This window comes from Geodermatophilus sp. SYSU D00879, assembly GCF_054050375.1.
In genome coordinates this window covers 396,155-483,656 of record NZ_JBJGZF010000002.1, presented here as the reverse complement: position 1 = coordinate 483,656, position 87,502 = coordinate 396,155, and the positions used below count along the sequence as shown (strand labels likewise).

The 87,502-nt window shown below is 75.9% G+C and carries 68 protein-coding genes; 43 read left to right on the top strand and 25 right to left on the bottom strand.

The window, feature by feature from the left end; genetic code table 11:
- The first annotated feature begins 145 nt into the window (after nucleotides 1-145).
- From ACI79B_RS05650 to ACI79B_RS05605, 10 genes are all read left to right on the top strand, one after another.
- Nucleotides 146-1,210, top strand: a complete 1,065-nt coding sequence (locus ACI79B_RS05650) for a BMP family lipoprotein (RefSeq protein WP_456930024.1) — start codon at nucleotides 146-148, stop codon at nucleotides 1,208-1,210.
- Between the two features lie 234 nt (nucleotides 1,211-1,444).
- Nucleotides 1,445-3,013: an ABC transporter ATP-binding protein gene (locus tag ACI79B_RS05645; RefSeq protein WP_456930023.1), complete on the top strand. Its 1,569-nt coding sequence runs from the start codon at nucleotides 1,445-1,447 to the stop codon at nucleotides 3,011-3,013.
- Nucleotides 3,010-4,221, top strand: coding sequence for an ABC transporter permease (locus ACI79B_RS05640; RefSeq protein WP_456930022.1), 1,212 nt, complete (start codon nucleotides 3,010-3,012; stop codon nucleotides 4,219-4,221). Before ACI79B_RS05645 ends, ACI79B_RS05640 begins: the two co-directional genes overlap by 4 nt.
- Nucleotides 4,218-5,495 carry an ABC transporter permease gene (locus ACI79B_RS05635; protein WP_456930021.1) on the top strand — a complete coding sequence of 426 codons (1,278 nt, stop codon included), beginning with the start codon at nucleotides 4,218-4,220 and terminating at the stop codon, nucleotides 5,493-5,495. Before ACI79B_RS05640 ends, ACI79B_RS05635 begins: the two co-directional genes overlap by 4 nt.
- Nucleotides 5,496-5,912, top strand: a complete 417-nt coding sequence (locus tag ACI79B_RS05630; RefSeq protein WP_456930020.1) for a cytidine deaminase — start codon at nucleotides 5,496-5,498, stop codon at nucleotides 5,910-5,912.
- Nucleotides 5,912-7,192 carry a thymidine phosphorylase gene (locus ACI79B_RS05625; RefSeq protein ID WP_456930019.1) on the top strand — a complete coding sequence of 427 codons (1,281 nt, stop codon included), beginning with the start codon at nucleotides 5,912-5,914 and terminating at the stop codon, nucleotides 7,190-7,192. The genes ACI79B_RS05630 and ACI79B_RS05625 overlap by 1 nt, the downstream gene beginning before the upstream one ends.
- Before the next feature lie 106 nt (nucleotides 7,193-7,298).
- Complete coding sequence (locus ACI79B_RS05620) at nucleotides 7,299-8,207, top strand: ABC transporter ATP-binding protein (protein WP_456930018.1); 909 nt, start codon at nucleotides 7,299-7,301, stop codon at nucleotides 8,205-8,207.
- Complete coding sequence (locus ACI79B_RS05615; RefSeq protein WP_456930017.1) at nucleotides 8,204-9,031, top strand: ABC transporter permease; 828 nt, start codon at nucleotides 8,204-8,206, stop codon at nucleotides 9,029-9,031. The genes ACI79B_RS05620 and ACI79B_RS05615 overlap by 4 nt, the downstream gene beginning before the upstream one ends.
- 9 nt (nucleotides 9,032-9,040) lie before the next feature.
- A complete protein-coding gene (locus ACI79B_RS05610; RefSeq protein ID WP_456930016.1) occupies nucleotides 9,041-10,117 on the top strand; it encodes an adenosine deaminase in 1,077 nt (358 codons plus the stop codon).
- A 234-nt stretch (nucleotides 10,118-10,351) separates the two neighbouring features.
- On the top strand, nucleotides 10,352-11,797 hold the full coding sequence (locus tag ACI79B_RS05605) for a DEAD/DEAH box helicase (RefSeq protein ID WP_456930015.1): 1,446 nt from the start codon (nucleotides 10,352-10,354) through the stop codon (nucleotides 11,795-11,797).
- A 284-nt stretch (nucleotides 11,798-12,081) separates the two neighbouring features.
- On the opposite strand, the gene ACI79B_RS05600 is transcribed toward ACI79B_RS05605, so the two are convergent.
- The 4 genes from ACI79B_RS05600 to deoC form a co-directional block, all read right to left on the bottom strand.
- Nucleotides 12,082-13,602 carry a hypothetical protein gene (locus tag ACI79B_RS05600; RefSeq protein ID WP_456930014.1) on the bottom strand — a complete coding sequence of 507 codons (1,521 nt, stop codon included), beginning with the start codon at nucleotides 13,600-13,602 and terminating at the stop codon, nucleotides 12,082-12,084.
- 117 nt (nucleotides 13,603-13,719) lie between these two features.
- Nucleotides 13,720-14,592, bottom strand: coding sequence for an aldehyde dehydrogenase family protein (locus ACI79B_RS05595; RefSeq protein ID WP_456930013.1), 873 nt, complete (start codon nucleotides 14,590-14,592; stop codon nucleotides 13,720-13,722).
- The gene (locus ACI79B_RS05590; RefSeq protein WP_456930012.1) at nucleotides 14,589-16,040 is read right to left on the bottom strand and encodes an aldehyde dehydrogenase family protein; all 1,452 of its coding nucleotides are present in this window, start codon (nucleotides 16,038-16,040) and stop codon (nucleotides 14,589-14,591) included. The genes ACI79B_RS05595 and ACI79B_RS05590 overlap by 4 nt, the downstream gene beginning before the upstream one ends.
- Complete coding sequence (gene deoC / locus ACI79B_RS05585; RefSeq protein WP_456930011.1) at nucleotides 16,040-17,035, bottom strand: deoxyribose-phosphate aldolase; 996 nt, start codon at nucleotides 17,033-17,035, stop codon at nucleotides 16,040-16,042. Before deoC ends, ACI79B_RS05590 begins: the two co-directional genes overlap by 1 nt.
- A gap of 82 nt (nucleotides 17,036-17,117) precedes the next feature.
- Here deoC and ACI79B_RS05580 point away from each other — a divergent pair, with 82 nt between their 5' ends.
- The 6 genes from ACI79B_RS05580 to ACI79B_RS05555 all read left to right on the top strand — a co-directional run bounded on the left by ACI79B_RS05580 (nucleotide 17,118) and on the right by ACI79B_RS05555 (nucleotide 21,174).
- Nucleotides 17,118-18,218: a calcium:proton antiporter gene (locus ACI79B_RS05580; protein WP_456930010.1), complete on the top strand. Its 1,101-nt coding sequence runs from the start codon at nucleotides 17,118-17,120 to the stop codon at nucleotides 18,216-18,218.
- A gap of 17 nt (nucleotides 18,219-18,235) precedes the next feature.
- On the top strand, nucleotides 18,236-18,859 hold the full coding sequence (gene upp / locus ACI79B_RS05575; protein ID WP_456930009.1) for a uracil phosphoribosyltransferase: 624 nt from the start codon (nucleotides 18,236-18,238) through the stop codon (nucleotides 18,857-18,859).
- 2 nt (nucleotides 18,860-18,861) lie between these two features.
- Nucleotides 18,862-19,752, top strand: a complete 891-nt coding sequence (locus ACI79B_RS05570; protein WP_456930008.1) for a Gfo/Idh/MocA family protein — start codon at nucleotides 18,862-18,864, stop codon at nucleotides 19,750-19,752.
- Nucleotides 19,753-19,866: 114 nt separating this feature from the next.
- A complete protein-coding gene (locus tag ACI79B_RS05565) occupies nucleotides 19,867-20,346 on the top strand; it encodes a DUF805 domain-containing protein (RefSeq protein ID WP_456930007.1) in 480 nt (159 codons plus the stop codon).
- Nucleotides 20,347-20,384: 38 nt separating this feature from the next.
- Nucleotides 20,385-20,885, top strand: a complete 501-nt coding sequence (locus ACI79B_RS05560; protein WP_456930006.1) for a hypothetical protein — start codon at nucleotides 20,385-20,387, stop codon at nucleotides 20,883-20,885.
- Nucleotides 20,886-20,910: 25 nt separating this feature from the next.
- Nucleotides 20,911-21,174, top strand: a complete 264-nt coding sequence (locus ACI79B_RS05555; protein ID WP_456930005.1) for a hypothetical protein — start codon at nucleotides 20,911-20,913, stop codon at nucleotides 21,172-21,174.
- A gap of 6 nt (nucleotides 21,175-21,180) precedes the next feature.
- Here the strand turns inward: ACI79B_RS05555 and ACI79B_RS05550 are convergent, their stop codons facing one another.
- From ACI79B_RS05550 to ACI79B_RS05540, 3 genes are read right to left on the bottom strand one after another with little or no spacing between them, the layout of a single operon-like run.
- On the bottom strand, nucleotides 21,181-21,873 hold the full coding sequence (locus ACI79B_RS05550; RefSeq protein WP_456930004.1) for a haloacid dehalogenase type II: 693 nt from the start codon (nucleotides 21,871-21,873) through the stop codon (nucleotides 21,181-21,183).
- Between the two features lie 2 nt (nucleotides 21,874-21,875).
- Nucleotides 21,876-23,507 carry a phospho-sugar mutase gene (locus ACI79B_RS05545; RefSeq protein ID WP_456930003.1) on the bottom strand — a complete coding sequence of 544 codons (1,632 nt, stop codon included), beginning with the start codon at nucleotides 23,505-23,507 and terminating at the stop codon, nucleotides 21,876-21,878.
- Entirely contained in the window at nucleotides 23,504-24,304 is an 801-nt protein-coding gene (locus ACI79B_RS05540) for a purine-nucleoside phosphorylase (protein ID WP_456930002.1), read from the bottom strand. Before ACI79B_RS05540 ends, ACI79B_RS05545 begins: the two co-directional genes overlap by 4 nt.
- Nucleotides 24,305-24,426: 122 nt before the next feature.
- On the opposite strand from ACI79B_RS05540, the gene ACI79B_RS05535 reads away from it, so the two are divergent.
- The 3 genes from ACI79B_RS05535 to ACI79B_RS05525 all read left to right on the top strand — a co-directional run bounded on the left by ACI79B_RS05535 (nucleotide 24,427) and on the right by ACI79B_RS05525 (nucleotide 32,013).
- A complete protein-coding gene (locus tag ACI79B_RS05535) occupies nucleotides 24,427-25,920 on the top strand; it encodes a hypothetical protein (protein ID WP_456930001.1) in 1,494 nt (497 codons plus the stop codon).
- A gap of 101 nt (nucleotides 25,921-26,021) precedes the next feature.
- Entirely contained in the window at nucleotides 26,022-27,503 is a 1,482-nt protein-coding gene (locus tag ACI79B_RS05530) for a hypothetical protein (protein ID WP_456930000.1), read from the top strand.
- Nucleotides 27,504-27,615: 112 nt separating this feature from the next.
- Nucleotides 27,616-32,013: an nSTAND1 domain-containing NTPase gene (locus ACI79B_RS05525; protein WP_456929999.1), complete on the top strand. Its 4,398-nt coding sequence runs from the start codon at nucleotides 27,616-27,618 to the stop codon at nucleotides 32,011-32,013.
- A gap of 33 nt (nucleotides 32,014-32,046) precedes the next feature.
- Here ACI79B_RS05525 and ACI79B_RS05520 read toward each other — a convergent pair whose 3' ends face one another.
- Both ACI79B_RS05520 and ACI79B_RS05515 read right to left on the bottom strand, forming a co-directional pair.
- Nucleotides 32,047-32,289: a hypothetical protein gene (locus ACI79B_RS05520; RefSeq protein WP_456929998.1), complete on the bottom strand. Its 243-nt coding sequence runs from the start codon at nucleotides 32,287-32,289 to the stop codon at nucleotides 32,047-32,049.
- A 12-nt stretch (nucleotides 32,290-32,301) separates the two neighbouring features.
- Nucleotides 32,302-32,538 (bottom strand): hypothetical protein, encoded by a 237-nt coding sequence (locus tag ACI79B_RS05515; RefSeq protein WP_456929997.1) that lies wholly within the window; start codon nucleotides 32,536-32,538, stop codon nucleotides 32,302-32,304.
- 173 nt (nucleotides 32,539-32,711) lie between these two features.
- Between ACI79B_RS05515 and ACI79B_RS05510 the strand changes: the two genes are divergently transcribed.
- The 6 genes from ACI79B_RS05510 to ACI79B_RS05485 all read left to right on the top strand — a co-directional run bounded on the left by ACI79B_RS05510 (nucleotide 32,712) and on the right by ACI79B_RS05485 (nucleotide 42,319).
- The gene (locus ACI79B_RS05510) at nucleotides 32,712-33,917 is read left to right on the top strand and encodes a glutamate--cysteine ligase (RefSeq protein WP_456929996.1); all 1,206 of its coding nucleotides are present in this window, start codon (nucleotides 32,712-32,714) and stop codon (nucleotides 33,915-33,917) included.
- Complete coding sequence (locus ACI79B_RS05505) at nucleotides 33,914-35,173, top strand: amidohydrolase (protein ID WP_456929995.1); 1,260 nt, start codon at nucleotides 33,914-33,916, stop codon at nucleotides 35,171-35,173. The genes ACI79B_RS05510 and ACI79B_RS05505 overlap by 4 nt, the downstream gene beginning before the upstream one ends.
- A 40-nt stretch (nucleotides 35,174-35,213) precedes the next feature.
- Nucleotides 35,214-37,085: a methylmalonyl-CoA mutase subunit beta gene (locus ACI79B_RS05500; RefSeq protein WP_456929994.1), complete on the top strand. Its 1,872-nt coding sequence runs from the start codon at nucleotides 35,214-35,216 to the stop codon at nucleotides 37,083-37,085.
- Entirely contained in the window at nucleotides 37,082-39,289 is a 2,208-nt protein-coding gene (gene scpA / locus ACI79B_RS05495) for a methylmalonyl-CoA mutase (RefSeq protein ID WP_456929993.1), read from the top strand. Before ACI79B_RS05500 ends, scpA begins: the two co-directional genes overlap by 4 nt.
- Nucleotides 39,290-39,304: 15 nt before the next feature.
- The gene (gene meaB, locus ACI79B_RS05490; protein WP_456929992.1) at nucleotides 39,305-40,300 is read left to right on the top strand and encodes a methylmalonyl Co-A mutase-associated GTPase MeaB; all 996 of its coding nucleotides are present in this window, start codon (nucleotides 39,305-39,307) and stop codon (nucleotides 40,298-40,300) included.
- A gap of 126 nt (nucleotides 40,301-40,426) precedes the next feature.
- Entirely contained in the window at nucleotides 40,427-42,319 is a 1,893-nt protein-coding gene (locus ACI79B_RS05485; RefSeq protein WP_456929991.1) for a hypothetical protein, read from the top strand.
- Nucleotides 42,320-42,323: 4 nt separating this feature from the next.
- On the opposite strand, the gene ACI79B_RS05480 is transcribed toward ACI79B_RS05485, so the two are convergent.
- The gene (locus ACI79B_RS05480) at nucleotides 42,324-42,782 is read right to left on the bottom strand and encodes a gamma-glutamylcyclotransferase family protein (protein ID WP_456929990.1); all 459 of its coding nucleotides are present in this window, start codon (nucleotides 42,780-42,782) and stop codon (nucleotides 42,324-42,326) included.
- On the opposite strand from ACI79B_RS05480, the gene ACI79B_RS05475 reads away from it, so the two are divergent.
- The 3 genes from ACI79B_RS05475 (at nucleotide 42,708) to ACI79B_RS05465 (ending at nucleotide 48,700) form a co-directional block, all read left to right on the top strand.
- Entirely contained in the window at nucleotides 42,708-44,306 is a 1,599-nt protein-coding gene (locus ACI79B_RS05475) for an NAD(P)H-quinone dehydrogenase (protein WP_456929989.1), read from the top strand. The two genes, ACI79B_RS05480 and ACI79B_RS05475, sit on opposite strands and share 75 nt — an antisense overlap.
- 105 nt (nucleotides 44,307-44,411) lie before the next feature.
- A complete protein-coding gene (locus ACI79B_RS05470; protein WP_456929988.1) occupies nucleotides 44,412-46,103 on the top strand; it encodes a reprolysin-like metallopeptidase in 1,692 nt (563 codons plus the stop codon).
- A 41-nt stretch (nucleotides 46,104-46,144) separates the two neighbouring features.
- Nucleotides 46,145-48,700 (top strand): hypothetical protein, encoded by a 2,556-nt coding sequence (locus ACI79B_RS05465; protein ID WP_456929987.1) that lies wholly within the window; start codon nucleotides 46,145-46,147, stop codon nucleotides 48,698-48,700.
- 71 nt (nucleotides 48,701-48,771) lie between these two features.
- On the opposite strand, the gene ACI79B_RS05460 is transcribed toward ACI79B_RS05465, so the two are convergent.
- On the bottom strand, nucleotides 48,772-50,547 hold the full coding sequence (locus tag ACI79B_RS05460) for an acetyl/propionyl/methylcrotonyl-CoA carboxylase subunit alpha (protein ID WP_456929986.1): 1,776 nt from the start codon (nucleotides 50,545-50,547) through the stop codon (nucleotides 48,772-48,774).
- Nucleotides 50,548-50,741: 194 nt separating this feature from the next.
- Between ACI79B_RS05460 and ACI79B_RS05455 the strand changes: the two genes are divergently transcribed.
- Both ACI79B_RS05455 and ACI79B_RS05450 read left to right on the top strand, forming a co-directional pair.
- Nucleotides 50,742-52,262, top strand: a complete 1,521-nt coding sequence (locus tag ACI79B_RS05455; protein ID WP_457000065.1) for a hypothetical protein — start codon at nucleotides 50,742-50,744, stop codon at nucleotides 52,260-52,262.
- A gap of 273 nt (nucleotides 52,263-52,535) precedes the next feature.
- On the top strand, nucleotides 52,536-53,243 hold the full coding sequence (locus ACI79B_RS05450) for a class I SAM-dependent methyltransferase (RefSeq protein WP_456929450.1): 708 nt from the start codon (nucleotides 52,536-52,538) through the stop codon (nucleotides 53,241-53,243).
- A 2-nt stretch (nucleotides 53,244-53,245) separates the two neighbouring features.
- Here ACI79B_RS05450 and ACI79B_RS05445 read toward each other — a convergent pair whose 3' ends face one another.
- From ACI79B_RS05445 to ACI79B_RS05435, 3 genes are read right to left on the bottom strand one after another with little or no spacing between them, the layout of a single operon-like run.
- Complete coding sequence (locus tag ACI79B_RS05445; RefSeq protein WP_456929449.1) at nucleotides 53,246-53,854, bottom strand: Maf family protein; 609 nt, start codon at nucleotides 53,852-53,854, stop codon at nucleotides 53,246-53,248.
- Entirely contained in the window at nucleotides 53,851-54,069 is a 219-nt protein-coding gene (locus ACI79B_RS05440; RefSeq protein WP_456929448.1) for an acyl-CoA carboxylase subunit epsilon, read from the bottom strand. The genes ACI79B_RS05445 and ACI79B_RS05440 overlap by 4 nt, the downstream gene beginning before the upstream one ends.
- Nucleotides 54,066-55,691 (bottom strand): acyl-CoA carboxylase subunit beta, encoded by a 1,626-nt coding sequence (locus tag ACI79B_RS05435; protein WP_456929447.1) that lies wholly within the window; start codon nucleotides 55,689-55,691, stop codon nucleotides 54,066-54,068. The genes ACI79B_RS05440 and ACI79B_RS05435 overlap by 4 nt, the downstream gene beginning before the upstream one ends.
- An 18-nt stretch (nucleotides 55,692-55,709) precedes the next feature.
- Between ACI79B_RS05435 and ACI79B_RS05430 the strand changes: the two genes are divergently transcribed.
- From ACI79B_RS05430 to ACI79B_RS05410, 5 genes are all read left to right on the top strand, one after another.
- Nucleotides 55,710-56,552 (top strand): biotin--[acetyl-CoA-carboxylase] ligase, encoded by an 843-nt coding sequence (locus ACI79B_RS05430; RefSeq protein ID WP_456929446.1) that lies wholly within the window; start codon nucleotides 55,710-55,712, stop codon nucleotides 56,550-56,552.
- Between the two features lie 31 nt (nucleotides 56,553-56,583).
- Nucleotides 56,584-57,171, top strand: a complete 588-nt coding sequence (locus ACI79B_RS05425; RefSeq protein ID WP_456929445.1) for a PH domain-containing protein — start codon at nucleotides 56,584-56,586, stop codon at nucleotides 57,169-57,171.
- Between the two features lie 129 nt (nucleotides 57,172-57,300).
- A complete protein-coding gene (locus ACI79B_RS05420; RefSeq protein ID WP_456929444.1) occupies nucleotides 57,301-58,704 on the top strand; it encodes an acyltransferase family protein in 1,404 nt (467 codons plus the stop codon).
- 43 nt (nucleotides 58,705-58,747) lie between these two features.
- Nucleotides 58,748-59,899, top strand: coding sequence for an exonuclease SbcCD subunit D (locus ACI79B_RS05415; protein WP_456929443.1), 1,152 nt, complete (start codon nucleotides 58,748-58,750; stop codon nucleotides 59,897-59,899).
- On the top strand, nucleotides 59,896-62,856 hold the full coding sequence (locus tag ACI79B_RS05410; protein WP_456929442.1) for an AAA family ATPase: 2,961 nt from the start codon (nucleotides 59,896-59,898) through the stop codon (nucleotides 62,854-62,856). The genes ACI79B_RS05415 and ACI79B_RS05410 overlap by 4 nt, the downstream gene beginning before the upstream one ends.
- Before the next feature lie 103 nt (nucleotides 62,857-62,959).
- Here the strand turns inward: ACI79B_RS05410 and ACI79B_RS05405 are convergent, their stop codons facing one another.
- The 3 genes from ACI79B_RS05405 to ACI79B_RS05395 form a co-directional block, all read right to left on the bottom strand.
- A complete protein-coding gene (locus tag ACI79B_RS05405) occupies nucleotides 62,960-63,451 on the bottom strand; it encodes a GtrA family protein (protein ID WP_456929441.1) in 492 nt (163 codons plus the stop codon).
- 65 nt (nucleotides 63,452-63,516) lie between these two features.
- On the bottom strand, nucleotides 63,517-66,438 hold the full coding sequence (locus ACI79B_RS05400) for a hypothetical protein (protein ID WP_456929440.1): 2,922 nt from the start codon (nucleotides 66,436-66,438) through the stop codon (nucleotides 63,517-63,519).
- A complete protein-coding gene (locus ACI79B_RS05395) occupies nucleotides 66,435-66,965 on the bottom strand; it encodes a hypothetical protein (protein ID WP_456929439.1) in 531 nt (176 codons plus the stop codon). The genes ACI79B_RS05400 and ACI79B_RS05395 overlap by 4 nt, the downstream gene beginning before the upstream one ends.
- A 200-nt stretch (nucleotides 66,966-67,165) precedes the next feature.
- Between ACI79B_RS05395 and ACI79B_RS05390 the strand changes: the two genes are divergently transcribed.
- The 4 genes from ACI79B_RS05390 (at nucleotide 67,166) to ACI79B_RS05375 (ending at nucleotide 71,366) form a co-directional block, all read left to right on the top strand.
- Nucleotides 67,166-68,371, top strand: a complete 1,206-nt coding sequence (locus tag ACI79B_RS05390) for a 5-(carboxyamino)imidazole ribonucleotide synthase (protein WP_456929438.1) — start codon at nucleotides 67,166-67,168, stop codon at nucleotides 68,369-68,371.
- 1 nt (nucleotide 68,372) lies between these two features.
- The gene (gene purE / locus ACI79B_RS05385) at nucleotides 68,373-68,894 is read left to right on the top strand and encodes a 5-(carboxyamino)imidazole ribonucleotide mutase (protein WP_456929437.1); all 522 of its coding nucleotides are present in this window, start codon (nucleotides 68,373-68,375) and stop codon (nucleotides 68,892-68,894) included.
- 105 nt (nucleotides 68,895-68,999) lie between these two features.
- Nucleotides 69,000-70,187: a polysaccharide pyruvyl transferase family protein gene (locus ACI79B_RS05380; protein WP_456929436.1), complete on the top strand. Its 1,188-nt coding sequence runs from the start codon at nucleotides 69,000-69,002 to the stop codon at nucleotides 70,185-70,187.
- A 9-nt stretch (nucleotides 70,188-70,196) separates the two neighbouring features.
- Nucleotides 70,197-71,366, top strand: a complete 1,170-nt coding sequence (locus tag ACI79B_RS05375; protein WP_456929435.1) for an acyl-CoA dehydrogenase family protein — start codon at nucleotides 70,197-70,199, stop codon at nucleotides 71,364-71,366.
- Nucleotides 71,367-71,398: 32 nt separating this feature from the next.
- Here ACI79B_RS05375 and ACI79B_RS05370 read toward each other — a convergent pair whose 3' ends face one another.
- Nucleotides 71,399-72,040, bottom strand: a complete 642-nt coding sequence (locus tag ACI79B_RS05370; RefSeq protein ID WP_456929434.1) for a methyltransferase domain-containing protein — start codon at nucleotides 72,038-72,040, stop codon at nucleotides 71,399-71,401.
- A gap of 430 nt (nucleotides 72,041-72,470) precedes the next feature.
- Between ACI79B_RS05370 and ACI79B_RS05365 the strand changes: the two genes are divergently transcribed.
- Complete coding sequence (locus ACI79B_RS05365; protein ID WP_456929433.1) at nucleotides 72,471-73,280, top strand: alpha/beta fold hydrolase; 810 nt, start codon at nucleotides 72,471-72,473, stop codon at nucleotides 73,278-73,280.
- Here the strand turns inward: ACI79B_RS05365 and ACI79B_RS05360 are convergent.
- Together ACI79B_RS05360 and ACI79B_RS05355 are read right to left on the bottom strand one after the other, a co-directional pair.
- Nucleotides 73,231-74,385, bottom strand: a complete 1,155-nt coding sequence (locus tag ACI79B_RS05360) for a glycosyltransferase family 4 protein (protein ID WP_456929432.1) — start codon at nucleotides 74,383-74,385, stop codon at nucleotides 73,231-73,233. The two genes, ACI79B_RS05365 and ACI79B_RS05360, sit on opposite strands and share 50 nt — an antisense overlap.
- A complete protein-coding gene (locus tag ACI79B_RS05355; RefSeq protein WP_456929431.1) occupies nucleotides 74,382-75,626 on the bottom strand; it encodes a hypothetical protein in 1,245 nt (414 codons plus the stop codon). The genes ACI79B_RS05360 and ACI79B_RS05355 overlap by 4 nt, the downstream gene beginning before the upstream one ends.
- Before the next feature lie 190 nt (nucleotides 75,627-75,816).
- Between ACI79B_RS05355 and ACI79B_RS05350 the strand changes: the two genes are divergently transcribed.
- The 3 genes from ACI79B_RS05350 to ACI79B_RS05340 all read left to right on the top strand — a co-directional run bounded on the left by ACI79B_RS05350 (nucleotide 75,817) and on the right by ACI79B_RS05340 (nucleotide 80,821).
- Nucleotides 75,817-78,924 (top strand): arabinosyltransferase domain-containing protein, encoded by a 3,108-nt coding sequence (locus tag ACI79B_RS05350; protein WP_456929430.1) that lies wholly within the window; start codon nucleotides 75,817-75,819, stop codon nucleotides 78,922-78,924.
- Between the two features lie 141 nt (nucleotides 78,925-79,065).
- Nucleotides 79,066-80,046 carry a decaprenyl-phosphate phosphoribosyltransferase gene (locus tag ACI79B_RS05345; protein WP_456929429.1) on the top strand — a complete coding sequence of 327 codons (981 nt, stop codon included), beginning with the start codon at nucleotides 79,066-79,068 and terminating at the stop codon, nucleotides 80,044-80,046.
- Nucleotides 80,047-80,107: 61 nt separating this feature from the next.
- The gene (locus ACI79B_RS05340) at nucleotides 80,108-80,821 is read left to right on the top strand and encodes an SGNH/GDSL hydrolase family protein (RefSeq protein WP_456929428.1); all 714 of its coding nucleotides are present in this window, start codon (nucleotides 80,108-80,110) and stop codon (nucleotides 80,819-80,821) included.
- A gap of 7 nt (nucleotides 80,822-80,828) precedes the next feature.
- On the opposite strand, the gene ACI79B_RS05335 is transcribed toward ACI79B_RS05340, so the two are convergent.
- From ACI79B_RS05335 to ACI79B_RS05315, 5 genes are all read right to left on the bottom strand, one after another.
- A complete protein-coding gene (locus ACI79B_RS05335) occupies nucleotides 80,829-81,650 on the bottom strand; it encodes a DUF1028 domain-containing protein (RefSeq protein WP_456929427.1) in 822 nt (273 codons plus the stop codon).
- Nucleotides 81,651-81,669: 19 nt separating this feature from the next.
- Complete coding sequence (locus tag ACI79B_RS05330) at nucleotides 81,670-82,338, bottom strand: CoA transferase subunit B (RefSeq protein WP_456929426.1); 669 nt, start codon at nucleotides 82,336-82,338, stop codon at nucleotides 81,670-81,672.
- Complete coding sequence (locus ACI79B_RS05325) at nucleotides 82,335-83,138, bottom strand: CoA transferase subunit A (RefSeq protein WP_456929425.1); 804 nt, start codon at nucleotides 83,136-83,138, stop codon at nucleotides 82,335-82,337. Before ACI79B_RS05325 ends, ACI79B_RS05330 begins: the two co-directional genes overlap by 4 nt.
- A 122-nt stretch (nucleotides 83,139-83,260) precedes the next feature.
- Nucleotides 83,261-85,336, bottom strand: coding sequence for a DUF6541 family protein (locus ACI79B_RS05320; RefSeq protein WP_456929424.1), 2,076 nt, complete (start codon nucleotides 85,334-85,336; stop codon nucleotides 83,261-83,263).
- 51 nt (nucleotides 85,337-85,387) lie between these two features.
- Nucleotides 85,388-87,496 carry a DUF6541 family protein gene (locus ACI79B_RS05315; RefSeq protein ID WP_456929423.1) on the bottom strand — a complete coding sequence of 703 codons (2,109 nt, stop codon included), beginning with the start codon at nucleotides 87,494-87,496 and terminating at the stop codon, nucleotides 85,388-85,390.
- Nucleotides 87,497-87,502: the final 6 nt, after the last annotated feature.

Here is an 87,502-nt window from a genome sequence, read left to right as displayed (position 1 = left end):
GTGGCTGGGACACGGGCGGGGTGCGCGGGTTTCGGGGGCGGGGGGCGCCCACGGCGGGGCGGCCCCCCGCGGGCGCCCGCGACCAGGACCCACGGGAGCGCCCTCCGCGTCTTCGCGGGCGGCTCCCTCCAGAGAGGAGATCGTCTTGCGCCGAGCGCGGAAGATGAAGGCCGCAGCCCTGCTGCTGGCCGGCAGCATGGCCCTGGCGGCCTGTGCCAGCGACGAGCCCGCCGCCGGCGGCGGGGGCGGCGAGGGCGGCGGCAGCGCCGAGGAGTTGCGCGTGGGCCTCGCCTACGACACCGGCGGCCGCGGTGACCGGTCGTTCAACGACTCCGCCTACGCCGGTGCGTCGGCGGCCGTCGAGTCCCTCGGCGGCGAGCTGCAGGAGCTGAGCCCCAACGACGACGCCTCCAACCGCGCCGAGCTGCTCACCCAGCTGGCCGAGCAGGGCTTCAACCCGGTGATCGCCGTCGGTTTCAACTACGACGACGTCATCGCCGAGGTCGCGCCGCAGTTCCCCGACACCACGTTCGCCCAGGTCGACGGGTCCAACGAGGACGGCGCCAAGGGTGACAACGTCACCGGGCTGGTCTTCGCCGAGGAGCAGGGGTCGTTCCTGGCCGGCGTCGCCGCCGCGCTGAAGAGCGAGAGCGCCCACATCGGCTTCGTCGGCGGCGTGGAGAGCCCGCTGATCGAGAAGTTCGAGGCCGGTTACGTGGCCGGTGCCCAGGCGGTCAACCCGCAGATCGTCATCGACCGGCAGTACATCTCGCCGGCGGGTGACTTCAGCGGGTTCAACGACCCGGCCCGCGGCCAGATCGTCGCCCAGGGCATGTACGACGCCGGGGCCGACATCGTCTACCACGCGGCCGGTGGCTCGGGCGTCGGCGTCTTCCAGGCCGCCGCGGACGCCGGCAAGCGCGCCATCGGCGTCGACTCCGACCAGTACCAGACCGTCGACGACCCGGCGCTGCAGGCCGTGATCATGACCTCGATGCTCAAGCGGGTCGACAACGCGGTGGAGGCGTTCATCGGCGAGTTCTCCGAGGGCACCGCGGAGGGCGCTGCTGACGTCCGCTACGACCTGGAGGGCGAGGGCGTCGGCCTGTCCACGTCGGGCGGCTACATCGACGACATCCAGCAGGACATCGACGGATACGCGCAGCAGATCATCGACGGCTCCATCACGGTCCCGACGACGATCGAGTGACCCTCGTGCGGGTCTCCCCGCACGACTGATCCACCCTGCGACGCGGGCCCGGGCGGTGAACGCCCGGGCCCGCGGTGCGCCGGGGTCGCCCCGGGCTCGGACGGAGCCCGGTGAGTAGGGCACCATACGCACGGCCCCCGGGCCCTGAAGCCGGCGCAGCGGCTGATCCCGCGCGCCGGCGCCGTCCCCAGTGACCTCCCGCCCACCGGCGGGCCACAGCGAGGAGATGCCGGCATGGCACGAGCGGACTCGCCAGCAGACAGCCCGGCGGCGGGCGACGCCCCCCTCGCCGTCGAGCTGCGCGGGATCACCAAGCGCTTCCCCGGTGTGGTGGCGAACCGGGACATCGAACTGCGGGTCCGCCGCGGCGAGGTGCACGCCATCGTGGGCGAGAACGGCGCCGGCAAGTCGACGCTGATGAAGACCCTCTACGGCGAGCACCGCCCCGACGAGGGCCAGGTCCTCGTCGACGGCCGCGAGGTCGCCTTCCGCAGCCCGGCTGACGCCATCGCGGCGGGCATCGGCATGGTCCACCAGCACTTCATGCTGGCCGACAACTTCACCGTCCTGGAGAACGTCGTCCTCGGCAGCGAGCCCACCCGGCGCGGCCGGCTGGACCTCGCCGAGGCGCGCCGTCGGATCACCGACATCTCCGACCGCTACTCCCTCGGGCTGCGGCCCGACGCGCTGGTCGAGGACCTCGGCGTCGGCGACCGGCAGCGGGTCGAGATCGCCAAGGTCCTCTACCGCAACGCGCGGACCCTGATCCTCGACGAGCCGACCGCCGTGCTCGTGCCGCAGGAGGTCGACGAGCTGTTCGCCAACCTCGCCGAGCTCAAGCGCGAGGGCCTGACGGTCATCTTCATCTCGCACAAGCTCGACGAGGTGCGCCGCGTCGCCGACTCGATCACGGTCATCCGGCGCGGCACCACGGTCGGCACGGCCGACCCGAGGACGACGACGTCCAAGCAGCTGGCCGAGATGATGGTCGGCGCCGAGCTGCCCACCCCGGAGACCCGCGAGTCCACCGTCCGCGAGGCCCCCGTGCTGCGACTGGCCGGCGTCACGGTCACCGACGCGGGGCGGCGCCCCGTGGTGGACGACGTCACGCTCACCGTGCGGGAGGGCGAGGTCGTCGGCATCGCCGGCGTCGAGGGCAACGGCCAGGCCGAGCTCGTCGACGCGATCATGGGGCTGCGCCCGCTCGCCGCCGGGTCGGTCGTCCTCGGGACGGAGGACGTCACCGGCTGGAGCACCCGCGCCCGCCGGGAGGCCGGTGTCGGCTTCATCCCCGAGGACCGGCACCGCCAGGGCATGCTGCTGGACGCGCCGCTCTGGGAGAACCGCATCCTCGGCCACCAGACCCGTCCGCCGGCGGTGAAGGGCCCCTTCATCGACCGCCGCGGCGCCCGCGCCGACACCGCGCGGATCATGCGGGAGTACGACGTGCGCGCGCCCGGTCCGGACACGCTGGCCGTCGCCCTCTCCGGCGGCAACCAGCAGAAGCTGATCGTCGGGCGCGAGATGAGCGCCGCCCCGCGGCTGCTGATCGCCGCCCACCCGACCCGCGGCGTCGACGTCGGCGCCCAGTCGGTGATCTGGGAGCTGCTCAAGGACGCCCGCGCGGAGGGCCTGGGGATCGTGCTCATCTCCGCCGACCTCGACGAGCTCATCGGCCTCTCGGACACGCTGCACGTCATGCTCCGCGGGCGGCTGGTGGCCACCCTCGACCCGCGGCGGGTGACCCCCGAGGAGCTCGGCGGGCACATGACCGGCGCGCGGACGACGGCGGGTGCGGCGTGAGCGGCGTCCTCCGGCGGGTGGGGCTCTCCCTGCTCGGCCCGGTGCTCGCCGTCCTGGTCGCCCTGGTGATCTCCGCGGTGGTCATCGCCCTCATCGGGCAGGACCCGCTCGAGGCGTTCGGGGTGATGGTCGACCTCGGCACCACCCCGTCGCAGCAGGTCCAGTCGATCGTCGTGATCCTCAACCGGGCGGTGCCGCTGTTCCTCGCCGGGCTGGCCGTCGCGGTCGCCTTCCGGATGGGCCTGTTCAACATCGGCGTCGAGGGCCAGTACCGGCTGGCCACCATCCTGGCCGCCGCGGTCGGCGCGGCCGTCGTGCTGCCCGGCCCGCTGCACGTGCTGCTCGTCGTGGTCGTCGCGATGGTGGTCGGGGCGCTGTGGGCCGGCATCGTCGGCGTCCTCAAGGTGACCCGCGGCGTCAGCGAGGTCATCAGCTCGATCATGCTGAACTTCATCGCGCTGGGCCTGGCGTCGTTCCTGCTGACCGGCCCGCTGCGCGGCAGCCCGCCGGGCGCCTCGATCATCACGACCGCGGAGATCCCCGAGTCCGGCCGCTTCCCGAGCCTCAACGGGCTGCTCACCGGACTGGGCCTGGCCGCGCCGCGCAGCGGTCTCTACGGCTTCCTGCTGGTCGCGATCGTGGTCGGGGTCGTCGTCGCCGTGCTGATCAAGCGCACCCGCTTCGGGTTCGACCTGCGCGCCACCGGCCTGTCGCCCTCCGCGGCCACCGCCAGCGGTGTCGACGCCCGGCGCATGGTCGTGAAGACCATGCTCATCTCCGGCGCCATCGCCGGCCTGATCGGCATGCCCGACCTGCTCGGGTCGCAGTACGACTACGGCACCGAGTTCACCGCCGGCCTCGGCTTCCTCGGCATCGCCGTCGCCCTGCTGGGCCGCAGCACCCCGGTGGGCATCGCGCTGGCCGCGCTGCTGTTCGCCTTCCTCGACCGGGCGGCACTGCCCCTGCAGTTCGCCGACATCCCGTCCTCGGTCGTCACGATCATCCAGGGCACGATCGTGCTCGCCGTCGTGATCGCCAACGAGATCGCCCGGCGGCTGGCACTGCGCTCGGCCGAACGGGCCGGTGCGTCGGCCGGCCCGGGACCCGACGGCGGCGGGGACGGCGCGGCGCCACCACCTCCCGCCCCGGACGGCGGGCAGCAGGTCCGCGCCGGTGTGCCCGGGGACCAGCAGGGAGCACGAGCATGAGCACCACGGCGCCGACCCGTACCGGACAGCCCAGCCGCGGCCCGCTGACCGACCTGCTGACCGGCGGCGGCCGGGCGCGGCGGGTGCTGTGGGTGCTCGTCGGCCTGTGGCTGCTGTTCTCGCTGGTCCGCGTCATCTCGGGCGAGCAGGAGCTCACCTCGTCCTCGACGCTCCGGGCCGCGCTGCTGCTCGCCGTCCCCATCGGGCTGGCGGCCCTGGGCGGCCTGTGGTCCGAGCGCGCGGGCGTGGTGAACATCGGCCTCGAGGGGATGATGATCCTCGGGACCTGGGGCGCGGGCTGGGCCGGCTACCAGTGGGGCTGGGCCGGCGCGGTCATCGGTGGCGTGGTCTTCGGCGCAGCCGGCGGTCTGCTGCACGCGGTCGCCACGGTGACGTTCGGCGTCGACCACGTGGTCTCCGGCGTCGCGATCAACATCCTCGCCGAGGGCGTGGTCCGCTTCCTGTCCGAGTTGCTGTTCAACGAGAGCACCGGCGGTGGCCCGACGCAGTCGCCGTCGCTGAGCAGCGACCCGCCGTCCTTCTCGCTGCCGGTGCTGTCCTCGGGACCGGACCTGCTCGGCGACCTCGAACGGCAGCACTGGTTCCTGGTCAGCGACCTGGCCGGCCTGCTGCGCGGGGTGACCAGCGGCGTGGGACTGCTCACCCTGCTCGCCGTGCTGCTGGTCCCGGTGTCCTACCTGCTGCTGTGGCGGACGGCCTTCGGCCTGCGGCTGCGCTCGTGCGGCGAGAACCCGGCCGCCGCGGACTCCCTGGGCGTGCCGGTCTACCGGCTGAAGTACCTCGCCGTGATCGTCTCCGGCGCGCTGGCCGGCCTCGGTGGCGTCTTCCTGGTGTTCGTCGCGGGCATCTACCGCGAGGGTCAGACCGGTGGCCGTGGCTTCATCGGCCTGGCCGCTCTGATCTTCGGCAACTGGCGGCCCGGCGGGCTGGCGGCCGGAGCAGGCCTGTTCGGGTTCGCCGACGCCCTGCAGTTGCGCAGCCAGACCGCGGTGGTGGCCCTGCTGCTGCTCATCGCCGTCCTCCTCGTCGTCCTGGCGGTCGTGCAGGCGCGGCGCGGGAAGTGGCTGGTCGCCGGGATCGCCGGGGTCTTCGCCGCCGCCTCGCTGGTCGGGTTCCTGACCATCGACCGGCTGCCCGAGGGGATCGTCTTCTTCACCCCCCACCTGACCACGCTGCTGGTGCTGTCGCTGGCCTCCCAACGGCTGCGGATGCCCAAGGCCGACGGGCTGGTCTACCGAAGAGGAGAGAACTAGATGGGGGACGTCGACTGGGACGCCCTGCGCACGGCGGCCCGGGAGGCCATGACGCACGCCTACGCGCCGTACTCGCGGTTCCCCGTGGGCGTGGCCGGGCTGGTCGACGACGGCCGGGTGGTCACCGGCTGCAACGTCGAGAACGCCAGCTACGGCCTGAGCCTGTGCGCCGAGTGCGGGATGGTCAGCGACCTCGCCCGCACCGGCGGCGGCCGGCTGGTCGCGGTGGCCTGCGTCGGCGGGGACGGGCAGCCGCTCATGCCGTGCGGCCGGTGCCGGCAGCTGCTGTGGGAGCACGGCGGCGCCGACATGCTCATCGAGACGGTCTCGCTGGGCATCGTGCCGATGCGCGAGGTGCTGCCCGACGCCTTCGGCCCCGACGACCTGGTCGCCGCGGCGGAGCGGGGGCAGGGCTGATGGCCGCGTTCGACGCCATCGACGTGCTGCGCGCCAAGCGCGACGGCGACCGGCTCACCGACGAGCAGATCCGCTGGGTGATCGGCGCCTACACCGACGGCGCGATCCCCGACGAGCAGATGAGCGCGCTGCTCATGGCGGTGTTCTTCCAGGGCATGTCCGCCGACGAGCTGTCGGTGTGGACGCAGGCGATGATCGACTCCGGCGAGCGCAAGGACCTGTCCTCGCTGGGCCGGCCGACCGCCGACAAGCACTCCACCGGCGGCGTCGGCGACAAGACCACCCTGCCGCTCGCGCCGCTGGTCGCCGCCTGCGGCGTGGCCGTGCCGCAGCTGTCGGGCCGGGGCCTGGGCCACACCGGCGGCACGCTGGACAAGCTGGAGTCGATCCCCGGCTGGCGGGCCGACGTCCACGAGGACGCCTACCTCCGGCAGCTGGCCGAGGTCGGCGCGGTCGTCTGCGCCGCAGGGCACGACCTCGCGCCGGCGGACAAGAAGCTCTACGCGCTGCGCGACGTCACCGCGACCGTCGAGTCGATCCCGCTCATCGCCAGCTCGATCATGAGCAAGAAGATCGCCGAGGGCGCCGACGCGCTGGTGCTCGACGTCAAGACCGGCTCCGGGGCGTTCATGAAGGACCCGGAGTCCTCCCGCGAGCTGGCCCGCACGATGGTCGGCCTCGGCGAGGCGGCCGGGGTGAACACCGTGGCGCTGGTGACCGCCATGGACCGGCCGCTGGGCCGCGCCGCCGGCAACGCCGTCGAGGTCGCCGAGTCGGTGGAGGTCCTCGCCGGCGGGGGCCCGGCCGACGTCGTCGAGCTGACCCTGGCCCTGGCGCGGGAGATGCTCACCGGCGCCGGCCGGCCCGACGTCGACCCCGCCGTCGCGCTGCGCGACGGCCGGGCGATGGACGTGTGGCGGCGGATGATCGCCGCGCAGGGCGGCGACCCCGACGCGCCGCTGCCGCAGCCGGCGGAGAGGCACGTGGTGACCGCGCCGGCCACCGGCACGCTCACCCGCCTGGACGCCTACGCCCTCGGTGTCGCCGCCTGGCGGCTGGGCGCCGGCCGCGCCCGCAAGGAGGACCCGGTCTCGGCCGCCGCCGGCATCACCTGGACGGCGACGGTGGGGGAGCGGGTGACCGAGGGCCAGCCGCTGCTCGAGCTGCACACCGACGACGCCGCGCGCATCCCGCGGGCGCTGGAGGCGCTGGAGGGCGCGGTCGGCGTCGACACCGGCGACGAGCCGCTGCCCCTGCTGATCGACCGCATCTCGGCCTGACCCGTCCCGTGCACTTCCGCGGATCTGCTCGGGGCACATCCGCGGAAGTGCACGGACGCCGGGGCGGTCGGCGCGGGGCCGCGATCGGAGAGGACACTGGGTCCTCGTGACCAGCACGTCCGCGGTGCCGACCTCCACCGCCGCCCCGCGCGCCGGGGAGCCCCTCGACCCGGACGCGGCGATCTCCGTCCGCGGGCTGGTGAAGCGCTACGGCGCCGCCACCGCCGTCGACGGACTGGACCTCGACATCCGGCGCGGCGAGATCTTCGCCCTGCTCGGCCCCAACGGCGCCGGCAAGACGACGACGGTCGAGATCTGCGAGGGCTTCCGCGACCGCGACGGCGGCGAGGTGCGGGTGCTCGGCACCGACCCGGCCGCGGGCGGGCGCCGGTGGAAGGCGCAGCTGGGCATCGTGCTGCAGTCCGGCGCCGGGGACAGCCAGCTGACCTGCCGCGAGCTGCTGCGCGCGCAGGCGTCCTACTACCCCGACCCGCGGGACCCCGACGAGGTGCTCGAGCTGGTCGGGCTGACCGAGAAGGCCCGCGCCCGCGGCCGCTCGCTGTCGGGCGGGCAGCGCCGCCGGCTCGACGTCGCGCTCGGCATCGTCGGCCGCCCGTCGCTGCTGTTCCTCGACGAGCCGACCACCGGCTTCGACCCCGAGGCGCGGCGGCAGTTCTGGTCACTGATCCGCTCGCTGCGCGACCTCGGCACCACGATGCTGCTCACCACCCACTACCTGGACGAGGCCGAGGCGCTGGCCGACCGGGTCGGCGTCATCGCGCGCGGCCGGCTGGCCGAGGTCGCCGTCCCGTCGGAACTGGGCGGCCGCGGGCGGGCACCGGCGGTGGTCAGCTGGACCGAGGACGGCGTCCGGCGCAGCGCGGCCACCGCGACCCCGACGGCGTTCGTCCGCGAGCTGTCCGCCCGCTTCCCCGGCGAGGTGCCCGACCTGGCGGTGGCCCGCCCGACCCTCGAGGACGTGTACCTGCAGATGATCGGGGAGGCCCGCGCGTGAGCGCCGGAACTGTCACCCGGGAGCGCGCCGCGCTGCCGTCGCTGCCCGCCGTCTACCGCTCCCGCGCCGGGGTGGAGCTCAAGGAGTTCTTCCGGCAGCGCGAGTCGGTGGTGTTCACCCTCGTCTTCCCCGTGCTGCTGCTCGTGGTGTTCGGCGCGGTGCTCGACTACGACCTGGGCGACGGCGTCACCTTCGTCCAGTACTTCGTGCCGGGGGTGATCGCCGCGGGCATCCTCGGCGCCAGCCTGCAGAACATGGCGATCTCCATCGCCACCGAGCGCGCCGACGGCACGCTCAAGAGCCTGTACGGCACCCCGATGCCGCGCAGCGCCTACTTCGTCGGCAAGGTCGTGCAGGTCCTCGCCGTCACGGTGCTGATCATCGCGCTCCTGCTCGTGATCGGCGCCGTCTTCTACGACGTCGAGCTGCCCTCCGGCCGCGACTGGCTCACCTTCGCCTGGGTGACCGCGCTCGGCGCCGCGGCGTGCACGCTGCTCGGCATCGCCGTCTCCAGCCTGGCGCGCAACGGCCGGTCGGCGTCGGCCACGGTCACGCCGATCGCCCTGGTGCTGCAGTTCATCTCCGGCGTGTTCTTCCAGTTCAGCCAGGTGCCGGTCTGGATGCAGACGGTCGCGGCGCTGTTCCCGCTCAAGTGGATGGCGCAGGGCCTGCGCTCGGTGTTCCTCCCCGACGCGCTCGCCGCGCAGGAGCCGGCCGGGTCCTGGGAGCTCGGGCGGGTGGCGCTGGTGCTGGCCGTGTGGTGCGCCGCCGGTCTGGTGCTGTGCGTCCTGACCTTCCGCTGGCAGGAGCGCGGCACGAGATAGCGTCGGGTGGTGCCCGCACCACTCGACGCCGACTCGGTCCGCCGCGCGCCCAAGGTCCTCCTGCACGACCACCTCGACGGCGGGCTGCGTCCGCAGACGGTGCTCGAGCTGGCCGACGAGGCGGGCTACCGCGCCCTCCCCGCCTCTGACGCGGAGTCGCTGGGGACCTGGTTCCGCGAGGCGGCCGACTCCGGCTCGCTGGTGCGGTACCTGGAGACGTTCGCGCACACCGTCGGGGTGATGCAGCGGCCCGAGGCGGTGCGCCGGGTGGCCCGCGAGTGCGCTCTCGACCTCGCCGCCGACGGCGTCGTGTACGCCGAGGTCCGCATGGCGCCGGAGCTGGTGACCGCGGGCGGCACCCCGATCGAGGAGGCCGTGGAGGCGATCCTCGACGGCTTCGCCGCGGGCAGTGCCGAGGCGGCCGCGGCGGGGACGCCGATCACGGTGGGCGCGCTTCTGTGCGCGATGCGGCAGGAGGACCGCTGGGAGGAGGTCGCCGGCCTCGTCGTCCGGTACCGGGACGCCGGCGTCGTCGGCTTCGACCTGGCCGGTCCGGAGATCGGCTTCCCGCCGGACCGGATCCCGGGGGCGATCGCGCTGCTCGACCGCGCCGGGGCGCACCGCACCATCCACGCCGGGGAGGCGGCCGGCGTCGACAGCATCCGGGCGGCGCTCGACGGCGCCCGCGCCGAGCGGCTCGGCCACGGCGTGCGGATCGCCGACGAGGTGCCGATGGAGGGCCCGCTCGGCCCGCTGGCGCGGCGGGTGCTCGACGAGCAGGTGCCGCTGGAGGTCGCGCCGTCGTCGAACGTGCAAACCGGCGCCTACCCCTCGCTCGCGCGGCACCCGGTGGGCCGGCTGCACCGGCTGGGCTTCGCGGTCACGGTCAACACCGACAACCGGCTGATGAGCGGCGTCTCGGTGACCAGCGAGCTGACCGACGCCGCCGCCGCCCACGGCTGGGGCTGGGACGACCTCCAGACGGTCACCGAGCGGGCCCTGGCCGCGGCGTTCACCGACGACGCCGAGCGGGCCCGGCTGCTCGACGACGTCGTCCGCCCGGGGTACGCCGCCCTCCGCGGGTGATCACGGCCACCGCCCGCCGCGGAAGGGCGGACCGGGCGGCGCTGTTACCGTGGGTGTGCCGGCACTCGCCGGACATCCTCCCGGACGGTCCGTCCGGGCATGAGCGCATCCGTGCAGATCGCCGCGTCGTCGACGCCCGCGGTCGCCAGTGAGGACGCCCGGCCCCGTCGCAGGGGTGGCGCCCGCGCACCACCACGGGACGCGCCCGAGCTGTATCGGAGTCCCCACCCCCGCATGACCACGTCCGACACCGTCGACGTCCAGAGCACTCCCGACACCCCCGCCCCGGCGGGCCCCACGTTCGCCCAGCTGGGCCTGCCCCAGCAGCTGGTGACCGCCCTCGAGCGGCGCGACATCCGCGCTCCGTTCGCCATCCAGGCCTCCGTCCTGCCCGACGCCCTCGCCGGGCGCGACGTGCTGGGCAAGGCGGCCACCGGGTCCGGCAAGACCCTGGCCTTCGGCCTGCCGATGCTCTCCCGCATGGGCCTCACCGCCCGCCGCGGCCCGCGCGCCCCGCGCGCGCTGGTGCTCGTGCCCACGCGCGAGCTCGCCCAGCAGGTCTCCGACAACCTGGCCCCGCTCGGCCAGGCCATCGGCACCCAGTTCGCCACCGTCTACGGCGGCGCCTCGATGGGCCGCCAGATCTCGCAGCTGCGCCGCGGCGTCGACGTCGTCGTCGCCACCCCCGGCCGGCTGCAGGACCTGATCAGCCAGCGCGAGGTCACCCTCGCCGAGGTCGAGGTCAGCGTCGTCGACGAGGCCGACTTCATGTCCGACCTCGGCTTCCTGCCCGTCGTGCAGGAGCTGCTCGACCAGACCCGCCCCGACGCCCAGCGGCTGCTGTTCTCGGCCACGCTGGACGGCGAGGTGGACACGCTGGTCCGCCGCTACCTGACCGACCCCGCCCGGCACGAGGTCAAGCGCCCCGGCGACGACGCCCCGCCGGCCGAGCACCTGGCCTACAGCGTCGCCTTCCGCGACAAGGTGCCGGTGACCCAGGAGCTGGCCGCGCGGCCGGGCCGGACGATCGTGTTCGCCCGCACCCAGCTCGGCGTCGACCGGCTCACCGAGAACCTGCAGGCCGTCGGCATCAAGGCCGAGGCGATCCACGGCGGGCTGCCGCAGTCGGCCCGCCGCCGGGCGCTGGAGGCGTTCACCGACGCCCGCAGCCCCGTGCTGGTGGCCACCGACGTCGCCGCCCGCGGCATCCACGTCGACGACGTCTCGCTGGTCCTGCACTACGACCCGCCGGCCGACCACAAGACCTACCTGCACCGCTCGGGCCGCACCGCCCGCGCCGGCGCCGGCGGCGTCGTGGTCTCGCTGCTGCTGCCCGACCAGGTCGGCCAGGCCAAGCGGCGGTTCCGGCAGGCGAAGGTGGACCCGCAGGTCAGCCGCATCCGGCCGGGCGACGCCCCGATCGCCGAGCTCGTCGCCAGCGGCGTGCCGGTGGAGCCGATCGAGCGGCCGGCCCGCGAGTCGCGCCGTCCGCACGGCGGCCCCGGCGGCCGGCGTCCGCGCCGCGACGGCGACCGCCCGCGCCGCTCCTACGGCGACGGCGACCGCGGCCGTCGCGACGACCGTCCGCGCCGGCCCTCCGGGGACCGCGACCGGTACCGCGGCCCCGGCGAGGGCCACCGCGGCGGGCGGTCCGACCGCCCCGCGCCCGCGCGCGACTGACGGAGGACCCCGCGTCCCCCCACCGCCCACGGTGGGTCCCTGACGCGGGGCCTCTCCGGCACCTCACCACGGCCGGCCCCGGGACCCCGGGGCCGGCCGTGGTGCTCTCCGCGCTCGCTCGTGCTCTGCCTGCACCTGTGTGCAGAGCGCGAAGGGGAGAGCCGTGGTACTCCGCGGGACGCTCGTGCTCTGCCCACACCTGTGGGCAGAGCACGAGCTCGCGGTGGAGAGGACCCGGCCGCCGGGCCGTGCCCCGGATCCGGTCCCGGACCGGGGGACGACCGTCAGTGGCGGAAGACCAGCGCCCCGCCGACCTGGGCGACGACCTCGTCCCAGGCCTCCCGCACCGGGGCGGCGTCCTCGGCGCGCAGGGTGGCGCCGGGCTCCCGCTCGCCGCGCGCGACCGCGCGACCCAGCGGCGCGGTGGGGGCGAGCAGCTCGTCGACCCGCGTGAGACCCGCGTACTCGGCGACGTCGCGCACGCCCTCGACCGGCTGGGCGAACACCCGGTGGTCGGCCAGGCCCGCCGCGCCCCCGGCCACCTCGGCGAGCACCTCGGACAGCTCGGTGAGGTCGTAGCGGTCCTGCTCGGCCGGCAGCGGCATGACGTCGGTGTCGGCCACCTCCGGCCAGGACGCGATCTCGGTGAGGTCGTGCTGCTCGTCGCCGGCGCAGAACCGGGCCAGGTCGGCGGGGGTGTCGAACAGGTAGACCTCGCCGTCGCGGCCGAGGAACCGGGCGACGTCCTCCACGTAGCAGCGCAGCGTCACGCCGGCGCCCTCGGGGACGACGAGCTCCACCGGGAGGATGCCGACGGCCTCCCAGAACTCCGCCGCCGCGGCGACCGCGGCCGGGGTCGCGGTGATCCGGCTGCCGCCGCGGATGGTGCTCACCCCGGCGGTGGCCGCCTCCTCCGGCGCGGCGGCGGTCGAGCCCGCGGCCGGGCGGTCGCCCGAGGCGTCCGGGGCCCGGGCGACGGTGGCCTCCGCGCCGCGTCCGGCGCGGGCACCGGCGGGCGCCTCGTCGGTCAGGTCCTCGTCGGTCAGGTCCTCGTCGGACAGGTCCTCGTCGGACAGGTCGTCGTCGGTCTCGTCCTCGTCGGCGGCCGAGGGGTAGGCCGCGAGGGTGGTCGTGCCGGCACCGGTCCAGTCCAGGTGCGCCGACAGCTCCTCGAGGACGTCCTCCCACAGCTCGTCGAGCGCGCCGCCGACCCCGATCCAGGCGTCCTCGCCCGAGCGGCCGACGAACGCGTCGACCCCCAGGCCCAGGGACCCGATCTCCGGCCGGGCCACCAGCTCGGCGAGGGAGGGGAACTCGGTCTCCTCGTCGCCGTCGAGGTCCTCGTCGGCGTCCTCGTCGTCGGTGTCCGCGCCGGCCCGCGCGGCGGTCGCGCCCTCCTCGTCGTCGTCCCCGGCGGTGTCCAGGCACTCGGCCAGCCGGCTGACGATGTCGATGGTGGCCGCGAGCTCCTCGACCGCCCACCGGTCCGGGTTCTCGGCGGCGATGTCGTAGACGCCGTCGAGGTCGTAGCGGTGGTCGTCGTCGGGCGTCAGGTCCGCGGCGCCCAGCCCGACCACGACCGGCCAGACCGGGTGGTCGGCGAGGTCGTGGTCGGTGGCGGTGCGGCAGAACGCGGCGAGCGCGGCCGGGGTGGGGAAGAGGTGGACCGTGGCGGTCTCCCCCTCGGAGGTGCCGAGGAAGGCCTGCCACTCCTCGCCGTCCTCCTCCCACGGCGGCGCCCAGAGGGTGTAGCCCGTGCGGTCGTCGACGGTGAGGGCGATGGGGACGATGCTGGGCCTGGCCACGGAGCCCATCCTGCCCGGTGCGCCTGGGAGCGCACCCCCGGGTTCAGGCGTGCACCGGCTCGCCCCGGTCGACGTGGTGACCGGGCCGAGCCGGTGCACGCGGCGGGCTGAGGGCCGTCAGACCCCGATCGGGTGCCAGACCGTCTTGGTCTCCAGGAACCGCGTCATCCGGCCGGTGCCGGGGTCGGCGGTCCAGTCCGGCTCCTCCGCCGGCGGGCGCAGCACCCGCTTGATGCTGCCGGCCGCCAGCCGCTCGAGCTCCATGGCCCGGCCGGCGGGAGCGCCGGTCAGGTCGACGGCGTCGACGTCGTCGTGCTCGGCCAGCCAGGGGCCGATCTCGCCGGCGTCGCCGGTGAGCAGGTTGACCACGCCGCCGGGGACGTCGCTGGTGGCCAGCACCTCGCCGAGGGTGACCGCCGGCAGCGGCCGCTCGTGCGAGCTGACGACGACGGCGGTGTTGCCGCCCGCGAGCACCGGCGCCAGCACGCTGACCAGGCCGAGCAGCGACGAGCGCTGCGGGGCGAGGACCGCGACGACGCCGGTCGGCTCGGGCAGGGAGAAGTCGAAGAACGGCCCCGCGACCGGGTTGGCGCTGCCCAGGACGGCGGCCAGCTTGTCGGTCCACCCGGCGTACCAGACCCAGCGGTCGATGGCGGCGTCGACGACGGCGCGGGCGCGACCGGCCGACAGCCCCTCGCCGGCGGCGACCTCCTCGCAGAACTGCGCGTGCCGGCCCTCCATCACCTCCGCGACCCGGTAGAGGACCTGGCCGCGGTTGTAGGCGGTGGCGCGCGACCACTTCCCGAACGCGGCCCGCGCGGCGACCACGGCGTCGCGGGCGTCCTTGCGGGAGGCCAGCGCGGCGTTGGCGAGGAACGTCCCCTTGTGGTCGGTGACCTCGTAGGTGCGGCCGGACTCCGAGCGCGGGAAGGCCCCGTTCACGTACAGCTTGTAGGTCTTGCGGACGGCGAGCCGCTCGCTGCCGATCACCGGGAGCTCTCCTTCAGGTACGCGGCGAGCCCGTGCCGGCCGCCCTCGCGGCCGTAGCCGGACTGCTTGTAGCCGCCGAACGGCGACGTCGGGTCGAACTGGTTGAACGTGTTGGCCCACACCACGCCGGCGCGCAGCCGGTCGGCGATCGCGAGGATCCGCGAGCCCTTCTCGGTCCAGATGCCGGCCGACAGCCCGTAGGTGGTGTTGTTGGCCTTTGCCACCGCCTCGTCGGGCGTGCGGAAGGTCAGCACCGACAGCACCGGGCCGAACACCTCGTCGCGGGCGATCCGGTGGGCGGGGGAGACGTCGGTGAACACCGTCGGCGGGAACCAGAAGCCGCGGTCGGGCAGGTCGCAGGCCGGCTGCCAGCGCTGCGCGCCCTCGGCCTCCCCGATCTCCACCAGCTCCCGGATGCGCTCCAACTGCGGGTGAGAGTTGATCGCGCCGATGTCGGTGTTCTTGTCCAGCGGGTCGCCCACCCGCAGCGTGCCGATCCGCCGCTGCAGCGAGGCGATCACCTCGTCGTGGATCGACTCCTGGACCAGCAGCCGCGAGCCCGCGCAGCAGACGTGGCCCTGGTTGAAGAAGATGCCGCGCACGATGCCCTCGACGGCCTGGTCGATCGGGGCGTCGTCGAAGACGATGTTGGCGGCCTTGCCGCCGAGCTCCAGGGTCAGCGCCTTGCGGGTGCCGGCGACGGCGCGGGCGATCGAGCGGCCCACCTCGGTGGAGCCGGTGAACGCGACCTTGTCGACGTCCTCGTGCTCGACGACGGCCCGGCCGGTGTCGCCGGCGCCGGTGACGATGTTGACCACGCCCGGCGGCAGGTCGGCCTGCCGGCACACCTCGGCGAACAGCAGCGCGGTCAGCGGGGTGGTCTCGGCCGGCTTGAGGACGACGGTGTTGCCGGTGGCCAGCGCCGGGGCGACCTTCCACGCCAGCATGAGCAGCGGGAAGTTCCACGGGATGACCTGGCCGGCCACGCCGTGCGGCCGCGGGTCGGGCCCGAGGCCCGCGTAGGCGAGCTTGTCGGCCCAGCCCGCGTGGTAGAAGAAGTGCGCCGCGGCCAGGGGGACGTCGACGTCCCGGGACTCCCGGATCGGCTTGCCGTTGTCCAGGGACTCCAGGACGGCGAACTCGCGGGCCCGCTCCTGCAGGATCCGCGCGATCCGGAACAGGTACTTGCCGCGGTCCGCGGGGCGCATCGGGCCCCACACCCGGGTGTACGCGCGGCGGGCGGCCTTCACGGCGCGGTCGACGTCGGCCTCGGTGCCCACCGCGATCTCGCTGAGCACCTCCTCGGTGGCCGGGTTGACCGTCTTCATGGTCTCGCCGGAGCCGTCGACGAACTCGCCGTCGACGAACAGGCCGTAGGACGGCGCGACGTCGACGATCGAGCGGGACTCGGGGGCGGGGGCGTACTCGAACAGGGGGCTGGTGGTCATCAGTCGACGCTCACGTGGTCGGGGCCGGAGTAGTGGCCGGTGCGCAGCTTCTGCCGCTGCAGGAGCAGGTCGTTGAGGAGGCTGGAGGCGCCGAGGCGGAACCAGTCGGGGGACAGCCAGTCGGCGCCGACGGTCTCGTTGACGAGCACCAGGTGCTTGATCGCGTCCTTGGTGGTGCGGATGCCGCCGGCGGGCTTCACGCCGACCTGGGTGCCGGTGGCGGCGCGGAAGTCGCGGACCGCCTCGAGCATCACCAGGCACACCGGCAGCGTCGCGGCGGGGGAGATCTTGCCGGTGGAGGTCTTGATGAAGTCGGCGCCGGCGAGCATCGCCAGCCACGAGGCGCGGCGGGCGTTGTCGTAGGTGACCAGCTCGCCGGTCTCGAGGATGACCTTGAGGTGCGCGTCCCCGCAGGCCTCCTTCACGGCGACGATCTCCTCGAACACCTCGAGGTAGCGGCCGGCGAGGAACGCGCCGCGGTCGATGACCATGTCGATCTCGTCGGCGCCGTTGCCCACGGCGTCGCGGACGTCGGCGAGCTTGACCTCCCGGCTGGCGCGGCCGCTGGGGAACGCGGTGGCGACGGCGGCGACGTGGATGCCGGTGCCCTCCAGGGCCTCCCGCGCGACGCCCGCCAGGTCGCCGTAGACGCAGACGGCGGCGACCGCCGGGGCGGTCGGGTCCCCGGGGTCGGGCCGGCGGGCCTTGGCCGCCAGCGAGCGGACCCTGCCGGGGGTGTCGGCGCCCTCGAGGGTGGTCAGGTCGACCATCGAGATCGCGGTGTCGATCGCCCACGCCTTGGCCGTGGTCTTGATCGAGCGGGTGCCGAGGGTGGCGGCCCGCTGCTCGGCCCCCACCTGGTCGACACCGGGCAGGCCGTGCAGGAAGGCGCGGAGGGCGGCGTCCGAGCGGGTCACGTCGTCGAACGGCGCCGCGGGCCCCGGGCCGGGCCGGGTCCCGGCCGCCAGCGTCCCGGGGTCGAGCACGTGGGTCATGCGCCCATCCTCCCAGTGCGACCGGTCACTCCGGGACCGCGGTCACCCGGGGGGAGCCGGCCGGGCATGGCAGCGTGGGGACGTGGCGACGACGACGAGACCGGCCCTGCTGTCCTGGACCACCGTCGCGCCCGTGGCCGCGGTGGTCCTCCTGGCGCTCACCTGGGGGCGGGACCCCGGGGCGCTCGTGGTGGTGGTCGACGCGGTCGCCCTCGTCGGCGCGGTGCTGGCCGCGGTCCACCACGCCGAGGTGGTCGCCCACCGGGTGGGGGAGCCGTTCGGGTCGCTGGTGCTCGCCGTCGCGGTCACCGTCATCGAGGTCGGGCTCATCGTCACGCTGATGGCGTCCGGCGGCCCGGAGGCGGCGTCGCTGGCGCGGGACACCGTGTTCGCCGCGGTGATGATCACCTGCAACGGCATCCTCGGGCTGTCGGTGCTGCTGGGGGCGCTGCGGCACGACGTCGTCGTCTTCAACCGGGAGGGGGCCGGGGCGGCGCTGGCGACGGTCCTCACCCTCGCGGTGATGTGCCTGGTGCTGCCCACCTACACGACGACCGTCAGCGGGCCGGAGTTCTCGACGGCGCAGCTGACCTTCGCCGCGCTCGCCTCGCTCGTGCTCTACGGCGCGTTCGTGGTCACCCAGACCGTCCGGCACCGCGACTTCTTCCTCCCCGTCCCCGTCGGCGGCAGCCGCGACGACGAGGACGAGCACGCCGACCCGCCGTCGGGCCGCACCGCGCTGACCAGCCTCGGGCTGCTGCTGGTGGCGCTGGTCGCCGTCGTCGGGCTGGCGAAGGTGGAGTCCCCGGCGATCGAGGCCGGGGTGGCCGCGATCGGCTTCCCGCAGTCGTTCGTCGGCGTGGTGATCGCGCTGCTGGTGCTGGCCCCCGAGACCCTGGCGGCCGCCAACGCCGCCCGCCGCAACCGGCTGCAGACCAGCCTGAACCTGGCGTTCGGGTCGGCGATGGCGAGCATCGGGCTGACCATCCCGGCGATCGCGGTCGCCTCGATCTGGCTGGACGGGCCGCTGCTGCTCGGCCTCGGCGCCACGCAGATGGTGCTGCTCGCGGTGACCGTCGTCGTCGCGGTGCTCACCGTGGTGCCCGGCCGGGCGACCCGGCTGCAGGGCGTGGTGCACCTGGTCCTGCTCGCCGGCTTCCTGTTCCTGGCCGTCGCGCCCTGACCGATACGGTGGCGCCCGTGCAGCTGACCGTCGTCGACCACCCGCTCGCCCGTGCCCGTCTGTCGCGGATGCGCGACGAGCGGACCGACAACGCCGCGTTCCGGGCCGCGCTGCGGGAGCTGACCCAGATGCTGGTGTACGAGGCCACCCGCGACCTCGCCGTCGCCGAGGAGCCGATCACCACCCCGGTGACGACGACGACCGGCTACCGGCTGGCCGCGCCGCCGCTGATCGTGCCGGTGCTGCGGGCCGGGCTCGGCATGGCCGACACCGCGCACGGGATGCTGCCGGAGTCGCAGATGGGCTTCGTCGGCCTGGCGCGCAACGAGGTGACCTTCCAGCCCGAGGCGTACATGGCCTCGCTGCCGGAGAGCCTGGTCGGCCGGCACGTGTTCGTGCTGGACCCGATGCTGGCCACCGGCGGCTCGCTGGTGCACTGCTGCACGCTGCTCACCGAGCGCGGCGCCACCGAGATCACCGTGCTGTGCGCGCTGGCCGCGCCGGTCGGCCTCGAGCGGCTGGAGCAGAGCGGCCTGCCGCTGCGGGTGTTCACCGCCAGCGTCGACGAGGGCCTCAACGAGAAGGCGTACATCGTCCCGGGCCTCGGCGACGCCGGGGACCGCCAGTTCGGCGCGGTCTGACCGTGCGGTTCGCCGTCCTGGGCACCGGCCACTGGGCCCGCACCGTGCACGCGGCGGCGATCGCCGCGCACCCCACCGCGGAGCTCGCCGGGATCTGGGGGCGGGACGCGGCCAAGGCCGCCGACGTGGGCGCGGAGTTCGACGTCCCCGGCACCGACGACCTCGCGGCGCTGCTCGAGCAGGTCGACGCGGTGTCGGTCGCCGTCCCGCCGGACGTGCAGGTGCCCCTGGCCGAGCAGGCGGCCGCCGCCGGCCGGCACCTGCTGCTGGAGAAGCCGATCGGGCTGACCGTCGACGAGGCCGACCGGGTGGTGACGGCGGTGCGGTCCGCGGGGGTCGCCTCGGTCGTGTTCTTCACCTTCCGGTTCCAGGCGCAGACGACGTCGTGGCTGGCCCAGGCCGGCCGCACCCGGCTGGCCGGCGGCGCCGCCTCGTGGCTGTCGGCGCTGGCCGGGAGCCCCTTCGACTCGGCCTGGCGCCGCCGCTACGGGGCGCTGTGGGACATCGGCCCGCACGCGCTGTCGCTGCTGGTGCCGGCGCTGGGCCCGGTGGTGTCGGTGCAGGCGGGGGCGGGCGCCGGGGACACCGTGCACCTGGTGCTGCAGCACGCCACTCCCGGCGTGGCCTCGACCGTCACGCTGTCGCACACCGTGGCGCCGCTGGCCACCGGCATCGAGTTCTCCGTCCACGGCGACGCCGGGCGGCTGGTGCTCCTGCCCGACACCGAGAGCCCGATCGCGTCGCTGACGGCGGCGGTCGACGAGCTCACCGCCGCGGCGGTCACCGGTGGCGCGCACCCGTGCGACGTCGGCTTCGGCCGCGAGGTCGTCGTCGTGCTGGCCGCCGCCGAGCGGGCGCTGGCCTCGGGCTGCCGGGAGGACGTCCCCACCTGAGGCCGACTTGCGGCGCGGCCTCCAGTCGCGCGCAAGGGCCGGACAAGCACCGGCCGACACCGTCTCCCCCGACGACAGGGAGCCCCGGGACCCGGGGCCGGACAGGGAGACGACATGAGCGAGTACTCGTACCTCGGCCACGACCACGCGAACGCGCGGGCGGTCTCGGACAGCAGCTGGTACGTCCGCCGCGGCCGGATCGACCGGCGCACCTACTGGCTGCACTACGCGCTGCCGCTGTGGGCGGCGAGCGTCGCGGCGATCTGGGCCGACATCGCGTTCGGCACCGCCTGGTACACGGCGAGCTACGAGTCCTACGGCTACTACTCCTACAGCGCCGACGTCACCTTCTCGGGCGGGCCGATCACCCTGCTGGCCTCGCTGGCGCTGTTCGCGCCCTCGATCAGCGCGGCGGTGACCCGGCTGCACGACACCGGCCGCTCGGGCTGGTTCCTGCTGTGGGGCCTGGTCCCGATCGCCGGCCCGATCGTCCTGCTCGTGACGCTCGGCTTCTCGCCGAGCGAGCCCGGCCGCAACCAGTACGACGGCGCCCCGCACCCGGCCCGGCGGGAGCCGCGACTCGCGACCCGGTGAAACCGGTTGACCGGACCGGCCAGCCTGGAGGGGTGCGGATGACCTTCTCCCGGCTGGCCGACCGGCGTCCGGTGGAGACCCGCGTGGAGCGCGACGACGGCGTGGTGTTCGCCCTGCGCGGCGCCGGGGGCGGGGCCGACCTGCCGCACGACCTGGTGCACGCGCTGGTCGAGGCCGAGCTCGGGATGCGCGAGGGCATCTGGGGCTGCATCGCCGACGGCGTCGTCTGGACGACGATGCGCCACGTCTCCGGGCGGCAGCCCCCGCACGCGGCCGAGCGGTCGGCCCGGCTCAAGCGGGAGCGCGCGGCCGCCGTCACGCGGGCCGAGGGCGTGGCCGACCTCGTGTCCCGCTCCGCGCGCGGCGCGGCGGTGCTGCCGGGCGAGGCAGCCGCGCTGGACCTGCCGCCGCAGCGGCTGGCCGCCGCCGCGGCCGCCCTGGCCGACGCGGGGCGGCGCTGGCGGGCGCTGCCGGTGGGGGAGAGCTGGGCCCTCGAGTGGTCCCCTCCCCGGGTCCGCCCGGGGCGACGCCGCAGGTGAGGGACCCGTCCGGCACACTCCGGGCGTGATCATCGTGCTGGTCGGGGTGGTCGTCCTCGCACCCGTGGTCGTGATGGCCGACCTCCGCCGCTGGCGGCCGCTGCCGGTGCTGCTGTGGCTCCTCGGCACCGCCGCCGCCGTGCTGTGGGTGGAGACCCGCGACGCCGCCGGCACCCACGCCGGCGTGCTCACCGGGATCGGCTGGCTGGTGATCGCGCTGCTCGCCGCGGGCGGCTCCGTGGCCGCGGGCCGGCGCGGCACCGGCACCCGGCCCCGCCACGGCGGCTGACCGGCCTCAGCAGCCCAGGGCGGCGGCCAGCTCCTCGAGCGAGGACACCGACAGGTCGGCGTCGGGGTCGCTCGCCGGCGGCACCCGCGTCCCACCGAACTCGGCGGGCCGGTGCACGTACGCCGTCCGGAGCCCGCGGGCCCGCGCGGCGGCCAGGTCGTCGACGTGCGCGGCCACCATGAGCACCGCCGGCGGCGGCAGTGCCAGCAGCCGGGCCGCGGAGTCGTAGACCTCCGGGTCGGGCTTGTAGCGGCCGACGACCTCGGCGCCGAGCACGAGGTCCCACGGCAGCCCGGCCCGCCGCGCCAGGTCCACCTGCAGCCGCACCCCGCCGTTGGACAGCGGCGCCAGCACGAACCGCCGCCGCAGCCGGGTCAGGCCCGGCACGGCGTCCGGCCACGGGTCGAGCCGGTGCCAGGCCAGCACGAGCTCCGCGGCGACGTCGTCCGGGACGGGGCCCGCGCCCACCTCGGCCAGCGCCTCCGGCAGCGACTCGCGGTGCAGCACGTCCAGTGGGACGAACGGCCGCCCGCCGGAGCGCACCCGGTCCATCGACGGCCGGTACCGCGCCCGCCAGGCGTCGGCGAACGCGTGCGCGTCGACGCCCGGGCCGAGCAGCCGGGCCGCCTCCCGGGCCACGCCGGCGCGCCAGTCCACGACCGTGCCGAACACGTCGAGGACCAGCGCGCCGACGTCCACGGCTACAGCCCCAGCGCGTGCGCCATCTCGCCGCGCAGCTGGTCGAGCTCGTCCGCGCCGCGGCCCCGGGCGGCGATGATCCCGGCGTCGTCGTGCACCGGGACCACCGTCTCCAGGTACGCCTTGAGCTTGGGCTCGGTGCCGCTGGGCCGGACCACCACGCGGACGCCGTCGCCGAGCAGCCGGACGGCGTCGACGGGCGGGTCCTCGGCCAGCAGGTCGCTGGCCGTGACCGCCCGGCCGAGCAGCCGGGCCGGCGGGGCGGCGCGCAGCCGCTCCATGGCGCCGGAGATGAGCGAGAGGTCCTCCACCCGCACCGACAGCTGGCCGGTGGCGAACAGCCCGTGCTCGCGCGCCAGCTCGTCGAGCCGGTCGACCAGGGTGCGGCCGCTGCCCTTCAGCTCCGCGGCCAGCAGCGCGACGGCGAGGGCGGCGGAGATGCCGTCCTTGTCGCGGGCCACCCCCGGGGTGACCGCGTAGCCCAGCGCCTCCTCGTAGCCGAACACCAGCGGCTGGTCCTCGGTGCCGGCGCGGACGATCCACTTGAAGCCGGTCGGCGTCTCGGCGAACCGCACGCCGTGCGCCTCCGCGAGCGCGGACAGCAGCGAGCCGCTGACCAGCGAGGCCGCGTAGGTGCCGCGCACGCCGCGGCGCAGCAGCCAGTCGGCGAGCAGTGCGCCCACCTCGTCGCCGGTGAGCTGCCGGCCCTCGCACACCACCGAGCAGCGGTCGGCGTCGGGGTCCTCGGCGATGGCGACGTCGGCGCCGCAGCGGTCGGCCAGCGCGAGCAGCAGGTCGACCGCGCCGGGCTCCTCCGGGTTGGGGAAGGTGACCGTCGGGAACGCCGGGTCGGGGGCGTCCTGCTCGGGCACGCTGACCGGCGGGGCGAACCCGGCGGCGGCGAACACCGCCCGCGTGGTGGCCGCGCCGACGCCGTGCATCGCGGTGTAGGCCACGGTGAGGTCCGCCCGCGCGGCGGCGTCGACCCGCTCGGGCTGCAGCGCGCGCACGACGGCGGCCACGTACCCGGCCTCGACGTCGTCGCCGAGGGTGGTCCAGTCGTCGGAGGTGGGCACCTCGCCCGCCGGGCCGACGGCGGCGATCGCGGCCTCGATCTCCCGGTCGGCCGGCGGCACGAGCTGGGCGCCGTCGGCGAGGTAGACCTTGTACCCGTTGTCCTGCGGCGGGTTGTGGCTGGCGGTGACCATCACGCCGGCCACGCACCCCAGCGACCGGACCGCCGACGACAGCACCGGCGTGGGCAGCGGGCGGGGCAGCACCGAGACGGTGAACCCGGCGGCCGAGAGCACCGCGGCGGTGACCCGGGCGAACTCGTCGGAGCGGCGCCGGGCGTCGAACCCGACGACGACGGCCCCGCCGCCGTGCCCGTGCGCGGCCAGCCAGGCGCCCAGCCCGGCGGCGGCCCGGGTGACGACGGCGGCGTTCATGCCGGCCGGCCCGGCGCGCAGCGGCCCGCGCAGCCCGGCGGTGCCGAAGGTCAGCGGCCCGGCGAAGCGGTGCGCGAGCTCGGCGGTGTCCCCGGCGGCGACCAGCGCCTCGATCTCGGCCCGGTCGCCGGGGTGCGGGTCGGCCGCGGCCCACTCTCGGGCGGTGTCCAGGACCGGGCCGGTCACGGCAGGCGCCCGATGAACTCGACCAGGAACTCCCCGAGCCGCCCGGCGGCGGCCTTGCCCGCGGCGAGCACCTCCTCGTGGTCCAGCTTCTCGCCGGTGATGCCGGCCGCGGCGTTGGTGACCATCGACAGTCCCAGCACCTCCATACCGGCGGCGCGGGCGGCGATCGCCTCGAGCGCCGTGGACATGCCCACGAGGTCCGCGCCGAGGGTGCGCAGCATGCGGATCTCGGCCGGCGTCTCGTAGTGCGGGCCGGGCAGCGCGGCGTAGACGCCCTCGGTGAGGTCCGGGTCGAGGGAGCGGGCCAGCTCGCGCAGCCGCGCGGAGTACAGGTCGGTGAGGTCGACGAACGTGGCGCCGACCAGCGGCGAGCGGGCGGTGAGGTTGAGGTGGTCGGCGATCAGGACCGCCTGGCCGACCCGGTGCTCCGGCGCGAGGCCGCCGGCGGCGTTGGTGAGGACGACGGTGCCCACCCCGGCCGCGGCGGCGGTGCGGATCCCGTGCACCACCGGCTCGACGCCGCGGCCCTCGTAGAGGTGGGTGCGGCCGAGGAAGAGCAGCACCCGCCGGTCGCCGACGCGCACCGACCGCACCTGCCCGCCGTGCCCGACCGCCGTGGGGGCGGCGAAGCCGGGCAGGTCGCCGATGGCGACGGAGGCCGCGGCCTCCCCGAAGGCGTCGGCCGCGGGGGCCCAGCCCGAGCCCATGACGACGGCGACGTCGTGGCCGTCCCCGAGGGCTGCGGTCAGGTCGGCGGCGGCGGTGGCGGCCAGGGCCGCGGGATCGGGTGCGCTCACCGGGCGACGCTAACCCAGTGCCGTCGCGGCGACCCGGGCCGCCGGTCGGGCACAGCAGCCCCGGCTGTCCCCGCGTGGGCGTGTCGCCGGGGACCGTCGGCACCGGTCCGCACCATGGCCGCGTGCAGACCCTGCAGATCGACGGCGTGCCGGTGTTCTCCGCCCCGGGGCCGCGGCGGACGACGCTCACGCTGGTGTTCGGCGTCGGCGTCCGGGACGAGACCTACGCGACGCGCGAGCTCACCCACCTCGTCGAGCACCTGGTGATGGGCTCGCTGCCCAAGCGCAACACCCAGTGCAACGGCACGACGACGGTGGACTCGACGTCCTTCCACGCCACCGGCCGGCCCGAGGCGGTGCGCGAGTTCGTCGAGGGCGTGTGCGCGGCGCTGTCGGACCTGTCGCTGTCCCGCGCCGACGCCGAGATCGGCGTGCTGCAGGCCGAGGACTGCTCCGGCGCCGGCGGCGGGCTGGTCGAGAGCCTGTGGGCGGCCCGCTACGGCCTGACCGGCCCGGGCGTCGCCTTCGCCGGCGGCCCCGGCCCGCAGTTCCTGCCCGACGAGCTGATCCGCGCGCACGCGGCCACCTGGTTCGTCCGCGGCAACGCCGCGCTGGTCTGCCACGGCGAGCTGCCGGAGGGGCTGCGCCTGGACCTGCCCGAGCGGCCGGTGCCGCCGCACCGCCCCGCCGTGCCCCGCCCGCAGGCGGCGCCGTCGTGGACCAGGTCGTGGACGCCGGGCGTCGGGCTGCAGCTGTCGGCCACGGGCCCGTGGGACCCGGCGCTGCGGATGGGCGCCGACGTGCTGCGCGAGCGCGTGCAGGACCTCGCGCGCACCGAGCGCGGCCTGAGCTACTCCGCCGACGTCGTCACCCACGACGTCGACCCGGACCGCCGCGAGGTGACCGTCGTCGTCGACGCCCGGGAGGGGCAGGAGGGCGCGGTCGCGGAGATCCTCTGGACCCGGTTCGAGGAGCTGTGCCGCACCGGCCCCGGCGAGGACGAGCTGGCGCACGCCCGGGAGGGCCTCGCCGAGCACCTCGACTCCGCCGACGAGGACGACCTCGTCCGCTCGGACCTCATGGACGCCGCCCTCGCCGCCGTCACCGGCATCGCCCCGCTGACGGTGGCCGAGGGCCTGGCCGCCTGCTCGCGGGTGACCGCCGCCGAGGTGCAGGCGGCGCTGCGGCGGGTCCGCGGCACCGCGCTGCTGCAGGTGCCCGAGTGGTCGGGGTTCGCCGGCCTGCCGGGCCTGCAGCGCTGGCTGCTGTGCGGCCTGACCCGCGAGCCGGTGCCGGGCCGGACGATCCGCCCGCCGCTGGGCCGGCGGGTGCTCGGCCGGGTGGGCGACCGCGCGATCGTCCTGGGCGACCAGGGCATCGCCCACCGCGACGCCGACGGCGACGTGCACGCCATCGGCTGGGCGCAGGTGGAGAACGTCTTCCCGCTCCTCGACGACGGCGGGCTCGTGGTCGTCGGGGGCAACCTGTGCACGGTCCCGGTGGAGCGGGCGGTGTTCGGGCAGCGCGCCGTCGACCAGGTCAGCGCGCGGTTGCGGGAGGCCGTCCACCCGCAGCGGTGGTCGGTGCCGCGCCCGGCCGCCGTCCCCGCCGGTTGAGGCGGTCACCGGGGGCGCGGCCGGCGCCGCCCCACCCGTCCCCGTCGTCCCCGGCCGCGTGTCGGCCGGGGACGACGGGCCGGCTCCCGGACCATGGCTCGGTGCAGCGAACGGTCATCGACGGCGTCCCGGTGTTCACCGCCGGCGGGCGGGAGCGGACGACGGCGGCCCTGGTCTTCGGCGTCGGCCTGCGCGACGAGACGTTCTCGACCATCGAGGTCACCCACCTCGTCGAGCACCTGGCCATGGCCGCGCTCCCGCGCACGCACCTGCGCTGCAACGCCGTCACCGACGTCGACAGCACCGCCTTCTTCGCCACCGGCCGCCCGGACGCCGTCGCCGCCTTCCTGGAGGGCGTCTGCCGCGCCCTGGCCGACCTGCCCACCGAGCGGCTGGCCGCCGAGGCCGGCGTGCTGCAGGCCGAGGGCTGCGGCACCGGCTCCTCCACGGTCAGCGCGCTGTGGGCCGCCCGCTACGGCCTCACCGGGCCGGGCCTGACCGTCTCGGCCGGGCCCGGCCCGGAGTACCTGACCGAGGAGACCGTCCGGGCGCACGCCGCCCGCTGGTTCGTCCGCTCCAACGCCGCGCTGTGGTGCCACGGCCCGCTGCCCGAGGGCCTGCGGCTGCCCCTGCCCGACGGGCCGCGCCCGGCGCGCCGGGTCCCGGTCCCGCGCCCGCAGGACGGGCCGGTCTGGACGCACACCGACGCCCCGGGCGTCGGGCTGCTACTGGCCACCGACACCCCCGGCGACGCCGCGCTGGCGGTCGGCGTCGACGTGCTCCAGGACCGGCTGCGCGAGCGCGCCCGGCACGACCGCGGGCTGTCCTACGGCGTCGACTCCCTGCCCCTCGACCTCGCGCCCGGCCGGCGGGAGGTGGCGGTCGTGGTCGACGCCCGGACCGGCCGCGACGCCGAGGTCGCCGGCCTGCTGTGGGAGACCTTCGCCGAGCTGTGCGCCGACGGGCCGGACGCCGCGGAGGTCGCGCACGCCGTCGTGGGGCTGGAGGCCGAGCTGGACGACGAGGACGCCGTCGGCACGGAGCTGGCCGACGCCGCCTACTGCGCGGCCACCGGCCTGCCATTCCGCCCGGCCGCGGACACCCTCGCCGCCTGGCGCGCGGTGACGCCGGCGCAGGTGACCGCGGCGCTGCGCCGGGCCGCGGCGACCGCCGTCCTCGGCGTGCCCGACACCGCTGCCTGGGACGGCCCGGCCGGCGTCGCCCGCCGCCCGCTGTGCGGCACCCTCCCGGAGCTGCCGGCCGGCACGGTGTTCCGCCCGCCGCTGCTGCGCCGGCTGCTCGACCCGGCCGCGCGGGTGGCGCTGGTCGTCACCGAGGACGGCCTCGCGCACACCGACGCCGACGGCGACGTGCACGGCATCCCGTGGTCGCGGGTCGAGGCCGTGGTGCCCACCGACGACGGCCGGGGCGTCTCGGTGGTCGGCCGCGACCTGTGCGGCGTGCGCGTCCACCCCGACCTCTACGGCCGCCGCGCCGTCGCCGCGGTCACCGGCCGGGTGCCGCCCACCGCGCTGCTCCCGCGGCCGCGGACCCCGGAGCCGGACACCGTCCCCGTCGCCTGACCGGCCTCACCGACCGGCGCCGCATCGACACGGCCGGACGGCGGCGCGCCCGCCGTCCGCCGCGGGCGACGCGACGGCCCGCGCCGGCCGGGCCCGGACCTACCGTGACCGGGTGCGGTTCGCGGTCATCGGGCCGCTGGAGGTCCGGGGGGACGACGAGGCGCCGGTGCCCGTGCCCGGTGCCAAGGAGCGACTGCTCCTCGCCGTCCTGACCGCCGGGGCGCCCGGGGTGGTACCGACCGACCGGATCACCGACGTCCTCTGGGACGGCGCGCCACCGCCGACCGCCCGCAAGTCGCTGCAGGCGCACGTGGTCCGTCTGCGCAGCGCGCTCGAACCCGGGCGCCCGCACGGTTCGCCCGGGCGGTACGTCGCCCGCCGCGGGCCCGGCTACGCGCTGACCGTCGACCGGTCCGACGTCGACGCCCTGCATGTCGGCGACCTCGCCGCCCGCGGACGGGCCCACCTGGCCGCAGGCGCGCCGGCCGAGGCGGAGGAGGCGCTCTCCGAGGCCCTGCGGCTCTGGCGCGGCGAGCCGTACGCCGACTGGCCCGACGCGGAGTTCGCCGCGGTGGAGCGGCGCCGGCTGGCCGAGGTCCGGACCGGCGTCCTCACCGGGCTCCACGAGGCCCGTCTGGCGCTCGGCCGCCACGCCGAGGTCCTGCCCGAGGCCGAGCGGCTGGTCGCCGAGGACCCGCTGCAGGAGGACCGGTGGCGGCTGCTCGTGCTCGCCCTCTACCGGTCCGGCCGGCAGGCCGACGCGCTCGCCGCCCTCCGCAGGGTGCGGGGGCTGCTGGCCGAGGAACTCGGGGCCTCCCCGGGGCCGGCGCTGCGCGGGCTGGAGGCGGCGGTCCTCGCCCAGGACCCGGCACTGGACCTCCCGGCGTCGCCGGGCGGGACGGCGGCCGTCCCGTCCGGGACGTCGGTCTGCCCCTACAAGGGGCTGGCCGCCTACCGGGCCGAGGACGCCCCGCTGTTCCGCGGCCGCCGGCGCCTCGTGGCCACCCTGGTGGCCCGGCTCGTCGACGCGCCGATGGTCGTCGTCTCCGGTCCGAGCGGCGCCGGGAAGTCCTCGGCGGTCCGGGCCGGGCTGGTGCCTGCGCTGACCGGTGGTGCCCTGCCGGGCGGCGCCGCGTGGCGGCCCGTGGTCGTGACTCCCGGCCGGTGCCCGGTCGACGTCCTGGCCCCGCTCACCGGGGACGACGGACCGGTGCTCCTGGTCGTCGACCAGACCGAGGAGCTGTGGGCACCCGGAGTCGACCCCGGCGAGCGGACCGCGTTCCTCGACGCAGTGCTCGGGCTGCTCGACGACGGGGTGGCCGCGCGCTGCGTGCTCGTGTTGCGTGGGGACGTGCTCGGCCGGCTGGCCGAGCACGCCGCGGTCACCGCCCGGCTCGACGGACGGGTGGCCCTCGTCCCGGCGCTCACCGACGCGGAACTGCGGGAGGTCGTGCGCGAGCCGGCTGCCGCTGTCGGGCTGACCGTCGAGGACGACCTGGTGGACGCCGTGGTCGCCGACGGGCTCGGCAGGCCCGCGGCACTCCCGCTGCTGTCGACCGCGCTGGTGGGCACGTGGGAGCGGCGCCGCGGCGGCACGCTCACCCTGGCCGGCTACCTCGCCGCCGGCGGGCTGGCCGGTGCGCTGACCCGATCCGCCGAGGCGGCCTGGGCGCAGCTCGACGGGCCCGGGCAGGAGCTGGCGCGGGGCCTGCTGGTGCGCCTGGCCGACGACGCCGGCGGAGTGCTGGTCCGGCGCCCGCTGCCGCTGGCGGAGCTGGACGCCGGGGACCCTGCCCGCCGTGCGGTCGTCGACGCCTTCGTCGCCCGGCGACTGCTGTCCCTCGACGAGGGCCGGCTCGAGGTCGCGCACGAGGCGCTGCTCACCGCCTGGCCGCGACTGGCGGCCTGGCTGGAGGAGGACGCCGCGGGGAGGGCGGTGCGCCGGCACCTGGCCCCGGCCGCGTCCGACTGGGACGCCGCCGGACGCCCGGACGACGAGCTGTACCGCGGCGCCCGGCTGGCCGCGGCCCTCGACTGGGCTGATCGACCCGACGCCGACCCGACGCCGGTCGAGCGGGCCTTCCTCGACGCCTCCCGCGCCTCCGCCGATGCCGAGCTGCTGGCCGCCCACGAGCGGGCCGATCGGGAGGCGGCGGCCCGGCGGAGGACCCGGTGGCTGGCCGTGGGCCTCGCCGCGGTGCTGGTCGCGGCGCTCGTCACCGCCGGGACGGCGGTCCGGTCCCAGCTCGCCGCGCAGCGGGCGTCCCTCGTCGCCGACGCCAACCGCCTCGCGGTCCTGTCCACGTCCGTGGGCGCCCTCGACCTCGCGTTCCTCCTCGCCGCCCAGGCGGTCCGGCTGGCCGAGACGCCGGACAGCGCCGACCGTCTCCTCACCACGTTGATCGAGCACCGGCGGGTGGAGAGGGTGGTGGCCACCCCGCCGGGCGACCTGCTCGACGGCGTCCTGGCCGGGGACGCCACCCTCTTCCTGCGCGGGCTGACCGCGTGGGTCTGGTCGGCGAGCGATCCTGCTCCCCGGGAGCTGCGCGACCTCGGGTGCTGCACCACCGCCCTGGACGGCTCCCCGACGGACGGGGTGGCGGCCGTCGCCGGGGCCGACGATCACGGGACCCCCTGGCTGCGCCTGCTGACGGCCGACGGCGAGGAGACGCTCTCGCTGGATCCCGCCACGGGAGCAGGCTTCCCCCTCGCGGTGTCGGTGACCGCGGACGGCAGGCGCATCAGGGTGCTGGTCGAGCGATGGGGGGACCCCTCCAGCACCGTGGTCCCCTGGAGCGTGGTCGAGGTGGACCGGGTGAGCGGGGCGACCACCGACCTCGGGGTCGGGGGGTGGACGACGACCGGGTCGGACGTCCTCCAAGCGGACTTCGGTGACGAGGGCACCACCCTCGTCACCTGGACGGTCGACGCCGAGGGCGTCGACGCCGGACGCAGCCGCGTCGCCGTGCTCAGCGACCTGACGTCGGCGCGGCAGGTCGAGCTGCAGGTGCCGGACCGGGCGGCCCAGCCGCTGGGTTTCCGGGCGCTGGGCTCCGGGGTGGCTCAGCTGTGGTCCGACGGTGCCGTCACGCTCTACGGCCGCGACGGCGCGGTGCGGCAGGAGCTCGACGCCCATCGCGCAGGCGTGGCCGACGTCGAGGAGTCCCCGGACGGCACGTGGGCGGTGACGGTCGGCGGGGATCCGGGAGTGGCGCTCTGGGAGGTCGACCCCGCGTCCGGGGACTGGACACGGCCGCAGACGCCGCCCGGGCACGAGGAGGCGTACGTGACGGTGGCCGAGATCTCCCCGGACGGCGGACGGCTGTTCACTGCCGCGCCTGAGGGGCTGATCGTCGTCCGGGACATGCGACGGGGCGGCGGCGTCGGGGACGCCCTCCCGACCCTCGACGGTCGGTGGGTCGCGGGCCGTCCGGAGGTCGTCGAACCCGGCCGCCTCGTCGTCGTGCCCACCCGACCGGTGTCCAGGACCGGAGGGGACACGTGGTGGGAGCCGGCGCCCGACACCCGGCAGGTCTCCGCCACCTTCCTCGATCCCGGCACGGGAGAGGTGGTCGAGGACGTCGACGTGGGGGAGACGCCGGCCGAGCCCGGCTTCCCGGCGTCGGTCGCGGTGAGTCCGGACCGGCGCCGCGTGGCCGTGACCAGTGGAACGGCGGTCACCGTGCTCGACACGGCGACGCGGGACGTCGTGGTGAGCATCCCGCTGCCGGCGAACGGGGAGCGGGGCGAGGACGGCCGGTCGGTGTCCGCCGGGATCGCGTCGTGTGCGGAGTGGACGCCGGACGGCTCCCGGCTGGTCCTCTGCACGCGCGAGGCCGCGTACCCCCGGACGCGTCCCGGGTTGTCCGTCGTGGACCTGACCGGCGAGGTGGTGCAGCAGGTCCGGTCCGGCGGACGGGCCCGGGTGTCCACCACCAGTCCCGACGGCCGGCTCCTCGCCGTGGGCGCCGAGAACCGGGCAGCGGTCAGCGTCCTCGACGCGAGCACCCTCGTGCTCCGCTCCGTCGTGGAGCTGCAGGACGTCGACCGGATCGAGGACCTGGCGTTCTCGGGCGACGGACGGCGCATCGCGGTGGCCGGTGCCAACGGGGTCGTCGCGTTCGTCGACACGGCGCCGGGGGAGACATCCGGCGAGCCGGTGCCCGTGGGACGCCCGCTGGTGCAGGTGGACTGGGCGTCCGACAGCCGGACGCTCGTCGCGGCCGGGCGGGACGGGACCGTCGCGCTGGTCGACGCCGACCGTCGGGTGCTGCGTGGACCGCCGCTGCCCGTGTCCGACGGCGCGGCGGACGGTCACCTGCACCTGCTCACCACCCAGGACGAGGTCGTCGCCTTCAGCGGTCAGTCACCGGGACGGCGCTTTCCCCTCGAGTCGCGGGACTGGCTGGCCGCGGTGTGCGCGATGGCCGGACGGGACCTGACCGCGGCCGAGTGGGGGCAGTACCTGCCCGGCCGCCAGTGGCAGCCGACGTGCACCGACCTCCCCTGACCGGGTGACCGGTGGGGAGGTCGGCGCCGGGGGTCAGCACTCGTCGAGCGGCACCAGGACGGCGACGAGGGGCAGCGCCGTCCACCACTGGTCCGGAGGGGCCACCACGGGTTCGCCGGTGAGTTCGGACCAGGTCACCAGGCGGACGCAGTGTGTCGTGCCCGGGTCGCCCTCGAACGGGACGGCGCCGGCGGGACCGGTGACGGCGAGCAGGCCGCCCGTGACGAGCGGGAGGAGGACGCCGAGCACGGCGGCGCGACGAAGCGTCGTGGACATCAGGACCTCCGTTCAGGCGCCGGTACCGGCGCACGCGGGCTGCGACAGGAGGTGGCGCTCGTAGGCGTCGGAGAACAGGGTCTGGCCGCCGGGGCCGGTGCCCGGCCAGTCGTCGACCTGACCCAGGAGCGCGCTGCAGGACGGGGTCCGGTCGTCGCCGGCGGGCGGGTCGGCCAGGGCCGCGGACGGCACGAGGACGACGACTCCCGCCGCGAGGACGGTGCACGCGGAGCGGATGCGGACGGACATCGCGGGGACCTCCCGGTGCGGTGCCGGGCGTCTCCCGGCGAGGACACCAGCGGACCGGGGGACGGTTGCGGTCCCTGCCGTCACCGGTTGCGGTCCGGTTGCGGTGGAGCCCGGCGTGGGATCGGTGCTGCTCCAGGGGGTGCGGGAGCGCCGTCGTCCCTATCCTCGGCAGCGTGCAGATCCCGTTCTCGTCCTCGGAGCGCTCCAGCCTGGGCGTGGAGTGGGAGTTGCAACTCGTCGACCGGGAGAGCCGGGAGCTCACCGCCGGGGCGACGGAGATCCTCGAGGAGATCCGGCCCGACGGCGCCGAGGAGCACCCGAAGGCCAAGCACGAGCTGCTGCAGTCGACCGTCGAGGTCATCACCGGCGTGTGCACCACCGTCGAGGAGGCCACCGCCGACCTCGCCGGCACGGTCGCCGAGGTGGCCGCCGCCGCCGACCGCCGTGGCCTGGGCCTGCTGTGCGCCGGCACCCACCCGTTCACCGACTGGCAGACGCAGCTGATCTCGCCCAAGGAGCGGTACCTGCAGCTGGTCGAGCGGATGCAGTGGCTGGCCCGGCGGCTGCAGATCTTCGGCGTCCACGTGCACGTCGGGGTCCGCTCGCCGGACAAGGCGATGCCGATCGTCAACGCGCTGACCCAGTACGTGCCGCACTTCCTCGCGCTGTCGGCGTCCTCGCCGTTCTGGGTCGGCTGCGACACCGGGCTCGCCTCGGCGCGCAGCAAGGTCTTCGAGGCCATGCCGACGGCGGGGCTGCCCACCCAGCTGCCCGACTGGGCCGGCTTCGAGACCTACATGGAGACGCTCATCTCCACCGGCGCCATCGAGAGCGTGCGCGAGGTGTGGTGGGACATCCGCCCGCACCCCGGCTTCGGCACCGTGGAGCTGCGCATCTGCGACGGCCTGCCCACGCTCGAGGAGGTCGGCGTCGTCGCGGCGCTGTCGCAGTGCCTGGTCGAGCAGTTCGACACCCAGCTCGACCGCGGCTACACGCTGCCCACCCCGCCGAGCTGGGTGGTGAAGGAGAACAAGTGGCGCGCGGCCCGGTGGGGCCTGGACGCCGACGTGGTGGTGGACGAGAAGGGCACGGTGCGCCCGGTGCGGCAGGCGCTGCTGGACCTCGCCGAGGAGCTGACCCCGACGGCGAAGCGGCTGGGCTGCGAGGCGGAGCTCGCGGGCGTGGAGCGGGTGCTCGCCGTCGGCGCCTCCTACCAGCGGCAGCGGGCCGCGGCGCTGGCGTCCGGCGGGGACCTGCGCGTCGTCGTCGACGGGCTGCTCGCCGAGCTGCGGGACGGCCTGCCCACCTCCGGGCCGGCGGCCGGCCCCGACGGCCCCGTCCCCGGCCCGGCGGCGTGCGCCGGCGGCCACGCCGCATGACCCGGAGCCCCGAGGAACTGGCCGCCGGGCTCGACGCGTGGGTGGCCGACCGCACCGACTCCCTGGTCGGCGTGCGCCGGCACCTGCACATGCACCCCGAGCTGGCCTTCGCCGAGGTGGAGACGACGGCGTTCCTCGAGCAGCGGCTCGCCGGCGCCGGGCTCGCGCCGCGCCGGCTGCCCAGCGGCACCGGGCTGGTGGTCGAGGTGGGGTCCGGGGACCCGACGGTGGTGCTGCGGGCCGACATCGACGCGCTGCCGCTGGCCGACCTCAAGGACGTCCCCTACGCCTCCACCCGCGACGGCATGTGCCACGCCTGCGGCCACGACGTGCACACCACCGTGCTGCTCGGCGCGACGCTGGCGCTCGCCGCGCTGGACGACCTGCCGGGCAGGGTGCGCTGCGTGTTCCAGCCGGCCGAGGAGACCGTCCCCGGCGGCGCCACGCACGTGGTGGCGGCCGGCGTCCTGGACGGCGCGTCCCGGGCGTTCGCGCTGCACTGCGACCCGGCGATCCCGGTGGGCACCGTCGGCCTGCGCACCGGCTCGATCACCGCCGCCTGCGACCGCATCGACGTCACGCTCACCGGCCCCGGCGGGCACACCGCCCGCCCGCAGCTGACCGTCGACCTGGTCGACGCCCTGGGCCGGCTGGTCACCGGGCTGCCCGGGCTGCTGTCGCGCAAGGTCGACCCGCGGGCCGGGTTCTCGCTGGTCTGGGGTGCGGTCAACGCCGGCGTCGCGGCCAACGCCATCCCGCAGCGGGGCACCCTGCGCGGCACCGTGCGGGTGCTCGACCGGGACGAGTGGCAGCGCGCCGAGGGTCTGCTGCGCGAGCTGGTCGAGCAGGTGGTGGCGCCCACCGGCGCCGGCGTCGAGGTGGAGTACGTCCCCGGCGTGCCGCCGGTGGTCAACGACCCGCGCGCGGTGGCGCTGCTGCGCACCGCGGCGCTGCAGACCGTCGGCAGCGAGAACCTGCGCCAGTCGCCGCAGAGCATGGGCGGGGAGGACTTCGGCTGGTTCGCCGACGTGCTGCCGATCGCGCTGGCCCGCCTGGGCACGCACGGCGGGGGAGCGCCGCTGGACCTGCACCGCGGCACCTTCGACGTCGACGAGCGGGCCATCGGGGTCGGGATCCGGCTCATGGTGCGCACCGCGCTGCAGGCGCTGGCCGCCGCCGTCGGGACGTCGGGCTCGGCCGCCGGTGCGCCCGGCCCCGGCCACCCCGCGCGTCCGCACTCCCGGGAGCGCCGGTAGAACGTTCCTCGACCGTGCACCCGATGCGGGGAGTTCACCGATGAGCGCCACCGACACCGCGACGCCCGGCGAGGACGAGGTCCCCGCCGAGCACGAGGTGCCCGACGAGCTGTCCCTCGCCGGCGACTTCCCGTCGGTCGGCCGCGAGCAGTGGCGCGAGCTGGTCGCCGGGGTCCTGCGCAAGGCCGGCCGCGAGGAGCTGCCCGACCCGGTCGAGGACGCGCTGCGCCGCACGGTGGCCACCGGCGTCAGCGTCGCCCCGCTCTACACCGCCGAGGACGCCGGCGACCTGCCGACGGCGGTCGGCGTGCCCGGCCTGCCGCCGTTCGTCCGCGGCGCCCGCGCCGGGGCGCACCCGGAGAGCGGGGTGCCCGCCGGCTGGGACGTGCGGCAGCGGCACGCCCACCCCGACGTCGCGGTCACCCGGGAGGCGATCGCGTCCGACCTGGAGAACGGCGTCACCTCGCTGTGGCTGCACCTCGGCGACGGCGCGGTGCCCGTGGACGCCCTCGGCGACGTGCTCGCCGACGTCTACCTCGACCTCGCGCCGGTCGCCGTCTCCGGCGGGGTGCCGGCCGCCGAGGCGCTGCTGGCGCTGGCCGGCGACCGCACCGACCTGGCACCCGGCGGCTCGCTGGGCCTCGACCCGCTCGGCGACCAGGCCGCCTCGGGGGAGGAGCAGGACCTCACCGTCCTCGCCGACCTCGCCCGCCGGACCCCCGCGGGCTGGCGCACCGTCGTCGTCGACGCGACCGTGTACGCCGACGCCGGGGCCACCGCCGTCGAGGAGCTCGGCTGCTCGCTGGCCGCCGGGGTGGCCTACCTGCGGGCGCTCACCGACGGCGGGCTGACCGTGGACGAGGCGTTCGAGCGCGTCGAGTTCCGCTACTCCGCCTCGGCCGACCAGTTCACGACGATCGCCGCGCTGCGCGCCGCCCGCCGGCTGTGGGACCGGGTCGGCGAGGTCAGCGGCGCGTCGGAGGCGGCGCGGGCGCAGCGCCAGCACGCGGTGACGTCGTCGGTGATGACGACGCGGCGCGACCCGTGGGTGAACATGCTGCGCACCACGGTCGCCTGCTTCGCCGCCGGCGTGGGCGGGGCCGACGTCGTCACCGTGCAGCCCTTCGACGCCGCGCTCGGCCTGCCCGACGCCTTCTCCCGGCGGATCGCGCGCAACACCCAGAGCCTGCTGGTCGAGGAGGGGCACCTCGCCCGCGTGCTCGACCCGGCCGGCGGCTCCTGGTACGTCGAGTCGCTCACCGAGGACCTCGCCCGGGCCGCGTGGGCCTGGTTCACCGAGATCGAGCGGGCCGGCGGGCTGGCCGCGGCGCTGAGCTCGGGGCTGGTCCGCGACCGGCTGGCCGCCGCCTGGGACGCCCGGGCGAAGCGACTGGCCGAGCGGAGCGACGCGATCACCGGCGTCAGCGAGTTCCCCAACCTGACCGAGAAGCTGCCCGAGCGGCAGCCGGCCGCCGACCTGCACCCGACCGGCGGCCTGCCCCGCGTGCGGGCGGCGCAGGAGTACGAGGAGCTGCGCGACCGCGCCGACGCCGCCGGGCAGCGGCCGCAGGTCTACCTCGCCACCATCGGCCCGATCGCGCGGCACACCGCGCGGGCGTCGTTCGCCGGCAACCTGTTCCAGGCCGGCGGCGTGGCCACCCCCGCCGCCGACGGCGCCTCCGGGTTCGCCGACGCCGGGACGACGGTGGCCTGCATCTGCGGCACCGACGCCGACTACGCCGAGTCCGCCGCCGCGCTGGCCGCCGAGCTGCGGGCCGCCGGCGCCACGCACGTGTGGCTGGCCGGCAAGCCCGCGCTGGGGGTGGACGGCGTCGACGGGTACGTGTACGCCGGGTGTGACGCGCTGGACGTGCTCCGCACCGTCCACGAGCAGCTGGGAGTGACGGCATGAGCGGGATCCCCGACTTCGGCGGCGTCGAGCTGGGCCGGCCGGCCGCGCACGCCGGCGCCGACGACTGGGCCAAGGCGTTCGAGTCCGCGACCGGCCGCGGCGTCGAGGAGGCGACCTGGGAGACCCCCGAGGGCATCGCCGTCCCGCCGCTGGCCACCCCGGCCGACCTCGCCGGGCTGGACTTCCTCCGGACCTACCCGGGCCTGCCGCCGTACCTGCGCGGGCCCTACCCGACCATGTACACGACCCAGCCGTGGACGGTCCGCCAGTACGCGGGCTTCTCCACCGCGGCGGAGTCCAACGCCTTCTACCGGCGCAACCTCGCCGCCGGGCAGAAGGGCCTGTCGGTCGCCTTCGACCTGCCCACCCACCGCGGCTACGACTCCGACCACCCGCGCGTCGTCGGCGACGTCGGCATGGCCGGGGTGGCGATCGACTCGATCCTGGACATGCGGCAGCTGTTCGACGGCATCCCGCTGGACCGGATGAGCGTCTCGATGACCATGAACGGCGCGGTGCTGCCGGTCCTGGCGCTCTACGTCCTCGCCGCCGAGGAGCAGGGGGTGAGGCCGGACCAGCTCACGGGGACCATCCAGAACGACATCCTCAAGGAGTTCATGGTCCGGAACACCTACATCTACCCGCCGAAGCCGTCGATGCAGATCATCAGCGACATCTTCGCCTTCACCTCGGCGGAGATGCCCCGCTTCAACTCGATCTCCATCTCCGGCTACCACATCCAGGAGGCCGGGGCGACGGCCGACCTGGAGCTGGCGTACACCCTCGCCGACGGCGTCGAGTACCTGAACGCGGGCAAGGCCGCGGGCCTGGACATCGACGCGTTCGCGCCGCGGTTGAGCTTCTTCTGGGCCATCGGCATGAACTTCTTCATGGAGGTCGCCAAGCTCCGCGCCGGGCGGCTGCTGTGGGCGCGGCTGGTGAAGGAGGCCGGCGCGCGGAAGGACAAGTCGCTGTCGCTGCGCACCCACTCGCAGACCTCGGGCTGGTCGCTGACCGCGCAGGACGTCTACAACAACGTCGTCCGCACCTGTCTGGAGGCCATGGCCGCCACCCAGGGGCACACCCAGTCGCTGCACACCAACGCCCTCGACGAGGCGCTGGCGCTGCCCACCGACTTCTCCGCGCGGATCGCCCGCAACACCCAGCTGCTGCTGCAGCAGGAGTCGGGGACGACGCGGGTGATCGACCCGTGGGGCGGCTCGGCGTACGTGGAGAAGCTGACCTACGACCTGGCCCGCCGCGCCTGGGCGCACATCGAGGAGGTCGCCGAGCACGGCGGCATGGCGCAGGCCATCGACGACGGCATCCCGAAGCTGCGCATCGAGGAGGCCGCCGCCCGCACCCAGGCGCGCATCGACTCCGGCCGCCAGCCGGTGATCGGCGTCAACAAGTACCGGGTCGAGGCCGACGAGGCGATCGAGGTGCTGCGCGTCGACAACGCCGACGTGCTCGTCCAGCAGAAGGCCAAGCTGGCCGAGCTGCGCGCGTCCCGGGACGCCGCCGCGGTGACCGAGGCGCTGCGCCGGCTCACCGACGCCGCCCGGGCCGCGGCCGAGGGGCGGCGGGACTCGTCGCTGGACTCCAACCTGCTCAAGCTCGCCGTCGACGCGGCCCGGGCCAAGGCGACGGTCGGGGAGATCTCCGACGCGCTCGAGGAGGTCTACGGGCGGCACGCCGGCCAGGTGCGCACCATCTCCGGTGTGTACCGCGACGAGGCCGGCAGCTCCGGGCCGCTCGAGGAGACCCGCCGGATGACCGAGGCGTTCGAGGAGGCCGAGGGGCGCCGCCCCCGGATCCTCGTCGCCAAGATGGGCCAGGACGGCCACGACCGCGGGCAGAAGGTCATCGCCACCGCGTTCGCCGACCTGGGTTTCGACGTCGACGTCGGCCCGCTGTTCCAGACGCCGGAGGAGGTGGCGCGGCAGGCGGTCGAGGCGGACGTGCACGTCGTCGGCGTCTCGTCGCTGGCCGCCGGCCACCTCACGCTGGTGCCGGCGCTGCGCGACGCGCTGGCCGAGCTCGGTGCCGACGACGTGCTGGTCGTCGTGGGTGGCGTCATCCCGCCCGACGACGTCCCGACGCTCAGGGAGATGGGCGCGGCCGCGGTGTTCCCGCCGGGCACGGTCATCGCCGAGGCGGCGCAGGAGCTGCTGCGGACGCTCTCTAAGCGCCTTGGTCACTGAGGCGATGGGCCACTGATGCCCGCTCCGGACGTCCCCGCGCTGGTCGAGGGGGTGCTCGGCGGCGACCGCCGGTCGCTGGCCCGGGCGATCACGCTGGTCGAGTCCCGCCGCGCCGACCACCGCGAGCGCGCGCAGGAGCTGCTGGTCGAGCTGCTGCCGCACGCGGGGGCAGCGCGGCGGGTCGGCATCTCCGGGGTGCCCGGGGTGGGGAAGTCGACGTTCATCGACCAGCTCGGCGTCGACCTGACCGCGACCGGGCACCGGGTGGCGGTGCTGGCGGTCGACCCGTCGTCGGCGCGGTCGGGCGGCTCGATCCTGGGCGACAAGACCCGGATGGCGCGCCTCGCCGTCGACCGGAACGCCTTCATCCGGCCGGCGCCGACCGCCGGGACGCTGGGCGGGGTCGCGCAGGCGACGCGGGAGTCGATGGTCGTCGTCGAGGCGGCCGGCTACGACGTCGTGCTGGTGGAGACCGTCGGCGTCGGGCAGTCGGAGGTCACCGTCGCCGAGATGGTCGACTCGTTCCTGTTCCTGACGCTGGCCCGCACCGGCGACCAGCTGCAGGGCATCAAGCGCGGCATCCTCGAGCTCGCCGACGTCATCGCGGTCAACAAGGCCGACGGGCCGGCCGCCGCCGACGCGCGCAAGGCCGCCCGCGAACTGGCCGGGGCGATCCGGATGCTGCGCGGGCACACCCCGGGCGGGTGGGACGTGCCGGTGCTGACGTGCGCCGGGCTGACCGGCGAGGGGCTGGCCGAGGTGTGGGCCAAGCTGGTCGAGCACCAGGACCGGGCGAAGGCGTCGGGGGCCTTCGACGAGCGGCGCCGGGCGCAGCAGGTGCGCTGGACCTGGCAGCTGGTGCGCGACGGGCTCGAGCACCGGCTGCGCGCGCACCCCGGCGTGCGCGCGTCCGCGCCGGAGCTGGAGAAGGCGGTGCTGGCCGGCGAGCTCACCCCCGCCCTGGCCGCCCGGCAGCTGCTGGAGACCTTCCTCGGCGACCCCGGCGCCTGAGATCCCGAAGGCCGCGCCGGGCGTCCCTGGTCGCGGCGGACCAACTGCCCTGTGCCGGCCGCTCGCGGGTGTGGACCCTCGGGGCACGGTGCCGGCCGCGCGCTGCGCCGGCCCGTGGGGGAGGCGATGGCCGTGCGGGCTCGCGGGCGCACGTTCCGGCTCCTGCTGGCGGTGCTGTTCGTCGTCACCTTCGCGACGACGTCGCCCGCGCAGGCCCTGCAGTGCACGGAGACCGACCCCATCGCCCAGCACCACTGCGAGCTCGGCGGGGCGGCGTCGGTGGTCGGGACCCCGGTCGGCGCCCCGTACGACGTCGCCGGCGGACGCGCCCAGGAGTTCACCGCGGGCACCATCTACTGGTCGCCGGCCACCGGCGCGCACGAGGTGCACGGCTGGATCAGGGACGCCTACTGGCGGCTCGGTGGACCGGTGGGGTTCCTGGGGTTCCCGGTGACCGACGAGAACCGGGCGGCTGACGGGGTGGGGGCGTTCAGTCACTTCCAGGGTGGGTCGGTGTTCTCCTCGCCGGGCACGGGGGCGCACGAGGTGCACGGGTGGATCCGGGACGAGTGGTTCGCCCTGGGTGCCGAGCGGGGGTTCCTGGGCTATCCGGTCAGCGACGAGAACCGGGCGGCTGACGGGGTGGGGGCGTTCAGTCACTTCCAGGGTGGGTCGGTGTTCTCCTCGCCGGCCACCGGCGCGCACGAGGTGCACGGGTGGATCCGGGACAAGTGGTTCGCCCTGGGTGCCGAGCGGGGGTTCCTGGGCTATCCGGTCAGCGACGAGAACCGGGCGGCTGACGGGGTGGGGGCGTTCAGTCACTTCCAGGGTGGGTCGGTGTTCTCCTCGCCGGCCACCGGCGCGCACGAGGTGCACGGGTGGATCCGGGACAAGTGGTTCGCCCTGGGTGCCGAGCGGGGGTTCCTGGGCTATCCGGTCAGCGACGAGAACCGGGCGGCTGACGGGGTGGGGGCGTTCAGTCACTTCCAGGGTGGGTCGGTGTTCTCCTCGCCCGCCACGGGGGCGCACGAGGTGCACGGCGCCATCCGCGACCGCTGGGCCGCCCAGGGCTGGGAACGCGGCCCGCTGGGCTACCCGATCACCGACGAGTACACCGTCAACGGCGGCCGGCAGAGCGACTTCCAGACCGGCTTCCTGCGGTGGACGGCGGCCACCGGGGCGGTGCGCACCGCGCTGCTCGAGCCGTACGAGCACGCGGGCACCTGGGTCACCCGCTACCGCTTCAGCCGCGAGTACGGCGGGGCGAACCCGGTGACCACCCCGGCCCAGGTCGACGCGATGGCCGACGCCGGCGTGCACACGCTCCATCTCCAGGCGGCCGTCGACGACCCGGCGTACCCGAGCCTGCTCAGCCCCGACCTGCTGGGCCAGTTCCTGACCCGCGCCCACGCCCGGGGCATGCAGGTCGTCGCGTGGTACCTGCCGCACTTCACCGACGTCGCGGCCGACCTGCGCCGGTTCCAGGCGATGGCGGACTTCCGCGCCTCCGGGCAGGCCTTCGACGCCATCGGCGTGGACATCGAGGACCGCACGGTCACCGACGTCGCCACCCGCAACGCCCGGCTGGTCGACCTCTCCGCCCGCCTTGCCGCGGCCCTGCCCGGCACGACGCTGGCGGCCATCGTCCTGCCGCCGGTGGTCACCGACGTGCTCAACACCGCCTACTGGCCTGACTTCCCGTGGCGGCAGCTCAGCGGCTCCTACCAGGTGTGGATGCCGATGGCCTACTGGACCAACCGCACCGCGGAGTCGGGCTGGCGCGACCCCTACCGGTACACCGCCGAGAACGTCGCCCGCGTCCGCACGAACCTGGGGGAGCCGTGCGCGGCCGTCTCGGTGATCGGCGGCTACGGCACGACGGTGACCGCCGCCGACTACCGGGCGATGGCCCAGGCCGCCGCGGACCAGGGCGCCGTAGGCGTCTCGGTGTTCGACTGGGCGACGACCCCGGTGGGGTCCTGGCCGCCGCTGCGCGGCTACGACGTGCGGGGCTGCTGACGGGTCAGAAGGCGGAGCGGCAGTCGCGGGCGCGGAGCTCGGCGAGGTAGTCGTCCGGCGCCCCGGCGGCCTCGGCGGCGTCGGCGATCGCGCCCAGGTGCCGCGCCGAGGGCAGCCCGCCCTCGAAGGCGTCCAGCGCGTAGACGTAGGCGACGACGTCGCCGCCGAGGGTGTGCACCCGCAGGTTCAGCTTGCGGTAGAGGCCGCGGTCGGCGCCCTCCCAGGCGTCGAGCTCGCGCTCGTCGGCGGGCGTGAGGTCGTAGAGCGCGACGAACACGCCGGGCGCCTCGCGGTCCTCGGCGGGCACCAGGGTGGCCAGCGCTCCCTCCCAGCCGTACTCCTCGCCGCCGAAGGCGAGCCGCCAGCCGCGGATCCAGCCGGTGCCGACGTGCGGGGAGGACGGGCAGCGGCGCAGCATCTGCTCGGGGTCCATGTTGGACCCGTACGCGGCGTAGAGACCCATCGCCGACCGAGCCTACGGCCGGTGTGGCCCGCGCGACCCCGTGAGCCTGCCGACACCACCCGCCCGGGCTGGGAGGATGGACGGCGAACCCCCCGGTCCACGACGCAGGAGACCCGCATGACCCGCATCGTCATCATCGGCGGCGGCCCGGCCGGCTACGAGGCCGCGCTGGTGGCCGCCTCTCTGGGTGCGCAGGTCACCGTCGTCGAACGCGACGGCCTCGGGGGCGCCAGCGTCCTCACCGACTGCGTGCCCTCGAAGACCTTCATCGCCGCCGCGGGCACCATGACCTCGGTCCGCGACTCGAGCGTCCTCGGCCTGCGCGGCGCCGACCTCGCCACCGTCGGCCTGGACCTCGCCTCGGTCAACGCCCGGGTCAAGGGCCTGGCCGTCGCCCAGTCCGCCGACATCCACGCCCGCCTGGAGGCAGAGGGCGTGCGCCTGGTGTCCGGGCAGGGCCGGCTCGCCGACGACGTCCGGGGGCTGGTCGAGCACCGCGTCGAGATGCTCGACCGCGACAGCGGGGTGCGGGAGACGCTCGAGTGCGACGTCGTCCTCGTCGCCACCGGAGCCGACCCCCGCGTGCTGCCCGGCAGCGAGCCCGACGGCGAGCGGATCCTCGACTGGCGCCAGCTCTACGACCTCGACGAGATGCCCGAGCACCTCGTCGTCGTCGGGTCGGGCGTCACCGGCGCGGAGTTCGCCTCCGGCTACCTCGAGGCCGGCGTGCCGGTCACCCTCGTCTCCTCCCGCGACCAGGTGCTGCCCGGCGAGGACGCCGACGCCGCCGACGTCATCGCCGAGGTCTTCCAGGCCCGCGGCGGGCGGATCGCCGAGCGCGGCCGCGCCGCGTCGGTGACCCGCACCGAGAAGGGCGTGCTGGTCGAGCTCACCGACGGGCGCACCGTCGAGGGCTCGCACGCGCTGATGACCGTCGGCACCGTGCCGAACACCGCCGGCCTCAACCTCGAGGCGTGCGGCGTGGAGCTGCGCGAGTCCGGCCACGTCGTCGTCGACCGGGTGTCGCGCACCAACGTGCCCGGCATCTACGCCGCCGGCGACGTCACCGGTGTCTTCCAGCTCGCCAGCGTCGCGGCCATGCAGGGCCGCATCGCCATGTGGCACGCGCTCGGCGAGGCGGTACAGCCGATCCGGCTCAAGACGGTGGCCGCCAACGTGTTCACCCACCCGGAGATCGCCACGGTCGGCGTGCAGGAGAAGACGCTGCCCGAGGGCCACGACCTCGACGTCGTCCGGCTGCCGCTGGCCACCAACGCGCGGGCCAAGATGAGCGACCTGCACGCCGGGTTCGTGAAGCTGTTCGCCCGCAAGGCCACCGGTGTCGTCGTCGGCGGGGTGGTCGTGTCGCCCGGCGCCAGCGAGCTGATCCTGCCGATCGCGCTGGCGGTCACCAAGGGCCTGACCGTCAGCGACCTCGCGCACACCTTCGCCATCTACCCGTCGCTGTCGGGCTCGATCACCGAGGCCGGCCGGAGGCTGATGGGGGCCGACGCGCTGGCGTGACGCGTGTGACGGCCGGGACGCGGGGGACGGGGCCGTCGGGGCGCGTGTGACGGGTGGGGTCCCGGGTGGTGCACCTGGGATGCCGGTCCGCCGATGCCGGGAGGGATGCACGCCTCCCGAGTCCTGTCGCGGTCCCTCCGGCGGGCCATCGCCCTCACCGGCGCCGTCGTCGTGCTGTGCGCCGGCCCGGTGGCCGTGGCCCGGGCTGACGACAGCGCCACCACCGTCGTCGGGGAGCTCGTGCAGGCCTGGCCGGAGACCTCGCTCGAGGGCCAGCACGCCGGGGAGTCCCACGAGCAGCCGCTGACCTTCGTCGAGGGCGCCGACGGCACCTCGGTGCGCGTCCCGACCGACGCGGTCGCCGGCATCGACGTCGGCAGCACCGTCGAGGTGACCGTGGGCGGCACCGCCGACGACGAGGCGACCGAGGACGGCTACGAGCCGGCGCTCGAGGTGCTGGACACGCAGGTGGTGCGCACCGCACGGGCGGCGACCACGGTCCCGGCCGGTTCGGTGACCAACCAGGTCACCGTCGCGATGGTCGCGCCCGCCGGCGGCACCCCGGACGGCACCGCGCTCGCGGACGTCGTCGACGCGGTCAACGGCGACGTCGCGGCCTTCTGGGCGCAGCAGACCGCCGGCGCGGTGACCGTCGGGGTCACCGCCGCCCACGACTGGATCACCACCGCCGCCGGCTGCGCCGACCCCACCGCGCTGTGGGACGAGGTCGCCGCGCGCGTCGGCTTCCAGGCCGGCCCCGGCCGCCACCTGCTGCTCTACGTCAGCAGCCGGCCGCAGGACCTGCCCGGCTGCTCCTACGCCCTGGGGCAGGTCGGCGCGAACCCCGCCTCGGGCGGGCGGCTCTACGTCCGCGACGACCTGCCCTCGGTCATCGCCCACGAGCTCGGCCACAACTTCGGTCTCGGCCACTCGAGCGCGCTGCAGTGCGACGGCACGGTGGAGGCCGCCGTCGAGACCGGCACCTGCCGCACCGCCGCCTACCGCGACTTCTACGACGTCATGGGCGTCTCCTGGGACCGGATCGGCACCCTCACCGCCGCGCAGGCCGACCGGCTCGGCGTCCTCCCGGCCGTGGCCGTGCAGGCCGCCGGCGAGGGGACGACGACGGCGACGCTCGCGCCGCTCGGCGGTGCCACCGGCACCCGCGCGCTGCGCCTGACCGACGCCGCCGGCACCGACTACTGGCTGGAGTACCGCACCGCCGCCGGCCGCGACGCGTGGCTGGCCTCGGACAACCGGTACCGGCTCGACAGCGGCGTGCTGCTGCACCGCGCCGGCGGCATGCCGGACACCTCGCTGCTGCTCGACGGCAGCCCGTCGGCCGCGGCCGGCTGGGAGGCCGACCTGCAGACGGCGCTGGTGCCGGGCGTGCCGGTCGCCGTCGCCGGCGGCGCGCTCACCGTGACCCTCGACGCGGTCACCCCGGCCGGCGCCACGGTGACCGTCGTCCGCCCGTCCGCGGCGGCCGGCGCGCCTTCCCCCGCGCCGGCCGCCCCGGAGCCGCAGCTCCTGTCCGGCACTCCCGGGACGGTCGCCCCCGTGCCCGCCGCCGCCCCGGCCGCGCCGCCGGCCCCTGCCGTCGCGCCGGTCACCCCGGCGCCCGCGCCCGCGGTCGAGGACCCCGCCCCGGTCGCGGCGGCGCCGGTCGAGGCGGCCGCCACGGAGCCCGCCGGCAGCGGCTGGACCACCCCGGCGCTCGCGGCCGGCGGCGTCGTCGGTCTCGGCGGGACCGTGCTGGCCACCCGCCGCGTCCTCCCGCGCCTGCGCCGCGGCTGACTCACTCCCGGGAGGGGTCCAGTTCGCGCGCGGACACGCCGATGGAGGAGCCAGCGCCGTCGATCGACGGCCCCGACCTGGAGACGTCCGTGCACCTCGCTCCCCGTCCGCGGGTCCTCGCCGCCGCGGCCCTCGCCGCCGTGCTCGTCCCGCTGGTGGGGACCGGGCCGGCCTCCGCCGACGACGCGCCGGCCGTCGGCGACACCGTCGTCGGGGAGCTGGTCCAGGCCTGGGCCGAGCACGCGGACCCGGAGGAGGCGGCCGAGCACGCCGACGAGGCCCTGCTCAGCTGGGTGACCGAGGCCGACGGGACCAGCGTCCACGTGGACACCGCGGACGTCGACGACCTCCCGGTCGGCGCGACCGTCGCGGTCACCCTCGGTGCGGAGGTGCCCGCCGAGCCGGGGACGCCCGCGGGTACCGAGCCGGTGCACGAGGTCCTCGACGCGGAGGTCGTGGAGCCCGCGGAGGCCGCACCGGTGGCCCCCGCCTCGGCGCCGTACACCAACGAGGTCACCGTGGTGCTGGCCGCGCCGCGCGGGACGTCCCCGGACGCCACCACCGTGCAGCAGGTCGTCGACCAGGTGAACGGGCCGGTGGCCGACTTCTGGGAGACCCAGAGCAACGGCGCCGTGCGCATCCACGCCACCGCCGGGCGGGAGACCTGGGTCCCCACGACCGTGGCGTGCGACAGCTCGGCGGCCATGTGGACCGACGTCGCTCGGCAGATCGGCTGGACCAGCGGCCCGGGGCGGCACCTGCTGCTCTACGTCCCCGGCTTCCGGAACGACCCGAACGACCCCTGTGCGTACGGCCTGGCCCAGATCGGCTCCGCGCCCGGCGCGGGCGGTGCCCTCTACGTCCGCGGCGTCCGGACCTCGGTCATCGCCCACGAGTTCGGCCACAACTTCGGTCTCGGTCACGCCTCGGCGGTGCAGTGCGACGACTCATCCGAGTCCGGCCCCTGCCGGATCGTGTCCTACGGGGACTGGTACGACGTCATGGGCGTCTCGTGGAACGAGGTCGGCTCGCTCAACGCCCCCCACGCCGCGCGGCTGGGCTTCCTGCCCTCCTCGGCGACGGCGAGCTTCACCGCGGCCGACCAGGGCGGCACCTGGTCGCTATCCCCCCTCGGCAGCCGCAGCGGCACGCGGGTGCTGTCCCTCGTGGGGAACGACGGCGTCCGCTACTGGTTGGAGTACCGGGCCGCCGTCGGCCAGGACGCCTGGCTCGACCCGGAGATCGGCTACGGCTTCGAGCCGGGGGTGCTCGTGCACACCGACGGGCCCGGTCCGCGCGACGACACCTCCCTGCTGCTGGACGGCACCCCGTCGGCGCAGGCGGACTGGGCCGCCGACGAGCAGACCGTGCTGCCCGCGGGCGGGCAGGTCACCGTCGGCGGACTCGCCATCCGGGTCTCGAGCGCGACGGCGGCGGGCGCCGCGGTCAGCGTGCTGCGCGGTGTCCCCGTGCCGGCGGCCGACAGCCCGATCACGGTCCTGCACCGCGACCTCGGAGGCGACGCCGGCCGCCTCGGTGCGCCCCTGGGTCCCGAGCAGTGCGGCCTGCGCGACGGTGGCTGCACCCGCTCCTTCGCGGGCGGCGTGGTGATGTGGTCCCCGGCCACCGGGGCCCGGGTGCTCGAGGGCGCCATCCTCCAGCAGTGGATCTACGCCGACGGCCTCGCCGGCGCCCTGGGGTACCCGGTGGGCGACATGGTCTGCGGCCTGGTGCGGGGCGGCTGCGGGCAGCACTTCCAGGGCGGCTCGGTCTACTGGTCCCCGGCCACCGGCGCACACGCGTTGAGCGGCGGCATCCGCGGCTACTGGGCCGGGACGGGCTGGGAGTGGGGCTGGCTCGGCTACGCCACGGGCGACATGTCCTGCGTCGACGGGCGCTGCACGCAGTACTTCGAGGGCGGCGTCGTGGCCTGGACCGCGGCCACCGGCACCCACGGCACCGGCGGCGCCATCGCCCAGCGGTGGTTCATCACCTGGCACCACCAGGGGATCGGCATGCCGACGACGGAGATGGTCTGCGGCCTGCCGCGCGGCGGCTGCGGGCAGCAGTTCCAGGGTGGCTCGATCTACTGGTCCCCGGCCACCGGCGCGCAGGCCGTGTCCGGCGCCATCCGCGGCTTCTGGAGTGGGCAGGGCTGGGAGCGCGGCGCCCTGGGCTACCCGCGGACGGACATGACCTGCCCCGACGGCGTCTGCCTCCAGGACTTCGAGGGCGGGATGGTCGTCTGGTCGGCCCCGACCGGGACGCACGCGGTCGCCGGGGCGATCCGCAGCCGCTGGCTGGCCCAGCGGATCGAGCTCGGGGCCCCCACCACGGAGATGTGGTGCGGCATGGTCCGCGGCGGCTGTGGCCAGCACTTCGCCGCCGGCGCGTCGGTGTACTGGTCGCCCGGCACCGGGGCGCTCGCCGTGGCAGGCGCGATCCGGGGCGCCTGGGCCGCCCAGGGGTGGGAGCTGGGCCGCCTGGGCTACCCGGCGTCGGTCATGACCTGCCGGACCGAGTGCCTGCAGTCCTTCGAGGGCGGCCGGGTGACCTGGTCGCCGCAGGCCGGCACGCGGGTGGCGTACACGCGCTGAGACGCGCAGCGGCCCGGCGGGAGCTCCCGCCGGGCCGCTCTCTCGCGCTGCTCAGGCCGGCTCGGGCCGGCTCAGGCCGTCGCCCCCTCGGTGTCGGCGATCGTGCAGATCACCGCGCCGCTGGTGACGGTCGCGCCGACCTCGGCGGACAGGCCGGTCACCGTGCCCGCCTTGTGCGCGGTGAGGGGCTGCTCCATCTTCATCGCCTCGAGGACGACGACGAGGTCCCCGGCCTCGACCGTGTCGCCCTCGTCGACGGCGACCTTCACGATCGTGCCCTGCATCGGCGAGGTCAGGGAGTCCCCGGACGTCGCGGAGCCGCCGTGGCCCGAGCCCCGCTTGCGCGGCTTGGCGCCACCACCGGCGGCCACCGGAGCCCCGCCGCCCGCGGCGAGCCCGGCGGGCAGGGAGACCTCCAGGCGCCGCCCGCCGACCTCGACGACGACGGTCTGCCGCGGCGCCGCCTCCTCGGCCTCCGCCGGCGCGGCGCTGTACGGCTGCACCTGGTTGTCCCACTCGGTCTCGATCCAGCGGGTGTGCACGGTGAACGGCGCGCTGGTGAACGCCTCGTCGCGGACCACCGCCCGGTGGAACGGGACGACCGTGGGCATGCCCTCGACGACCAGCTCGTCCAGCGCGCGGCGGGCGCGCTGCAGCGCCTCCTCGCGGCTGGCGCCGGTGACGATCAGCTTGGCCAGCATCGAGTCGAACGCGCCGGCCACCTCGCCGCCGGTCTCGACGCCGGAGTCCCAGCGCACGCCCGGTCCCTGAGGGATCTCCAGCCGGGTGACCGGGCCGGGGGCCGGCATGAAGTTGCGGCCGGCGTCCTCGGCGTTGATCCGGAACTCGATGCTGTGCCCGCGCGGGGTCGGGTCCTCGGTGATCTCCAGCGGCAGGCCCTCGGCGATGCGGAACTGCTGGCGCACCAGGTCGATGCCACTGGTCTCCTCGCTGACCGGGTGCTCGACCTGCAGGCGGGTGTTGACCTCGAGGAAGGAGATCGAGCCGTCGGTGCCGACGAGGTACTCGACGGTGCCGGCGCCGTGGTAGCCGGCCTCCCGGCAGATCGCCTTGGCCGACTCGTGGATGCGCGCCCGCTGCTCGTCGGTGAGGAACGGCGCGGGGGCCTCCTCGACCAGCTTCTGGTTGCGCCGCTGCAGCGAGCAGTCGCGGGTGCCGACGACGACCACGTTGCCGTGCGTGTCGGCCAGGACCTGCGCCTCCACGTGCCGCGGCTTGTCGAGGAACCGCTCGACGAAGCACTCGCCGCGGCCGAAGGCGGACACGGCCTCGCGCACGGCGGAGTCGAACAGGTGGGGGATCTCCTCCTCGGTGCGGGCGACCTTCAGGCCGCGCCCGCCACCGCCGAACGCGGCCTTGATCGCCACCGGCAGGCCGTGCTCCCGGGCGAAGGCGAGCACCTCGTCGGCGCCGGAGACCGGGTCCTTGGTGCCGGGCACCAGCGGCGCGCCGGCCCTGGTGGCGATGTGCCGGGCGGCGACCTTGTCGCCGAGGGCGACGATCGACTCGGGGGAGGGTCCGATCCAGGTCAGCCCGGCGTCGAGGACGGCCCGGGCGAAGTCGGCGTTCTCCGACAGGAACCCGTAGCCCGGGTGCACGGCGTCGGCGCCGGAGCGCGCCGCGGCGTCGATGATCTTCTCGACGACCAGGTAGGAGTCGCCGGGCGTCGTCCCGCCCAGGGCGAACGCCTCGTCGGCGGCGCGCACGTGGAGTGCGTCCCGGTCGGGCTCGGCGTAGACGGCGACGCTGGTCAGGCCGGCGTCGCGGCACGCGCGGGCGACCCGGACGGCGATCTCGCCGCGGTTGGCGATGAGGACCTTCTGCACCGGTCGACTCCCTCGTTCGTGGACCGCCCGGACTGTAGCCAGGCGACGGCGACCTCCTCCCGGCAGGGCAGGGGGTGGTCCACCGGCCGGCCCGTGAGGTGGACCGTTCCGTCCCCTGCGACCTCCGTCGTCCCACCCACCCCGCCGGTCGCAGGGCTCCCTCGACGGGCGCGGCGGTGCGCTTCCATGACAGCGTGAGCGCGAGTACGCGAGACGAGCCCCGGCCGGTGCGCGCCCTGCGCCGGCGTCACCTCGGCCGGGGCGCCGGTGCCGTGCTGACGACGCTGATCGCCGTCGTCGCCGCGGTCCTGGTCGTCGTGCCCGGCCGCCCCGCGGCGGCCGCGTGGGTGCCGCCGAACGCGACACAGCTGGTGACCGTCGAGGTGCCGAGCTCCACGTCGACGACCGGCAGCCTGCGGGCGTGGGAGCGCACCGCGTCCGGGTGGCGCCTGGTGTTCGGGCCGGTGCCCGCGCGCGTGGGTGCTGCAGGTGTCGGCCAGGCGCGCGAGGGGATCTCCGTGACGCCCGCCGGCACCTACCCGCTGACCGGTGGCTTCGGCCGCCAGCCGAACCCGGGCACGGCGCTGCCGTACTTCCAGACCGACGAGCTCGACTGGTGGGACGGCAACCCGAGCTCGCCCACCTACAACACGCACGTCCGCCAGGTGACCAGCCCGGGCGGGGCGAGCGAGAACCTGTACCGGACCGGCGCCGTCTACGACTACGCGGTCACCATCGGCTACAACCTCGCCCGGGTCCCCGGCGCCGGGTCGGCGATCTTCCTGCACGTCGCGAACAGCTCGGCGACCGGCGGGTGCGTGTCGATCGAGCGCGGTGCGCTGGTCACGCTCATGCGCTGGCTGCGCCCCGAGGCCGCACCGCACATCATGGTCAACGTCGCGCCGGTGCAGAACGCCATCGCCGACCGCTGGTACGCGGCGGGCGGCCAGGCGTCCCTGCTGGGGCTGCCCACCGGAGGAGAGCGAGCCGTGGGCGACGGCCGGGGCGCGACCCAGGACTTCGAGGCCGGCTCGAGCTCCTGGTCGGCGGCGACCGGTGCCCACTGGGTGGTCAACGGCATCGCCCGCTCGTGGTGGGCCACGGGCAGGGAGCGCGGTCGCCTGGGGTATCCGGTGACCGACGAGGTGGCGACCGTCGACCGCACCGGGGCCTTCTCCTGGTTCGAGCGCGGCGCCGTGTACTGGTCGCCGTCGAGCGGCTCGCACTGGATGACCGGCGGGATCCTCGACGCCTGGATCCGGCAGGGCTACGAGCAGGGCCGCCTCGGTTACCCGGTGACCGACGAGCTGGCCACCGCGGACGGCCGCGGGGCCTTCTCCTGGTTCCAGCGGGGCGCCGCGTACTGGTCGGCGTCGACCGGTACGCACTGGATGACCGGCGGGATCCTCGACGCCTGGATCCGGCAGGGCTACGAGCAGGGTCCCCTGGGTTACCCGGTGACCGACGAGCTGGCCACCGCGGACGGCCGCGGGGCCTTCTCCTGGTTCCAGCGGGGCGCCGCGTACTGGTCGGCGTCGACCGGTACGCACTGGATGACCGGCGGGATCCTCGACGCCTGGATCCGGCAGGGCTACGAGCAGGGCCCGCTGGGCTACCCGACGAGCGACCCCTACGCGTGGGGCGGGGGGACGCGGGTCGACTTCCAGGGCGGCTCGCTGGTGGCGGACCGGTCGGGGGTCGTCACCCGGCTCTGAGCCCCAACTCGTCGGGACGGGAACCCCGCCGGTCACCGCAGGACCGGCGGGCTCCCGTCGTCCGTGGACACGGCACGGCCGCCGGGGCGGCCGTGTGCAGGAGTCGGCGCGCAGGCCGCTGCGTGCGGGGGGAGGAGGGCGCTCAGCCGCCGCAGCGCAGGTCGAGGTCGACCGCTCCGACGCCGGTGTCCTGGCCGAGCAGGGTCGTGGTCACGACGAGCGCTGTGTAGATTCCTCCCGCTGTCGTGTGCCGCCACGGCTAGGGTGCCGGGGATGACGCGGGACCCGGGCCGGCAGGCCGCGCCACTGAACGCCGGCTACGACGACGCCCCCGGCGAGTACGACGACCTGCGCGCCTCGGGGCACATGGCCCGCCGCCGCCACGACTACTTCACGCAGGTCGTGCGCGGGACACCCGGTCCGGTCCTCGAGCTGGGCGCGGGGACGGGGACCCTGCTCCGCACCCTGGCCGCACGGTTCCCCGACCGCAGCTTCCTCGGCGTCGAGCCGCTGGACGCCTACGTCGACTACGCCCGGGAGCGGGCACGTCGGGACGGGCTGGGCAACGTCCGCTTCGAGGTGGGCGCGGGTGAGGACCTCGGCGCGGTGGTGCCGGCGGGTTGGGCCGGCCTCGTGCTCACCGTCGACACGCTGCACCACGTCGTCGACGGGCCGCGGGTGAGCCGGGAGCTCGCCCGCGCCACCCGGCCCGGCGGCCGCTGGCGCGCGATGGAGCCCAACCGCCAGCACCCGTGGGTCTGGCTCTACCACGTCCTGACCCCGGGGGAGCGGACCTTCCCGCCGGGCCGCTTCCTCCGGGTGGCCGGGCAGGCGGGCTGGCGGCTGCACGCGCGCGAGCGGATGTTCGTCGTCCCGAGCGGCACGCCGCCGCTGCCCGCGTGGGCCGCCCGCGCCGAGCGGGCGCTGGAGCGGCTGCCGGTCGTCTCCGGGGCCGTCGTGCACGACCTCGTGCGGAGCTGAGGTCAGCGCCGCCAGAGGTCGGTGACCGTCAGCCCGCGGCGGCGCAGCTGCTCCCGCAGCGCGGCCAGCGACAGCCCGATCACCGATGCGGGGTCGCCCTCGACCCGGCGCACGAAGGGGGCGCCGAGGCCGTCGAGGGTGAACGCGCCCGCGACCGCCAGCGGCTCGCCGGTGGCGAGGTAGACCTCGACCTCCGCGGGGGTCGGGGTGGCGAAGTGCACGACGGTCGAGGTGACGACGACGTCGCGGGACTCGACCGCCCCGCCGCGGACGTCGAGCAGCGCCTGGCCGGTGTGCAGCACGCCCGAGCGACCCGACATCCGCCGCCAGCGCTCCCGCGCCTCGGCGGCGTCGGCCGGCTTGCCCATCGCCTGCCCGCGGAACTCCAGCAGGGAGTCCGCGCCCACCACCAGGGCGTCGTCCTCCCGCCCGGCGACGGCCGCCGCCTTGGCCGCCGCCAGCAGCGCGACCCGCTCGGCGACGCGCGGCGCGGTCACCGTGGTCTCGTCGACGTCGCTGACCACGACCTCGGGCGCGAGGCCCGCCTGGCGCAGCAGCGCCAGCCGGGCCGGGGACGCCGAGGCCAGGACCAGACGGTGGGTCTCGCTCATGCGAACCTCCCGGACGCGCGCCAGCCGCCGGGGCCGGGCCGCAGCGGCTGGCGGTGCGCGTCGGCCCGGCTCGCCCACGCCCCGACCGGGGTCGGGCGCCGCCGCGGCCGGCGCTGCGAGAGCGCGGCCACGACGACGGTGAGGGCGGCGAGCTCCTCGGCGGTCGGCTCGCCGCGGACCACCCGCAGCAGCGGGCGCTGCGCGTCCTCGCTCACAGCGGGATGTTCCCGTGCTTCTTCGGGGGCAGCGTCTGGCGCTTGTTGGCCAGCAGCCGCAGCGCCTTCGTGATCTCGATGCGGGTCTCCGAGGGGCGGATCACCTGGTCCACGTACCCGCGGTCGGCCGCGATGTACGGCGACAGCAGCGCGTCCTCGTACTCGGTGATGAGCTCCGCGCGGCGGGCGTCGGCGTCCGGGGCGTCGGCCAGCTCCCGCCGGTAGAGGATGTTCACCGCTCCCTGGGCGCCCATGACGGCGACCTGCGCGGTCGGCCAGGCCAGGTTCAGGTCGGCGCCGAGGTGCTTGGACCCCATGACGTCGTAGGCGCCGCCGTAGGCCTTGCGCGTGATGACCGTGATCTTCGGGACCGTGGCCTCGGCGTAGGCGTAGATGAGCTTCGCGCCGCGGCGGATGATCCCCTCCCACTCCTGCGACGTCCCGGGGAGGAAGCCCGGGACGTCGACGAAGGTGAGCACCGGGACGTTGAAGGCGTCGCAGGTGCGCACGAAGCGGGCGGCCTTCTCGCTGGCGTCGATGTCCAGCGTGCCGGCGAACTGGGTGGGCTGGTTGGCCACGACGCCGACCGGCCGGCCCTCGACGCGGCCGAAGCCGACCACGATGTTCGGCGCGAACAGCGCCTGCACCTCGAGGAACTCGCCGTCGTCGAGCACGTGCTCGATGACGGTGTGCATGTCGTAGGGGGTGTTCGGCGAGTCGGGGACGACGGTGTCGAGCTCGTGGTCCTCGTCGGTGACGCCGTCCGGCGTGGTGTCGGCCGGGGCGACCTCGACCGCGGGCAGCGGGTCGAGGTTGTTGCTCGGCAGGTAGGACAGCAGCGCCTTGACGTAGTCCAGGGCGTCGGCCTCGTCCTCGGCCAGGTAGTGCGCGACGCCGGACTTGGTGTTGTGCGTGCGGGCGCCGCCGAGCTCCTCGAGCGTGACGTCCTCGCCGGTCACGGTCTTCACGACGTCGGGACCGGTGATGAACATCTGGCTGGTCTGGTCGACCATCACGATGAAGTCGGTGAGCGCGGGGGAGTAGACGTGCCCGCCGGCCGCGGCGCCCATGACCAGCGAGATCTGCGGGATGACGCCGGAGGCGTGCACGTTGCGGCGGAAGATCTCGCCGTAGAGGCCGAGGGAGACCACGCCCTCCTGGATGCGCGCGCCGCCGCCCTCGTTGATCCCGATGACCGGGCAGCCGTTGCGGATGGCCAGGTCGAGGACCTTGACGATCTTCTCGCCGTAGACCTCGCCGAGGCTGCCGCCGAAGACGGTCACGTCCTGGGAGAACACGCACACCGGGCGGCCGTCGACCGTCCCGTAGCCGGTGACGACGCCGTCACCGAACGGTCGCCGGGCGTCCATGCCGAAGTTGCTGGAGCGGTGGCGGGCGAACTCGTCGAGCTCGGTGAACGAGCCCGGGTCCAGCAGCGCCTCGATCCGTTCCCGGGCGGTCATCTTGCCCGCCGCGTGCTGCTTCTCGACCGCCCGCTCGGAGCCGGCGTGCGTGGCCTCCTGGACGCGGCGCTCGAAGTCCGCCAGCTTGCCGGCGGTCGTGTGGATGTCGATGTCGCCGGGGACGTGCTCGCCGGCGTTCTCCAGTTCAGCCGCACTCACGGCCCGTAGCGTAGGGGAGTGCCCGACACGCCCTCCGCCCGCTGGTCGGAGTTGGACCGCCCCCCGCTCGACGCCGCGGCGCTGCAGGCCGCCCTGACCCGGGACAGCCGGCTGTGGCGCTCCCTGGAGGTGGTCGAGGAGGTCGGCTCCACCAACGCCGTCCTCGCCGAGCGGGCCGCCGACGACGACGTGCCCGAGGGTGCGGTCCTCGTCGCCGAGCACCAGGCCGCCGGGCGGGGCCGGCTCGACCGCACCTGGACCTCGCCGCCGCGGGCCGGGCTGACCGTCTCGGTGCTCCTGCGCCCCGACGTCCCGGCCGCCCGCCGCGGCTGGCTGCCGCTGCTCACCGGCGTGGCGCTGGCCGAGGCCGTCGGCGAGGTCACCGGCGTGCGCACCTCGCTCAAGTGGCCCAACGACCTGCTCGCCGTCGACGGCGCCAAGCTCGCCGGGATCCTGGCCGAGGCGGTCGGGACCGCGGTGGTCGTCGGCACCGGTCTCAACGTCGGCACCCGCCGCGAGGAGCTGCCGCCCACCGGGTCGTCACTGACGCTGGTCACCGGCGCCCCGGTCGACCGCGGGCCGGTGCTGCTGGCCTACCTCCGCGGCCTCGAGCGGCGCTACACCGCCTGGACGGCGGCGCTCGGCGACCCGGTCGCCACCGGCCTGGCCGCGGACTACCTCGCCCGGTGCTCGACGGTCGGCGCCGAGGTGAGCGTCACGCTGCCCGACGGGTCGACGCTGTCGGGCACCGCGACCGCCGTCGACTGGGACGGCCGGCTGGTGGTCCGCACCGACGGCGGCACGGTGGAGCTGGCCAGCGGAGACGTGCAGCACGTCCGGACACGCCCCGCCGGAGCCTGACGCGCGGTCCGCGCTCGGTCATCCTGGCCGGGTGCCCTACCCCGACAGGCTCCTGGCCGACGACGAGGAGGTCGTCGTCCACCTGCACCCGCACTGGACGACGCTGTTCTGGCCCGTGACCGGGCTGTTCGCCGTCGTCGGCGCCGGCTCCTACCTCGCCGCCCTCGTCCCCGCCGGCCGCCAGCAGGGCGTGCTGCGGATGGCCCTGCTGGGCGCCGTCCTGGTCGGCCTGGCGGTCCTCGTGCTGCGGCCGGTGCTCCGCTGGCGCACCACCCACCTGGTCGTCACCACGCACCGGCTGCTGGTCCGCTCGGGCGTCCTGTCCCGCCGCGGCCGGGACGTGCCGCTGTCGCGCGTCACCGACGTCACGTCCCGGCAGACGCTGCGGCAGCGGGTCGTGCGGTCCGGGACGCTGACCGTCGAGACCGCCGGGGAGGGCGGCCCGGTGGTGCTCGAGCGGGTCCCCGCCATCGACGAGGTGCAGGGGGTGCTCACCACGCTGATCGAGGAGGACGCCGACGGATGGGCACCCCGTGTCCTGGAGCCGCGCGTTCACGGCTCAGCGGACCACGCCGGTCTGTCCCGGGGGCGGTCGACGGAGCCGTTGAGCGATTTGTGACGGGTTGACAACTCCCCGACACGACTTCGTGTGTCGCTCCACTCAATGCGCACACCGTGTACGCCTACCGTCTACGGCGGGTGAGGGCGGACGGATCGGTCCTTCCCTCGATGACAGGAGTGGGGTCCCATGCGCGGAGCATCGACGGGCAGCCCTCGCCGTGACATCAGGGCCCTGACCGGGCTCCGGGCCGTGGCAGCCACCTGGGTCATGCTCTTCCACCTGCAGGTGTTCCTCTATCCCTACCTCGACCAGGTGCCGTTCGTGCTCCCGCTGGTCCGGGCTGGATGGACGGGGGTCGAACTCTTCTTCGTGCTGAGCGGGTTCGTCATCACCTTGAGCTACGGCGAGACGATGGGCGGTCGGCCCACCCCGCGACGCGCCCTTCGCTTCGTGATCAACCGCTTTGCCCGCGTCTGGCCGGCCTGGGCCGTGGTCACGGTGGCCATGGGCGGTTGGATCTACCTCGTGCGCGCGTCAGGTCACGATGCCGACGTCGTCGGCGCCCACCCAGACGCCGATCTGCCGACGTTGCTCTCTCAGCTCACGATGACCCAGATGTGGGGCCGGACCGAGCACATGGGTGCGAGTTACGTGGGTCCCGGGTGGTCGATCAGCGCCGAGTGGGCGGCTTACCTCGCCTTTCCCGTCCTCATCGTGGCCCTGTGGTGGGCACGCCGTCTCCCTGCCGCGGTGCTGCTCGTCCTCGCTGTCGCCGTGATGTCTCCGCTGTCGGTCGACGCGTTCCTGCACGGGACGCCCGACACCCAGCAGCACTGGGCCCTGCGCATCACCTGTGGGTTCACCGCAGGCGTCCTCGCGGCGCTCGCGGTCCGCAGGACCGAGCGCAGCGACCGGACCGAGTCCGTGGCCTTCGCCGCGCAGGTGTCGTGCGTTGCGCTGATCGTCACGGGGACCATGTGGGCGCTGTGGCGGCGGGGCGACGACCTCCACGTCGACTACGCGGGCGTCATCGTCGTTCTCTTCCCTGCGCTCGTCGCGGCCCTCGCGGTCACCGACCGTGGGCCGGCGCGCTGGCTCTCGACGTCGCCGCTCGTCTACGGCGGGAAGATCTCGTACTGCCTCTATCTGGTCCACTTCGTCATGATCGACATCGCCGTCGCACTGTTCTGGCAGGACCCGGCAGGGCGGGGGACGCTGACGCCTGGTCAAGCACTCCTCCTGCCCCTGCTCGTCGTCGTCGCCTTCTCGACTGCTGCAGGGCTGCACCACGGCGTGGAAGAGCCCGCACGCCGCCTCGTCCTGGCAGCCGCCGACCGCGTCCTCGTCGGCACCGTGCGCGTGCCGCGGGGGACCGCTGCTGCACCGGTGCCGCCTCCGGCCGAGCCGATGGTCGCCCGTCCTGACCTCCGCACCGCCCGCCTCGTCCCTCACGCCGGTGGGACCCTGTCCTCGACCCGACGATCGGACGGCAACCCGGTGCGCCCCGCGTGGCACGTCAGCGAGAGCCTCCTCCCAGCCGCGGGACGGCGGGTGCCCGTCATGCCGGCCCGGACGCCCTCCGAGGCCTGAGCCGCGACGGTTCTGTCGGCACCCCGTCCTACCCTGCGCGCCCATGCGACTGCTGCACACCTCGGACTGGCACATCGGGCGGTCGCTGCACGGTGCGGAGCTGCTCGCCGAGCAGGAGGCGGTGCTGTCCGGGCTGGCCCGGTTGGTGGCCGAGGAGGGCGTCGACGCCGTCGTCGTGGCCGGGGACGTCTACGACCGGGCGGTGCCCTCGGCCGACGCGCAGGCGGTCCTCGACCGGGTGGTCGGCCGCCTGGTCGGCGCCGGCGCCACGGTCGTCCTCACCCCGGGCAACCACGACTCGGCGCGGCGGCTGGGCACCTTCTCCTCGCTGCTGACCAAGGCCGGGCTGCACGTCCGCGCCGAGACCGCGCGGCTGGACGAGCCGGTGCTGCTTCCCGACGCGCACGGCGAGGTGGCCGTCTACGGGCTGCCCTACCTCGAGCCGGAGATCGCCCGGCACGAGCTCGGCGTGCCGGACGCGCGCAGCCACGAGGGCGTCCTGCGGGCGGCGATGGACCGGGTGCGCGCCGACCTGTTCCTGCGCCCCGGCACCCGCTCGGTGGTGCTCGCGCACGCCTTCGTCGGCGGCGGGGTGGCCAGCGACAGCGAGCGCGACATCTGCGTCGGCGGGGTGGACGTGGTGCCGGCGCCGGTGTTCGACGGCGTCGACTACGTGGCGCTGGGGCACCTGCACCGCCCGCAGACGCTCAGCGACCGGATGCGCTACAGCGGCTCCCCGCTGGGGTACTCCTTCGGCGAGGCCGGGCAGGACAAGCAGGTGTGGCTGGTCGACCTCGACGCCGGCGGGCTGGCCGGCGTCCGGTCCGTGCCGCTGCCCGCGCCCCGGCCGCTGACCGTGCTCACCGGCACCCTCGACGACCTGCTCGCCGACCCCGCCCACACCGCCGCCGAGGAGGCCTGGGTGTCCGCCCGGCTCACCGACCCCGTCCGCCCCGCCGACCCGATGCGCGCGCTGCGCTCCCGGTTCGGCCACTGCGTGCACCTGGAGTGGATCGGCGGCACCGCCGGCGGCGACGGTCGCAGCTACCGGGAGCGGCTGCGCGGCCGGGACGACCTCGACGTGGCGGGGGAGTTCGTCGCGCACGTCCGCGGTGGGGTGGGCGTCACGGCCGCCGAGCGTGACCTGCTGGCCCGGGCGCTGGGCGCCGCGGGCCGCGAGGAGCTGACCCGGTGAGGCTGCACAGCCTCAGCCTCACCGCCTTCGGGCCCTTCGCCGGCACCGAGACCGTCCGGGTCGACGAGGTGGCCCGCGACGGGCTGTTCCTGCTCTGGGGCCCCACCGGGGCGGGCAAGACGACGCTGCTCGACGCCGTGGTCTTCGCGCTCTACGGCACCGTCCCCGGCGCCCGCGGCGAGGCCCGCCGGCTGCGCAGCGACCACGCAGACGCGGCCACCCGCACCGAGGTCTCCTGCGAGCTGACCCTCGCCGGCGAGCGGCTGCTGGTCGTCCGCCGCCCGGAGCAGACCCGGCCGAAGAAGCGCGGCAGCGGCGAGACCACCGAGCAGGCCAAGCTCACCGTGCAGCGCGCGACGGCCGACGGCTGGGAGCCGGTGAGCACCCGGATCGACGAGGGCTCGGAGTACCTGCGGGTGCGGCTGGGCCTGTCGGCCGAGCAGTTCTGCCAGGTGGTGCTGCTGCCCCAGGGCGACTTCGCCCGGTTCCTGCGGGCCGAGCCCGAGGACCGCGGCCGGCTGCTGCGCACCCTGTTCGACGTCGACCGGTTCGCCCGCGCCGAGGACTGGCTGGCCGGGGAGCGGCGGGCCGCCGAGGAGGAGCTGCGCGCCGACCGGCACCGGGTGAGCACGCTGCTGCACCGCGTCGCCCAGATCGCCGACGTCGAGGTGCCCGAGGAGCTCGCGCCCGAGCTGGTCGGCGCCCGCCCCGGCGCCTCGGTCGGCGCCTGGGTGACCGGGGTGCGCGGCCGGGCGGCCGAGCGGCTGGTCCGCGCCGCCGCCGAGGCCGACGACGCGGCCGCGGCGAGCACCCGGGCCGAGGCGGAGCTCGCCGCCGCGCGGGCGCTGGCCGACCGGCACGCCCGCCGCGACCGGGCCCGCGCCGAGCTGGAGCGGCTCACCGCCCGCGAACCGGAGCTGGCGCCGCTGCGGGACCGGGCCGACGCCGGCCGCCGCGCCGAGGTGCTGCGCGACGTCCTGGACGCCGCCGCGCGCGCCGTCCGCGCCGCCGAGCGGGCCGCCGCCGCCCGCGAGGCCACCGAGGCCGCCTGGGCCGCGGTCTCCGGCGGGCGCCCGGCCGGCCCCGAGCCGGCGCGGGAGCTGCGCGACGCCGCGGCCGCGGTGCGGACCCTGCTGCCCGAGGCCGACCGCGCCGCGGGCCTGGCCGCTGAGGTCACCCGGCTGGCCCGCGAGGGCGAACGGCTCACCGGCCGCGTCGCCGACGGCGCCCGCGCCGTCGAGGAGGAGCCCGCCCGCGTCGCCGCGGCGCAGGCCCGGCTCGACGCCGCGCAGGCCGCCGCCGCCCGCCTGCCCGGCCTCGTCGCCGCGGACGAGGCCGCCCGCGCCGCCCTGGAGGCCGCCACCCGCGCCGCGGAGGTGACCGGCCGGCTCGACCGCGCCGCCAAGGCCGCCGACGCCGCCCGGCTGGGCTGGCTGGAGGCGCGCGAGCGGCTGGTCGAGGTGCGCACCGCCCGGCTCGAGGGCATGGCCGCCGAGCTCGCCGCCGGGCTGACCGACGGCGCCGACTGCCCGGTGTGCGGCTCGGCCGAGCACCCGCGCCCCGCGGTGCCGGCCGGCACCGCGGTCACCGCCGACGACGAGGAGCGCGCCCGCGCTGCCGTCGACGCCGCCGAGGAGCGGCGCACCGCCGCCGGCCGGGCGGTCGAGGAGCTGGAGCGGCAGCTGGCCGTGCTGCGCGCGCAGGCCGGGGAGCTGCCGGCCGCCGAGCTGTCCGGGCGGGCGGCGGCCGCGGCGGCCGAGCGCGCCGAGGTGGCGGCGCGGGCCCGCGAGGTGGAGCCCGCCCGCCGCGAGCTGGCGGCGGCCGAGCAGCGGCGCGACGCCGCCGTCACGGCGCTGGCCGCCGACCGCGAGGCGCTGCAGCGGGTCACCGCCGAGCGCGGCGCCCGCGCCGAGGCGCACGCCGAGCTGGCCGCCCGCCTCGACGCCGCCCGGGGGGAGGACCGCGACCTGCCGGCCCGCGTCGCGCGGCTCACTGCCGAGGCCGCCCGCTGCGAGGCCGCCGTCGCCGCCGCCGAGGAGGAGCGCCGCGCCCGCACCGCCGCCGAGGACGCCCGGGACGCCGCCGAGCAGCGCGCCGCCGCGGCCGGGTTCGCCGGCGTGGGGGAGGCGGCCGCCGCCCTGCTGGAGGACGGCCGGCTGGCCGCGCTGGACCGGCGGCTGCGCGAGCACGACGAGGCGCACGCGGTCGTCGTCGCCACCCTCGCCGACCCCGAGCTCGCCGACCTCGGCGAGCGCCCCGACGTCGCGGCCGGGCAGCAGCGCTGCGCGGAGCTCACCGCCCGCCGCGAGGACGCCGTCACCGCGCTCGACCAGGCCCGCCGCTGCGCGGACGCCCTCGACGCGCTCGCCGGCGACGTCGTCTCCGCCGAGGTGGAGCTGGCCGAGCGGCGGGCGCGCGCCGAACAGGTCTCCGGCCTGGCCGACCTCGTGGGCGGGCGCGGGGCGAACACGCTGCGGATGCGGCTGCAGTCGTTCGTGCTCGCCGCGCGGCTCGAGCAGGTCGCCGAGGTGGCCAGCCGGCGGCTGCAGGAGATGTCCCGCGGCCGCTACACCTTCCTGCACAGCGACGCGCTCGGCCGCCACGGCGCCCGCGGCGGCCTGGGCCTCGACGTCCTGGACGAGTACACCGGCGTCCGCCGGCCGACCAAGACCCTCTCCGGCGGGGAGAGCTTCATGGCCTCCCTCGCCCTCGCCCTCGGCCTCGCCGACGTCGTCACCGCCGAGGCGGGCGGGGTCCAGATGGACACCCTGTTCGTCGACGAGGGCTTCGGCACCCTCGACGCGCAGGCGCTCGACGCGGTGATGGGCGTGCTCGACGAGCTGCGGCGCGGCGGGCGGACCGTCGGCGTCATCAGCCACCTGGAGGAGCTGCGCACCCGCATCCCCACCCGGCTCGAGGTCGTCGCGGGGCGGTCGGGCTCGCGGCTGGCCGGCTGACCCCCGCCGGGCGTCCCACGGCGCCCGGGGACCGGCCCGCACAGCACCGCACCCGGCCTCCCGAGGCGGGAGACCGGGTGCGGTCGGGGAGCTCGTGGGTCCGTCAGCGGGTGACGGTGGCGCTGCCCTCCGGAGGCACCGCCGCCGGGTGGTCAGGGGCCACGAACACCCACCTGCGGTAGGCGAAGTAGCGGATGAGCGTCCCCAGCACGGTCGAGACGATGTTGGTGACCTGCAGGACCAGCGAGCTCTCCTGGCCCAGCGGGTAGCGGACCAGGGCGACGAGGGCCAGCCCCAGCAGCAGGGTCACCGTGTTGACCACGATGAACAGCGTGTACTCGCGCCGCAGCCCGGTCCGCGCCCGGTGCGAGAAGGACCAGTGCCGGTGCGCGAAGTAGGCGGCGGTCATCGAGACGACCGTCGACAGGAACTTCGCGGTCACGGCCCCGATGCCGACGTGGGCGTAGAGGACCTGGAACAGCCCGAGGTCGAGCGCCATGGTCGCGGCGCCGACGACGCCGAACGCCGAGATCTCCTTGAGGAGCATCCGCCAGGTGCCCTCCAGTCGGCCGCGGAGGTCGCTGACGATGCCCACCCGGCCGAGTGTAGGTGCCGAGACCGCGGAGGTCCGTTCGACGCGGACCGGGGAGGAGCTGCTGTTCATGACCGGGTCACCTGTCCCGTGGTGCTGTCGTGGCGGAGCGTCCCGCCCTGGAAGGTCTGGGTCGTCACCGACCCCGAGGTGCGCGCGTCGCCGGTGGGCAGCCCGAGGGACCCCGTGGCCCCGCCGGCGGCCCGCCAGGCGTCGAGGATCGCCCCGGTGACGGCGTGGGTACCGGTGGCCGGCGACCACCACGCCTCCCCCCGGGCGAAGCGCTGCCCGCACGAGGTGGCGCTGCAGGCCATGTCGGCCGTCGGCCAGCCCAGCGCGCCGGTCTGCGCCCCGAGGGCCGCCCACAGCGCCCGGATGCCGCCGGTGACGGCGTGCGCGCCGCCGGACGTCGTCGAGCCGATGACGCCGCCCTGGAAGTCCTGACGGCAGCCGCCGTCGGCGCAGACCTGCGCCGCGACCGGGTAGCCCAGCACACCCCCCTGCCGCCCGTTGGCGCCGTAGCTCGCGTCGATCGGACCGAGCACCGCGGCCGTGCCGGTGGCCGGTGACCAGAGGACCTGACCGCCGGCGAAGGACTGCCGGCAGCCCCCGTTCTCCAGCTGGCACTCCATGTCCGCGACCGGCCAGCCGAGCGCGCCGCTCTCGCCGCCGCTGCGCAGCCACTGGGCCTGGATGGCCCCGGAGGTCGCGTGCACGCCGCCGGCGGGGGACCAGGCGACCAGCCCGCCGGCGAAGGTCTGCCGGCAGCCGCCGCCGGTCAGGCCGCACACCATGTCCGCCGTCGGGTGGCCGAGGCTGCCGGCACCGCGGCCGTCGCGGTTCCACAGCCAGCCGATCGCGCCCGACACCGCGCGGGTGCCGCCCGCCGGGGTCCACGCCAGGTCGCCCTTCTGGAAGGCCTGGTCGCAGCCGGTCGACAGGCACACCATGTCGCCGGACGGGTAGCCCAGCGCGCCCGCGGCGCCGCCCTGCCGGGACCAGGTCCAGCCGATCGCGCCGGACACGGTCCGCGCGCCGGTGGCCGACGACCAGACGACGGTGCCGCCCTGGAACGTCTGGGCGCACCCGCCGCCGGGCAGGGTGCAGTCCATCGCGCCGGTGGGCAGGCCGAGGTCCCCGGTGCTGCGCCCGGCGGCGCGCCAGGTCTGGGCGATGGCGCCCTCGACCGAGCGGACGGTGTTCGTGCTCGCCGTCCACACCAGGTCGCCGCGCTGGAAGGCCTGGTCGCAGCCGGCGCTGGTGCACGTCATGTCGCCGGTGGGGTAGCCGAGCGTGCCCGACTCGCCGCCGGCCCGGTCCCAGGTGGCGCCGATCCCGCCGGACACCGCGTGCACGCCGGCCCCCGGCGCCCAGGTGATCCAGCCGCCGCGGAACGCCTGCCGGCAGCCGTTCCCGACCAGGCCGCACGCCATGTCGCCGGTCGGGAGACCGAGGGGACCCGCGGCGCCGTCCGCGGCGCGCCAGGCCTCCCCGATGGCGCCGGACACCGTGCGGGTGGTGTTCGTGCCCGCCGTCCACACGACGTCGCCGCGCTGGAAGGCCTGGGTGCACCCCGTGCCGTCGCAGGTCATCTCCGTGGACGGGTAGCCGAGCGGGCCGGTCTCGGCCCCGGAGCGCATCCACGCCGCGGCGATCGCGCCGCCCACGGCGTGCGTCCACGTCGACGGCGCCCAGTACACCCAGCCGCCCTGGAACGCCTGGGCGCACCCGCCGTCGGCGAGGCCGCAGGTGATGCCGGTGGTGGGGTAGCCGAGCGTGCCGCGCTCGCGGCCGGCGGCGGTGTAGTAGTCGCTGATCGCACCGTTGAGCAGGTGCGCGCCGGTGGCCGGCGACCAGAAGACCTGGCCGCGCTGGAACTGCTGGCTGCACCCGCCGCCGGTCAGGCCGCAGGCCATCCCCGACGTCGGGTAGCCGAGCACGCCGGTCTCCCGGCCGCTGCCGTTCCAGACGCCGTGGATCGCGCCGTTGAGCACGTGCGCGCCGAGCGAGGGGTGCCAGAAGATCGAGCCGCCCCGGAAGTCCTGGCCGCAGCCGCCCTCGGCGAGACCGCAGTACATCTCGTTGACCGGGGAGCCCAGCGGCCCGGTGCCGCCGCCCTGCTGCTGGTAGGCCCAGCCGATCGCCCCGCTGGTGCGGATGCCGGTGGAGCCGAACCAGTCGGTGAAGTACAGCCAGAAGTTGCGGTTGCCGTAGGCCGAGCAGGCGTCGCCCTCGCCGTAGCCGGCATCGAGCGCCGCCTGGTTCGGGCGGTACGGGGTGTAGCTGTACAGGCCCGCGGTCGCCTTGTTGAGGATGTAGACCTGCGAGGTGCCGCAGCTGTCGGGCACGTTCCACTTGATGGTGTTGTAGCGGCCGGCGCGGTAGCTGCCCGCGACACCGGCGGCGTACCGCTGGAACTGCCGCGAGGCGAAGTAGATCTGGCTGACCAGCCCGGAGAAGGCGGGGTCGCACGCGGCGGTGTCCGGGCAGCCGAAGCCGGTGGCCTTCGTGTAGTGCGAGGTGCCCGGCTGGGTGCGGGTGACCAGCCCCTGCTCCTTCTGCAGCAGGACCAGGAGCACCCGGGGGTTGATCCGGCAGGCGGCCGCGACCTTGGCGATCAGCGTGGCCGCGGTCTCCCCGCGCGCGCCGCGGTAGGTGGAGCAGTACGCGTCACCGGGCTGGTCCACGGTGTCCTGCCGGTAGTCCTTGAGGCAGGGCATGGCGCCGGCCACGCACCTGGCGCCCTTGGCGTCGAGGAAGGCCTGGATGGCGCCCGCGTCCATCGCGCCCCAGTCGAAGAAGACCTCGTCGCTGATGATGTTGCCCGGGTCGAACAGGCGGGTGTCGGCCGCGAGGTCGAGGGCCGGCTGCGCGGGACCGGCCGTCGGGGCCGGCGCGGACACCGGCACCAGCAGCACCGTGGACACGAGCGCCAGGACGAGCGTGAGGAGCGGCAGCCGCCGGGCCACCCGCGGGAGCAGCCCGGTCACGGGACCACCACGTCCAGCGGCTCCGACGTGCCCGAGTACTCGTCGGACTCGTAGGTCACCGTCGCCGTCCAGGTGCCCGACGCGAGCTCCTCACCGGGCACCGTGAGCCCGGGGCAGGAGGTCGACTCCGGCTCCCGCTCGCCGGACACCGTCGCCGAGGCGGTGCGTCCCTGGCCCTCGAGCGTGAGCGTGCACGTGCCGCCGCTCTCGGCCACCGCCTCGACGTACGCGCCGACGGTGACGCCGGGGAGGTCCTGCTCCCAGTCGGCGTAGGTCAGCACGACGGTGACGTTGCCGTCCTCCGGTGCCTCGAGGGGCGGATCGGTGGCGACGTCCGTCGGTTCCGCGCTCGTCGCGGGGGCGCTCCCCCCGGTGGCGCCGTCCCCGGCGGCCGCGGACGAGGTGGCGGCGGAGTCCCCCGTCGCCGACGCCGTGTCCGCCGCGTCGCCGCTGCCGCACGCCGCGAGCGTCAGCGCGGTCACCGCCGCCACCACCAGGCCGCCGACGGCCCCTCGTCTCGAACCCATGCCTGCTCCCCGGTCGTCCGTCCCGGCCGGGGGTCCGCGCTACGCGCCGGCCGGGAAGCCGCACCAGCGGCCGGCGGTCAATGTCGCACGGTCACCATGCGGTGACGGTGGGTCGACGCGCCGCCGGAGGGCGATGGGGCGGCTGTGACGGAGGAGTCGCCACCGCCCACCCGGTCGCTGCTCACTACGCTGCTGGACCCGTGGGTGTCTCGTCGTCGGGTCCGGACCAGCTCCCGGTGGTCGCCATGGTCGGCGGGGGCCAGCTGGCCCGGATGACCCACCAGGCCGCGATCGCGCTCGGCCAGTCGCTGCGCGTGCTCTCCACCGGCCCCGACGAATCGGCTGCGCTGGTCGCCGCCGACGTCCGGATCGGCGACCACCGCGACCTCGACGCGCTGCGCGCCGTGGCCGACGGCGCCACCGTGCTCACCTTCGACCACGAGCACGTGCCCACCGAGCACCTGCGGACGCTCGCCGCCGAGGGCGTCCGCGTCGCTCCCGGCCCTGACGCGCTCGTCCACGCCCAGGACAAGCTCGTCCTGCGCCGCGCCCTGGCCGCCGCCGGGGAGCCCCAGCCGTCGTGGACGGACGCGCGCACGGTGCACGAGGTGACCGCGTTCGCCGAGGAGGTCGGCTGGCCGGTCGTGGTGAAGGCCCCGCGCGGCGGCTACGACGGCCGGGGTGTCTTCGTCGTCCGCGGGCCCGACGAGGTGGCCGAGCTGCTCGAGCGGCACGGCACCCTGCTGGTCGAGGAGCGGGTCCCGCTGGTCCGCGAGCTCGCGGTGCTGGTGGCCCGCTCGCCGTTCGGGCAGGTCGCCGTCTGGCCGGTCGTGGAGACCGTGCAGCGCGACGGCATCAACACCGAGGTCCTGGCGCCGGCCCCGGACCTCGACGAGGACACCGCCCTGGCCGCGCAGGAGCTCGCGGTGCGGGTCGCCGACCGGGTCGGCGTCGTGGGTGTCATGGCCGTCGAGCTGTTCCGGACCGCCGACGGCGTGCTGGTCAACGAGCTGGCGATGCGCCCGCACAACTCCGGGCACTGGACGATCGAGGGCGCGCGCACCAGCCAGTTCGAGCAGCACCTGCGCGCCGTCCTCGACTACCCGCTCGGGTCGACGGCGATGGCCGCGCCCGCCGTCGTCATGGCCAACGTGCTGGGCGGCCGGGCGTCGGAGCCGGGCTGGGACGGGCCGGGCCTGGACGAGCGGGTGCACCACCTGATGGCGCACTGGCCCGACGTCAAGCTGCACTGGTACGGCAAGGGCCAGCGCCCCGGCCGCAAGCTCGGCCACGTGACGGCGCTGGGGGAGGACCTCGCGGAGGTGCGCGCCCGCGCCGTCGCCGCGGCCCGCTACCTGGCCGACGGCGTGGTCGACCCCGCGTTCGCCTTCCCCGAGGAGCACTGAGATGACCGAGCCGCTGGTCGGGATCGTCATGGGCAGCGACTCGGACTGGCCCACGATGGAGCCGGCCGCGGAGGCGCTCGCGGAGTTCGGCGTCCCGTACGAGGTGCACGTCCTGTCCGCGCACCGCACGCCGCAGCGGATGCTGGACTACGCCGGCTCGGCGGCCGGGCGCGGGCTGCGGGTGCTGGTCGCCGGCGCCGGGGGAGCGGCGCACCTGCCGGGGATGCTCGCCGCGGCCACCCCGCTGCCGGTCGTCGGCGTGCCGCGGCCGCTGGACCGCCTCGACGGCCTGGACAGCCTGCTGTCGATCGTGCAGATGCCCGCGGGCGTCCCGGTCGCCACGGTGTCGATCGGCGGGGGCCGCAACGCCGGGCTGCTCGCGGTGCGCATCCTCGCCGCGGGCGACCCGGAGCTGCGGGCCGCCGTCGAGCGGTTCCAGCGCGACCTGGCCGACTCCGTCGTCGCCCGGGACGAGGCCCTGCGGGCACGACTGTCCAAGGGGACACAGCAGTCCCACCTGTGACGGACTCGCTCGTCTCCTCCCTCACGGACCGTCAGTGTCGCCTTACGTTCGGGTCAACAGCTCGTCGTCGGAGAAGGTCCGGCGTGAGCTCGATCCGGAGGCGACGTGTACTACCTGATCTCCACGGCCGGTCACCCCAACCTCGGTGACGAGCTGATCACCCGCACCTGGCTGCGGCTGCTCGCCGAGCGCGCACCGGACGTGGACGTCTGGCTCGACTGCCCCAACCCCGCGGGGGCGCAGGCGCTGCTGGCCGACGCCCACCCCCGGTTGAGGTGCGTCGACACGCTGTTCCGGCTGTGTTGGGAAGCTCCGTCCGAGGACGCCTGGGAGGTCGCCTCGTTCGTCGGCCGAGCCCTGGACGACCACGGCCAAGCACCGCGGTGGGTGCCGGGACTGCGTCGCTTCGGACAGGCCACCGTCGTCCACCTGATCGGTGGCGGTTACGTCAACGGCGTCTGGCCACGGCACCTCGGCCTGCTCGCGGCCCTCGACTGGGCCGCGAAGCGCGGTGCGCGCACGGCCGTGACCGGCCAGGGGCTGGCCCCGCTCGGCGATCACACGGTCGCGCTGGTGCGACGGCTCCTCCGGCGCGTGGACACCGTCGACGTGCGGGACTGCACGAGTGCCGACCTGCTCGGTCGCCCGGACGCCCTGTCCGGTGACGACCTGTGGCTGGCCGAGATCCCGACGCTGGTGGACGCCGAGCGGGCGAGCGGCCTGGACGCCGTGGTCTGCGTGCAGGGCGACCTGCTCGACGGCCCCGGCTGCGAACGGCTCACCGAGCAGTGCCTCGCCCACCTCGACCGCTGGGGCGTCGACCCGGCCCGCACGGCCGTACTCGAGTGCATCCCGCGCGTCGACCGCGGCATCTTCGACCGGCTCGCCGGGCTGCTACCAGGTCTGCACTTCGTGCCGTGGTTCGAGCTGCTCGAGCGCGGCGTGCCTGCGGCCGCCCATCAGCGGTGGTTCAGCACGCGGTTCCACCCCCACCTGATCGCCTCCGCAGTCGGTGCCCGAGGCGTGGCCGTCCCGGTCCGTCCCGGCTACTACGACGTCAAGCACGGTTCCCTGGTCGACTCCGGCTCGGCGTGGCACCTGCTGGTGCCAGGGAGCGCCGGTGTCGCGGAGCTCGAGACGGACGCGCCGGGCACGCTGGCCGTGACGGGCGAGCGCGTCCGGGCCCGCAAGCTCGACATCGCGACCGGGTTGTACGGGCCCGCGGCTCCGGCGCCGGCCGTCCCGGCGCCGCGACCCGACCGGCGCCTGCTGCTGACCGGTCGGACGTCCTAACATCTACCCGTGAGTAGCAGCGGGCTGTACCAGCTGACCGAGGAGCACGACGCGATCCGGGCCGCGGTCCGCGACATCGCCGAGCGCGAGATCGCCCCGCACGCCGCGGACGTCGACGCGAACTCCCGCTTCCCGATCGAGGCGCAGAAGGCGCTGACGGCGGCCGGCTTCCACGCCACGCACATCCCCGAGCAGTACGGCGGCGAGGGCGCGGACGCCATCGCCACCTGCATCGTCATCGAGGAGGTCGCCCGGGTCGACGTCTCGGCGTCGCTCATCCCGGCGGTGAACAAGCTCGGCTCGATGCCGGTCATCCTGTCGGCGTCGGAGGACCTGAAGCAGGAGGTGCTGCCGTCGATCGCCGAGGGCCGCGCGATGATCAGCTACGGCCTGTCCGAGCGGGAGGCCGGCTCCGACGCCGCCTCGATGACGACCCGCGCCCGGCTCGAGGGCGACACCTGGGTGCTCAACGGCACCAAGGCCTGGATCACCAACTCCGGCGTCTCCGAGTGGTACACGGTCATGGCCGTCACCGACCCGGAGAAGCGGGCCAACGGCATCTCCGCCTTCGTCGTGCACCGCGACGACCCGGGCTTCGCGGTGGGCCCCAAGGAGCGGAAGATGGGCATCAAGGGCTCGCCCACCTGCGAGCTCTACCTCACCGACTGCGCCATCCCGGCCGACCGGATCATCGGCGAGCCCGGCACCGGCTTCAAGACCGCGCTGCGGACGCTGGACTTCACCCGCCCGACCATCGGCGCGCAGGCCGTGGGCGTCGCCCAGGGCGCGCTCGACGCCGCCGTGGAGTACACCCGCGAGCGCAAGCAGTTCGGCAAGGCGGTCAGCGACTTCCAGGGCGTGCAGTTCATGCTCGCCGACATGGCCATGCAGATCGAGGCCGCCCGGCACCTGGTCTACGTCGCCGCCGCCCGCGGCGAGGCGGGCCACTCCGGCGGCAAGGTGGACCCCGACCTCGGCCGGCTGTGCGCCGCGGCCAAGGCGTTCGCCTCCGACGTCGCCATGAAGGTCACCACCGACGCCGTCCAGCTCTTCGGCGGCGCCGGCTACACGCAGGACTTCCCGGTCGAGCGGATGATGCGCGACGCCAAGATCACCCAGATCTACGAGGGCACCAACCAGGTCCAGCGGATGGTGATCGCCCGCAGCCTGCTGCGGTAGGCCGCCCGGCAGGCATCCCCGTCGATCCGTGCTCACCGGGTCGCGTGACCGACGCGCCACACCACGCCGCGGTGCACCACGGCGGGGCGCAGTCCGTGCTGGGCGAGGACGGCCAGCATCGCCGCCGGCGGGTGCGCGAACGTCCGGAAGCGGCGCCCGCGCAGCCGGAAGGACGCGTTCTCGGTGAGCAGGAGCGCCCGGGTGGCCGGGTTGCGTGGCGGGAAGCTGAACACCAGCTCCCGCCGGGCGTGGTCGGCGGCGGCGCCCAGCAGCCGCCGGTGGTCGGGGTAGCAGCAGACCACCCGGTGCAGGACCACGACGTCGGCCGGCTCCACCCCGGCCGGGTCGGCGGCGACGTCGGCCACGCGGCGGTGCACCCGGCCGGTGAGGCCGGCCTCCTGGATCAGCGCCGCGGCCTGGTCCTCGTAGCCCGGAGAGAGCTCGAGGGTGGTCACCGACGCCGCGCCGCGCCGCAACAGCTCGAGGCCGATCTCGCCGACCCCGCCGCCGATCTCCAGCACCGTCGCGCCGCGCACGCCGCGCTCGGTCAGCAGGTCCACCATCCGGCGGGCCGTCCGGTCCAGGCCCTTCTCCCGGTAGCGGGCGGCCATCCGCCGGGCGAACCGGTCGTCGAACACCCGCTCGCACCCGCGGGGGTCGCAGCAGCCGCCCATGCCGGGAGCCTCCCACCGGCGCCGGGCCGCCGGGACCGCTCGCCGGCCGGCACCCGGCCCGAGGTCCACGGGGACCCGCGCCGTGCCGGGTACGTGGGGTGCCCCCTCGGCCTCACCCGACGGGGAGGCGCAGCTCCGTGCAGGCGAGGTCCGCGCGGGCGTCCCGGGAGGGGACCGCGCGAGGCCGGGGCGCTCGTGGACGGCGATCGCCGCCCCTCCTCCGGCGCCGGACGGACGGCCGGACCCCGCCGGCGTCCTGGTCGATCTTCGCGGCCCTCCCGCGCGCCCCGGACAGCGCCGGGGACCTGCCCGTGACGGCGCGCCGTCCCCGGGTGCACGAGCCGCCCACCGGCTACCGCGGCGCGCGACGATGGCAGCTCCCAGCCCGGGCGGGGAGCCGTCCGGCCTCGTGCAGCGGAGGGCCGGAGCGATGGGCGCAGCGGTGCGAGCGGGCGACGTCAGGCTGTGGGTCGAGCAGCGGGGGAGCGGGCCCGACGTCCTGCTCGTCAACGGCGGCGGTGACCCGCTCGAGGCCTGGCAGGCCCAGCTCGACGGGCTGTCCGACCGCTACCGGCTGATCGCCTTCGACAACCGCGACGTCGGCCGCTCGACCCGCCCGGACCTCGCCTACACGGTGGCCGACCTCGCCGACGACGCGGCCGGTGTGCTGATCGAGTGCGGCGCCGGCCCCGCGCACGTCGCCGGCTACTCCGGCGGCGGGGTGATCGCCCAGGAGCTCGCCCTGCGGCACCCGGACGCCGTCCGCAGCCTCGTGCTGGTCGGCACCTGGGGCCGGCCGGACGTCCGCTGGCACCACATGGTCGGGTCGTGGCTCTGGATGGCCGAGCGGGCGCCGAGCGAGCGGGCCTTCCTCGAGGCGTTCTTCGCCTGGGCCTACACCCACCGCGCCCACGAGGACGGCCGGGTCGACCGGGCGATCGAGGCCGCGCTGGCCTTCCCGTACCCGCAGTCGAGCGAGTCCTTCCAGCGCTTCGCCGACGCCTTCTGGGACCACGCGACCCTCGACCGGCTGCCGCGGATCGCCGTCCCGACGCTGGTCCTCACCGGCAGCGCGGACACCATCGCCCCACCGGACTACGGCCGGGCGGTGGCCGAGGCCATCCCGGGGGCGCGCTTCGAGCTGATCGAGGACCAGGCGCACGCGCCGTTCGAGGAGGCGCCCGAGGAGTTCAACCGCCGGCTCGACGCCTTCTGGCACGAGGTCCCACCTCTGCGCTGACCTCGGTGAACAGCTCCTCGTAGGCGTCGAGGACCGTGCCGAGGGCATAGCGCTGCCGCGCCCGCGCGCGGCCCCGGTCGGGGTCCGGCGGCGCCGCCGCGAGCCGGCGGAGCCCGTCGGTGAGCGCGGGCACGTCGCGCGGCGGCGCCACGACGCCGAACCCGGTCTCCTGCACCGGCGTCCGGACGCCGGGCAGGCCGCTGGCCAGCACAGGGACGCCCGCCATCATCGCCTCCACCTGCACGATGCCGAACGCCTCGAAGGAGTTCACCGACGGCAGGGCGAACACGTCGATCGACGCGTAGAGGTCGGCGATCTGCTCCTCGGGCAGAAAGCCGAGCAGCCGCACCCGCGTGTCGCCGTCGGCCGCGCGCCGCACCTCATCGACCACCGACCCGCCGGCGACGTCGGCGAAGTCCCCGCCGATGAGCAGCCGCGCGGCGGGGTCCCCGAGGGCGAGGAAGGCGCGCACGAGGTACTGCAGTCCCTTCTCCTCGACGATCCGGCCGAGGAACCCCACGTGCAGCCCGGCGCCGTCGCGGAACCGCGGCCGCCCGGCCGGCCGCTCCCGGCACGGCGGCGGGATGGCGGCGGTACGCCCGGCCATCGCCGGCCACAGCCGGCTGGACCGCGCGTAGTCCTCGCTGGACACCACGACCCGGGCGCTGCGCCGCAGCGTGGCCCGGCTGGCGAGGTCCACGCCGAGCGTCTGCGCCCGGTTGACCGGCCCCGGCGGCAGGCTGACGTCGCAGTGGTAGGTGCTGACCAACGGCGTCCGCGTGCCGACGGCGAGCAGGCCCGCCTCCGGCATGGGCAGGTGCAGGTCCACCACGTCGGCGGTCCGGCCGGCCGCGCGCGCCCGCCGCACCAGCGCCGGGCTCACGACGCCCTTGCCCAGCCGCGCCACGACCGGCGCGCGCTCGACCTCGACCCCGCGCAGCACCTCCTGCTCCGGCAGGGACCGGTCGTGCCGGCTGGTGAGCACCCGGATGCGGTGCCCGCGGGCGGCGAGCCCCTCGGCGACGTCGCGTGCCACGTTGGTGAGGCCGCTGACGTAGGGCGCGTAGTAGTCCAGCGCCATCACCACGTCGAGTCGCCGGGTCACCGGGCTCCTCCCGCCGGGGTCGGCACGTCGGCGTCCGCGGGTGCCGCCGACCCGGTCCGGACCAGCACGACGGCGCACCAGGTCAGCGCGGCCGCCGAACCCGCGGCGAACGCCCAGGCAGCCGCGGCCATGACGTCCACGACGGCGACCGCCGCCGCCGTCCCCGCCGCCACGGCGAGTCCGGCGGCCCAGGCCCGGGCGCTGTCCCGGTGCCGGCCGGCGGCCACCACGGCCGGAGCGGCGACCAGCAGGGCGAGGTGGACGACGCTGCCGGCGGCGAGCACCGCGACGTCCGCGGCCACGGGCGTGTACCGGTCCCCGAACACGAGCGCGACCAGCCACGGCCCGGCCAGCCAGCCGAGGACGGCGGCGCCGGCGGCGAGCGCGGCCACCGCGGCCGGCGACCGGCGCAGCACGCGCGTCCTCCGGGCGGACCGGTGGTGGACGCCGGCGTCCACGAGCGTCGGCACCAGGGCGCTCTGCAGCGGCACGGCGACGAACAGCGGCAACCGCACGAGGGTGAAGGCGGCGACGAACGCCGCGGCGGACTGCCGCCCGCCGGCGTCGGCCAGCGCCGTGACGAGGACCGGCGCGGCGTTCAGGAGCGCCTGCGCGCACAGGGTGCCCACCAGGAGGTGGCCCACGGCGGGCAGCGCCATCCGCGGACCGGCACCGTCCGGGGACGCGGCGGGGGAGCCGCGGCGGCGCAGGACCGTGGCGAGCACGGGCAGGTGCGCGACCGCGATCGCCACCGGCAGCGTCCAGCCCAGGTCGGCGGCGTCCGTCGGCACCACGAGCGCACCGACGGCGAGCGCGCCGGCCACCCGCAGCGCGGTGTCGGCGATCAGGACCGTGCCGTACACCCCGTAGCGCCCGCGTCCGAGCAGCAGCCCACGCAGCAGGAACTGCGCCGGGGACAGCAGGGCGACCAGGGCCAGGGCGGCGACCAGCCCGGGCGACCCGCCGAGCACCGGCAGCAGCAGCGGCGCCGCCACGGCCACCGCGGCGACGGCGGCGACGGTGAGGACGGTGCACGCCCGCCCCGCTCCGGGTGGCAGGCCGCCCCCGCGCAGATGGGCCAGCCGGGCGACCTCGAGCTCGAGCGGGAGGGACAGGCCGGACCCGATGAGCAGCGCGAGGGACCAGTAGGCGCCGAAGGACGCGTAGTCCCCGGCCGGGACCGCGCGCGCCACCAGGGCCAGGTAGGCGTAGGTCATCACCCCGGACAGCAGGACGCTCACGGCGACCCAGGTCAGGGACGGCGCCCGCGCCGCCCGGCGCCGGGCGCTCAGCGCCCGGTCCCGGGGAGGCGTGCGGCAGGCACGGCCCGACCGTAGCGGCGGCCGCGGCGCCCCGGCACCGCGACGGGACGCGCAGCCCTTGCCCCGCGGTGTTGACTGGCCGCCTGCGGAGGACCGCCGGGGAGGGTGCGTGGGCGTCGTCGAACGGTCCCCGGTCGGGTCCGTCCGGGCCGACGTCCCGGCCCGCCCCCCTCGCCGGCGGCTCCCGTGGCTGCTCGCCCTCGCGCTGATCGCGGTCCTCGGCGGGCTGCTGCTCCCGCTCGCGCCGGTGCAGATGAGCGTGCCCACCGTCACCTGGCCCCAGGACCCCGCACGCCCGCAGTCGACGATGCTGCAACTGACCGGCCAGCGGCCCCTCGCCCTCGACGTGCGGTTCTCCTGCGCGGCCGTGACCGCCGCTGCCGCCGGTGACGGCGTGGTCCTCTCCACGATCGTCCCGGCGCAGCCGGCGGCGACCACCGACGGCCTGCTGGTCACGGTGGCCGACGACCGGCTGCGCGTCCTCGTCCGCGGGAGCGAGCTGCTCGACGCCCCGGTCCCCTCCGGGGACTGCACCCACCGGCTGACCGGTGACGCCGACGGCCTGCGGCTCACCCGGGACGGTGCCGAGCTGGCCACGGTGCGGGCCGCCGGTGACACGACCGTGCTCCCCGACGTCGACGTCCTCGCCACCGGTCTGACCCGGCTGCCCACGGACGACGACCTGCGCGTGACGCTGACCGTCGACGACCAGTTCGACACCACGCCGACGCCGCTCAAGCGGGCGCTCGTCGCCGCCGTCGTCCTCGCCGCCGCCGGCTCCCTGCTGGCGCTGGCGAGGGCCGACCGGCGGCGGGGGCCAGGTCCTCCGGCGGCGCGCGTGCCGGCCCCGCCCGGGTGGGGGCCGCGGGCCGTGCGCGTCGCCGTCGACGTCGCCGTCGTGGCGACCGCCCTGCTCTGGCTGTTCCTGGCCCCGGACTCCGACGACGACGGCTACTACTCGGCGATGGCCCGCAACGCCGACGACGAGGGCTACGTCGGCAACTACTACCAGCTCAACAACCAGTCGTTCACCCCGTTCACGTGGTCCTACCGGCTGCTCGGCTGGTGGCAGCAGCTGGGGGACGCGCCGGTCGTGCTCCGGGTCCCCTCGCTCGTCGCCGGGCTGGTCACCTGGTTCCTGCTGCGCCGGCTGACCACCCGTCCCGGCGCGCTCCCGGGACCGGTCGCCGCGTCGGCGTGGGGACCGGCCGGCGTGCAGGTGGTGCTCGCCGCCGCCTTCCTGGCGTGGTGGCTGCCCTACGGGGTCGGCGTGCGGCCCGAGGCGGTGGTGGGCGTCCTGGCCCTGGCCACCCTGACCGGCGTCCTGTCCGGGCTGCGCCGCCGCAGGCTCCTGCCCGTCGCGCTGGCCGTGGGCACGGCCGGCCTCGCTGTCGCCTGCCACCCCACCGGCTTCGTGGCGCTCGCCCCGCTGGTGGCCGCACTCCCGCGGCTGGCGGCGCTGGTGGCCGAGGGCCGGACCCGCGCCGAGGTCGTCACCCGGACCGCGCAGCTCCTGGCGCCCGGCGCGTTCGCCGCGGTCGCCGCCTTCGCCGACGGCACGCTGCGCGACTTCGTGCGTGGGCAGGAGATCTTCCTCGCCGCGCAGGACCAATCGTCCTGGTACGACGAGTGGCAGCGCTACGCCTTCCTGTTCTCCGACGTCCCGATGGGCGCCTACGCGCGGCGCGGTGCGGTCGTCCTCGCGCTGGCCGCGCTGCCGTGGGCGCTGGTCCTCCTGGTCGCCGCGCGCAGCCGGGACGTGCGGGTCCCCCTGGCGCTGGGCCTGTCGACCGCCACGTTCGGCGCCGCCCTCCTGCTCCTGTGGCTCACGCCCAGCAAGTGGACCCACCACTTCGGTGCCCTGTCGGGGCTCGGTCCCGCCTGGCTCGCGCTCCTCCTCGGCAGCCTGCCCTGGCTGGTCCGCTCGCTGGAACGGCACCGCGCGCCCCGCGGCGGGGTGCTCCTGGCGGCGCTCGGCACGGTCGTCGTGGCCGCCGCGCTGGCCCTGCACGGCCCCAACAGCTGGCCCTACACCTGGCTGCCCGGCATGCCGCAGGCCAACGAGGCGCCGGCCGTCGGGCCGGTCGCGCTGGGCAGCCTGCTGACCTGGTCGGTCGTCGCCGCGGTCGTGCTGGGCATCGCCGCCCTGCGCCGGCGGCGGGTCACCGGGCCGCCGGGACCGTGGTGGGCCGGCACGCCGCCGGTGCTGGCGGCGCTGGCGCTGGGCACCTCGGTCGCCTACCTCGTCACCACCTCGGCGGTCGCCGCCGCGGCGGACACCTGGTCCCCCCAGGCCGACGCGCTCACCGACCCGCTCGCGACCCGCTGCAGCGCCGCGCAGGCGGTCGAGGTCCTCGACGTCACCGCCGCCCGGCCCCTGACCCCGGACCCCGCCGCCCCGCCGCCCGAGGGACCTGCCGACCTGACCGTCGACGGCGGCTGGTTCCCGCCCGACCCGCCGCCGGCGGCCGTCGGCCGGATCTGGGGGAGCCTGACCACGACCGGGCCGGCCGGCGAGTACACGGTCGGCGAGCAGGTCACGCCCTGGTACCGGTTCCCGGCGACGGCGGAGGGCGAGGAGGTCGCGGTGCTCGCGGCCGGACGGCTGGCCGGCGGCAACGAGTTGCGTGTCGAGTACGCCCGGGCCGCCGACGGCGAGCCGCCCGAGGTGGTCGACGGCGCGGTCCTCTCCGATCCCCTGGACTCGGCCCGGTGGCGGACGTTCGTCCTCGACCCGCCGGACGTCCGCGACGGCGGGGGGCTGCTGGTCCGGCTGGTGGCCCGCGACCGCAGCGGCGGCCCGGGCGGCTGGCTGGCGTTCTCCGGCCCGTCGGTGCTGCCCCGGGTGCCGCTGACCGCCCTGGTCCCCGACGGCGCGCCGGTCGCCCTGGGCTGGCAGTTCGCCTTCCGCTTCCCCTGCCAGCGCCAGCCGGTGGTCAGCTCCGGGATCACCGAGCCGGTGGAGTACGCCGTGCTCTGGCGCGACGGCCCGGGGGTCGACGGGCTCGGGGACGCCGCCTGGCAGACCTCGCGCGGCAGTCTCTTCGGTCCCGCTGGGCGGACCTCCGGGATCACCGACCTCGACGTCGTCCTGCCCGGCACGCCCGAGGTCGACGCCGTCCAGGTCCTCCTCCTCGACGTGCCCTACCCCGTCGACGGCTACGACCTCGACCGCTCGCGGGTCGTCCGAGCGGGATGGGCCGCGCCCCCCGAGTGACGCCACGCCGAGGGGACGAGCCCGTCCGCGGCCGCAGCCACCACGAGCGCCGCTCACGGGACGTGACCACGGGCACACTCCGGCGAGGGCGACCGGTCGGACCCGCGACCGGCCGTCCTGCTGCGCGGGAGGGAGGCGCCGGTGGGCGTCGAGGAGGGCCGGGGACCCGGCACGGGCCGGGTGCTGTTCGTCGGGAACGCCGCCGCGGCCCCTCCCTCAGCGGGCGCCCCGGCCGCCTGGCGCGGCGGCGCGGGGAGGGTGGCGGCGGGCGTGCTGCGCACCATGCGCCCGCGGCAGTGGACGAAGAACCTGCTCGTACTGGCCGCGCCGCTCGCCGCGGGCACCGTGCTCGAGCCGGAGGTCCTGGGGCCGACGCTCCTGGCGTTCGTGCTGTTCTGCGGGGCCGCGAGCGGCCTCTACCTGCTCAACGACGTCCGCGACGCGGAGCAGGACCGCCGCCACCCGCACAAGCGGGCGCGGCCGGTGGCGGCCGGCGTCGTCCCGGTGCCGGTCGCGGTGGTCGCCGGGGGCGTGCTGATCGCGGCGTCGCTGCTGACCGCGGCGTTCCTCGCCCGTCCCGCGCTCACCGCGGTGCTCGCCTGCTACGTCGCGATCTCCACGGCCTACAGCTGGGGTCTCAAGGACCAGCCGGTCATCGACCTCGCCGCCGTCGCCTCGGGGTTCGTGCTGCGCGGCGTGGCCGGCGGTGCGGCGGCCGGGATCGCGCTGTCGCAGTGGTTCATCCTCGTCGCCGCGTTCGGCGCCCTGTTCATGGTGGCGGGCAAGCGCTACGCCGAACTGGTCGCGCTGGGGGAGCAGGCGGAGACGCGCCGGACCCTGCGGTCCTACTCGCCGAGCTACCTGCGCTTCGTGTGGAGCCTGTCCGCGGGCGTCGCCTGCACGACCTACGGCCTGTGGGCCTTCGAGATGCGCGCCGGCGACGGCGTGCCCTGGACGACCGTCTCCGTGGCGCCGTTCGTGCTGGCCCTGCTGCGCTACGCCGTGGACGTCGACCGCGGCAGCACCGGCGCCCCCGAGGAGGTCGTGCTGCGCGACCGGGGGCTGCTGCTGCTGGGGCTGGTCTGGGCGGTCACCGTCGGCCTCGGCGTCCTGACCGGCTGACCCCCACCCCGGGGCCTGTCGCGCGGCCGGGCACACAGCCGGCCCCCGCATACTCGAGCCCGTGCCGAGGAGGACCAGCCTGGCCCTGGCGCTGCTGCTCGTCGCCGCCGTCCCGGCGTGCGGCTCCCCGGACGGCGGGTCCGCGCCACGGGCCACCGTCCTGCCGGGGACCGCCGAGCAGGGCGCCGGCCCCACGCCGACGCCCACGCCCACGCCGGCGCCGTCGTCCCCGGTGACGGTGTTCCTCGGTGACTCCTACACGGTGGGTGAGGGCGGGCAGGGCTACGTCGCGGAGACCGCCGCGCTGCTGGGCTGGACCGCCGTCCCCCTGGGCGAGTCCGGGACCGGGTACGTGGACGCCTCGACCCGGCCGGGGCAGGCGCCGTTCGGCCGGCGGGTCCCCGCCGTCGCCGCCGCGTCGCCGGACGTCGTCGTGGTCCAGGGCAGCACCAACGACGCCGACGAGTCGCTCGCCGCCGTCGGCGAGTCGGCGCGGGCCCTCTACGTCGACCTGGCGCGCACGGTGCCCGGGGCACGGGTCGTCGTCCTCGGACCGCTGTCCCCTCCGGAGCTGTCCGCCGACGCCGTGGCCCACCTCCGGGACGTCCTGGCCGAGGCGGCCGCGGACGCGGGGCTGCCCTTCGTCGACCCGGTCGCGGGCGGCTGGCTGGTGCCCTCCGACGGGCTGTTCGCCGACGGGCTGCACCCCAACGACGCGGGATACGCCCAGATGGCCAACCGGCTGGCCGAGGCCCTGCGCGCCGCAGGGCTCTGACCCGCGCTCAGCCGAGCAGGCGGGAGACCGCGGCCAGCCGCGAGTCGCCGGCCATCGAGGCCAGCCACGCCGACCAGCCGGGACGGGCGCGCACGGCCTCCAGCGCGGCCCGCGCCGCCGCGCGGTCGCCCCGCCGGGAGGCGGCCAGCGCCGCGTAGAGGTCGCGGGCGCCCTCGGGGGCGAACAGGGCGAGGGTCTCGTAGTCGCGCTCGTCGTAGGCGCGCTGCAGGTTGCGCAGCATCCGCAGCTGCGCGACCGGGTCGCCGGAGTCGTCGACGCGCAGGTCCATCCGCACGCCGTCGTCCTCCTCGGTGGCCGGCTCCCCGCTGACCACGAGCAGCGCCGCGGACTGCCGGCCGCGCAGGTCCCCGCCCGCGTCCTGGCCCGCGGTCAGGGCCGCGAGCAGCCGGTCGGCGAGGTCGCCGCGGGCGGCCTCGTACGCCTGCGCCATCGCCGGCAGCACCTCCGGCGAGGTGAGCATGTTGCCCTGCACGCTCCAGCCCCCGCCGAGCAGGTGGCCGCTGACCGGGAAGGAGCCCGGGCCGGTGTCGGCGGCGACCGCGCCGGAGGGGGCGAGCACGGCGAGCTGCCGGTCCTGGTCCTCGGCGGCGTGCGCCGCGCGGCGCACCAGCACCGACGGCGCCGTCCCCTCGGCGAGCCCGGACAGCAGCACGTGCCCGGTCCCGCGGGGGCTGCGCGCCTGCACCGCGACGACGCCCACGCCGGGCCGGGCGCTGGGCACCGCCCGGCCGACGGCGAGGATGCAGGAGGAGACCGCGATGCCCATGTCCCCGGTGACCGGGTCGTGGGCGACGACCGAGAACGTCACCGGGGGAGCGGTGCCGCGCTCAGACCGTGGCCGGCAGCGCCATGGTGGGGACGTCGCCCGGCACGCTCAGCGGGGCGCCGGTCTTCTCGACCACCTCGTCGACCGACACACCGGGCGCGACCTCGCGCAGCACGAAGCCCGCCGCCGTGACGTCGACGACGGCGAGGTCGGTGACCACCCGGTCGACGCACGCCTTGCCGGTGAGGGGCAGCGAGCACTCCTCGACCAGCTTCGGGGACCCGTCGCGGGCCACGTGCTCCATCATGATCACCACGCGCTTGGCGCCGTGGACCAGGTCCATCGCGCCGCCCATGCCGTTGACCATCTTCCCGGGGATCAGCCAGTTGGCGAGGTCACCGCGGGGGTTGACCTGCATGGCGCCGAGGATGGCGAGGTCGAGGTGCTTGCCGCGGATCATCGCGAAGCTGGTCGCGGAGTCGAAGAAGCTCGCGCCCGGCAGGATCGTGACGGTCTCCTTGCCGGCGTTGATCAGGTCGGGGTCCTCGTCGCCGTCGAACGGGTACGGGCCGACGCCGAGGATGCCGTTCTCCGAGTGCAGCACCACGTGCACGCCGTCGGGGACGAAGTTGGGCACCAGGGTGGGCATGCCGATGCCGAGGTTGACGTAGGCGCCGTCCTCGAGCTCGAGCGCCACCCGGGCGGCGAGCTGGTCGCGGGTCAGGGTCACTGGGCCTCCTCCGTGGCTTCCTCACCGGCAGCGGCCAGCGGGGCGGCCGACGGGCGGGGGCGGGTGGTGCGCTTCTCGATCCTCTTGCCCTCGGGCCCGACGACGACCACCCGGTCGACGAAGACCCCGGGCAGGTGCACGTGCTCCGGGCGGATCTCGCCGGGCTCGACGAGCTCCTCGACCTCGGCGATCGTGACCCGCCCGGCCATGCCGGCCAGCGGGTTGAAGTTCATCGCCGACTCGTGGAAGACGAGGTTGCCGTGCCGGTCGCCGACCGCGGCCCGGACGAGGGCGTAGTCGGCGGTCAGGGCGGTCTCCAGCACGTACTCGGTGCCGTCGAAGACCCGGGTCTCCTTCGGCGCGCTGGTCTCGACGACGTCCCCGTCGGCGTCGTAGCGCACCGGGATGCCGCCGTCGGCGACCATCGTGCCCACGCCGGTGGGGGTGTAGAAGGCGGGGATGCCGGCGCCGCCGGCGCGCAGCCGCTCGGCCAGCGTGCCCTGCGGGGTGAGCTCGACCTCCAGCTCACCGGACAGGTACAGCCGGGCGAGCTCCTTGTTGCCGCCGACGAACGAGCTGATCGTGCGGCGGATCCGGCCGGCGTAGAGCAGCACGCCCAGGGCCTGGTCGTCGACGCCGCAGTTGTTCGAGATCGTCGTCAGGTCCCTCGTGCCCCGCTCGAGCAGTGCGTCGATCAGCGCGACCGGCACGCCGCAGAGCCCGAACCCGCCGACGGCGAGCGTCGCGCCGTCACCGACGTCGGACACCGCCTCCCCGGCGCTGGCCACGACCTTGTCCATGCGGGGCACTCCCTCTCGTCCGGTGCTGTGGCGGCCACCCGTGGCCCGGTCCGAACCTATAGCGCGCCCCGCCCGGCGGTCCGTCCGGTCCGGGACCGGTACCCGCGCGGGCGGGATCCCCGTCAGGGGGCGGCGGGGTCCGCCGTGCAGGCGGCCCCGTCGTCGCCGTCCAGGACCGACTCGTCGACGGCGTAGACGCTCGCGTCCCCGTTGCGGAAGACGAGGTCGACCTCGTCCACGTCGTCGAGCCCGGCGAAGCCCGGTGCGGCGTCGAAGAACGGCGTGTCGACCCAGCCGAACGGTGCTGCCGCGGCCCAGACCGGCGGGGAGGTCCGGGAGACGAGGACGTGGGTGATGTCGTAGCGCTGCACCAGGCAGCGCACCTTCGGGTCGGTGGCGATCCGGTCGAAGTGCTCCATCAGGTAGATGCCGTAGCGGGACTCGGCCACCCCGAGGGGGAACACGTTCACCACGGGGACGCCCTCGTAGACGTAGAGGTAGGTGCTCCCGTCGTTGCCGTTGTTGAGCACGCGGCCCACGTCGTCCTGCTCGCCCAGCCAGTCGAAGGCAGCCCGCTCGTCGGCGCTGACGCGGACGAAGCCGGGCTCGCCGTACCGGGCGGCGACCGCCTCGGTGTTGCGGTCCCGGTAGGACAGGCCCGCGGTCAGCAGGAACACCAGGGCGAGCCCCGCGGCCACGACGGGCCCGGCCGCCTGCAGCACCCGAGCGCGCCGGGACCCGGCCTCCCCGCGCCCCGGGCGGGCGGCGAGCTCCGCGGCGCCACCGACGAGAGCGGCGAGGCCGGCGCCGGCCACGGCCGGTGCGAGGACCCAGCTCAGGTCGACCAGGCGGTTCAGGCTGTTGTAGAAGAAGCCGGCGACCTGCGCGACGACCGGTGCCTCGGAGAACCCCGCGTTGAACGTGACCGCCAGCAACGCCCAGGCCGCCCACGCGGCGAGCAGCGGCAGCAGCCGCAGGCGCGTCAGGCAGCCGAGCGCCCCGACGGCGAACAGCACCGCGAAGACCGCGTGGTACAGCGTCTGGCCGGGGTCGAAGAAGCCGGAGTAGGTGAACCGCAGCAGGCGGAGGGCGACGTCGAGGAACGGCTCGGTGGCCGGCCGCTCCGGGTAGCTGCTCACCTGGTCGCCGACCCGGGAGCTGGCCAGCAACCAGGGGGCGAGCAGGACGACCGTCGCCCCGCCCGTGGCCAGCAGGACCCGCCACCGCTCGGCGAGCCACCGCCGGACCGGCAGGCGGGGAAGCGCCACGACGCCGGCCACGGCCGTCGTCCCCGCGACGAACACGGCCATCGACGGGTGCACGGCGAAGACGGCCAGCACGACGACCGGCGTCACCAGCACGCCCGCGCCGAGCCGGCGGGGCAGCCGGAGCAGGCAGCAGGCGACCGTCGGCGCCAGCGCCAGCCCCGCGGCGTAGCCCAGGATGCCGCCGTCGAGGGCGAGCTGGAACGAGGGCCGGTACAGCACCGAGGCGAACAGCGCGGCCAGTGCCCCGGCCACCAGGCCGTCACGCCGGCCGGCCACCGCGACGACGGCGGCGAACAGGGTCACCGGCAGGGCGACGCCGAGGACGAGCACGGTCGCGGCGTTGAAGCCCACCACCGGGTCGGGCGCCACGTGGCTCACCAGCCCGGCGAACGTGTGCAGGCCGCCGGGGTAGAAGCGGGCGTTCTCCCCGGTGGCGAGGTCCAGCGGCATGAGCTCGAAGGGAGAGGCCTCCCCGGTGCGGGCGACGTAGGCCGCCATCAGCAGGTGCTGCACCATGTCGTGTTCCTGCGACGGCGTGGACAGCCCGTGGAAACCGCGCAGCCACGTCGTGGAGGCCAGCCAGCAGCCGGTCCCGACGGCGGCGACGGCGAGTCCGGCCGCCCACGGCCGGGCGCGGATCCGGTCCACCGTCGACCCCAGGACCCCCCGGACGACCCCGTCCGCACCGGCGCGCACCTCGAGGACCACCCCGGTCACGGCCAGGACGGCCAGGAGCACCGCACCTGCCGTCCAGACCGGTGCCCCGACCGGCGCGCCGAGCAGGGCGGCCACCTGCAGCAGGCCGAGCGTGACCGCCGGCGCCGCCCCCGTCCAGATCACCAGGGACCGCACCCGGCAGACGGCGAGGAACAGCAGCCCCGGCAGGTACAGCAGCAGGAGGCCGGTGACCAGCACGCCGCCGTCACTCATGCGGATGCCTCCAGGGTGGGCGGGAGGGGGGAGTGGGGCCGGACGGGGGGGTCACGGGGCCGCCGGGTCGGCCGAGCAGGCCTGCCGGTCGTCGCCCTCGAGGACGGATTCGTCGATGGCGTACACGCTGGTGTCCGTGTTGCGGTAGACGCGGTGCAGGTCCTCGACGTCGTCGAGTCCCTCCAGGCCCGGCGCGTAGCTGAAGGTGGGCTCCGCCAGCCAGTCGAAGGGGTCCGCGGCTGCGCCGATCAACGGCGAGGTCAGGGACACCATGACGTGGGAGATGTCGTGCTGCTGGACCAGGCAGCGGACCTTGCGGTTGGTGTCGATCTCGTTGAAGTGCTGCATGAGGTAGAGGCCGTACCGCGCCTCGGCGACCCCGAGCGGGTACACGTTGACCACCGGGATGCCCTCGTAGACGTAGAGGTACGTCGAGCCGTCGTTCCCGTTGTTCATCACGGTCCCGACGCCGTCCTGGCGGGCCAGCCACTCGAAGGCGGCCCGGTCCTCGCCGCTGACCCGGAGGAAGTCCGGGGTCGCGAAGCGGCCGGCCACCGACTGGGTGTTCATCGCGCGGTAGTCCAGTGCCGAGACCGACACGAACACGACTGCGACGGCTGCGACGACAGCGGGGACCAGGAGGTCGGGGAGCCGCTCGCCCGCCGCCGTCGCGCCCTCGGCCGTGTCGGTGGGGGACGGGCTGTCCGAGGCGTGGCCGCGGCGCGTGGCCACGGCGGCGAGCTGGGCCGCGAGTGAGGTGATCCCGGCGCCGGCGACGGCCACGGCCAGCACGTAGGTGGTGTTCGTCAGACGCGGGGTGCTGTTGTAGAACAGGCCGCCGATCTGGTCGATCACCGGTGCGTCGTCCAGGCCCGTGGTGAACGCGACGGCGATCCCCACCCACGCCAGCCACGCGGCGGCCAGTGGCCACAGCCGGCGGCGGGTGAGGCAGCCGACGAGGCCGGCCAGCGTCGCCACGGCGATGGCCGTCTGGTACTGGCTGGCGCTCGGATCGAGGAACCCGCCGACCTGTGCTCCGACGACCCTCTCGAGCGCGACGAACAGCGGCTCGTCCGGCGGGATCTCCGGATAGTCCGTCACCTGTCCGCCGACCTGGAGACTGGCGAGCAGCCACGGTGCCACGGCCACGCCGGACAGGACCGCGGTCGCGAGCAGCACCCACCGCGTCGAGGACAGCCATGCCCGCACCGGCGCGCTGGTCAGTGCCACCACGCCTCCGACGACGAGGACGCTGGCCACGATGACGGCGACGGAGGGGTGGATGGCGTAGAGCCCGAGCGCGACCACCGCGGTGGCGACGGGCAGGCCGCGGTCGCCGCGCCGGAGGGCGAGCACGCAGACCACGGCGGCGGGTGCCAGTGCGAGCCCCACCCCGAAGGCGAAGATGCCGGCGTCGTGCGCCAACTGGAACTGCGGGCGGTACAGGACCGAGGAGAGCAGTGCGGCGAGCGCGCCGGCCACCGGGCCGTGGCGCCGGCCGACGATGCCGGCGACCGCGGCACACAGGCCGACCGGCCCGGCCACGCCCAGCACGACCACGAGGGTGCCGTTGAAGGCGACGACGGGGTCGGGGGTCAGGCCCGCGAGGAGCCCGGCGAAGGTGTGCAGTCCGGCGGGGTAGAAGCGCACGTTGTCACCGGACGCCAGGTCCAGCGGCATGACGTCGAAGGGCGAGGCCTGCCCGGTGCGGGCGATGAACGCCGTCAGCAGCAGGTGCTGCACCGGGTCGTGCTCCTGGGAGGGCGTGGCCAGCCCACCCATGCCCCGCAGCCACGTGGTGGCGGCCAGCCAACAGGCGGTGGCGACCCCGACGACTGCCACGACGGCGGCCTGCGGCCGGGCGCGCACACCGGCCAGCGTGGAGCGCACCACGTCGGGGACGACCGCCTCGGAGCCAGCGCGCAGCTCCAGGGCCACCGCGGCCACGGCCAGCGCGGCGGTGCAGGTGAGGACGGCGGGCCACAGCCGCAGGCCGACGGCCGAGCCGCTCAGTGCGGCCAGCTGGTAGATGCCCAGGGTGGCCGCGGGAGCGGCGCCGAGCCAGACCCGCAGGGAACGGACCCGGCACACCACGAAGAGCAGGGTGCCGGGCACGTACAGCAGCAGCAGACCGACCGCCAGGACCGCGCGGTCACTCACGTCGTA

Excerpts from the sequence above, each read along its gene's own strand:
- ACI79B_RS05625 (WP_456930019.1), top strand. The coding sequence starts at position 5,912 with ATGGCCGCGTTCGACGCCATCGACGTGCTGCGCGCCAAGCGCGACGGC.
- ACI79B_RS05520 (WP_456929998.1), bottom strand. The coding sequence starts at position 32,289 with ATGTCCACGACGCTTCGTCGCGCCGCCGTGCTCGGCGTCCTCCTCCCG.
- ACI79B_RS05500 (WP_456929994.1), top strand. The coding sequence starts at position 35,214 with ATGAGCGCCACCGACACCGCGACGCCCGGCGAGGACGAGGTCCCCGCC.
- scpA (WP_456929993.1), top strand. The coding sequence starts at position 37,082 with ATGAGCGGGATCCCCGACTTCGGCGGCGTCGAGCTGGGCCGGCCGGCC.
- ACI79B_RS05605 (WP_456930015.1), top strand. The coding sequence starts at position 10,352 with ATGACCACGTCCGACACCGTCGACGTCCAGAGCACTCCCGACACCCCC.
- ACI79B_RS05420 (WP_456929444.1), top strand. The coding sequence starts at position 57,301 with ATGCGCGGAGCATCGACGGGCAGCCCTCGCCGTGACATCAGGGCCCTG.
- purE (WP_456929437.1), top strand. The coding sequence starts at position 68,373 with ATGACCGAGCCGCTGGTCGGGATCGTCATGGGCAGCGACTCGGACTGG.
- ACI79B_RS05565 (WP_456930007.1), top strand. The coding sequence starts at position 19,867 with ATGAGCGAGTACTCGTACCTCGGCCACGACCACGCGAACGCGCGGGCG.
- ACI79B_RS05480 (WP_456929990.1), bottom strand. The coding sequence starts at position 42,782 with ATGGGTCTCTACGCCGCGTACGGGTCCAACATGGACCCCGAGCAGATG.
- ACI79B_RS05645 (WP_456930023.1), top strand. The coding sequence starts at position 1,445 with ATGGCACGAGCGGACTCGCCAGCAGACAGCCCGGCGGCGGGCGACGCC.
- ACI79B_RS05470 (WP_456929988.1), top strand. The coding sequence starts at position 44,412 with ATGCACGCCTCCCGAGTCCTGTCGCGGTCCCTCCGGCGGGCCATCGCC.
- ACI79B_RS05590 (WP_456930012.1), bottom strand. The coding sequence starts at position 16,040 with ATGACCACCAGCCCCCTGTTCGAGTACGCCCCCGCCCCCGAGTCCCGC.
- deoC (WP_456930011.1), bottom strand. The coding sequence starts at position 17,035 with ATGACCCACGTGCTCGACCCCGGGACGCTGGCGGCCGGGACCCGGCCC.
- ACI79B_RS05515 (WP_456929997.1), bottom strand. The coding sequence starts at position 32,538 with ATGTCCGTCCGCATCCGCTCCGCGTGCACCGTCCTCGCGGCGGGAGTC.
- ACI79B_RS05395 (WP_456929439.1), bottom strand. The coding sequence starts at position 66,965 with ATGGGTTCGAGACGAGGGGCCGTCGGCGGCCTGGTGGTGGCGGCGGTG.
- ACI79B_RS05485 (WP_456929991.1), top strand. The coding sequence starts at position 40,427 with ATGGCCGTGCGGGCTCGCGGGCGCACGTTCCGGCTCCTGCTGGCGGTG.
- ACI79B_RS05630 (WP_456930020.1), top strand. The coding sequence starts at position 5,496 with ATGGGGGACGTCGACTGGGACGCCCTGCGCACGGCGGCCCGGGAGGCC.
- ACI79B_RS05320 (WP_456929424.1), bottom strand. The coding sequence starts at position 85,336 with ATGAGTGACGGCGGCGTGCTGGTCACCGGCCTCCTGCTGCTGTACCTG.
- ACI79B_RS05560 (WP_456930006.1), top strand. The coding sequence starts at position 20,385 with ATGACCTTCTCCCGGCTGGCCGACCGGCGTCCGGTGGAGACCCGCGTG.
- ACI79B_RS05465 (WP_456929987.1), top strand. The coding sequence starts at position 46,145 with ATGGAGGAGCCAGCGCCGTCGATCGACGGCCCCGACCTGGAGACGTCC.
- ACI79B_RS05445 (WP_456929449.1), bottom strand. The coding sequence starts at position 53,854 with ATGAGCGAGACCCACCGTCTGGTCCTGGCCTCGGCGTCCCCGGCCCGG.
- ACI79B_RS05415 (WP_456929443.1), top strand. The coding sequence starts at position 58,748 with ATGCGACTGCTGCACACCTCGGACTGGCACATCGGGCGGTCGCTGCAC.
- ACI79B_RS05635 (WP_456930021.1), top strand. The coding sequence starts at position 4,218 with ATGAGCACCACGGCGCCGACCCGTACCGGACAGCCCAGCCGCGGCCCG.
- ACI79B_RS05505 (WP_456929995.1), top strand. The coding sequence starts at position 33,914 with ATGACCCGGAGCCCCGAGGAACTGGCCGCCGGGCTCGACGCGTGGGTG.
- ACI79B_RS05325 (WP_456929425.1), bottom strand. The coding sequence starts at position 83,138 with ATGGACAAGGTCGTGGCCAGCGCCGGGGAGGCGGTGTCCGACGTCGGT.
- ACI79B_RS05370 (WP_456929434.1), bottom strand. The coding sequence starts at position 72,040 with ATGGGCGGCTGCTGCGACCCCCGCGGGTGCGAGCGGGTGTTCGACGAC.
- ACI79B_RS05365 (WP_456929433.1), top strand. The coding sequence starts at position 72,471 with ATGGGCGCAGCGGTGCGAGCGGGCGACGTCAGGCTGTGGGTCGAGCAG.
- ACI79B_RS05450 (WP_456929450.1), top strand. The coding sequence starts at position 52,536 with ATGACGCGGGACCCGGGCCGGCAGGCCGCGCCACTGAACGCCGGCTAC.
- meaB (WP_456929992.1), top strand. The coding sequence starts at position 39,305 with ATGCCCGCTCCGGACGTCCCCGCGCTGGTCGAGGGGGTGCTCGGCGGC.